The following is a 115,343-nucleotide window of genomic DNA, read 5'->3' on the forward strand; positions in this document are numbered from 1 at the left end:
ACTCACCCGCCAGCCCCGCCTGGCGGGGGCATGAGGCCCTCTCGCCCCTTCATTATCTTCACTTCGTCAGGCGCCGGCAGCGCCCCTGCGCTCTGTCATCCCGCCCAAACGAAAAMCCCGCCAAAAAAATCGGCGGGTTTGTCAGTGGTCTGAAGGCAGCGAATTCGCTGCCTTTTTTCATTGATGCGGTGCGTTTCCGGCTTCAGTCGCCGTAGCCGTGCTTCGCCAGCCAGTCCTTCATGAACTTGATCTCGACTTCCTGAGTCGCAATCACATCCTCGGCGAGCTTGCGCACTTCCGGATCCTTGCCGTGCTCGAGCACGATGCGCGCCATCGCCACCGCGCCCTGGTGATGCGGGATCATGCTGCGCATGAAGTCGACGTCGGCGTCGCCCGTCATCTCGACGTCCATCGCATCATGCATTTGGCGGTTGGCCTCGTTGTAGGCTTTGGCTGCGGGGCTTTCTTCCGCTGCACCATGGGCAGCATGGCCGCCGTGCGCCGAATGGTCATGGCTCTGCGCGTGTGCTGAATTCATCCCCACGCAGGCGGCGATCGATGCCGAGATCAGCAGTGTTTTCAGTTTCGTCATTTGCCGCTCTTCCGAGCAATGCCCCCGCTGTGGTTATTCGGTCGAAACGGTGAAGCCTGCTTCATCCAGCGCCGGCAGGAATGCCGAGCGCGGAAGCTCTGTCGACACCTCGACCTTCTTGGTGGCGAGATCCGCCTTCACCTGCGCCGTCGGGTCGACCCGCTGGATCGCCTTGCTGACGCCGCGCACGCAACCTTCACAGGTCATGTTCTCGATATTGAACTGCATGATGAACTCCAGGTTCCATAATTTGGGCGGAGCATGGACCTTCCAACCTTGGGAAGGTCAACCCACTTTCTGCCCCTTGACCTTCCAATGGTTGGAACCCCCATCTAAGGGTGGACGTTAGCCAACGAGCGAGACGACACCATGAACGCGCCGCTGCAATCTACCACTTCACAAGGCAAGGCTCTTTCGCTGCCGATCGAAGGCATGACGTGCGCGTCCTGCGTCGGTCGCGTCGAAAAGGCGCTGAAGGCCGTGCCGGGCGTGACTGCCGCCAACGTCAATCTGGCGACCGAACGCGCCGACATCACCTATTCTGCCCCCTTCGACTATGAAGCACTCGTCGCGGCGGTCGAAAACGCCGGCTACGACGTGCCGAAGTCCGACCGCTCAATCGAGCTGGCGGTTGAAGGCATGACCTGCGCGTCTTGTGTTGGCCGTGTCGAGAAGGCGCTGGCGAAGGTTCCCGGTGTCGAGGCAGCGACAGTGAACCTGGCCACCGAGCGCGCGGTCGTCACCGGTAATGCCGACCTGAAAGAGCTGATCGCGGCGGTCGAAAATGCAGGCTACGACGCCCGCCCCATCGATCGCAGCGGCGAGGACGAGGAGCGGCAGGCAGAACGCAAGGAAGCCGAGGCTTCCCTGCTGCGGCGCGACCTCGCCATCGCTCTTGCGCTCACCATCCCCGTCTTCGTCCTGGAGATGGGCTCGCACACCTTCGATTTCGTGCACGACCTCGTCATGCGCACGATCGGCATGCAGGCGAGCTGGTATCTGCAGTTCGTACTCACCACGATCGTGCTCGTCTTCCCCGGCCGCCGCTTCTACACCAAGGGCCTGCCGGCACTGGCGCGGCTCGCGCCCGACATGAACTCGCTGGTAGCCGTCGGCACCCTCGCCGCCTACGGTTTCTCGCTGGTGGCGACCTTCGCCCCTGCCCTGCTGCCCGCCGGCACCGTCAACGTCTACTACGAGGCGGCAGCCGTCATCGTGACGCTGGTGCTGCTCGGCCGCTTCCTTGAGGCGCGCGCGAAGGGGCGCACCTCGCAGGCGATCCGCCGGCTGGTTCGGCTTCGCCCGCGTACCGCGCGCGTGCTGCGGGACGGGAAGCTCATCGAGATCCACGCGGCGAATGTTGCCCCCGGCGACATCATCGACCTACACCCTGGCGAACAGGTGCCAGTCGATGGCGAAGTTGTCGAAGGCAGCAGCTTCATCGACGAGTCGATGATTTCCGGCGAGCCGGTACCGGTCGAAAAGCAGCCCGGCAGCCGCGTGACCGGCGGCACGATCAACCAGACCGGCGCGCTGACCTTCCGCGCCACCGCCGTCGGCGGCGACACTGTGCTCGCCCAGATCATCCGGCTGGTCGAGGAAGCGCAGGGTTCCAAGCTGCCGATCCAGGCGCTGGTCGACCAGGTGACGATGTGGTTCGTCCCCGCCGTCATGGCGGCAGCAACGCTCACCTTCATCACCTGGCTGTTGTTTGGCCCGCAGCCGGCGCTCACCTTCGCGCTCGTCAATGCCGTAGCCGTGCTTATCATCGCCTGTCCGTGCGCGATGGGGCTTGCCACGCCCACTTCGATCATGGTCGGCACCGGCCGCGCAGCCGAGATGGGCGTGCTTTTCCGCAAGGGCGAGGCGCTGCAGCAGCTGAAGGACGTCAGGATCATCGCCTTCGACAAGACCGGCACGCTGACTGAAGGCAAGCCGCGCCTGACCGACCTTGAACTCGCCGGTGGCTTGGACCGTGGCAAGGTTCTTGCCATGGTCGCGGCTGTCGAGAAGCGCTCCGAGCACCCGATCGCCCGCGCCATCGTCGAGGCGGCAGAAGCCGAGCAATTGGCGATCCCGGAGATTGCGCGGTTCGAGAGCGTCACCGGCTACGGCGTCCATGCCGAGATCGACGGCACCGCCATCAACGTCGGCGCCGACCGCTACATGGCAAAGCTTGGCGTAGACATCACCGCCTTCGCCTCGACCGCCCAACGGCTCGGCCAAGAGGGCAAGAGCCCGCTCTACGCCGCGATCGGCGGCAAGGCTGCGGCGATCATCGCCGTTGCCGACGAGGTCAAGGAGCAGACGCCTGCCGCCATCGCGGCGCTGCACCGCGCCGGCCTCAAGGTCGCGATGATCAGCGGCGACAACCGCCGCACCGCCGAGGCCATCGCCCGCCGCCTCGGCATCGACGAGGTCGTCGCCGAAGTGCTGCCCGCGGGCAAGGTCGACACCATCCGCCGCCTGCGCAGCGAACATGGCGCACTCGCGTTCGTCGGCGACGGTATCAACGATGCGCCCGCGCTTGCCGAAGCCGATGTCGGCATCGCCGTCGGCACCGGCACGGATGTAGCCATGGAGGCAGCTGACGTCGTCCTGATGTCCGGCCAGCTGACGGGCGTTGCCCGCGCGGTGGCGATCTCGCAGGCGACAATCGGCAACATCCGTCAGAACCTGTTCTGGGCGTTTGCCTACAACGTCGCACTCATCCCCGTCGCTGCAGGCATCCTCTACCCGGCAGCCGGCATCCTGCTTTCGCCGGCGCTCGCGGCGGGCGCGATGGCGCTCTCCAGCGTGTTCGTCGTCGGCAATGCGCTGCGGCTTCGAACCTTCAATCCGGAGGTATGAAATGAACATCGGCCAGGCAGCAAAGGCATCGGGCGTCAGCGCCAAGATGATCCGCTACTACGAGCAGACCGGCCTGATCCCTCCCGCGGAAAGGACCGCGTCAGGCTACCGCGACTATTCGCAGAACGACGTCCACGTGCTGCGCTTCATTCGCCGCGCTCGCGACCTCGGCTTCTCGGTTGCGGAAATTCAGGGACTGCTGGGGCTCTGGCGCGACCGCAATCGCAAGAGCGCCGACGTCAAGCGCATCGCGCTCGACCACATTTCGGAACTGCGAAAGCGGATCGCGGAGATGGCGCAGATGGCGGCGACGCTCGAACATCTGGCGTCCTGCTGCTCGGGCGACCACCGCCCCGACTGCCCGATCCTCGCGGATCTTGAAAGCCCGGAGGGGCTGTCGGCCTCGGCGCCGCGGATCTCCCACGGCGCCGTGCACGGATAGTTTTAGCGCTTGAGGGACGCGGCCTCGCGGGCGAGCGCCGCGATCTCATCCCACTTGCCGCCCTTGACCAGCGCATCCGGCGCGATCCACGAGCCGCCGACGCAGACGACATTCGGCAGCGACAGGTACTCGGCCGCGTTCTTCGCGCTGATGCCGCCGGTCGGACAAAAGCGGATGCCGGCGAGCGGCGACGACAGCGCCTTGAGGAAACCGGCACCACCGGCCTGTTCCGCGGGGAAGAATTTCAGCAGCGAGTAGCCAGCCTGGCGAGCAGCTATGATCTCGCTCGGCGTGATCGCGCCCGGCAGCAGCGGCACCTCGCTTGCTGCCGCCGCCTCGATGAGCTGCGGTGTCAGGCCCGGGCTGACGATGAACTTCGCCCCCGCCTCGGCGGCCTGCGCAAAATGGTCCGCATCAAGAATGGTGCCGGCACCGACAATCGCTTCCGGCACCTCTGTAGCGGCGCGGCGGATCGCTTCGATGGCAGCCGGCGTGCGCAGGGTGATTTCGATGGCCGGCAAGCCGCCCTTGGCCAGCGCGCGCGCCAGCGGCACGGCATCCTCGGCACGGTCAATTTTCAGGACCGGAATGACCGGCTGGCCTTCCATCACCTTGAGAAGCGGTTCGGTCTTCTGTGCACCCTTCATCGGTCCTGCTCCAGATCAAGTTTCAATCGATTAGGTACAGCGCGTGTACCAGAGCCGGGCCCATGCTGTCCATGAGCCCGGCGTTCACGTTAGGATCTGCGGCCGAACAGCGCCGCGAAAAAACGGATGGTGCTGTCGAACAGGTCGGCCGGCCCGCGCGTCCGCGCCGTCCGGGTTTCCGCGCCAGCATTGAGTCCGAGATCAAAGCTCACCTTCTGGTAGATGGCATAGGCCGCTGCGAGCTTGGTGTCGTAGCGGTTGCGACGATAGGCGGGTCCGTTGTAGCCGCGGGCGAAGGCGGCCCAGTCGTGCGCCCTGAGCGCCTCGGCCAGCCCCGCCTTCTCGATATAGCGCGCCATCAGGCGAAGCTGTCCGGCAAGGCCTTCACGCGCTTCCTCGACCAGAGCGTCGACGGAAGGATAGCCGAGCCAGGCCCAGTGCGCGCCCATCACTTGCCCGACGCCCCACGAAGTCGATTCATACGCGGCCTTGCGGTCGATTTCAGCTGCCTGCCGCAGCATCTGCCAGCGTGCGGCTTGTGAGGCAGGATTGCGGATGACGCCGGCCTGCGGTGCGGCGAGCCCTTGCTTCCGCGCCCCCTCGCGCCCGTCGCCCGCTAGCCTGCGGTCGAAATAGTGTCCCTCGAAGCGGATCAGCGGCTCGGGCCTGCCTTCGACCAGCGCCTGAATACGCCCGCCGGATTCCACCTCCACGACAGCCGCAAGTGCCGCCGGTTCGACCTTGAGCGTGCGCGCCACTTCCGCAATCGTCAGCCTCTTTGTTTCGTTCAGCATCGCCAGGAACCTCCCTAAGTGGAGGCCTCAGTTTCGATAACGTCCCGGAGAGGTGGATAAGTGCGTCACCGAAACAGCTTGAAACCCCGCATGTGGCGGATTAATCGCGGCCCATGGAAAACAATGGTCCTTTTCGCGTAGCCGCCCTTTACCGCTTCACCTCGCTACCGCAGTTCACGGAGCTGCGTGCCCCGCTTGCCGAGTTCTGCGAAGCGCGCGGCATCAAGGGAACGCTGCTGCTGGCCCACGAAGGCATCAACGGCACCGTCGCCGGCACCTACGAGGCGATTGCCGAGCTGATCGACTATCTCAGCGCCATCAAGGAGCTCGAAGGCCTCGAGCTGAAGTACTCCCACGCGACCGAGATGCCGTTCCACCGCATGAAGGTGCGCCTGAAGCGCGAGATCGTCACCATGGGCGTCGACACGATCGACCCACTGCGCGATGCCGGCACCTATGTCGAGCCGCGCGAGTGGAACAAGCTGATCTCTGATCCAGACACCATCGTCATCGACACGCGCAACACCTACGAGACGGCAATCGGCATCTTCAAAGGCGCAATCGATCCCGAGACGCAGACCTTCACCGAGTTCCCGCGCTGGGCGCAGAACCGGCACAACGAGCTCAAGGGCCGCAAGGTCGCCATGTACTGCACCGGCGGCATTCGCTGCGAGAAGGCGACCGCCTACATGCGCTCGATCGGCATCGAGGAGGTCTACCACCTCAAAGGCGGCATCCTGAAGTATCTCGAGGAAGTCCCGCCGGAAGAGAGCCTGTGGGAAGGCGAGTGCTTCGTCTTCGACGAGCGCGTCTCGGTGAAGCACGGCCTTGAGGAAGGCGATGCGGAGCTGTGCCGCGCCTGCCGCCATCCGCTCCTGCCGGAAGACCTCAAGTCGCCGTACTATGAGGAAGGTGTCTCCTGCCATCGTTGCTACGATACGCGCACGGAGGAAGACCGGGCGCGCTACCGTGAGCGTCACCGGCAGGTGCTGCTGGCGCAAAAGCGCGGCAAGGGTCCCCATATCGGCAGCTGACGCAACTTCGGCGAGCTTTCCCCCCGTCATTGCAATGCCACATCGGCCTGCCTACTTTCGGACAGGTCGCCCCCTGGTGCGGCCTGACGCAAAGCCGAACAAGGAGGCAAGCATGCTCGACCCGAAGAAGCTTCTGGACGAACTTCTCGGCACCGCCGTACCGGGAACCGGTGCGACCGTGCGCGACAATGCAGGCAAGGCCGTGCAGATGGCAAAGGACAATCCGCTTGCAACGGGCGCGCTGGCCGCGGTGCTTCTCGGCACGAGGACCGGCCGCCAGATGTCGGGTTCGGCACTGAAGCTGGGCGGCCTCGCCGCCATAGCGGGCCTCGCCTACAAAGCCTACCAGAACTATTCGAACGGGAAGCAGCCGGGCGAACAGCCGGCAGCCACCGAACCTGAGCTCCTGCCACCGCCCGAAGGCACCCCCTTCAGCCCGGAACAGGCGCCGCAGGGCGAGAACGAGTTTGCGCTGGTGATCGTCCGCGCCATGATCGCGGCCGCCAGAGCCGATGGCCATATCGACGCCGAGGAACGCGCGAAGATCGCCGACCGCCTTCACCTTTCCGGCATTGGCGACGAGGCCGAGGCATTCCTGATGTCCGAGCTTGAGAAGCCGCTCGACCTCGACGCGATCGTTGCCGCAGCCAAGACCGACGCGCAGAAGGTCGAGCTCTACACCGCGTCGCGAATTGCGATTGACCCGGATACACGTGCCGAGCGCGGTTATCTAGACCTGCTCGCGGGCAGGCTGTCGCTACCGGACGCACTTGTCGAGCATATCGAGGAGACGGTGTCGGCGGTGAAAACCGAAGCCGCCGCTCCTGCCAACTCCCCCTGGTAAGAAGTGCGAATTTTTCTGGAAGCGTTAACCTTTCGTTAACCGATCAGGTCCACCCTGATTCTCAGACGATTTCGCTCTCCTCCTCCCAGGCGTAGTCGAACTAGGGCGGTCAGCAGACCGCCCTCTCTTTGTGGCAAAGCCGCTTGTCTTCCCCATCGTCATCTGCAAAGCACAGTCAGTTGCACTGGGAGAAGCATACATGTCTGAAAGCAAAGTCGCCCTCGTCACCGGAGCTGGCTCCGGCATCGGCAAAGCCGTCGCAACGACGCTGGTTGCCGCTGGATGGAACACGGTTTTCACTGGCCGCCGCCTCGACCGCCTGGAGGAAGCGGCGAAGGCAGCTGAATCAGCAGGCACGGCAAAGGCCGTCGCGATTGCCTGCGACGTCACCAAGGCCGATCAGGTCGATGAGCTGTTCGCCAAGATCGAGCAGCAGTTCGGCCGTCTCGACCTCCTCTTCAACAACGCCGGCATGGGCGCCAAGGGCGCTATGATCGACGAAATTCCGGTAGAGGTCTGGAAAGAGGTCGTCGACGTCAATCTCACCGGCTCGTTCCTGTGCGCGCGCGGCGCCTTCCGCATGATGCGCAACCAGAAGCCGCAGGGCGGGCGCATCATCAACAATGGCTCGATCTCGGCCCATGCGCCGCGTCCGGGCACGATTCCCTACACCGCGACCAAGCACGCCATTACTGGCCTGACGAAGACGCTCGCCCTCGACGGCCGCCCGTTCGACATCGCCTGCGGTCAGATCGACATCGGCAACGCCCTCACCGAACTCGCCGCACCAATGGCCTCCGGCGTGCCGCAGGCTGACGGGTCGATGCGCGCCGAGGCGGTGATGGATGTCCAGCACGTCGCGAACGCAGTTCTGCACATGGCGAGCCTGCCGCTCGACGCCAACGTGCTGTTCATGACGGTCATGGCAACGAAGATGCCCTTCGTCGGCCGCGGCTGACGCGCCGCAAGATCGCCTTCTCCCCGGCAACCGGGGAGAAGGCTTTCAGTTTCCTTCCTACTTCTGCAGGAATGCGCCGATCCGTTCGATGGCGCGCAGGATGTTCTCTTCTGAGTTCGCGTAAGAGACGCGGATGTAGCCCTCGCCGAGCACCCCGAAGTCCGGGCCGCCGATCAGCGCAACGCCCGCCTCGTCCAGCAGCGCATTGGCCAGCTGCTTCGCCTTCCAGCCGGTGCCCTTGATGTTCGGGAACGCGTAGAACGCGCCCTTCGGCGTAATGCAGGACACGCCGGGCAGGCTGTTCAGTCCCTCAACCACGATCTTGCGGCGGTTGTCGAACGCCCGCATCATCTTCTCGACATCGTCCTGTGGACCGTCGATCGCGGCAATGCCGGCAAACTGCGCTGGCGCGTTCACGCACGACCAGCAGTTGACCGCAAGCTTGCGGATCTTGTCGTAGAGCTGGTCGGGCCAGATCGACCAGCCCATGCGCCAGCCGGTCATCGCCCACGTCTTCGACCATCCGTTGAGGACGATGAGCCGATCGCGCACCTCCGGGAATTGCAGCAGCGAGACGTGTTTTTCGCCGTCATAGGTCATGACGTCATAGATCTCGTCGGACATGATCGCGACATGCGGATGTGCCTCGAGGCCCTTCACAAGCTTCTCGATTTCCTCACGTGGGGTCACACCGCCCGTCGGGTTGGCGGGCGAGTTTAGGATCAAAAGCCGCGTCTGCGGCGTGATCAGCGACAGCGTCTCCTCCGCCGAGAAGGCAAACCCGTTCTCTTCGCGGATCGGCACCGGCACCGGCTTTGCGCCCGTGAATTCGATCATTGAGCGGTAGATCGGGAAGCCCGGATCTGGATAAAGGATTTCCGTACCCGGCTGGCCGAACATAAGGATCGCCGCGAACATGGTCGGCTTGCCGCCCGGCAGGATCATCACATTCTCCGGCGAAACCTCGACGCCGGTCGTGCTCAGCGTCCGCCGCACCACCGCCTCGCGGGTGGCGAGGAGGCCCGTCGCCGGCGTGTAGCCGTGATGGCCGTCCTTCAGCGCCTTGATCGCCGCCTCGACGATATGTTCGGGCGTGCGGAAATCGGGCTGGCCGATGCCGAGGTTGATGATGTCCTTGCCGGACTGTGCAAGGGCCGTCGCCCGTGCAAGCACTGCAAACGCGTTTTCCTCCCCGATCCGGTCAAAGGCGTCTATGGTTTGGAGCATACGGCCATCCTCCCTGGTTCTAGGCTCATCCTCGGGCTTTGTGATGTTAGGCCACCCTTTGTCAATCTCGGAACACCGGACGCATGACTATGAGCCTCGAACATTGGACGCCCCGTGAACGTCCCTCTGCGGAACCGATGGAAGGCCGCTATGTCCGCCTGGAGAAGCTGGACGCGGCGCGTCACGGCGACCACCTGTTCGAGGCATCTTCCGCCGGGGATGCCGATGCGCGCTTTCGCTGGCTGTTCGAGACTCCGCCAGCCTCGCGCGCAGAATTCCAGCCGTGGCTCGACAAGGCCGCGGCTTCCGCGGATCCCTTCTTCTTCGCGGTGATCGACAAGGCGTCGGGCAAGGTCGCCGGCCGCCAGGCCTTCATGCGCATCGATACGGCCCACGGCGTCATCGAGATTGGCTCGATCCTCTGGAACCCGCCGCTGGCACGGCAGCCTGGCGCCACCGAGGCACTCTACCTTTTTGCCCGACACGCCTTCGAGGATCTCGGCTATCGCCGCTTCGAGTGGAAGTGCAACAACGACAACGAACCGTCCAAGCGCGCAGCACTCCGCTTCGGCTTCACCTACGAAGGCACCTTCCGCCAGCACATGGTCGCAAAGGGCAAGAACCGCGACACGGCCTGGTTCTCTATGATCGACAGCGAGTGGCCAACGCTCCGCGCTGCGTTCGAGGAGTGGCTTGACCCGTCGAACTTCGATAGTGAGGGTCGGCAGAGGAAGCGGCTGGAGGAGATTCGCGCCGCTATTGGCTGACGCCGCCTGCGCTCCCGGCGAGGCAGCGCGGCACAAGGCGCGATGCCTCGGGAGGGAGAGATCAGAATGGCAGGAAGGCTCAAGGGCAAGATCGCAGTCGTCACCGCTGCGGGACAAGGGATCGGGCGCGCAATCGCGGAAGCCTTCGTCAAGGAAGGCGCGACCGTCTACGCCACCGACATTGACCGCGCCAAGCTTGAGGGCCTTGCCCGTGCAAAGAAGGCGAAGCTCGACGTGACCTCGACCCGGGCAGTTGACGCCTACGCCGCGAAGGTCGGCCAGATCGACATCCTCTGCAATGTCGCCGGCTGGGTGCATCACGGCTCGGTGCTGGAATGTACCGAGGACGACTGGGACCGTTCCTTCGACGTGAACGTCAAGAGCATGCACCGTATGATCAGGGCATTCCTGCCCGGCATGCTGGAGCGAGCCAAGGCGAACGGCACATCCGGCTCGATCATCAACCTTTCTTCCGGCGCCTCTTCGATCAAAGGTATCGCCAACCGCTACGCCTACGGCGCATCGAAGGCCGCGGTCATCGGCCTGACCAAGTCGGTCGCCATCGATTTCGTCCGGCAGGGCATCCGCTGCAACGCGATCTGCCCCGGCACCGTCCGCTCGCCCTCGTGGGAGGAGCGCGTTGAGGATCTCGGCAAGAGTGTCGGCGGCAAGGACAAAGCGATGGAAATGTTTATCGCCCGCCAGCCAATGGGCCGCGTCGGTGAGGCATGGGAAATCGCCGCCCTTGCGGTATATCTCGCCAGTGACGAATCCGCCTTTACCACAGGCACTGCAATTCCCGTTGACGGAGGTTTGAGCGCCTGATGGACGCCAGCACCAAGAAGAACGCAATCGCCGCCGCCCTCGTCATGGGCGCATTCTGCTTGCTCGCATTTTTCCTGCCGAACATCGTCCTGTGGCTCGGCGGCTACTCGCCATGGCTCGGCGGCGCGGCAGCTTTCCTGTTCGTGGTAGCGTTCTTCGGTGTGTTCTGGCTGCGGGGGCGCAGCCGCCGCGGGAAATAAAATCTGAATTGGGGGAGTGAACAGATGCGTGTCCTGGTAACGGGCGCGGCCGGTATGATCGGCCGCAAGCTGACCGCGCGACTACTAAGCGAGCGGAAGATCGGGGACAGGCCGATAACCGAACTCGACCTGCAGGATGTCGTGCCGTTCGACGCCCCTGACGGCAATGGCATCAAGATCGCAACGCATGTGAGTGACCTGGCGGCTCCCGGCAGCGCAAGGGCGCTTGCCGCGCGCAGGCCAGACGTGGTGTTTCATCTCGCCGGTATCGTCTCCGGCCAGGCGGAGGCAGAGTTCGAGCTCGGCTACCACGTCAATCTAGACGGCACACGCGCCCTTTACGAAGCGATCCGCGAGGCGGGCAACGCACCGCGGGTTGTCTACACCTCATCGATCGCCGTCTATGGCGGCCCCTTCCCCGACATCATCCCGGACGAGTTCCACACTTCGCCGCTGTCGTCCTACGGCGCGCAGAAGGTGATGGGCGAGGCCCTGCTGCAGGACTACACTCGACGCGGTTTCCTCGACGGCATCGGCCTGCGCCTTCCCGGCATCACCGTCCGTCCCGGCAAGCCGAACAAGGCCGCCTCCGGTTTCTTCTCGAGCATCATCCGCGAGCCGCTTGCCGGCCTCCCGGCAGTCCTGCCCGTCCCGCGCTCGGTCGTCTGCACCCACGCAAGCCCCCGCGCGGCGGTCGGCTTCCTGATGCACGCGGCATCCCTCGACAGCGCAGCTGTCGGGCCGCACCGCAATTTGCCGCTGCCCGGCGCAGCGGTCACCGTCGGTGATCAGATCGAGGCGCTGGCGCGTGTCGCAGGCAGCGACGCAGTCCGTCTCATCCGGGAGGAGCATGACGAGGCGATCTGGGCGATGGTGAAGAACTGGCCGACGCGCTTCGAGGCACGGCGCTCGCGGGAGCTTGGCTTCAAGGCCGAAGACAGCTTCGACGAGATCATCCGCGCCTATATCGAGGACGACCTCAACGGGTAGAAACGAAAAGCGCGCGGAAGCCGGAGCTCCGCGCGTCTGTCGTTGAAGTGGGACCCGGCCGGACTATGCCTCGGCCTTCGCCTGAGCCTGAGGAGCCGTCTTCGGCGCCTCGAACCTCGGCCGCAGCCGGTCGATCGTGCTGAAGACCACGTCGCGCAGGTCATCGCGCTGCAGCGAGAAGGCGATATTGGCCTCAAGAAACCCTTCCGGCGAGCCGCAGTCGTAGGTCTCGCCGCGGAAGTGATAGCCGAACAGCGTCTGCTCCTTGCCGAGCTTCAGCATCGCGTCGGTCAGCTGGATCTCGCCGCCTGCGCCGCGCTCCTGATTCTCGAGGATGCGGAAGATCTCCGGCTGCAGGATGTAGCGGCCGTTGATGTAGAGGTTCGACGGTGCAGTGCCGGGCTTGGGCTTCTCGACCATCGCCGTGATTTCGAAGCCGGTGTGGATCGACGCGCCCTTGGCCACGATGCCGTACTTATGCGTTTCGTCCGGCGAACATTCCTGCACGCCGATGACGTTGTTGCCGGTCTTCTGGAACAGTTCGACCATGCCCTTCATGCAGCTCTCTTCCGAGCGCATGATCATGTCGGGCAGGAGTAGAGCGAACGGCTCGTCGCCAACGAGGTCACGCGCACACCATACGGCATGGCCGAGACCCAGCGGCTCCTGCTGGCGCGTAAAGCTGGTCTGGCCCGGAGCCGGCTGCATCGACCGCATGCGCTCCAGCTGATCCAGCTTTCCGCGCTGCTCCAGCGTATCGTACAGCTCGAACTGGACGTCGAAGTGGTCCTCGATCACCGCCTTGTTGCGGCCCGTGACGAAGATGAAATGCTCAATGCCGGCTTCCCGGGCTTCGTCCACGACATACTGGATGACCGGACGATCGACGACGGTCAGCATTTCCTTCGGCGTCGCCTTGGTGGCAGGAAGGAAACGCGTACCGAGTCCAGCAACGGGGAATACGGCCTTACGGACTTTTCTCATCGACTTTGATTACCCAATAGTTGCGCCGCATCAGCGGTCCTAAGTGACATTTTCACGCCTGGATTGAAAATTATTGAATAGATGGGAACGGGGGGACCCCTCCAAAATAGGTAACGCGTCGGAGGAGCCTTCGGTTGCATTCGCTAGGTAAGCGTTAGGGTAAACACTTTCCTAACCTCGATGGCAGATGAATGGGCCAGCCAAGCGAAAAGGAGGCACGGATGATCTCTCGCATGATGGCAAGCCGCTTCGTCAACACCGGCCGCGCGCTGTGTCTCGCGCTGTCGCTGAGCTTGCCTGCAACTGCTGCAATTGCTGACGCACAGTTCCAGCGTTGGGTAGGCCAGTTCCGCGCCACGGCACTGAATAGCGGCGTTTCCCGCAACGTGTTTGATCGCGCATTTGCTGGCATCACCGCCCCCGACCCCGAAGTTTTGCGACTCGCGACGAGTCAGCCGGAATTCACCGCGCCCGTCTGGCAATATTTTGACAATCAGGTCAACGAGCAGTCGGTTACGACCGGACGCCACATGGCGAAGCAGCACCGCCGCACGCTCGACGCGATCGAAAAGCGCTTCGGCGTCGACCGCCACATCCTGCTCGGCATCTGGTCGATCGAGTCGCGCTATGGCGAGGCGCTGGGCAATCCGCGCGTGATGCGCAACATCGTCTCGTCGCTGGCCACCCTCGCCTACGCCGACAAGCGCCGGCAGAAATACGCCACGCAGCAGCTGATCGCCGCCCTGAAGATCGCCCAGAACGGTGACGTGTCGATCAACCAGCTCACCGGCTCGTGGGCAGGCGCTATGGGACACACCCAATTCATCCCGACCAGCTACCAGGCTTGGGCCGTCGATTTCGACGGCAACGGCCGGCGCGACATCTGGAACTCGATCCCGGACGCGCTTGCCTCGGCAGCGAACCTTCTGAAGGACAATGGCTGGCGATCGGGCCAGACCTGGGGCTACGAGGTTGTGCTCCCGGCCGGCCGAAAGTTCCCGTCCGGGCGCATGACGCTTGCGCAGTGGCAGGCGATTGGTGTCGTGCGCGCCAACGGCAAGCCCTTCCCGCGCCCGAACGATCAGGCCGAGCTGAAGGTCCTCGACGGCCGGGATGGCCCCGCCTTCCTGGTCCTGCACAACTTCAACGTTCTCAAGCGCTATAACAGCTCCGACCGCTATGCACTGGCCGTTGCGCTGCTCGCCGACCAGATCGCCGGCTATCCGGCACCGACCCGTGACTGGAACCGGCCGTTCACGCGCCTGACCTTCGCCGAGACGCAGGAGTTGCAGAAGCGGCTCTCCGCGCACGGCTATTACAATGGCGAGATCGACGGGCGCATCGGTTCAGGCTCGCGCGACGCAATCAAGGCGATCCAGGGACGGCTGGGCATGCCGCAGGACGGCCACCCGAGCAAGGAACTGTTGACGCGGCTCAGAGGTCAGTAGAACCTGACCGCAGATGATCGGAGTGACGGGGCCTCTGTGCCCCGTCAATCGTCAGGAAGGTTGGCATGAAACTGCCCGTCGCAACGCTGCTGCTTTCGGTGCGCCTCCTCTGCATTCTGCTGGCGCTGTGCGCTATTCCCGTGGGCGAGGTCTCGTTTGTCGGTGCTGCACATGCGCAGGAACAGCGCCAGGGCGTCGGCCTGCTGCGCTTCCTGTTCCAGCGGCGTGAGCCGCCGCACCAGGAACGCGTCGCCCCGCCGACGCGCCAGCGCCGCGCGGCCGAACCGGCGAAGCGGCGCTCGACGCCCGCCGCGCCTCCCCCGGAACCCGTCATCGAGAAGGCCGAGAACGCGAAGCGCGTGCTCGTCGTTGGAGACTTCGTCGCATCGGGTCTCGCCTCCGGATTGGAGGCCGCCTTCGCACAGAACAAGGACGTCGCCGTGGTCGACAAGACCAATGGCTCCTCAGGCCTCGTTCGCAGCGACCACTATGACTGGCCCGGCAACATCGCTTCGGTGATCGATGCGACTACCCCCGCTGCCGTGGTCGTTATGATCGGCGCCAATGACCGCCAGCAGATGGTGGTCGGCGGAACCCGCGTCGAACCGCGCACGGATGATTGGACGGCCGAATATGAGCGGCGCGTCACGGCACTCGCGAAGGCCGTGCGCGACAAGGGCCTGCCGCTCTTGTGGGTCGGCAACCTGCCCTACAAGTCCCCGTCGATGACTTCGGATATGGTCGTCTTCAACGACATCTACCGTCGCATCGTCACCGACGCGGGCGGCGAGTACATCGACGTCTGGGATGGCTTTGTCGACGAGGCCGGCAATTTTGCCGCCGCGGGCCCCGACATCAACGGTCAGCCGGCGCAGCTGCGCTCGAGCGACGGCATCAACGTTACCCGACAGGGCCGCCGCAAGATCGCCTATTATCTGGAAAAGCCACTGGGCCGCCTGTTCGGCCTTGGCGGCGCGCAGCCCGAACCCGGTGTACTGCAGCCGGAAGGCGTGCTGCCGCCGGCCGCCGAGGACGGTACGCCGGCAGTGATCGACCGCACGCCACCAATGCCGATCGAGGATCTGGCGACGGAAGGTTCGGAGCTGTTGGGAGCGAGTTTCAAGCCGGGCATCGATGAAGCGAAGAGCGATGCCGACCGGCTGAGGCTGGAAGGAATTGGGCCCGCCCCCCGGAAGGGACGGGCCGATGATTTCTCGCTGCCGGAGGCGGCCGCAACCTCGAAGGAAACGACCTCCGCGCTGCCGCAGGCGCGCTAGCGCGGCAGGACGGTCGCGCCCATCAGGTCCTTGTCGATCGCGTGCGCTGCCTGGCGGCCTTCACGGATCGCCCACACCACCAGGGACTGGCCGCGGCGCACGTCGCCGGCAACGTACAGCTTGTCGATGTTGGTGCGGTAGTCGAGATCGTTCGCCGCGACGTTGGTCGAACGACGCGCATCCACCGTCAGGTTCAGCTTGCCGTCAAGTTCCTGCACCACGCCGCTCTTGATCGGACCGGCGAAACCGATGGAGATAAAGGCCAGGTCCGCCTTGATGACGAACTCGGTGCCCTCGATCGGCTTGCGCTTCTCGTCGACCTGGCAGCACTTCACGCCGGTGAGGTTGCCCTCGTCGTCGCCGACGAACTCGAGCGTCGCGACCTGGAACTCGCGCTTTGCACCTTCGGCCTGCGAGGAAGAGGTGCGCATCTTCGTCGCCCAGTACGGCCAGACGGTCAGCTTGTCTTCCTTCTCCGGCGGCTGCGGACGGATGTCGAGCTGCGTCACGCGAACCGCGCCCTGGCGGAACGCGGTGCCGACGCAGTCGGACGCGGTGTCGCCACCGCCGACAACCACGACGTGCTTGCCACCGGCCAGGATCGGCGCGGACGGCCACGCGACCGACTGGATGTCCTCGTTGCCGACACGGCGGTTCTGCTGGACGAGATAGGGCATCGCGTCATGGACGCCCTTGAACTCGACGCCCGGAATGCCGGCCGGACGCGGTGTTTCGGAGCCGCCGCAGTAGAGCACGGCATCGTACTCGGCGAGCAGCTCCTCGACCTTCTTGTCGACGCCGACATTGACGCCGCAGAAGAACGTGACGCCTTCGCCTTCCATCTGGCGGACGCGGGCGTCGATGTACTTCTTCTCCATCTTGAAGTCGGGAATGCCGTAGCGGAGCAGACCGCCCGGGCGCGACTCGCGCTCGTAGACGTGTACGTCATGGCCAGCGCGGCCGAGCTGCTGGGCAGCGGCCATGCCGGACGGACCGGAGCCAATGATAGCGACCTTCTTGCCGGTCTTCTCGGCAGCCGGCTGCGGCGCAAGATAGCCGGTCTCGTAAGCCTTGTCGGCGATTGCCTGCTCGACCGTCTTGATCGCGACCGGAATATCCTCGAGGTTCAGCGTGCACGCTTCCTCGCACGGGGCGGGGCAAACGCGGCCGGTGAACTCCGGGAAGTTGTTGGTCGAGTGCAGGTTGCGGATCGCCGCATCCCAGTTGCCGTTGTAGATCAGATCGTTCCAGTCGGGGATCTGGTTGTGGACAGGGCAGCCGGTCGGCCCGTGACAGAACGGAATGCCGCAATCCATGCAGCGCGCCGCCTGCTTCTCCACTTCCTGGTCCGACATGGGGAGCGTGAACTCCCGGTAGTGCCGAATGCGATCGGACGCCGGCTGGTACTTCTGCACCTGCCGGTCAATTTCGAGAAAACCCGTAACCTTGCCCATCTTGATACCTTGGACCTTGCGTTCGACCCTGCGCTTTCGTGGCGGCAGTCGGTCGTGCGTAGTTGTCAACCAGTGGCGGGACCAGTTCTCGGCCCCGCCGCGAAGGGTCGCTCGTTCGCAACCCCGACAATCAGCGCGGACGCGCCCCAGGTTTCAGAGACGGCGGTACGCCCATCGTGAAGATCTGCCCGATCATGCTGCGGCCGCTCCCGAACGAAGACGCTCCATTTCCAGCAGGGCGCGGCGGTACTCGACCGGCATCACCTTGCGGAACATCGGACGGTACTTCGCCCAATCGTCGAGAATTGCCTTGGCGCGGGTCGAACCGGTGTAGTGGAAGTGGTTCGAGATCAGCTGGACAAGGCGCTCCTCGTCGTGGCGGGTCATGTCATCCGACACGTCGACGCGGCCCATGTGGGCGATGTCACCGCCGTGGTGGTGCAGCTTCTCGAGCATGTCGTCCTCTTCGGGAACCGGCTCGAGTTCGACCATCGCCATGTTGCAGCGCTGGGCGAAGTCACCTTCCTCGTCGAGCACATAGGCCACGCCACCGGACATGCCAGCCGCGAAGTTGCGACCGGTCTTGCCGATGACGACGACGATGCCGCCCGTCATGTACTCGCAGCCGTGGTCACCCACGCCTTCGACGACAGCGATCGCACCCGAGTTACGGACGGCAAAACGCTCGCCGGCAACGCCGCGGAAGTAGCACTCGCCCTCTGTCGCACCGTAGAGCACGGTGTTGCCGACGATGATGGACTCTTCCGGCACGATCCGGGTGTTCTCCGGCGGACGGACAACGATCCGGCCGCCCGAAAGACCCTTGCCGACATAGTCGTTGCCGTCGCCGATCAGCTCGAACGAGATGCCGCGTGCAAGGAACGCACCGAACGACTGGCCGGCGGTGCCTGTGAGACGCACCGAAATGGTGTCGTCACGCAGGCCCTTGTGGCCGAAGCGCTTGGCAACCTCGCCCGAGAGCATCGCACCGGTCGAACGGTCGACGTTGCGGATCGGCAGGTCGATCTCGACCTTCTGGCGCGCCGTGAGCGCCGGCTGAGCCAGCTCGATCAGCTTGCGGTCGAGCACGTCCTCGATCGGGTGCTCCTGGCGCTTGGTCCAGTAAGTCTCTTCCTTCGGCGCCTGCGGCTTGAAGAACAGGCGGCTGAAGTCGAGGCCCTGGGCCTTCCAGTGATCGATGACGGCCTGCTTCTCGAGAATCTGAGACTCGCCAATGATCTCGTTCAGCGAACGGTAGCCCATCTGCGCGAGCAGCTCGCGTACTTCCTCTGCAACGAAGAAGAAGTAGTTGATGACGTGCTCGGGCGTGCCCTTGAAGCGCTTGCGCAGGACCGGGTCCTGGGTCGCAACGCCGACCGGGCAGGTGTTCAGATGGCACTTGCGCATCATCAGGCAGCCGGCTGCGATCAGCGGAGCCGTCGAGAAGCCGAACTCGTCGGCACCCAGCAGCGCACCCACGATCACGTCGCGACCGGTACGAAGACCACCGTCGACCTGCAGCGCGACGCGCGAGCGCAGGCCGTTCAGGACCAGCGTCTGGTGCGTCTCGGCAAGGCCGATTTCCCACGGGCTGCCGGCATGCTTGAGCGAGGTAAGCGGCGAAGCCCCGGTACCGCCGTCATAGCCGGAGATCGTGATGTGATCGGCGCGCGCCTTGGCGACGCCAGCCGCAACCGTGCCGACACCCACCTCCGACACCAGCTTGACCGACACGTCGGCCTGCGGGTTGACGTTCTTCAGGTCGAAGATCAGCTGCGCCAGGTCTTCGATCGAGTAGATGTCGTGGTGCGGCGGCGGCGAAATCAGGCCGACGCCCGGAGTCGAATGACGGGTCTTGGCGATGGTCGCGTCGACCTTGTGACCCGGGAGCTGACCGCCTTCGCCGGGCTTCGCACCTTGCGCGACCTTGATCTGCATCATGTCCGAGTTGACGAGGTACTCGGTCGTCACGCCGAAGCGGCCCGATGCAACCTGCTTGATTGCCGAACGCTCCGGATTCGGAGAACCGTCCGGCAGCGGCAGATAGCGATCCGGCTCCTCGCCGCCCTCGCCCGTGTTCGACTTGCCGCCGAGGCGGTTCATCGCAATTGCGAGGGTCGTGTGTGCCTCGCGGCTGATCGAGCCGAACGACATCGCACCGGTCGAGAAGCGCTTGACGATCTCCGAGGCCGGCTCGACTTCCTCGAGCGGCACCGGCTTGCGTCCCTCTTCCTCGGCAAGCTTGATGTGGAACAGGCCACGGATCTGCTTGGCGCGGGCGTTCTCGCCGTTGATCTGGGTCGAGAACTCCTTGAACGTCGACCACGAGTTCTTGCGAACAGCATGCTGAAGGCTTGCCACCGCATCCGGCGTCCACATGTGGGCTTCGCCACGCATGCGGTACTGGTATTCGCCGCCAACCTCGAGTGCGTGCGACAGCACCGGATCGTTGCCGAACGCGTCGCGATGACGGCGCACAGTCTCAGCCGCGAGGTGCTCGAGGCCAACGCCTTCAATCGTGGTGGCAGTGCCGGTGAAGAACTTGTCGACGAACTCCTTGGATAGGCCAACCGCATCGAAGATCTGCGCACCGCAATAGGACTGGTAGGTCGAGATGCCCATCTTGGACATGACCTTCAGGATGCCCTTGCCGATCGCCTTGATGTAGCGGGTGACGACTTCCTCAGCCTCGACTTCCGGCGGGAACTGGCCCTTCGCGTGCATGTCGAGCAGCGTGTCGAATGCAAGGTACGGGTTGATCGCCTCGGCGCCGAAGCCGGCCAGGCAGCAGAAGTGGTGCACTTCACGCGGCTCGCCCGACTCGACCACCAGGCCGACCGACGTGCGCAGACCCTTGCGGATCAGGTGATGGTGCACCGCAGCCGTCGCCAGCAGCGTCGGAATGTCGATGCGGTCCGGTCCGATCTGACGGTCGGACAGGATGATGATGTTGTAGCCACCGGCCACCGCGGCTTCCGCGCGCTCGCACAGACGCTCGATCGCCGCCGGCATGCCTTCGGCACCTTCGGTTGCCGAGTAGGTGATGTCGATCGTCTTGGTGTCGAAGCGGTCTTCGGTGTGGCCGATCGAACGGATCTTCTCGAGGTCGGCGTTCGTCAGGATCGGCTGGCGAACTTCCAGACGCTTGCGGCGCGACGTGCCGACAAGGTCGAAGATGTTCGGGCGCGGTCCGATGAACGAGACCAGGCTCATCACCAGCTCCTCGCGGATCGGGTCGATCGGCGGGTTGGTGACCTGTGCGAAGTTCTGCTTGAAGTAGTCGTAGAGCAGCTTCGGCTTGTCCGACATCGCCGCGATCGGCGTATCGGTGCCCATCGAGCCCACGGCTTCCTGTGCGGTCGTCGCCATCGGCGACATCAGGAACTTCAGGTCTTCCTGCGTGTAGCCGAATGCCTGCTGGCGATCGAGGAGCGAGACGTCCTTGCGCAGCTCGCGCGGTGCTACCGGCTTCAGTTCCTCCAGGATGAGCTGGGTATTCTTCAGCCACTGCGCGTAGGGGTGCTTGCCCGCGATCTCCGACTTGATCTCGTCATCGGAGATGATGCGGCCCTGCTCAAGGTCAATGAGCAGCATGCGGCCGGGCTGCAGGCGCCACTTCTTGACGATCTTCTCTTCCGGAACGGTGAAGGCACCGGCTTCCGACGCCATGATGACGCGGTCATCGTCGGTGACGACATAGCGGGCCGGACGCAGGCCGTTGCGGTCGAGCGTCGCGCCGATCTGCTTGCCGTCCGTGAAGGCAACGGCAGCCGGACCGTCCCACGGCTCCATCAGTGCCGCATGATACTCGTAGAACGCCTTGCGATCGGCAGACATGGTCTTATTGCCGGCCCAGGCCTCCGGGATCAGCATCATCATCGCGTGCGCCAGCGAGTAGCCGCCCTGGTATAGGAACTCCAGCGCGTTGTCGAAGCACGCGGTGTCCGACTGCCCCTCGTAGGAGATCGGCCACAGCTTCGAGATATCGTTGCCGAACAGCTCGGAGTCGACGGAAGCCTGGCGCGCAGCCATCCAGTTGACGTTGCCGCGCAGCGTGTTGATCTCGCCATTATGCGCAACCATGCGGTACGGGTGCGCCAGCTTCCACGACGGGAAGGTGTTGGTCGAGAAGCGCTGGTGGACGAGGATCAGCGCGCTCTCAAAGCGCGGGTCCGACAGGTCCTTGTAGTAGGCGCCGACCTGGTAGGCGAGGAACATGCCCTTGTAGACGATCGTGCGCGAGGACAGCGAGACCGTGTAGGCACCTTCGTCGCGCTCGCCAGCCTCGGCAAACAGACGTGCCGAGATGACCTTGCGCAGGATGAAAAGACGACGCTCGAACTCTTCCTGAGTTGCAACGCTCGCGCCGCGTTCGATGAACACCTGACGGTGCACCGGCTCGCTGGCTGCGATGTCAGGCGCTTTGGAGAGCGACGAGTTGTCGACCGGGACGTCACGGAAGCCGAGCAGCGTCTGGCCTTCCTGAGCGACGACCTCGGCAATGATCTCTTCAACGCGAGCGCGCGCAGCATCGTCGCGCGGCATGAAAATATGGCCGATGGCATAATAGCCAACTTCCGGCAGGGTGACGCCCTGCTTGGCCATTTCCTCGCGGAAGAAGCGATCTGGAATCTGGACGAGTACGCCGGCACCGTCACCCATAAGGGGGTCCGCGCCAACTGCGCCTCGATGAGTCAGGTTCTCGAGCATTGCAAGCCCGTCCCTGACGATCTGGTGCGATTTCGCACCTTTCATATTGGCTATGAATCCGACGCCGCAGGCATCATGTTCTTTTTTGGAGTTGTAGAGGCCGCGCAGCTCAGCTTCCGTTTTGGTAGCCGCCTTCGTCTGCGCGGCTTCCACTCGTGCGGGCGTCACATATGGCATGGTCTGCGTCATGGACCTCTTTACTCCCTATAGATCCCCGTTGTTGGGGTATTCGTCTTTCCGGTTAGCGCAACGCGGCTAGTTCGGCATGGTCGCCGGGTATCTCTCGCGACGAGGCTCGCGAACCCTCACCGGCCATCATACGCGATACCGGCGTGTCGCGGCATGCTAAATAAGACAGCAGTGCTGTCCTAAATTCCCTATGCCATAAGCAGTTTACCCGCACAAGACGGAAACGTAGCAAATCACGGTAGTTTGCGTAACTTTGTTGCACAGGGCGACCACAACCCGCACTTTTCTGTTCGCGCTTGCGGCGTAGAACCGCCTCCGTCACAGTCCCGGCGGATTCGAGAACCTGGAAAACCAGAAATGTTTTTTGCATCAGACAATTGGGCGGGTGCCCACCCCGCGATTTCGGAGAACCTGAGCCGTCATGCAGGCGGTTTTACGAGCGCCTACGGCACCAGTGAACTCGACAAGGCGGTAGAAAAAACCTTCTGCGAGATCTTCGAACGCGAGGTCGCGGTCTTTTTTGTCGCAACCGGCACCGCGGCCAATTCGCTTTCGGCAGCCGCTTTCGCACGCCCCGGCGGCATCATGCTCGCCTACCGCGATGCCCACATGATCACCGACGAAGGCGGCGCACCCGAATTCCTGACCGGCGGCGTGCGTATGGCTGGCGTCGATGGGCCCGACGGAAAGATCGATCCCGACGCGCTTGCAGCCGCAATCCGCCGCTACTCGCCAGGCTCGGTTCACAGCGGCCAGGTGGCCGGCATCTCCGTCACCCAGGCGACCGAAATCGGCACCGTATATTCGCTGGCCGAGCTCGATGCGATCGGCGCGATCGCGCGCGAGAACAAACTCCCGGTCCACATGGACGGCGCCCGATTCGCGAATGCGCTGGTCTCGCTTGGAACCACCCCCGCCGAGATGACCTGGAAGCGCGGCATCGACGTCGTCTCCTTCGGCGGCACCAAGAACGGCTGCTGGTGCGCCGAGGCTGTCGTCTTCATGAATCCGGAGCAGGTTCGCGACTTCCCCTATATCCGCAAGCGCTCCGCGCAGCTCTTCTCCAAGTCGCGCTTCATCGCCGCGCAGTTCGAGGCTTACCTGAAGGACGGCGTCTGGCTCGACAGCGCCCGTCATGCGAATGCGACGGCTAAGCGTCTGGCAGATCGCATCGCCAGCTCGAAAAACGCGCGGCTTGGCTGGAGCGTCGATGCCAACGAGCTGTTCCCCATCATCCGCAACGAGACGGTGAAGAAACTGCAGGAAGCCGGCGCCGCCTTCTATCCCTGGCCGACACCGGCTCACCTCTCGGCCCAGGTTGGACCCGACGAGTCGCTGGCACGCCTCGTCACCAGCTTCGCGACCACCGAGGAAGAGATCGACCGTTTCGCCGACCTGCTCGGCTGACAAACGAAGGCGGCGCCCGATGGGCGCCGCCAGTGCTTTCCCTCAAGTCCTGAGGCAGCGGATTAGGCCGCTTTCGCCTCGATCTGACGGGTAGTCGCCGGTGCGGCAGCAATCGGGATGCGGCGCGGCTTCATCTCCTCGGGGATGTTGCGCTTGAGGTCGATGTGCAGCAGGCCGTTCTTGAGCTCGGCGCCGATCACCTCCACGTGGTCGGCAAGCTGGAAGCGACGCTCAAAGGCGCGCGAAGCGATGCCGCGATGGAGATATTCGGCCTTTTCGTTCTGCTCCTCGGTCTTCTCGCCCTTCACCGTCAGCACGTTGCGGTGGGCCTCGATCGACAGATCATCCTCCGAGAAGCCGGCAACGGCCATGGAGATGCGATAGGCATCTTCGGCAGTGCGCTCGATGTTGTAGGGCGGATAGCTCTGGCCGCTATCGGGCTGACCAAGGGAATCGAGCATCGTGAAGAGGCGATCAAACCCGACGGTCGAGCGGTACAGCGGCGAAAAATCAACGTGACGCATGGTTCTGTTCTCCTGTTGAGCAACAAGTTTCGCGTTTGGCGGGCTGGAATCCATTTGAGGCACTTCCGGTTGGCCAGCGGCCCCGTCATCGGCGACCGCACCCAACATTTGGGAACCGCAAAACGGCCTTTCAAGACCCCGCAAAGGCTTGATGAACGGCGGATGAACCGCTGCTTCGGACAGCGTTCAGGAAGGCCGATGTAACCTTTACCCAGCATCGAACAAGCGGCCTCCTCCCCCTCCCCCCAGGGGCCGCCTACGAGGCGGGCCGGATGCATCGTCCCTTCCATCCGGTTCGCGAGAAGGCCGGAAGTTGCGAAAGCTCTTCCGGCCTCCCCCCGCCTCTCGGGCGGCAAAGAAATCCCTTTGCAATTCGCGGTGCCGCTTCCTATCACGAAGCATGCAATTCTCGCGCGGGACGGAAACGCACGCCATGGACGGAAGCCTGTTCGAGACGCCGGACAATCCTGTGCCCGGCGGGGCGGTCAGCGGCATGCTGACCATGCCGGACGGCAAGCGCATCCGCTATGCTCGCTTTCCCGCGACGGGCCGGCCGTTGCTCGGCACCGTCGTCATCGTTCCCGGTCGCAACGACTTCATCGAGAAATATTTCGAGACGATCCGCGACCTTGGCGCGCGCGGCTTCGGCGCGGCCATCTTCGATCTGCGCGGCCAGGGCGGTTCCGACCGCCTGCTGCACGATCCCAACCGAGGTTTCATCGCCGACTTCCAGGACTATGCCAACGACCTCGGGCCGTTCTTCGACGATGTCGTTCTGCCTGATTGCCGCGGTCCCTACTATCTGCTGGCGCATTCGACCGGCGCGCTGGTGTCGCTGCTCGCCACCCGGCACCTCTACAACCGTGTCGAACGGATGGTGCTGCTGGCGCCGCTGCTCGGCTTTCCCGGCCAGTCCTACACCATGCGCAAAGCCGCGCCGATCTCGAGCTTCCTGCACGCAATCGGCCTTGGTTCAATGTACGTGCACGGCGGCAAGCCCAACGGCGTGCCCCCCTTTGCAGGCAACCCGCTCACCAGCGATCCACAGCGCTACAAACGCAATGCCGAGATTGCCACCACCCACCCGGCGCTATGCATCGGCGGCGTGACGGCGACATGGGTGCGCGCGGCAGGCGAAGCCATCACCCGCGTCAATGATCCGGAATTCCTGGCGCGCATCCGCATCCCGATGCTGCTCGTAGGCGCAGGCGACGACACCGTCGTCAGCACCCCTGCCATCGAGGAATACGCTCGCAAGCTGCGCACCGGTTCGCTGGTGGTGGTCGACGGTGCGCGGCACGAGCTGCTGCAGGAAGCCGACGTCTTCCGCGAGCAGGTGCTCGCCGCCTTCGACGCCTTCATCCCTGGCAGCGAATGATCCTCAGCCGTTGAGGATCTTCATTGCCGCTTCGTGCAGTTCGGGCGTCGCCGCCGCGACGATGTCGCCCGCAGCCTCGGCCGGGCCGCCATCCCAGGTGGTGATGACACCACCCGCCCGCTCGATGATCGGCACCAGCGCCATGATGTCGTAGGTCTGCAGCGACGTCTCGACGACGAGGTCGATCGAGCCCGACGCCAGCATGACATAGGCGTAGCAGTCGGTGCCGTATCGCGCGAGCTTCACCGAACGCTCGAGCTGGTCGTAGACCTCGCTGCGGCGCTCCTTGAACATGCGCGGCGTGGTCGTGCACATCATGGCTTCAGCCAGGGTCTTCGTCGGCCGGGTCTTGAGCTGCCGGTCGCCACCTGGGCCGCTGTACTGGCTCGAGGTTTCGTCAGCCCAGAACAGCTCGCCTGTAAACGGCTGCGACATCATGCCGGCAACCGCGTCGCCATTGTCGGTAAGGCCGACCAGAGTGCCCCACAGCGGAATGCCGGAGATGAACGAGCGCGTGCCGTCGATCGGATCAATCACCCACTGGTAGCGCGCCGTTTCGTTCTCGCGGCCGAACTCCTCGCCGATGATGCCGTGGTCAGGGAACGCCTCGCGGATCAGCGCGCGGATCGCCTGCTCCGCGTCGCGGTCGGCTTCCGTGACCGGATCGAAGCCGCCAGCTAGCTTGTTGGCCGAGACAAGCCCCGCTTGCCGGAAACGCGGCAGTGTCTGCGCGGCAGCGGCCGCGGCGATACGGTGCATGAAGTCGGCTTCGATTCTCATTTGCATCTCCCGGCTAGGCTGTCTGCCTGTTGCACAAAATTCAGTCGAACGGCAACATCAGCTTGACATTTGTGCAACGCACAATAACTTTGGTGACGGACAAGTTTCTTGTCTGAGCCCTTTTTGGGGCGTTTCCTCCCTAGACTTGGACCGCCGAGCGCAAGCGACGCGGTCCTTTTTCTAGCTTCCCCATCAAATGTTTGGCTTATTCGGCGGCGAGCGGCAGGCCCTGCAGCTCATGGTCCGGAACGGACATGATGTCGGCGCAGAACCGCGAGAGGTCGGCAACGAGCGCGTCGAACCCCGCTGAGCGCTCCAGCGTCTTCTCGTTCATGTAGAGGCCGCGGTTGATCTCGATTTGCAGCGCATGCAGCCCCTTGGCCGGGCGGCCGTAGTGCTCGGTGATGAAGCCACCGGCATAAGGCTTGTTGTGCGCGACGCGGTAACCCATGCCCGACAGGATCTCGATCGCAGCACTCGAAAGCCCCGGCGCGCACGCAACACCGAAGCGATCACCAATGATGAAATCGGGCCGGATGCCGCCGTCAGGCACGCGCACGCTCGCCGGCATCGAGTGGCAGTCGATCAGCACGCCGAAGCCGAATCGGGCGTGGGTCGTCGTCAAAAGCTGCTTCAGCTGCGCATGGTAGGGTTTGTAAACGCCCTCGATCCGCGCGATTGCCTCGGAGAGCGGCATTTTCTCCACGTAGATATCCTGCCCCTCGCCCACGAGACGCGGGATCGTGCCGAGGCCTCCTGCGACACGCGCCGAGCGCGTGTTGGCATGGCCGGGCAGCGGCTCGCTGAACATGCGCGGGTCGAGTTCCCACGGCTCGCGATTGGCGTCGAGCCAGGCGCGGGGAAAGTTGGCGACGAGCAGCGGCGCACCGAGCTCGACCACGCTTGCGAACAGCTCGTCGACGAAGCAGTCTTCGGAGCGCCGGATGGCAACTGGATCCAGCTTGCTCATCGCCAGGAACCGCGGCGGATAGTAGCGCCCGCTGTGGGGCGAGTTGAATACGAACGGCACTCGTTGTTCGGCGGGTGCCCGCACCGCGAAGGGAGGAATGAAGCCGAAATCGAGAGAGACGCTCATGTTGCGGTGCAATGTCCTGGCGCGGAATGTCCGCAAACCCTGCCATTTGCTGGGCTTTCTGTCCAGATTGACACGCGTCGCAGGCGGCCGGGGCATTCACTTGATCTTTACAGAAGGGGCCTCATATACGCCTTTAATCTGGTGTTCGGCGGATGCTGGACAGGGGACTGACTGATTCGGACGGGCTACATGGCAAGAATTTTGCTCGCGGAAGACGACAACGACATGCGCCGCTTCCTGGTCAAGGCACTGGAAAGGGCGGGCCACGACGTCAGTGACTTTGACAACGGCGCGAGCGCTTACGAGCGCCTGCGCGAAGAACCTTTTTCATTGCTTCTCACCGACATCGTGATGCCGGAGATGGACGGGATCGAACTCGCCCGCCGCGCCACGGAAATCGACCCCGACCTCAAGGTGATGTTCATCACTGGCTTTGCGGCGGTTGCGCTCAATCCCGATTCGAAGGCCCCGCGCGACGCGAAGGTCCTGTCGAAGCCTTTCCACCTGCGTGAGCTCGTCACCGAGGTGGAAAAGATGCTGCATGCGGCTTGAGCCTGAGGAAACCGTCAAAGAACGTTTTTTCCTCTATTGACGACGGCGTTCACGTGTGGTGTATGCGCCCTCGTCGGATGGGCGTGTAGCTCAGCGGGAGAGCACTACGTTGACATCGTAGGGGTCACAGGTTCAATCCCTGTCACGCCCACCATCCTTCAAGAAAACCAAGTTTCTGATTCTGCGTCGCTTTCGGCGAGCATCGTTGCCGTGCGCCTCCTACCGTGCGTGCGCGTCGGGATGTCATCGCCCCCACCTGTTCAACTCAGTGATAAAACGAAAAAACCGGCTTGCGGGAAACGGCGGAGCGGGCTACACGCCCACTCGCTGGATGTTTCGGCACCCGGGCGTGTAGCTCAGCGGGAGAGCACTACGTTGACATCGTAGGGGTCACAGGTTCAATCCCTGTCACGCCCACCATTCCCTTCCCAGAACGAAAAGCCTAGCAGCACCGCTGCCATCGTTTCCCTCCGCATTTTCTCATCGCAACACCGCGAAAACGGTCGCCTCACTTCCCCTCAGGAACATGCTTGCCCGTGGCGCGTTTCCGGGAAAATCCAATCCTTCCTGGAGGGCATTCCGCTATGGCTACGACAGTTCTCACCGACAAGGACGCGATCCGCGACTGGGCAGCCGCCCGGATGGGATTCCCGGCCATAGTCGACACGTCCGTGGAAACGGGCACGCAGCCGATGCTGCGAATCGTCTTCGACCAGGCGGCCTATCAGGATCAGGACCGGCCCGAGCGGCCGCAGAACGCCGGCGGCATCGAGCTCGTCGAATGGGACGATTGGATGAAGATCTTCGAGGAGAGCGGGCTTGAGATGATCGTGAACGAGGACGTTCCCGGCCGGCGCGACAATTATTACGAGCTGGTGCGGCGCGGCGAGGAATGACGAGCCGCTAAGCCCAAAAACGAAAAGAGCAGCAGAGCCTGAAGAGGCCCGCTGCTCTTTCTTTTGACTGGCCGCGATCAGGAGATCCAGCCGGCTTCCTTCTGGCGCTTGTAGGCGACCATCGAGTTGCGCATCAGCATCGCAACGGTTACCGGCCCGACGCCGCCCGGAACCGGCGTGATCCAGCCGGCAACTTCCTTCACCGCATCCGTGTCGACGTCACCAACGATGCGGACGCTGCCGTCGGCATCGGTGACCTGGTTGATGCCGATGTCGATGACCGCCGCGCCCGGCTTGATCATGTCGGGGCCGATCAGGTGCGGCTTGCCGACCGCAACGACCACCKCATCCGCGCGGCGCGAGTGCATCGCCACTGACCGCGTCATGTGGTGGCAGACGGTCACTGTCGCCCCTTCCGCCGTCAGCATCAGCGCCGCCGGCTTGCCGACAATCTCCGAGTGGCCGATCATCACGACCTCGAGCCCCTTGAGCTCCAGTCCCGTCGAGCGCAGCAGCTCGACCGACGCGGCGGCCGTGCACGGCGCCAGCGCTATGTCGCTGTAGACGATGTTGCCGATCGACGCCGGGTTCATGCCCTCGACGTCCTTGAGCGGGTGAATGGCCGACTGCAGCGAACGCACGTTGATGTGCGCCGGAACGGGACGCTGCAGGATGATGCCGAGCACATCGGCGCTGTCATTGAGCGACTGGATGCGCTTCTTGCACTCTTCCTGCGTGATCTCGGACGGCCACACCTGCTCGTCGAACGGAATGGCGACCTTTGCTGCCGCCCGTGCCTGGTTGCGCACATAGACGGCGACCTCCGGCGTCGGGCCGATGCAGACCGACACCAGCTTGCCCACCGGCGGGTTTGCGGCGGCGACCTGCTCTGCCACTTCGGCAAGGATACGCGTCTGCACGGCCTTGCCCTCGATCAGTCGATGGTCGCGGAATTTTGGCTCCGTCGTGCTCTTGTCGGACAAGCGATCTTCCTTCCGTTTTTCCATCTCGGGCAGCATCCGGAAGCGTGCCCTTCGGTTATGCGGACCATATAGCGGGCTCCAGGGGCTGTATACAATCACGATCGCGACGTGCTGCAACTGGCATGCGCCAAAACTTCGTCTATAGATTGCAGCCGTCGCAACGCGACTACTTGGGGGAGTTATGCAATATCAGGAAACGACGTCCGTCTCGTGGTTCGGACGCATCAAGAATTCGGCCGTCGGGGCGCTCGTCGGTTTCTTCGCCATCATCGCCATGATCTGCCTGCTGTTCTGGAACGAAGGCCGCGCCGTGACCACTGCGCGGTCGCTCGAGGAAGGCGCAGGCATCGTCATCTCGGTCGACGCGAACAGCATCGATCCGGCGAACGAAGGCAAGCTTGTCCACGTCACCGGTCGGGTCGTCACCAATGACAAGCCGTCTGATCCCGACTTCGGTATCACGGTCACCACGCTGCAGTTGCTGCGCAGCGTCGAAATGTACCAATGGATCGAAGAGACCAGCAGCGAGTCGACAACCTCGCTTGGCGGCAGCGAGGAGATCACCACAACTTATTCCTACAGCACCGGCTGGTCGGAGCAGGAGCATGACTCCTCCAACTTCAGGTATCCGCAGGGCCGCGACAACCCGCCGATGGAAATCCGCCGCGGCTATTTCCCGGTCGAGAACGCCTCGATCGGTGAATTCCGGCTGAGCAGCAGCGTCATTGCCATGATCGACAACCAGGAGCCGCTCAAGCTCCCGGAAAGCAATGAGGAAGCGATCCAAGACGTCTTCGGCACGGCCAAGCGCGTCCATATAGTCAATGGCAATATCTATCTTGGCAACGACCCGCAGAACCCGCAGGTCGGCGACTACCGCGTGTCCTACCGAGTCGTGCCGATTGGCCCAGCCAGCGTGATCGGCCGGCAGACCGGCAATGGCTTCACCGAATACCAAACGGTTGCAGGCGACAGGCTGCTTCTGGTCAACGACGGCGTGCTCACCGCCGAGCAGATGTTCAAGGACGCCGAACGCGACAATGCGATCCTCACCTGGGTGCTGCGCGCGGCCGGCGTCTTCTTCCTCGTCGTCGGCTTCTCGATGGTGCTGGGGCTGCTCGGCGTCATCGCCGACGTGATCCCGTTCCTTGGCTCGATCGTCCGTCTCGGCACCGGCCTCGTTGCCTGGTGCCTCGGCACGCTCGTCGGCACCCTGACCATCGCCGTCGCCTGGTTCTGGTACCGCCCACTGGTGTCGCTGGCGGTCATCATCGTTGGCGTGGCGATCTCCTGGTACTTCGGCCAGCGCGCGAAGAAGAAGGCAGGCGTGACAACCGCAGCCGCCTGACCCTCACGAGGCCCAGACACAAAAAAGGCGGGGCACCCGGTCGGGCGCCCCGCCTTTTTGTGGGTTACGAAGCTCGGCTTAGAGCTTGCCGTCCATCGACTGGCGATACAGCGCGAGCGCGGCTTCCTTTGTCAGCTTGACCGGGTTGCCGCCGGAGGTCGGGTCAACGATCGCCATTTCGGCGAGCAGGTCGAGACGCGCGTCATCCGGCGCGAAGTCCTTGATGAACTCGCCCAGCGTGTGCGGGACGTTGAGGTCCTTGCGCAGCTTGAGGATCGCGGCGGCAAAGCCGTCGAAGCCGCCCTCGATGCCGAGATAGGCGGCAAGGCGGTTGATGCGGTCCTCGACGGCCGGGCGGTTGAACGCCAGCACGTAAGGCATGAACACGGCGTTGGTCATGCCGTGGTGGGTGTCATACAGCGCGCCAATCGGGTGCGACAGGGCGTGAATCGCGCCGAGGCCCTTCTGGAACGCGGTCGCGCCCATCGCGGCGGCCGACATCATGTGTGCGCGTGCTTCAAGGTCGTTGCCGTTGGCAGCGGCCTTCGCGAGGTTCTCGAACACAAGGCGGATGCCCTCGACGGCAACGCCGTCAGCCATCGGGTGATAGCCCGGCGCGCAGTAGGCCTCGAGGCAGTGGGCCAGCGCGTCCATGCCGGTGCCGATGGTGATGAACGGCGGCATGCCAGCGGTCAGCTCCGCATCGGCGATAACGATCGCGGGCATCATCTTCGGATGGAAGATGACCTTCTTGGTGTGGCTTGCCTCGTGGGTCAGCACGCCAGCGCGGCCGACTTCTGAACCGGTGCCTGCCGTGGTCGGGACGGCGACGATCGGCGCGATCTTCGATGCATCGGCGCGGGTCCACCAGTCGCCGATGTCCTCGAAGTCCCAGACCGGACGGCTCTGGTGTGCCTGGAAGGCGATCAGCTTGCCGAGGTCGAGGGCAGAGCCGCCGCCGAAGGCGATGACGCCGTCATGCTTGCCGCTCTTGAAGACCTCGATGCCGGCATAGAGGTTAGACTCGACCGGGTTCGGCTTGACGTCAGAGAACACGCCATGCGGAACGCCCGCCTCGGTCAGTAGCTTCAGCGTCGAAGCAACGACCGGCAGTTTCGCCAGGCCCGGGTCGGTCACGAACAGCGGGTTGGAAATGCCGACTTCCTTCAGCACCTCCGGCAGTTCCTTAATGCGACCGGCGCCGAAGCGAACGGTGGTCGGGTAGTTCCATTTGGAAACGAGATTGGTCATTTTTTCAGTATTCCGAAGTTTCAGATCGCTTCGCGCAGGTGGTAGCTCTTCGGGCGCGTCAGGTTGTGGTAGCCCACGACGCCCATCGCACCGCCCTTGCCGGTATCCTTGACGCCGGTCCAGACGAGACCCGGATCGACATAGTCGCAGCGGTTCATGAAGACCGTGCCGGTCTCGATGCGGTCGCCGATCGCAGCCGCATGCTCGGTGTCGGTGGTCCAGACGGAAGCGGTGAGGCCATACGGGCTGTCATTCATCAGCGCGATGGCTTCCTCGTCATTGCGCACCTTCATGATGCCGACGATTGGGCCGAACGACTCTTCGCGCATGACGCTCATCTGGTGGTCGACGTTGGTCAGCACTTCCGGAGCGATGTACGGGGAGCCCGCAACGTCGTTTTCCACCTTCATGTTGATGTGCGCGACCGCGCCCTTGCGCAGGGCTTCGGCCTTCTGCTCGCGGATCAGGTCCGCAAAGCGGGCCTGCGCCATGGGGCCCATCGTGGTCGCCTGGTCGAGCGGGCTGCCGACGACGTAGTTCTTCGTCTCGGCAATGAAGCCCTCGACGAACTCGTCATAGACCTTTTCGTGCACGTAGACGCGCTCGATGCCGCAGCAGCACTGGCCGCTGTTGTAGAACGCACCGTCGACGAGGTTGGCAATGGCGTGGTCGAGCTTCGCATCCGGCAGGACGTATGCTGGGTCCTTGCCGCCAAGCTCGAGGCCGAGCGAGGTGAAGGTGCCCGCAGCAGCCTTCTCGATGGCGCGGCCGCCGCCGACGGAGCCGGTGAAGTTGCAGTGGTCAACCTTGCCCGAACCAAGCAGCTTCTCGGTCTGGGCGTGGCTCATGACGAGGTTGGTGAACAGGCCTTTCGGCAGGCCCGCCTTGTCGAATGCCTGCTGGAGACGCTCCCCGACCAGCAGCGTCTGCGCCGCATGCTTGAGGATGACGGCATTGCCCGCCATCAGGGCCGGAACGATCGAATTGATCGCCGTCAGATACGGATAGTTCCACGGCGCGATCGTGAAGACGATGCCGAGCGGCGCGCGCTTCAGGTAGCGGCGGAAACCCGGGCGGTCCTCAGGGATGTACGGTGCGAGAGCCTTCTCGGCGATCTCGACCATATAGCGGGTGCGCTCTTCGACGCCGCCCTTCTCGCCGCCGTAGCGAACCGGACGGCCCATCTGCCAAGCCAGCTCCGGAACGATCTCGTCGTTCATCGACAGCAGCGCCTCGAGGAAGGCGAGCAGGTACTTGCCGCGCTCGGCGATCGAGACGTTGGCCCAATCGGCCTGTGCGGCGCGAGCGCGCGAGATCGCCGCCTCGATTGCCGCATCCTCGGCCACCGGGCGCTCGATGTAGATCGAGCCGTCGACGGGAGATATGAGTTTGACCGTTTCGGCCATGATTACCTCGTCAGTATAGTCGGATTTAGTAGCGCTCGAAGCCGCGGTGCAGCTCCCAGTCGGTGATGCGGCGGTCGTATTCCATCTGCTCCCAGCGGGCAGTGTGGACATAGTGCTCGATCACGTCATCGCCAAAGGCCTCGCGGAGCATCTTCGAATTCTCGAGCGTCTCGATAGCATGGCGGAGCGTACGTGGCACCTCCGGAAGTTCGCTTGCCTGGTATGCGTCACCGACAAAGGGCTCCTGGAGCGTCAGATTTTCGTCGATGCCGGCAAGGCCCGCTGCGATCAGCGCGGCGAAGGCGAGATACGGGTTCAGGTCGGCGCCACCGATGCGGCACTCCATGCGGATGCCCTTGGTGCCCATGCCGCACAGGCGGAAGCCCGCCGTGCGGTTGTCCTCGCTCCACATCACCTTGGTCGGCGCGAACGTGCCTGCCTGGAAGCGCTTGTAGGAGTTGATGTAGGGGGCCAGGAACCAGGTGAAGTCCTTGGCATATTTCAGCTGGCCGGCAGCCCACTGCTGGCCGAGCTCGCTCAGCGTCCACTTCGCGTTCTTGTCGAAGAACAGCGGTGTCTTGCCGTCGGCGCTCCACAGCGAGTTGTGGATATGGGTCGAATTGCCGGCGAGGTCATAGTTGTACTTCGCCATGAAGGTGATCGCCTTGCCTTCGGCATGGGCGATTTCCTTGGCGCCGTTCTTCAGAACGACGTGACGGTCGGCCATCTCGAGAGCTTCGGCATAGCGCACGTTGATCTCTTCCTGGCCCGGACCCCACTCGCCCTTCGAGTTCTCGACCGGAATGCCCGCCGCGTCCATCTCGTTGCGCAGGCGGCGCATGAAGTACTCTTCCTTCGAGGTCAGGCCGATCAGGTAGTCCTCGATGTAGGGCGAGTGCGTCTTGAGGTTGCGGAAGCCCTTTTCGCGCGCGGTCTCATAGGACTCGTCGAGCAGGTAGAACTCGAGCTCCGACGCGAAGTAGGCCATGTAGCCGCGTTCCTTCAGGCGCTCGACCTGGCGGCGCAGCATGGCGCGCGGCGAATGCGGCAGATCCTTGTGGTGATGGTGATCCTGGATGTCGCACAGGATCAGCGCGGTCTTTTCGAGCCAGGGAAGCACGCGGATCGTGTTCATGTCGGGCTTCAGCACGAAGTCGCCGTAGCCCTGTGCCCAGCTCGCGGCCTTGTAGCCCGGCACCGGCTCCATATCGATGTCGTCGGCGAGCAGGTAGCTGCAGGCGTGGGTTTCTTCGTAGGCAGATTCGACAAAGAATTTCGCCAGGAAGCGCTTGCCGATCAGACGCCCCTGCATGTCGACGGCTGCGCCGAGCACGGTATCGATCTGCCCGTCCGCCACGAGCTGCTTCAACTGGTCGAAGGAAATATTGCCTGCCATCATCTACTCCGCTGTGTTCCCCAATTCGGCCTGAGCCTCATCCAGCCCTTTTCGACCGCCAGCTGGATCTGCACCACTCTTTCCAATCTGTAATGAATGGTACGGGATCAACCGGATTGCGCTGTTGTGGATGATTTCATACACTTCCAGCACCTTTGTCAAACCTGTTGTCGGATGGCTCTGTGATGAACATCGGCATCGCCGAACTGATTGCCGAGCGTATGGATAGCTTGCCTGCGGGCGAGCGTCGAGCCGCGCAGGTTTTGATCGCCAATTATCCGATGACCGGCCTGAAAACCGTCGCGGAGTTTTCCGCCCAGGCCGGCGTTTCCTCGCCGACCATCCTGCGCCTCGTCTCGCGCCTCGGCTTCCAGAACTATGCCGAATTCCAAGCGCGCCTGCAGGACGAACTCGCTGCGCAGCTGCAGTCGCCGCTATCGCGGGCAACGCAGGGCGCTCCTGACGATGACGCCCCACCTTTTCTCGCCGCCGTCATCCAGAACCTGCACGAGACCTACCGCCATTTCTCCGAAAAGCAGATGGCGGCCATCGTACGCACACTGACCAACACCCGCGGCAAGGTGTTCCTCATCGGCGGCCGCTTCACTGATCCGCTGGCCGCCTACATGGCCTCGCACCTCGCCATCATCCGCCCTGGCGTGCTGCACCTAACCGGCCAGGAGAGCAACTGGCGCGACCGGCTGCTTGACATGGGCAAGAACGACGTCGTCGTCATCTTTGACATCCGCCGCTACCAGGAGAGTCTGCTTCGACTTGCCGAAGCCGCCAACAAGCGCGGCACGCAGGTCGTGCTCTTCACCGATCAGTGGCTGTCGCCCGTTACGCGCTTCGCGCGCCATGTCGTCGCCGGCCGCACCGCGGTGCCATCGGCCTGGGATTCCAGCGCATCCCTCTTCGTCGTTGCGGAAATGCTGATCGCCGAGATCACCCGGCGGCTGGAAAACGAGAGCGCCCAACGCATCCGGGAAATGGAAAACCTGCGCGGCGGCTAGGCTGCCTCTCGGTCAACTTACCGATATTTAATGAACTTCCTGATGCATTAGGCCCCGAGTGTTGGCATAACATTGCCATGAGGGACGCGCCGTGCCCGCAAGAGTGCGGTGGAGCGCCCGTTTTTGCATGTCGGGTGGTTGCCAGGCACCTCAGGAACCACGCCAAGCCCGGAGTATCGCATGTCGTTTTGGAAGCAACTGGCATCAGCGTTGGTCGTCCTCGCAGTTGCCGCTGGGTTGTGGGTGAAATTCTATCCGGGCTCGAACGAAGTTCTGGCGCGTTGGGGACTGGACTGGGCCGTCGCGGCGGTTCCCGGCGGCGCTCCCGCCGCTGCGCCGGCAGCAGCTCCTGGAGCGGGCGGCGGTGGCTTCGGCCAGCCCGCGCTGGTGATCGCGTCGCAGATCGAGACCGGCACCATTAACGACCGCCTCGTTGCCATCGGTTCCGGCCGCGCGCTCAACTCCGTTTCCGTCACGCCCTTCTCGTCGGGCCGCCTGACCGAGTTCTTGGTCGAGTCCGGCTCGCAGGTGCAGGCAGGCGACGTGATCGCCCGCCTCGACAGCGAAGTGGAAGAGATCGCGGTCGAACGCGCCCGAATTGCCCTCCAGGACGCCGAGGCGCGCCTTGAGCGCGTCCGCAACCTCCGCGCTTCGAACACGGCCACCGCCGTGCAGGTCACGGATGCCGAGCGCGACGTCAGCAACGCGAAGCTCGAGCTGCAGAACGCCGAAGTGACCCTGAAGCGCCGCGCCATTACGGCGCCGATCTCCGGCACGGTTGGCATCCTGCCGGTCTCTGCTGGCAACTACGTGACGACGCAGACCGTCATCGCCACCATCGAGGACCGCTCGCACCTCGTCGTCGACTTCTGGGTGCCGGAGCGCTTCGCCGGCATGATCTCGGTCGGCCAGACGGTTACCGCCACCTCGCTTGCCCGTGCCGGCGAGACCTATGAAGGCACCATCACCGCCCTCGACAACCGCATCGACCCGGCAAGCCGTACCTTGCACGTGCAGGCCCGCCTGCCCAACGACAACGACCGCCTCGCGGCCGGCATGTCGTTCGAGGTGACGATGCGCTTCCCGGGCGAGAGCTATCCTTCGGTCGATCCGCTGGCGATCCAGTGGAGCACCGATGGCGCCTACATCTGGGTGCTCGACGACGAGCGCAAGGCGCGCCGCGTGAACGTCAGGGTCGTCCAGCGCAACACCGACAGCGTCCTCATCTCCGGCGACATCGGCGATGCCGAGCGCGTCGTCACGCAGGGCATCCACGCGGTTCGCGAGGGCGCGGTCGTCCGGGTCGTGGGAGATCCGCAGGAAAGCCGGCCGCAGGCGTCGCTTTCCGTCAGCCATTCGTAAGCGGGAGGCACGCGCATGAAACGTATCGCTTCCGCTGAAAGCGGGATGACGGCGCTCTTCGTGCGCCGCCCCGTCCTTGCCTTCGTTCTCAACACGCTGATCGCCGTTGCCGGCCTTGCCGCGCTCTACGCCGTCGAGGTCCGCGAGCTGCCGGACGTCGACCGCCCGGTCATCACCGTCACCACCACCTATACGGGCGCATCCGCCGAGACAATCGACCGCGAGATCACCTCGGAGATCGAAGGCGCGGTTGCCCGCGTCTCCGGCGTGAAGTCGATCTCCTCGACCTCATCCTTCGGCCGCAGCCGCGTCACTGTCGAGTTCAAGGACGGCGTTGATCTCAACGTCGCCGCCTCGGACATGCGCGACGCCGTCAGCCAGGTGCAGAACAACCTTCCCGACGACGCCGAGATCCCGCGCGTCGTGACGGCCGACGCGGATTCGGAAGCCGTCGTCCGTCTCGCTGTCACCTCGAGCACGATGAGCGTGCACGATATGACCGTTCTGGTCGAGGACCAGCTGGTCGACGCCTTTTCGGCAATCGACGGCGTTGCCGACGTGCAGGTCTATGGAGGCCGCGACAAGATCTTCCGTGTCGACATCGACCAATCGCGCCTTGCCAGCCTCGGCCTGACTGTCGCGGACATCCGCAATGCCCTTTCGTCGATGTCGTTCGACACGCCGGCGGGCTCGCTGACCAGCAGCACGCAGGACCTTATTGTCCGCGCCACCGCGCCGGTGCAGACGCCCGAGGACTTCGAGAACATCTTCATCAAGGGCAACATCCGCTTGCGCGATGTCGCCACCGTCACGCTTGGCGGCGACGTCGGCGAGTCGCAGCTGCGCGCCAACGGCCAGACCGGCATTGGCATGGGCATTCTGCGCCAGGCGCAGTCCAACACGCTGCAGATATCGGAAGACGTTCACAAGACCATCGAACGCATTCGCCCCACCCTGCCCGAAGGCGTCGACATCTTCGCCACGGGTGACGAGGCCGTGTTCATCAATGGCGCCATCCACGAGGTCGAGATCGCGCTCGGCATCTCGGTCACGGTGGTGCTGCTGATCATCTTCCTGTTCCTGCTCGATATCCGCGCGACACTCATCCCTGCTTTCGCGCTGCCGATCGCGCTGATCGGTTCGGTCGCCTTCGTCTGGATCGCCGGCTTTTCGATGAACATCCTGACGCTGCTGGCCTTCGTGCTGGCGACGGGCCTCGTCGTCGACGACGCGATTGTCGTGCTCGAAAACATCGTGCGCCGCCGCAACGAGGGCCTTGGCCCGCGCGCCGCCGCGGTGCTCGGCACCCAGGAAGTGTTCTTCGCCGTGGTGGCAACGACCGCGACGCTGGTCGCGGTTTTCGTGCCCCTCTCCTTCCTGCCCGGCCAGACCGGTGGCCTGTTCCGCGAGTTCGGCTTCGTGCTGGCGGTCTCGGTGATCTTGTCGGCGGTGGTGGCGCTGTCGCTCTGCCCGATGCTTGCCTCGCGCATGCTGAGCAGCGGCAATATCGAGCATCATCATGGCGGGATCCTTGGCACCATCGGCGGCGTGCTCAGCACGATCTACCGCAATACGCTGCGTGCCGCGCTCAACGCGCCCCTCGTCGTGGTGCTGATCGCGGCGCTGTTTGCCGGCTTTGCCACCGCCATCTTCCCGACCATCCGCAACGAACTGACCCCGGCTGAAGACCGCTCGGCGGCCTTCCTGCGCGTGACCGCACCGCAGGGCGTCTCGCTCGACTACTTTGCGCAGCAGATGCGCAACATCGAGACGCTGATCCAGCCGCTACGCGATTCCGGCGAGATCGCCTCGACCTTTGCCATCGCGGGCTCGGGCGGCAACCAGAACTCCGGCTTCATGGTGATGACGCTGTCGCCGTGGGAGAAGCGCTCCCGCACGCAGCAGCAGATCCTCGCTGATGTCGTTTCGCGCGTCGAAAACCTGCCCGGCGTGCGCGCCTTCGCGTTCCAGCCGAACAGCCTTGGCATCCGCGGCGCCGGCAGCGGCCTGCAGTTCGCCATCGTCGGCAACAACTATGCGGAGCTGAACGAGGCCGCGCAGAAGGTCGTGGCCGACCTGTCGGACGACCGCCGCTTCCGCCAGCCGCGCCTGTCACAAGAGCCGACGCAGCCGCAGCTTTCCGTCCAGATCAACCGCGACCGCGCCTCGGACCTCGGCATCGAGATCAACGGCCTCGATGCGGCGATCCAGGCAATGCTGGACGGCCGCAAGATCGGCTCGGTCTTCATCGACGACCGCTCCTATGACGTGAAGCTGCTGTCGACCACGAACCCGATCAACGACCCGACTGACCTCGAGAACATCTATCTGCGCACGCAGGATGGCCGCTTCGTGCCGATGTCGACCATCGCGACGGTCCGGGAAGAGGCGGTTGCACCGGCGCTCGCCCGCGAGCAGCAGATGCGCTCCGTCGGCATCACCACGGCGCTCGCGCCGGACGTTGCACTCGGCACGGCCTACGCCGCCGCGCAGGAGATCGCCGCGAAGCACTTGCCCGCCGGCAGCCGCATCGTGCCGCTCGCCGAAGCAGCGACGCTCGGCGAGACCCAGGGCAACATGATGACTGTGTTCGGCTTCGCCATCGTCATCATCCTGCTGGTGCTTGCCGCTCAGTTCGAGAGCTTCGTCTCGGCCGCTATCATCATGGCGACCGTGCCGCTTGGCCTTGCCTGCGCCGTGTTCGCGCTGCTTCTCACCGGCACCAGCCTCAACGTCTACAGCCAGATCGGCCTCGTGCTGCTCGTTGGCATCATGGCGAAGAATGGCATCCTGATCGTCGAATTCGCCAACCAGCTGCGCGACCGCGGCCTCAATGTCCGCGACGCGATCGAGCAGGCATCCAACATCCGCCTGCGCCCGGTCGTGATGACGATGCTCTGCACCATCGTCGGCGGCCTCCCGCTGATCCTCGCCAGTGGCGCGGGCGCGGAAGCGCGCATTTCGCTCGGCTGGGTCATCGTCGGCGGCCTTGGCCTGTCGACCATCTCGACGCTGTATCTGACGCCGGTCGTCTACCTCCTCCTCGGCCGCTTCGTCACGCCGAAGGTCGAGGAAGAAAAGCGCCTGGTGCGGGAGCTCGAGCAAGCCGAAAAGGCCGAACTCGGCGCAGCGCCGCAGCCGGCGGAGTAGGTTCTGCATCGCGGGGCTGCGGCCCTGCACCCGGCGGCGGGTGTTTGCCTTGGCTCCCCACTCCCTGCCTTCACTCTATGAGCCCCCTCCGGCGCTTCGCGCCACCTCCCCCTTAAATGGGGGAGGATCAGGGTGATGGTGGCAGATCACATACGAGGATGACACTTAGCCCGATCATCGGCTCAGATGTGGCGCTACGCTTTTGAAAGCCTCAACCTGAGGATCCTCCCCTGCGAAGCGGGGGAGGTGCCGCCGAAGGCGGCGGAGGGGGCTGCCGGGGCTAAGCGGGACAAGATGAGACGCAGGTTGGCAGGACGCCCCCCGCTCAAAAGCTCTCTGAGTCTCCCGCTCCCCCTCAAATCCCCCGCTGCGTGTACTTCCTCAACTCCTGCCGCGCGATCTGGCGGCGGTGCACCGCGTCAGGGCCGTCGACCAGCCGCAGCGTGCGCAAGTGCGTCCACAGCCTTGCCAGTGGCGTGTCCTGAGAAATGCCCTGCGCACCGAACATCTGCACCGCCTCGTCGGCGACCTTCAGTGCCACTCGGGGTGCCACGACCTTGATCTTGCTGATCCAGGGTGCTGCCGCCTTGCGGTCGCCCTGGTCCATCATCCACGCCGCCTTGAGGCAGAGCAGCCGCGCCATCTCGATCTCCATCCGGCACTCGGCGATGACGTCGTAATTACCGCCGAGCTCGGCGAGCGGCTTGCCGAAGGCTTCGCGCCCCAGCGCCCGCTTACACATCAGTTCCAGCGCCATCTCGGCCTGGCCGATAGCGCGCATGCAGTGGTGGATGCGACCGGGACCCAGCCGCCCCTGCGCAACCTCGAAGCCCCGGCCCTCGCCGAGGATCAGGTTCTCGGCCGGCACGCGGACGTTCTCGAAGCGGATGTGCATGTGGCCGTGCGGCGCGTCATCGTCGCCATAGACCATCATCGCGCGCAGCTTGGTGATGCCGGGCGTGTCGGCGGGCACCAGGATCATCGAATGCTGCTCGTGCTTCGACCGGTCGGGGTTCGGCGTATGCACCATGACAATGTAGATGGCGCAGCGCGGGTCCCCTGCCCCGGATGACCACCACTTCTCACCGTTGAGGACGTAAGAGTCGCCGTCGCGCTCGCAGCGCATCGAAATGTTGGTGGCGTCCGACGAGGCAACGTCCGGCTCGGTCATCAGGTAAGCCGAGCGGATCTTGCCCTCGAGCAGCGGCTCCAGCCAGCGCTTCTTGTGCTCATCGCTACAGTAGCGCTCAAGCACTTCCATGTTGCCGGTGTCCGGCGCGGAACAGTTGAAGACCTCGGCGCCGAGATGCGCCTTGCCCATTTCCTCGGCGAGATAGGCGTATTCGACCGTCGTCAAACCAAGACCGCGCTCGGAGTCGGTCAGCCAGAAGTTCCAGAGGCCACGCTCGCGCGCCTTGGCCTTCAGCCCTTCCAGAATCTCCGTCTGCCGCGGCGTGTAGCTCCAGCGGTCGCCGTTTCGGCCCACCTCTGCGAGAAACTCGGCGTCAAGCGGCATGATTTCCTCGCGCACCATGCGCGCGACCTGTTCGTGGATCGGCTTCAGCCGTTCCGTCATGCCAAGGTTCATCTCAGCGCTTGCCGGCATTCATGTCCTCCTCCTCGGGTCCCTTGAGAGACATCCGCCGTCCATACTAGGCAAAGTTTCGCCAAACGCGACCGTATAACAGGAGGCCAGCACCGGATGACTTTGCGCGCACAACCCGGTAATTGTGCCATGCGCGACCGCCCATCGGCTGCTTCGAGATTTCAGGGAATTAGCTTCGCATGAACACTAGCAATCGCGAGCCCGTCACGCTTGAGGACGCGAAGAACGCGGTCGGACAGGAAATCGGCGTCTCGCCCTGGCGTGTCGTCTCGCAGGAAATGATCAACCAGTTCGCCGACGCGACCGACGACCATCAGTTCATCCACGTCGATCCGGAACGCGCCGCAAGCGAGACGCCGTTCGGCGGTACCATCGCGCACGGCTTCCTGACGCTCTCCCTGCTCTCGACGCTCGCCTACGAGACGATCCCGCCGATCGAGGGCGCCGGCATCGGCGTCAACTACGGCTTTGAATCGATCCGCTTCATGTCGCCGGTGAAATCCGGGGCGCGCATCCGCGCCCGCTTCAAGCTGGCCGAACTGATCGCCCGCCCATCGGGCTGGATGCATCTCAATTATGACGTTACCGTCGAGGTCGAGGGCTCGAAGAAGCCGGCGCTCACCGCGCGCTGGCTGACGCTCGCGGCCATGGACAAAAAGGAAGCGACTGCTTGAACGATCCTAACGCGCTCGATCCCAAGACACTAGCGCCTTATCTCGAGGCGCATGTGGACGAGTTTCGGGCGCTTCGGTCGATCCGCAAGTTCGACACCGGCCAGTCCAATCCCACCTATCTGATCGAGGCCGAGAGCGGCCGCTACGTCCTGCGGGCCAAGCCCGCGGGCGAGCTTTTGAAATCCGCGCACCAGGTCGACCGGGAATACCGGCTGATGAAGGCGCTGGAAGGAAGCCGTGTGCCGGTGCCGCGGATGTTCCACCTGTCCGACGAAGGCTCGCCTATCGGGCGCATGTTCTACGTCATGGAGTTCGTCGAGGGCCGCATCTTCTGGGACCCTGCCCTCCCCGAGCTCGGCAATGGCGAGCGCGCCGCCATCTACGACGCGATGAACGAGGTGCTGGCGGCGCTGCACGACCTCGACTTCGAGGCGGTCGGACTCGGCGACTTCGGCAAGCCCGGCAGCTACTTTGCCCGCCAGCTCACGCGCTGGACCGGCCAGTACCGCGCGACCGAAACCCATGTCATCGACGACATGGACAAGCTGATCGCCTGGCTTGAGGAACAGCAGATCGAGGACGACGGCCGCGTCTCGCTGGTCCATGGCGACTACCGCCTCGACAACATGATCTTCGTGCAGAACGAGCCGCGCGTCGCCGCCGTGCTCGACTGGGAGCTGTCGACACTTGGCCATCCGTTCGCCGACATCGCTTATCAGTGCATGCAATGGCGGTTGCCGAACGAGTCGTCGTTCCGCGGCCTTGGTGGCATCGACCGCAAGGCGCTCGGCATCCCGAGCGAGGAGGAATATGTCGAGCGCTACTGCGCCCGTCGCGGCCTTGCCGGCATCGACAACTGGACCTTCTGCCTCGCCTTCTCCTTCTTCCGCCTCGCCGCTATCTGCCAGGGCGTCTACAAGCGCGCGCTCGATGGCAACGCGTCGAATCCGGAAAAGGCAAAGCGATATGGCGAGGCCGTCCCGCTCCTGGCACGGCTCGCGGTCGAGGCGATTAGCGAGGCCTGATCAGGCGAGGGATTCGATCAGTCGCCGCAGCTCGCCGAGGTGGTCGATCTGCCGGTAGCGCGGGTGATGCTCCGGCGCCTCGATGTGCTCCAGCACCCAGGTCAGCTCGTGCGGGACGTAGACGCCCCAGCTACCTGCCTCGATGGCCGGCGCGACGTCGGACTTCAGCGAATTGCCGACCATCATCGCCCGCTCCGGCCCGTCACCGTAACGGTCGAATACGCGGTTGTAGGTCGCGGGCGTCTTGTCGCTGACGATCTCGACGCCGTCGAAATAGTCGCCAAGGCCAGACTGCGCGAGCTTGCGCTCCTGGTCGAACAGGTCGCCCTTGGTGATCAGCACGAGCCGGAAATTACCTGCCAGCGCCTCCAGCGTCTCCTGCACATGCGGCAGCGTCTCGACCGGATAGCGCAGCATCTCGCGCCCAGCGGCGAGGATTTCAGCGATAATGGCTGCGGGCACCTTGCCCTCGGTGACCTCGACGGCCGTCTCGATCATCGAAAGCGTAAACCCCTTGATGCCGAAGCCGTAGTGGCCAAGGTTGCGCTTCTCGGCGGCAAGCAGGCGGTCATGCAGGTGCGTGGGTTCGGCGAAGTCGGCAAGCAGCTCCGCAAACCGTTCCTGCGTCAGCTTGAAGAACTGCTCGTTCTGCCAGAGCGTGTCGTCGGCGTCGAAGCCGATGGTCGTGAGGCCAGTCTTCATAGTGTGCTTCCGGCCGCAAGAAAAAAGCGGCAGTGTCTTCATCGGGCGAAGACACTACCGCTTTGACTGCAAGCTGAAAACCGTCCTCAGATCAGCGGATCGCGCGAGGCTTCCTCGAGGAAGGTGAAGACGTAGTCGGAGAAGGAGCGCCAGCATTCGACGCGGAACTCGCGCTCGCCGGTGCGCAAAAGGACGATCTCGCTCTTGCCGAGGATGGTACGGCAGCAGGTGCCGACCGGGAACTCCGGCAGGTAGAGATCCTGCGGGCAGCCGGCGGAAATCGTCGCCTCCGCGCCCTCACCCGAGACGATGATCCCGACATTGCGGTGAGAGACATCAACCGCCGAGTGGAACGCCTCGACACCCTTCAGCGCGCCGGCAAGGTCGACCCCGTCTGCGTCGATCACCAGCCACTCATCCGGGCCGATGCAGAGCACGGAGCGTGTTCCGGAGGTGGCGGAGGTACGAACCTTCGTCGGCAGTTCGGTCCCGAGCGCGGCGGAGACGGCCGCAACGTTTTCGGCCGGTACGCGCAACACCAGGCGCGAGGCGGGTGCTGCGGGGGTGACGCTGACCCAGGGACGCTTCACGGAGCGGCCGTCGAGTGCTGTTCTGCGCAGTGCGATCTGGTCAGCCATTGAGGCGCTCCCCCTTCTCGTCGAAGAAGATTGTTCCGGTCACTTCCACCTCGATCGTCTTGTCCGGCATCGGCACGTAGAGCATCTGGCCGATACGGTCCCTGCCGCCCTCGACGAGCGCCAGCGCGATCGAATGGCCGCAATTTGCCGACCAGTAGGCCGACGTCACATGGCCGACCATCTTCATCGGCACCGGCTGGTTGGGGTCGGCGACGATCTGCGCGCCTTCTTCCAGCACGATGCTCGGGTTCTTCGTCTTGAGGCCGACGAGCTGCTTGCGGCCCGGCCTGACGAGGTCAGGCCGCTTCATGCCGCGAATGCCGACGAAGTCCTTCTTCGCCTTGCCCACGGCCCAGCTGAGGGCGGCGTCGTCAGGCGTGACGGTACCATCGGTGTCCTGGCCGACGATGATGTAGCCCTTCTCGGCGCGCAGCACGTGCATGGTCTCGGTGCCGTAGGCGCAGGCGCCGTGCTTCTGGCCCTCGGCCCAGACGGCTTCCCACACCGCGCGGCCGTAATCGGCCGGCACGTTGATCTCGAAGCCGCGCTCGCCGGTGAACGACATGCGGAACAGGCGGGTCGGCACGCCGCAGATCTTGCCCTCGCGGACAGACATGTGCGGCATTGCCTCGTCCGAGATGTCGATGCCCTCGACGAGTGGCGCGATGATTTCGCGCGACTTCGGCCCCTGCACGGCGATGACTGCCCACTGCTCCGAGATCGATGTCAGGTACACCTTGAGATGCGGGAACTCGGTCTGGAGGTAGTCTTCCATGTGGTGCAGCACGCGGGCCGCGCCGCCGGTCGTCGTAGTGACGTGGAAGCGGTCTTGCGACAGACGGCCGACGACGCCGTCGTCATAGATGAAGCCGTCCTCGCGCAGCATGATGCCATAGCGGCAGCGGCCGGGTTCGAGCTTCTGCCACGGATTAGTGTAGAGCAGCTCCATGAACGCGGCGGCATCCGGGCCCACGACCTCGATCTTGCCGAGGGTCGAGGCATCAAAAATGCCGGCGGTCTTGCGGACGGTCTGGCACTCGCGGTTGACCGCGGCGTGCATGTCCTCGCCCGCCTTCGGGAAGTACCAGGCGCGCTTCCACTGGCCGACGTCTTCGAACACGGCGCCATGCTCTTCCGCCCACGAATGCATCGCGGTGCGGCGGGTCGGGTCGAACAGCTTGCCGCGCGCGTGGCCGGCGATCGCGCCGAAGGTGACCGGCGTGTAGGGCTGACGGAACGTCGTCAGGCCGACCTGCGGCAGCGGCTTGCCGAGCAGCTCGGCGGCAATCGCAAGGCCGTGCATGTTCGACGTCTTGCCCTGATCGGTCGCCATGCCGTTGGTGGTGAAGCGCTTGACGTGCTCGATCGAGTGCATGCCTTCACGCACCGCCTGCGCAATGTCCTTAGCCGTCACGTCGTTCTGGAAGTCGACGAACGCCTTCTTGTCCTCGACGCCCTGTGGAACGCCCAGCATGCCGCCGGTCCAGCTCTCCGATGCACTCGCCTGCGGCGTGGCTGCAGCCGCCCCCCCTTCGACGCCGGCAGCGCGCGCGGCCGAAAGACCCGCGCTGCTCGCTTCGGCGAGTACGGCAGCAAGATCATCCGTGCCGTTGCAGGCGCCGACGCTGGCGCAGGCCTGCACGTAGGTGCCCGGCAGGAAGCGCTGGGTCGCCTCGTCATAGGCGAGCTTGCCGCGCGACTGCGAGAACATGTGCACCGAAGGCGTCCAGCCGGCGGAGGTAAGCAGCGCGTCGACGCCAATCGTCTGCGTCGGGCCGCCAGCCTTCGGCTTGACGATCATGCCGGTGATGCGCAGGCGACCGGTGGAGCCGGCAACGACATGGCCGGTCTTGATCGTGATGCCGAGCGAACGCGCCTCGTCGATGATCGCGCTTTGCGGATTGTCGCGCACGTCGATGATCGCCGCGACGTTAACGCCAGCCTTCTTGAGGTCGACGGCCGCGTAGTAGGCCGAGTCGTTCGACGTGTAGATGCCGACGTTGCGGCCAACGGCGACGCCGTAGTGATTGAGGTAGGTGCGGCCGGCCGAAGCCAGCATGATGCCCGGGCGGTCATTATCCGGGAAGACCATGTGCCGCTCGATCGAGCCGGTCGCCAGCACGACCTGCTTGGCGCGAACCTGCCACAGGCGCTCGCGCGGCAGCTCGGGAAGCGGGCCCGGCAGGTGCTCGGTAACGCGCTCGACCAGCGCAACCATGTTCTGGGCGTGGTAGCCGAACGCGGTGGTGCGGGTCAGCACGCGGACATTGTCCATGGCAGCGAGGCGGTTGGCGACATCCTGCGCCCAAGCCCAGCCATCCTTGCCGTCGATCTTCGTGCCGGTCTCTGCTTTCAGCGTGCCGCCGACGGTTGCCTGCTCGTCGACGATGATGACGCGTGCGCCGGTTTCGGCCGCCGAAAGTGCCGCGGCCAGGCCAGCAGCACCGCCGCCGATGACCAGCACATCGCAATGCTCATAGCGCGCGGCGTAGTGGTCCGGGTCGGCCTTGTCCGGCGCAACGCCGAGACCGGCCGCCGAACGGATGAACGGCTCGTAGAGATGCTTCCACGCAGCCTTCGGCCACATGAAGGTCTTGTAGTAGAAGCCGGCCGAGAAGAACGGCGAGCCGAGATTGTTGACCGCGCCGATGTCGAAGCTCAGCGACGGCCAGCGGTTCTGCGAAACCGCCTGCAAGCCGTCATAGAGCTCCTGCACGGTTGCACGAATGTTCGGCGTCTTGCGCGCGGCATCACGCTCGATTCCGACGAGCGCATTCGGCTCCTCGACGCCGGCGGACAGGAAGCCGCGCGGACGGTGATACTTGAATGAGCGGCCGACGAGGTGAACGCCGTTGGCCAGCAGCGCCGAGGCGAGCGTGTCGCCTTGCAGCCCGGCATAGGACTTTCCATCGAAGGTGAAGCGCGCAACGGCGGCCGAACCGAGCCTTCCCTTCCCCGCAATACGAAATGGCGCGGTCATGCACTTTCTCCCAATGCCGGCTTCGGCTCGCCAGCCTTGTATGTCGTCAGAAACTTGTCGCTGACCGTGTCACGGGCGGCGTTGAAGAAGCGGCCGCAGCCGTGGACGTGACGCCAGCGCTCGAAGACGATGCCCTTCGGGTTCTGGCGCAGGAAGAAGTAGGCCTCGAACTCTTCGTCGCTTATCTCGGTGATATTCGACGGACGAACGAGATGCGCCTCGCCGGCGTGTCGAAACTCGACCTCCGGCAGGTCCTTCTCGCAATAGGGACAGCGAATGAGAAGCATGGTTCTTCCTGTCTTGTCTCTCGACCGGACCTCAGCGATCCGGAAAACTGATGCGCGACGCGCGAATTAGTGGGCCACGGCTGCCGCTGCGGCTTCGTCGATGAGACGACCGGTGCGGAAGCGGTCCAGCGAGAAGCCGGCGTTGATCGGGTGCGGCTCGTCGCGAGCGATGGTGTGGGCGAAGACGTTGCCCGAGCCGGGCGTCGCCTTGAAGCCGCCCGTGCCCCAGCCGCAGTTAACGTAGAGGCCCGGAACCGGCGTCTTCGAGAGGATCGGCGAGCGGTCCGGCGTGACGTCGACGATGCCGCCCCACGAACGCAGCATCTTCATGCGCGTGAACATCGGGAACATTTCGCAGATCGCGTCGAGCGTGTGCTCGAGGATGTGCAGGCCGCCCGTCTGCGAGTACGAGGTGTACTGATCGGTGCCGGCGCCGATGACGAGCTCGCCCTTGTCCGACTGCGAGATGTAGGCGTGCACCGTGTTCGACATGACGACGCACGGGAACACCGGCTTGACGGGCTCCGAGACGAGCGCCTGCAACGGGTAGCTCTCGAGCGGCACGCGTACCCCCGCCATCTGCATGATGACCGAGGTGTGGCCGGCAGCGACGACGCCGATCTTCTTTGCCTTGATGAACCCGCGGGTCGTCTCGACACCCTCGACATGACCTGCCGGCGCGCGGCGGATGCCGGTCACCTCGCAGTTTTGGATGATGTCGACACCACGGGCCGAAGCCGCGCGGGCATAGCCCCAGGCGACCGCGTCGTGACGGGCCGTGCCGCCGCGGCGCTGCAGGGCAGCACCGAGGACCGGATAGCGCGCGTTCTTGTCGATGTTGAGCGGCGGGCAGAACTCCTTGGCCTGCTCCGGGGTCAGCCACTCATTGTCGACGCCGTTGAGACGGTTGGCGTGGATGTGGCGCTTGAAGACCTGAACGTCATGGATGTTGTGCGCGAGCATCATCACCCCGCGCGGGGAGTACATGACGTTATAGTTCAGCTCCTGGGAGAGGTTCTCCCACAGCTTCACGGCGTGGTCGTAGATCCCGGCCGATTCGTCGTAGAGGTAGTTGGAGCGGATGATGGTCGTGTTGCGGCCGGTGTTGCCGCCGCCGAGCCAGCCCTTCTCAACCACCGCGACGTTGGTGATTCCATGCTCGGAAGCGAGGTAATAGGCCGTGGCAAGACCGTGGCCGCCGGCGCCGATGATGACGACGTCATATTCGGCCTTCGGTTCGGGCGACCGCCACTGCTGTTCCCACCCCTTGTGGCCGCGAAACGCCTCCCTGGCGATGGCGAAGGCGGAGTATTTGCGCATGTAAGGTTGGTCCCGGTTCGATGATGGAAGCTGGCCTTTTCGGCAATCGGCGTATCACTAACCAAACGGCACGTCGCTTCCTGTATCGTTTGCGACCAACAGTGCCGTTTTGCGCCAACGCCGACTGACGCTGCGGTAATGATGTGGAAATCGAACTGCAACAAGATATTGAGAGGACCCATCGCGAACCTCTCGACAATGACTACGGGGTCTGCTATGAGCCGCGCCAATTCGTGGTGCGATTGCTGCGGGGCCGTTAAGGTATTGCGCCGCCGTACCTAGAAAACTTATTGCGTCACAACCAAACGGAAGACAGGAACGCACGTGCAGGTACTCGTCCGCGACAACAATGTTGACCAGGCGCTTCGCGCACTCAAGAAGAAGATGCAGCGTGAAGGCATTTTCCGCGAAATGAAGATGCGCGGTCATTACGAGAAGCCTTCGGTCAAGCGCGCACGTGAGAAGGCAGAGGCTGTTCGCCGCGCCCGCAAGCTGGCTCGCAAGCGCGCACAGCGCGAGGGCCTGATCGGCGGCCGCGCGGGTGCTGCTCGCTAAAAAGCGCCTAGTTTTCGTCCTTTTCCGACGATAGTGAATGAAGGTGGAGGTGATGCGAATCGCCGCCACCTTTTTATTATTCTGCAACAACCCGGCTGGAACCTGTCCCGGCGCAAGACGTTGCTGGATGCGGCGAAGAAGGGGATTCACCACATGACGATCGAGGCCGTGGCTGACCGGCGTTTCCTGAAGAGTTCGACTGCCGGGGTCTTTGCCCTGCTTGCGGCGCTGGCCCTGAGTGGCTGCGAGACGACCACGTCGACACTCAGCAGCGTAGCTGTCGACACCGCACAGAGCTCAACCGAGAACATCTCCTCGCTAAGCGAAGTGATCCGCCGGACTCCGAATGATCCGGAAGCTTACAACATCCGTGGCTCGGCCTACGGCAAGGGTGGCCGCTACAAGGAAGCCCTGCAGGACTTTGACACGGCGATCCGCCTCAACCCCAACTTCTACCAGGCCTATGCGAACCGCGCGCTGATCCACCGCTACATGAACAATCAGCAGGCGGCGCTGCAGGACTACAATCGCGCTATTCAGATCAATTCGAACTACGACGCCGCCTATATCGGCCGCGGCAACCTCTATCGCCTGGCCGGCCGCGACAGCGAGGCGTTCCAGGACTTCGAGCGGGCGATCCAGCTCGACACCACCGACCCGCGCGCCTACCACAACCGCGGGCTGCTCTATCAGGCACGCGGCCAGCACGACTTCGCGCTGCAGGATTTCGCCGCCGCTATCTCTCTGTCGCCGCAGGCGACCGAGCCCTATACCGCGCGTGGCTTGTCCTACCTCGCCCTCAATGACGACGAGAACGCAGCAGCGGACTTCAACCGCGTCATCACGATCGACCGGTCGAATGCGGAAGCCTGGGCGTATCAGGGTGTGGTGCTGGAGCGACAGGGAGATAAGACCCGCGCGATGCGCTCCTATGGTGAGGCGCTGCGCCTCAATCCGAACCTGAAGGTTGCGAAGGACGGCCTGGCCCGTACCCGGACCTCCTAGCCGTCCTTCTCAAGTTCAGCAGCAGAAAGCTACTCTGCCTCACGCGCCGCCGCGGCATTGCGGCGGCGAAGTATTTCGTACGTGACGGCGCCAAGCACCGTGATGGTGATCAGGATGAGCGCCAGCGCGTTCACGGCCGGCGTCAGGCCGGTGCGGACCTTGGTCGCGATGAACACCGTCAGCGGCGTGTCGAAGCCGCGCACGAACAGCGTCGTGTTGTAGTTCTCGACCGACTGCAACACCGCCAGGAAGGCGGCCGCGATCAGCGACGGCTTCAGGTACGGCAGCAGGATGCGGCGGAAGACCATGAACTTCGACGCGCCGAGGCCAAGGGCTGCCTCCTCCTGCGTGCGATCGAAACGCTGCAGGCGCGCCGCCACCATCAGCATCACGTAGCAGATGATGAAGCTCGACTGCGCGACGACGATCAGGAACGTGCCGCCGCCGACATTGAGCTGGCGCCACAGTACCAGCGTCGAGATGCCGATGACGACGCCGGGCGTCAGCAGCGGCGACACCATCAGCGCGTAAAGCAGGCCCCTCGCCCGCGCATGCAGGCTCGTCAGCATCAACGCGGCGGCCGTGCCGATCGGCAGCGAGACGATGACGACGAAGAAGGCAACTACGACCGAAGTCCACACGGCCTGCCACATCGCCGCGTCCGCCCACAGCTCCGAGAACCATTGCAGGGTGGTGCCCTGCCACGGCGTCACGGTTGGGAAACGGCTGGTGTTGAACGTCGCGGCCGACATCACCACCAGCGGCATGAACAGGTAGACGAAGAACGCCACCATGTAGAAGCGGAACACCCAGCGGGCGATACGATCAGCGGCACTCATTTCGCCACATCCGTCAGGCTGACACGTGCGATCTTGAGCGTGGCGAGCACCACGACAAGGCACAGCACGAGGAGGACCAGCGCATAGGCCGCACCGCGGTTCCAGTCACCGCCCTCGAAGAACCAGTTGTAGATGACCTCGGTGAACCAGCGGCTGCCGGGAGCGCCAAGGAGCGCTGGTGCCACGTAGGATCCTGCCGCAAGCATGAAGGTGAACACGCAGCCGGTCGCGATGCCCGCCTTGGCATGCGGCATCACCACCCGCCAGTGGATGCGCCACGTCGAGGCGCCAAGGTCGCGGGCCGCTTCGATCTGCGACTTATCGAGGCTCTCGATCGAGTTGTAGATCGGGAACAGCATGAACAGGATGTAGGCGTAGACCATGCCGGCGAGCACGCCGATATTGCCGTACCAACGCACCGGCGCCTCGATGATGCCCATGTTCAGCAGCACGGCGTTGAGCGGACCGCGGAAGGCGAGGATGATGTACCAGGCGAGCGTGCGCAGCACCTCGTTGATCCAGAACGGGATCGTCAGCGCGAGGATCGCGATGGCCGTCTGGCCGGGGGTGGCGCGCTGTGCCAGCCAGAAGGCGAGCGGATAGCAGACCACGAAGGTGATGAACGCAACGAAGGCGCTGGCCCAGATCGTCTTGAAGAAGATCGAGCGGTGCACCGCCTCGTTGGCGAGGTAGAGCACGTTGTCGAGCGAGTAGACGTCGTTCGGCCCGCCGATCTGCGCTGGCGGCAGGTTCGGCCGCAGCGCGTAGTCGATCATCATCACGTTCGGGGCAAGCACCATGCCCGCCAGCCACAGGAAGACCAGCGCGATGAAGATCGTGGCGAGGCCACCGCCGAAGCGTTGGTAGAGACTAGCCATCGGGCAGCACCACCGCATGCTGGGTCGCGAAACCGAACGAGGCCTGGCTGCCGGTCGCCGGAGCATTGGCGAGGTCGGTGGACGGGATCGAAGCGATCAGCTGCGAACCATCCTGCAGGCGGCCATAGGCGAGGCCAAACGCGCCCTCAAAATCGATGCGGTCGACCGTCGAGGTGAGCACGTTTTCCCCTGCCCCGCCGGACACCAGCGCTTCCGGGCGCACGTAGAGCTTGACCTTGTCGCCAGTCTTGATGCCGCCATTGGCGCGGCCGCGCAACGAGCCGAGCGGAGTTTCTACCGCGGCAATGCCATCGGCGATGGTGGTCACCTTGCCAGCGATCGCGTTGTTCTCGCCGACGAAGGTCGCAACGAACGGTGTCGCCGGATTGTCGTAGAGCTCGCGCGGCGTGCCAACCTGCTGCAGGACGCCCGCGCTCATGACCGCGATGCGGTCCGACATCGCCAGCGCTTCCGACTGGTCATGCGTGATGTAGATGAAGGTGACGCCCGTGCGCTTCTGCAGCGCGCGCAGCTCGGCGCGCATGTGCTGGCGCAGCTTGAGGTCGAGCGCGGACAGCGGCTCGTCGAGCAGCAGAACCTGCGGCTCCACGGCGAGCGCACGCGCGATCGCGACGCGCTGGCGCTGGCCGCCGGACAGCTCGCCCGGCATGCGGTCGCCATAGCCCTCGAGGGCGATCAGTTTGAGAAGTTCATCGGCCTTCTTGCGGCGTTCGGCCTTGGAGGCCCCACGCGCTTCAAGTCCGAATGCGATGTTTTCCCAGACCGGCATCAGCGGGAACAGCGCCAGCGACTGGAAGATCATCGCGGTGGGGCGCTGGTTGGGGCCAAGCCCCTGCATATTCTTGCCACCGATCAGGATGCGGCCTTCAGTCGGCTGCAGGAAGCCGGCGATCATCCGCAGGATCGTGGTCTTGCCGCAGCCGGATGGGCCGAGAATGGAAAAGAATTCGCCGCCATTGACGGTGAAGTTGACGTCGCCCACGGCGCGCGTGGCGCCAAAGCTCATGCCGACCGCTTGCAGCTCGACGGAGTGACTCATCAGGTACCTCTTGTGGGGGGAGAAGGGGCTCTTGCGAGCCCCTTCAGTTCTTCATCAGGCCGAGAGGAAGCGGTCCTGATATTCATTACGCTTCGCGACGTACCAGTTCTCCTGGATCGGCCACCACCACAGCTTGTCGAGCGCGTCGCCCGGGTAAGCAGCGGCGAAGAACGCCTTGGCGTCGTCCGACAGAAGGTCTGCAGCGCCGACAGCGGTCGAGTTGATCGAGGTGGCGTTGGTGTACATCGCTCCGGCTTCCGGCGTGAGGAACCAGTTGATGAAGGCGTAGGCCTGCTCGACATTGGTCGCACCGACCGGGATAGACACGCCTTCCATCCACGCCAGGGCGCCTTCCTTCGGCGCGATGAAGCCGACCGGCAGGCCTTCCTTGGCGAGCGCAGCAGCGGTCGAGTCCCAGGTCTGGCCGATCGCGGCGCCGTTGACGCGGAACGCGCCCTGCGCCTCGTTCTCGTTGGTCCAGAACTGCATGATGTTGCCCTTGCGAGCGATCGCCTCAGCAAGGATCACGTCGAAGATCTCGATCTGAGCTTCCGGGCTGGTGAAGGCGTCGAGCAGCGGACGCGGCAGCTTGCCTTCGGCTTCGAGCCACAGGCCGAGGCCGACGAGGCTCGAATGGCCGCGAACGGTTGCCTTGCCAGCCATCTCCGGCTTCCAGATGTCGCCGTAGGACGCGGTGCCGTATTCCAGCGGAGCCTGGTCCTTGTCGAAGGCGATTGCCTCGGTGCCCCAGTCAACCGGAACCTGATAGCGCTTACCGTCGATGACGGCGCCGAACTTGGCCGAGTTCTCCCAAGCGCTCGGAAGGCACTTGGACACCTCGACCTTGGACTCGTCGAGCGGCTGGATCAGGCCGTACTCGACGTAGTTCGGAACGCGATCAACGGTCGGCCAGATCAGGTCGAAGCCACCGCCATTGTTGGCGCGTAGCTGGTTCAGCAGCTCGTCATTGGTGCCGTAAGGCGTGTAGTTCGCCTTGATGCCCGTCGCCTTCTCGAAGGCGCCGAGGATTTCGTCGTTCAGGTAGCCGGCCCACGCGAAAATGTTGACCGACCCCGAGGAGCCCTGCGCGTAGCTGCGCGAAATGAACGGAGCGGCCAGCGAAAGGCCGGCCGTCGCCGCAGCACCACGCAGAAGCGTGCGTCTCTGGATTGTCGTCATGAAAGTGCTCTCCCTGGTTGCGAATGACCCGCGTTTATTTTCGCTATGATACATTTCGATGACAAATGCGCAATCGGATGATTAGTCGGTCCGCCACTTTAAGGTGAACATTCCGCAAGGAGAAAACGTCGCGGCAACAAAAAGTTAGCAGATGCTGATTTGCTGGGCAGGCGGCCAGAAGTTGCCGGAAAAAGAAACGCCCGGTTGCTGACCGGGCGAGCAAATTTCACAGTCTTCAAACCGCCAGGACCATCGTAATGGGTCGACGACCTGACGATATGCCCCCTCACCTTCCTGGCATCAGGGGCAGCATTGCCATTCCAGCCAATGCCGGGCGGCGTGTCATCGATTCGGACACGGTGAAATCCCAACCTGCAGCGCCGCGAAAAAATATCGCTGTGCACACCGCAAAACGACGACGCGAGGCCCCGTCAGGTCAGCCTCGCGCGGCAGCATACCGTCCTCCGCTGCAGGAACCGGAATCTTGCGATCGGTTCACGCAGCGGCTGGCGCTTAGCGCAGCAGGAAGGTGCCGGCGGCGATCAGGATGATGAAGAGGAAAGTGGCCGAGAAAAAGCCGGCGGTCGTGAAGAACCCGAAGGCCATGGCAATGAGGAGCGCCACGGTCGCCATCGAGCCGTACTTCACGATCGTGTTGAACAGCGCGTAGCTCTTCTCGTGCTCCCGATAGTCCATCTCGGCGCCGAGTTCGACAGGACCCGTCGGAGTGTGGTCAGCCATTTCAGTATCCCCTCCGTAAAACAGATGCATCGCTGATAGCGAAAACAGTGCATCGGGGCAATGGGAGTAATGTCGCGCCCTGATCGACGAGCTGCTTGTGAATTCAGGCGAGCCAGCGCTTGCGGCGCTTGTAATGTTTCACGTCGCGGAACGATTTCCGTCCCTCGCCGCCGACGCCGAGGTAAAATTCCTTCACGTCCTCGTTTTCCCGCAGCGATTGCGCGTCGCCATCGAGAACCACGCGGCCCGATTCGAGGATGTAACCGTACTTGGCGTAACGCAGCGCGATATTGGTGTTCTGCTCGGCAAGGAGGAAGGACACACCCTGCTCCTCATTGAGCTTCTTCACGATCTCGAAGATTTCCTCCACCAGTTGCGGCGCAAGGCCCATCGACGGTTCGTCAAGCAGGATCATCTTCGGCCGGCTCATCAGCGCCCGCCCTATCGCAACCATCTGCTGCTCGCCGCCGGACGTGTAGCCGGCCTGACTGGTGCGGCGAACCTTCAGGCGAGGAAAATACTGGTAGACGAGCTCGAGGTCATCGCGGATCGCCACCTTCCCATCGCGGCGTGTGAAGGCGCCGGTGAGCAAATTATCTTCGACCGAAAGGTGGCCGAAGCAGTGCCGGCCCTCCATTACCTGGATGCAGCCGCGCCGCACCAGTTCATTCGGCGACAGAGCCTGCACCTCCTCGCCCTTAAACACGATCGTGCCCTTGGTGACCTCGCCGCGCTCGGCATGCAGCAGGTTCGAGATGGCCTTGAGCGTCGTCGTCTTGCCAGCGCCGTTGGCACCGAGGAGTGCGGTGATGCCGCCGCGCGGCACCGACAGCGACACGCCCTTGAGCACCAGGATGACGTGGTCGTAGATCACCTCGATGTTGTTGACCGAGAGGATCGCATCGCCGGGCTGGCTGACGGGTTCGGTGCTGGCTGTCGTCATCATCGTCCCTCGGGAGAGTGACGGCCCGGCGTGACGCCGGGCCGGCTTTTTCCGGTTACTTGCACTCGTCGTTCATCGACCACGGCTGGTTTGCGGCCGCGTAGTCAGCGGCGGCTTTCTCGACCAGCGGGTCGATAACCGAGCGGTCGGCAGTGAGCAGATCGGAGACCTTCACGAACTTGCTGCCGTCCCACTCGACCATCCAGGCACTGGCGTGGCCCGTATGGTTGGAGCAACTCATCGCGAACGGAGCCATCATGTTCTCCGCGCCGAGTTCCGCGAGACGTGCGGCGTCGATATTGACGTTCTCCAGACCGACACGCAGCTGTTCACGGTTGATGTTCGGCGTGCCGGCCTTGTCCTGCGCGGCCTTTACCGCCTCGGCAAGGATCACCGACATCAGGATGCCGCGCTGATAGGCGGTGGAATCAAACTCCCCTGCTTCGGCGTTGATCTGCGACTTGCCGGCGTCGACCACGTACTTTTTAACGTCCTGCATCAGCTTGGACTCGGAGTCCGCGAAGTTCCAGGACAGCGCGCGATAGCCCTTGCCCTGCTCGCCGACGAGCTTGAGGTCCGGCTCATGCGCGCCCCACCAGACGCTGACGAACTGGTTCATTGGATAGCGCGTCTTCACCGCCTCGGAGATCGCGCTGCCGTTCATTGCGCCCCAGCCCCACATGACGACGAAGTCCGGCTTCTCGCGGCGGATCTGAAGCCACTGCGCCGACTGGTTCTGCATCTCGGTGAGGCCGACCGGGATCGGCAGCAAGGTGAAGCCATGCTTCGAAGCAAGCGACTCGAGCAGCGGGATCGGCTCCTTGCCGTACGGATGGTCGAGGTGCAGGAAGGCAATCTTCTTACCGTTGAGGTTGTCTAGGTTGCCGTCGGAAATGCCCTGCAGGATCATCGACGCACCGTCCCAGTAGGAGGTCGGCGGGTTGAAGGCCCACTTGAAGGTCTTGCCGTCCTGCATCGCCGAGAAGCCGTAGCCCGGCGCGTACATCGGGATCTCGTCAACGCCGGCGCGCGGCAGCACCTGCAGGGTGATGCCGGTCGACCACGGCTGCGTCACCAGCGCGCCGTCGGCTTTGGTCTTCTCGTAGCACTCCACGCCCTTTTCGGTGTTGTAGCCGGTCTCGCACTCGTCAAACGCGATCTTGACGCCGTTGATGCCGCCGTCGCGCTCGTTGAGCATGGTCATGTAGTCGAGCTGGCCGTTCATGTGGGGTGTGCCGGTCGCCGCGAACGGACCGGTACGGTAGGACATGTTCGGAAGCTTGAGGGCCTCCTGCGCCGCAACTGGTGCCGCAAGGCCCAGCGCAAATACGGTTGCAAGAAGCGTTGCCTTGATCTGTGCTGTCATGCCTGTTCCTCCACTTTGACCCGTTTTCTGCGGGTCCTCCTCCCTTGGTTGCCGGCCTCGCAGGTCAGTGCGGGAACGGCCAGATAATTAGTTTCTCCCGGATGATGGCCCACAGCCGCGCCAGACCGTGCGGCTCGAGGATCAGAAAACCGATGATGAGCAGACCAATGATCATGACATTGAGATGCTCGACCATCGAAGGGCTGATGGGCAGCCCGAGCGCGCTCGGCACGGCGCCGATGATGACAGGCAGCGCCACGATCAGGATCGCGCCGAGGTAGTTGCCGAGGATCGAACCGAGACCGCCGATAATGGCGATGAACAGCACGCGGAACGACAGCTGGATGTCGAACAGTTCCGCTTCGGCTGCCCCGCGCCAGAAGAACACGAACAGCGCGCCCGCAATGCCGACGATGTAGGACGAGACGAAGAAGGCCAGCAGCTTCGCCTTCATCAGGTTGATGCCGACGAGCTCGGCGGCGATGTCCATGTCGCGCACCGACTTCCAGATGCGGCCGATGCGCCCGCGGGTGATGTTGATGGCGCAGAAGGTGACGACGGCCACCACGCACAGCACGAAATAGTACTGCGTCATCGCCGAAGCCCTGGCGCCGGCGACGGTTACGCCGAACATCTGGATGTTCGGCGCCTGGATCGCGCCCGATGCCGAGTAGTTGTAGAGCCACGCCCACTTCTGGAACAGCCAGACGAGGAAGAACTGCGCCGCAAGCGTCGCGATGGCGAGATAGAAGCCCTTGATACGCAAGGACGGAAGACCGAACGCCATGCCGATGGCCGCCGAGAAAAAGCCTGACAGCGCCAGTACGATAACGATATTGAGCTCAGGGAAGATCGTCGCCAGCTTGAAGCATGCATAGGCGCCGACGCCCATGAAGGCACCGGTACCGAGCGACAACTGTCCGGCAAATCCTGTCAGGATGTTGAGGCCGAGAGCTGCCAGCGAATAGATCAGCACCGGAATGAGCAGCGCACGGAAGGTGAACTCGTTCGCCATCAGCGGCAGGATCACGAAGGCGAAGAGAAGGATGACGCCCAGCAGCCACGCGTCCTGCTTCACCGGAAACAGCGCGTAGTCTGCCTTGTAGCTGGTCTTGTACTGTCCTGCGACGCGATAGAGCATTCAGTCTTCCCTCAAACCCGCTCGATGATGCGTTCGCCGAAAAGGCCCTGCGGGCGGAACAGCAGCACGACCAGCGCCAGCATGTAGGCAAACCAGGACTCGGTGTTGCCGCCGAGCAGCGGCTGGCCCCAGTAGATCTCGAACAGCTTTTCGAGGATGCCGATCATCAGCCCGCCGATGATGGCGCCGCTGACGGATTCAAGCCCCCCCAGCATAAGCACCGGCAGCGCCTTGAGCGCGATGACCTCGAGCGCGAACGACACGCCGGCACGCGCGCCCCAGACGATGCCGGTCGCCAGCGCAATCATGCCGGCGATGAACCAGACCAGCACCCAGATCGTCGAGAGCGAGATGCCGACAGACAGCGCCGCCTGATGGTCGTCGCCGAGCGCGCGTATCGCGCGGCCCATCTTCGACTTGTTGAGGAAGAGCAGCAGGCAGACCACCAGCACCACCGCGCCTACAACTGCCGTGATGTCGCGCTGCTCGATCATCACCAGTCCGCCGAACGGCTCGAAGGTGTAGCTGTCGGTCGGGATGCCGAGTTCCTGGGTGATCATGCGCTTGTTCTCGCCGCCGAAGATCGTCTCGCCGAGGCCGATCAGGAACAGCGTGATGCCGATGGTTGCCATGAACAGGATGATGTCCGGCTGGTTGACCAGCGGGCGCAGCACGACCCGCTCGATGGCGATCGCAAGCAGCAGCATCACGCCGAGCGTCATCGGCAGCGCCAGCCACGCCGGTATGCCCTTCTGGTGCAGGCCGACGAGCGTTAGCGCCGCGAACACGACCATGATGCCCTGCGCAAAATTGAAGATGCGCGACGACTTGAAGATCAGCACGAAGCCGAGCGCGATCAGCGCGTAGAGCACGCCGGAGACGATGCCCTCCCACAGCACCTGGATCAGGAAGTCCGGGGCATCGGCCATGTCCAGGAATGGCTGGATGAGGATCGAGTGAATGAAGTCCATCAGTGCGCCACTCCCAGATAAGCGTCGATGACCGCCTGGTCGTTCTTGACCACGTCGGGCTCGCCGTCAGCGATCTTCTTGCCGTAGTCGAGGACGACGACGCGGTCGGACAGGTCCATCACCACGCCCATGTCGTGCTCGATCAGGGCGATGGTGGTGCCGCGCTGCTGGTTCACGTCGATGATGAACCGGCTCATGTCCTCTTTTTCTTCCAGATTCATGCCCGCCATGGGCTCGTCGAGGAGGAGAAGCGACGGCTCCATGGCGAGCGCCCGCCCAAGCTCGACCCGCTTCTGCAGCCCGTAGGGCAGCTTGCCCACCGGCGTGCGTCGGATGTGTTCGATCTCGAGGAAGTCGATGATCTCCTCGACCTTCTCGCGATGCTCGATCTCTTCCTTGAGCGCCGGGCCATGCCACAGCATCTGCCAGAAGATGTTGCGCTTCATCAGCACCGAGCGGCCCGCCATGATGTTCTCGAGCGTCGTCATGCCCTGGAACAGCGCGACGTTCTGGAAGGTACGGGCGATACCCTGCCGCACCGCATGGTGCGGCTTCATCGCCCGGCGTTCCTCGCCGCGGAAGGTGATGGTGCCCACCTGCGGCGTGTAGAAGCCGTTGATGACATTGAGCATCGACGTCTTGCCCGCGCCGTTCGGCCCGATGATGGCGCGGATCTCGCCCTTGCGGATGTCGAAGGAGATGTCGGTGATCGCCTTCACGCCGCCAAACGAAAGCGAGACGTTGTCGACCTTGAGGAGAACGTCACCCTTGGCGATGCCGTCGTCGGCACCCGCGAACTGAGCCGGCGAAGGACGCGGATTCATTCTGCTGCCTCCCGCACCGGCGACGCATGCGCGCTGCCATAAATGTTTGCTTCTGCGATTTTCACCGTCGCGCTGATGCGTCCCTTGCGGCCGTCTTCGAAGGTGACCTCCGTCGACACAAACTTCTCGCTCGAGCCGTCATAGAGAGCCTCGATCAGCTCACCATAGCGCTCGGCGATGAACGACCGGCGCACCTTCTGCGTGCGCGTGAGCTCGCCATCGTCGGCGTCGAGCTCCTTGTGCAGGATCAGGAAGCGCCGGATCTGCGCGCCCGCCATGGCCGGCTCCTGCGACAGGCGCCGGTTGGTCTCGTCAACGTTGCGGGCGATCATCTCGTAGACGCGCGGATGGCCGGCGAGCTCCTGATAGGAAGCGTAGGCGATGTTGTTTCGCTCTGCCCAGTTGCCCACTGCCGTGAGGTCGATGTTGATGAACACCGCCGCGAAGTCTCGCCCGTCACCGAAGGCCACCGCCTCCTTGATGTTGGGGAAGAATTTCAGCGTGTTCTCGATGTATTTCGGCGCGAACAGCGAGCCATCACACAGCTTGCCGACATCCTTGGCGCGGTCGATGATCTTGAGCTGCCCGTCGGTGTCGAAGAAGCCGGCATCGCCCGTCTTCACGTAGCCATCCGGTGTCATCGCCTCAGCGGTCTTCTCCGGTTCCTTGTAGTAGCCGACGAACATGCCGGGAGAACGGAACTGAACCTCGCCGCCCTCGCTGATGCGGATATCGACATTCGGTGCCGGCAGCCCGACCGTATCGGAGCGCACCTCGCCATCCTTCTGGCAGGTCACGTACAGGAACGCCTCGGTCTGGCCGTAGAGCTGCTTCAGGTTGATGCCGAGCGAGCGGAAGAACGAGAACAGATCGGCGCCGATCGCCTCGCCGGCGGTATAGGCAACTCGGATCTTTGACAGGCCAAGCACGTTCTTGAGCGGCCCGTAGAGCAGGATTTCACCCAGCGCATAGGCAAGCCGGCCAGCGAGCGGCACCGGGCGCTTTTCAAGAATCGCCTCACCATACTTGCGGGCGACCTCGGTGAAGGTGCGGAAAATCCACTTCTTGAACCGGCCAGCATCCTCCATTCGGATCGTAACGCTGGTCAGCAGTCCCTCGAAGACGCGCGGTGGCGCGAAATAGAAGGTCGGCCCGATCTCGCGCAGGTCCTGCGGTACGGTCTGCTGGCTTTCAGGGCAGTTCATGCAGAAGCCCGCAACATAGCCCTGCGCGTAGTTGAGGTAATGATCGCCAACCCAGGCCAGCGGCAAGTAGGCCAATACGCTGTCCCGCTCGGTGAGGTTGTCGAACTTCACCGTGTCAAACGCCGCCTGCACCGCCGATGCCGCCCGGATCATCACGCCCTTTGAGCGTCCCGTCGTGCCGGAGGTATAAAGCATGACTGAGACGTCATCGCCGCTCGCCGAACGGACGCCGTCCTCCCAGTTTTTGGCCGCAGACGGATCGCGCTCGATCAGCGCCCGGCCCTTTGCCTGCACCTCCTCGAAGTCGTGCAGCGCTTCGGAGCGATAGTCGCGCAGGCCTCGTTTCTCGTCATAGATGATGTCGGTCAGCGCCGGGATCTGGTCGGCGAAGGAGAGCAGCTTGTCGACCTGCTCCTGGTCCTGCGCCACGGCAAATCGCACGCCGGCATGGTCGAGCACGTAGGCCATTTCCTCGGCCACCGCGTCCGCATAGACCGGCACCGGAATGCCGCCGAGCGACTGCACCGCCGTGAACGTCCAGTAGAGCCGGGGGCGGTTGGCGCCCACCACCGCCACCTTGTCGCCGCGCTCGAAGCCGAGTTCGAGCAGGCCGAGCGCAAAGGCGCGGATTTCATCGAGTTGCTGTCGCCAGGTCCAAGTCTGCCAGATGCCATAGTCCTTGTGACGCATGGCCGGGCGACTGCCAAATTGCTCCGCATTGCGAAGCAGGTATTTGGGAAATGTATCGAGTGCGGTCGCAGTGTGCGCCAACCCGTTCCTCCTCCAGATGGACGCGCTCATTTTGCGTCCGGCTCCGAGTTGGCCCCTCCCGCCTCACCGGAACCTTGATTGTTGTGCGGAGAATTCCACGAAACAACTTGTCTGTGCAACACCCCGCTTGACAGACAGGGCGGCAGATTGTCTGTTCAATGGGCGCACGTGTAGGCGCTCATTTCCTCAACAACGTCCTGCTTTTACTGCCGCTGGCCTTGTTGGCGCACTCAGGCGTCGTAGGTGATCAACGCCTGAATGTTGAGCGGCGTGATGCGGCCGTGCTCCAGCTTCACCAGCCCCTCTTCCTCCAGCTCCTGCAGGCTGCGGTTGACCACCTGCCGCGAAACGCCGACGAGCAGCCCCAGTTCGTCCTGGCTGATCTCGATGGCCGGTCCCGCATTCGGGTAAAGCACCTTGTTGAAGAACCAGGAGAGGTTGCGCGCCACCCGCGCCTTCGGGCCAAGGATACGGTCGTATTCGATGGTGGCGATGAACTGGCCCATCCGCTCGTTGAGCTGGCGCACAAGGAAGCGGTTGAAGCCGGTCGAATTCTCGTAGAGCCACATGAAGGTCGACCGCTGCATCATGGCGAGCCGCGTGTCGCGAATGGCGACGAGGTCGTATTTGCGGGGCTCGTCCTTGAGCACGGAGCCCTCTCCGAACCAACCGCCATCGGCGGCGCCGGCAAAGGTCATCGCCTTGCCGTTGCGGGCGATCGAACTGATCTTGACCAGCCCGCTCAGGACGCCGGTCCAGTGGTCCAGCCGGTCGCCTTTGTGGCAGATGTAGGACCCCTTCGAATATTTCCGCTCGATCAGGCCCCGGCTGGCGCGCTCGATTTCGTCTTCCGTGAGCTCCGCAGCCCAGATGCAGGATCTCGCAATTTCCTCGCGCGCAGTCATGTGTCCTCGGGACGCAACGCCTAAGGTTGCATCAGTGCTAAGTTAGGACGCGAGGCGCCCCGATGACAAGAAGTCAGGCCGCGTAGCGCGCCGTCGGCAGGATGGTCAGCGGCTTCGGCTCACCGATCCGGGTTTCGCCGAACATCAGCCTCTGTTCCATCGACGTCGAGCGGAAGAACGGGAACCGCGCGAAAGAGCGCGTCCGGATCGCATTGACGTCCGCCTGGTAGAGCACGACCTGGTAATTGAGACCCGGATAGTCGCGCAGCTCGCCAATCTGCTCGGAGTGATAGATCCTCCGATAGAAGCCGCCGTGGTCGGGCCGGATGGTCGACAGGCAGTATGGCGTCGCGAAATGCATGCAGGCCATACCCGCGAGCCGCAGCGTTATGTACGGTATCTGCGGAAAGGTCTTCGTCCAGTCCGGATCGGCCGCGAAACGGCTCGGGTCGATGAAGGTCTCCCCCGCCTCCAGGCGCGGCATCAGGATGTCCGGGTAGACGATCGTCGACGGCGAGCGCGAATGTTCCGCCGTCACGAGGTGCAGCCGCAGCGTACTCACCAGCACTCCGTCGATATAGACCCCGAAACGATGGCAGTTTTCCTGCTCATCGAGCGCGTCATGAATCTGGCCTTCGCTGATATCGCCCACCATGTCGGTGCGCCGGTACGCCTTGTAGCGCAGCCGGTAGATATCCTCGAGGTCCTCCCCGCTCTCACACCGCCGATACTCGGTGCGCTCAAGCGCTGAAAAGATGTTCGCTACAAAAGCCGATTGTGCTTCGGACGCTGAACCGTGCTGCTCGTTAGCTGCTCCCCGCAGCGTCGTCACGTTGCTGGACATGACATCCCCCGCATCTAAATCCCACCGGCCGTCAGGTTATTGGAGAGGCCGTATGAGTAAAGGCGAAAATGCCGGAGATGCTGTTAACCTGTTGTTAAGGTTAACAAATCGTTAACCGACAGGCGCAGGCGCCTCCCGGTGTTAACTTTTGGAACTGGGGAGGGATCAGCCGCCGCAGCTGGCGTTGGCGGAGCGGATCTGCTGCGCGAAAGGCCACGTCGTGTTGTACATCGTGGCTATGCCCGAGGCGGTCAGCGCCGAGCCGAACAGGAAGCCCTGGACGAGATCGGGCTTCGCTTCCAGCGCGAGCAGCTTAAGCTGCTCGAAGGTCTCGATGCCCTCGATGGCGACTTCGAGCCCGAGCGGGCGCGACAGGTTGACGATGCCGCGCAGCAGTTCGAGCGAGCGCGTGTTGCGGGTCACGTCCTGCACGAAGGAGCGGTCGATCTTGACCTTGTCGAGCGGCAGCGTGTGCAGGTAGCTGAGGCTCGAATAGCCGGTGCCGAAGTCGTCGAGTGCAACGCGCACCCCGAGCCGCTTGAGCTCCTCGATGAACTTGCGGGTCTGCGCCTTATCGTCGAGCAGCGCCGTCTCGGTGACCTCGATCTCGAGCCGGCTCGGCTCCAGGCCGGACATGGCCAGCGCCCGCCTGACGGTCGTGATGATGGCGTCAGAGCGGAAATCCTTGGCCGAGAGATTGACCGACACGCCGATCGGCTCGGGCCAGTTCATGCACTCCTGCGTCGCGCTTTCGAGCATGAACGCGCTGATTTCGGAGATGATGCCCATCTCTTCCGCGAGCGGGATGAATACGGCCGGCGAGATCGGTCCTATTTCCGGATGATCCCAGCGGCACAGCGCCTCGCAGTTGGCGATCCGCATCGTCTGCATCGACACGATCGGCTGGTAGACGACGCGCAACCSCCGCGCATCTACCGCCTCGCGCAGGTCCGCCTTGAGCAGCTGCTTGTTGCGGAACGCCTGGTCCATGACGCTTTCGAACAGCTGCCAGCCGTTCTTGCCGGTTTCCTTGACCTTGTAGAGCGCAAGGTCGGCCTTGACCGTCATCGTATCGACGTCGGCACCCTGGGCGACTGTGAGAAACGCGCCGGCACTCGCCTGAATGCGCAGCATGTGCCCGGCGACGTCGACTTCGCCCTTGAGCTTGCTGAAGATCTCATCGAGCGTGGCGCGGAAGTCCTCGGCGCCCTTCACATGGTCGAAGAAGATCATGAACTCGTCACCGCCGAACCGGCTGACGATCACGTCATCATTCGCGAACGGGAGCAGCTTCTCGCCGACCACATAGATCAGGCCGTCGCCGACGGGATGGCCGAGGGTGTCGTTGACGCTCTTGAAGTCGTCGAGATCGAAAACAACAAGGGCGACCCGGCGGTTCGGATCGCCCGTGCTGAGGCGCTCTGCAACGAGCTCGTTGAAGTAGGCGCGGTTCGGCAGACCGGTCAGGCTGTCGTAGCGCGCCATGTGACGGATGCGTTCTTCCGCCTCGATGCGTGCGGTAACCTCCTCGAAGGTCAATACGCGGAGTTCGTCGCGGCTTTCACGCGCCGAGAACTCGAAGTAGCGGCCGTCATTGAGGTTGATCAGGACCTTCCTGTCCTTGCCCTCGGTCAGCGCGCGCGTGAGCTGCGACTCGGCATAGCTGGCATCCTCGCGGCTGAGCATGCCGCCGGCAACGCCGCGCATCAAAAGGCCCCGCAGCGAGCGACCAAGCAGCTGGTCGGGCTCGTCGGTGCGCATCAGCGCCGCAGCTTCCGCGTTGGCCACCACCACCTTGCCGTCGGAGCCAAGCATGATCAGGCCGGAGGTCATGGTGTTCAGCGCCTTGTCGAAGCGCTGGGCGAGACGGTTTGCCGTCTTTTCCGCATGCAGCGCGGCAAAAAGCACCTCGCGCACGTTGTCCGCGAAGGTGCGAATCGCGAAGAAGAACGGGATCACCAGGCAGCCGAGGATAATATGGTAGATGTCGCCGTGCAGCAGGAACGCGGCCGAAATCGGCCAGGTCATCGTCATGATGAAGACCATGACCATCCGCGGCGAGCCGTAATTGCGGCCGACGATCGACGTCACCGAAGCCAGCGTGACGCAGACTGACGCCTTCTCGCCGAACGAGTCAGGCGCCCAGTAGATCGTCAGGAAGCAGAACAGGCCCAGCAGGAAGCCGTGCATGCCCCCGTAGATGATATAGGTTCGTTCCCAATCCTTGGCTTCCTCGCGAGTGGTGGGAACCGGTTTGCGCGAATATTGGCGAACGCTGCGCAGGCGTAGTACCGCGAGGATCGCAAGGGCTAGCGCCAGTCCGAGATAGATACGGTCGCCGGAGTCGATGTAGACGAGGCCTACGAGCAGGAGCTGGGCAGCAAAGCCAATGGCAAGGGTGACACTGTCGCGAAACAGCGTCTGAACGAACGGTATGTATATGTCGAGCGGAAGCTCGTCGTTCTTCTTGCTTGGCATACCGGGCAAACCAAATGAACCGGAAGGATGCCATCGCCGCCTTAAAAAAGGCTTAGGGCACAACGACGTGCATCACTCGGCCGCGGCGAGCAGCCTGTCGTGGGCAGAGGCGGTAAAGCGCGCGATCATCCGTTCGCGCTCCGCCTGCGCCTTGCGGGCATTTGCCTCCTTCACATGACCGTAGCCCCTGATTGTCAAAGGAATACTGGCGAGCGCGGTCGCGGCCTCCAGGTTGGCAGCTGTCAACCGCTTCCTGATGAGAGCGAGATCAGACTCGAAGTCGCTGAGTAGCTTGCGCTCCATGCGCCGCTCATGGGTGTAGCCGAAGATGTCAAATGCCGTGCCGCGCAGGCCGCGTAGCGCGGCGAGGATGACAAAGCCCTTCATCATCCACGGGCCGAAGCTGGTCTTGCGGGCCTTGCCGTCCGGCCCCTTGCGGCCAAGGATCGGCGGTGCGAGGTGAAATTCGAGGCTGGACCAGTCCTCGAACTGGTCGGACAGCTGGCGGCGGAAGTTGCCGTCACTGTAGAGCCGGCCGACCTCATACTCGTCCTTGATCGCCATCAGCTTGAACAGGCTCTTCGCCGCCGCCTCGGTTACCGCAGTTGAGCCCGGCGATGCGCGCTCCTCAGCCTCCCGGATCGTGGCAATCTGCTGGCGGTAGCGATCGGCATAGGCCGCATTCTGATAGGCGGCCAGGAACCTCGCGCGGCGCTCGATCAGGTCGTCCAGGCTTGGCGGCAGGTCAGCCGATGCCTTCTGATTGCCGATCAGCTTACGCACGAACTCCGGATCATGTGCCGCACGACGGCCCCAGCGGAAGGCGTCGATGTTCATGCGCACCGCCTGGCCGTTGAGCTCGATCGCCTTTTCGATCGCGTCGGCGCTGAGCGGCAAGCCACCAAGCTGGTAGGCAAAGCCCAGCATGAACATGTTGGCAGCGAGCGAGTTGCCGAACAGCGCGGTCGCCGCGTTGCTCGCGTCGAAGAAATGCGCCCTGTCGGGGCCGGCCGCCGCGCGGATCGCCTTCTTCAGTCGCTCGCTCGGCAGCGAGAAGTCGGCGTTGCGGGTGAAATCGCCCGGCATAACCTCGGCGGTGTTGGCGACGAACAGCGTCTCGCCCTCGCGCACCGCCGACAGGATCTTTTTGTTGCCCGAGACGACGAGATCGCAGCCGAGGATCAGGTCCGCCTTGCCTGCCGAGACGCGGATCGCGTGGATCTGCTCGGGGGTGCGCGCGATGCGGATGTGGCTGAACACCGCCCCGCCCTTCTGCGCAAGGCCAGCCATGTCGATGATGCCACAGCCCTTGCCTTCAAGGTGCGCCGCCATGCCAAGCACTGCGCCGATCGTGACAACCCCAGTGCCGCCAATGCCATCGACAATGCCCGCCCAGCCGCGCTGATCGAGCCCGAATGCCGCCGGCTTTGGCACGCCCTCAAGCGGATCGAGATTGCCGGCGGTGCCGGTGGCACGGCGCAACTTTGCGCCATGGACAGTGACAAATGACGGGCAGAAGCCGTTGACGCAGGAGAAATCCTTGTTGCACGACGACTGGTCGATGCGCCGCTTGCGGCCAAACTCGGTCTCAAGCGGCTGCACGGAAACGCAGTTGGATGCGACGCTGCAGTCGCCGCAGCCTTCACACACCAGCTCGTTGATGAACACGCGCTTGTTGGGATCGGGGAAGGTGCCGATCTTGCGGCGACGGCGCTTTTCCGCCGCGCAGGTCTGGTCATAGAGCAGGACCGAGACGCCCTTCACCTCGCGCAGTTCGCGCTGCACGGCATCGAGCTCGTCGCGGTGATGGATGGTCGTTCCCGAGGGGAAAGAGATGACGCCCGAATATTTGTCCGGCTCGTCGGTGACGACCGCGATGCGCTCGACACCCTCGGCGCGGATCTGCGCCGCGATCATCTCAAGCGTCAGGTTCCCCTCGTGCGGCTGGCCGCCGGTCATGGCGACCGCGTCGTTGTAGAGCACCTTGTAGGTGATGTTCGCCCCGCTTGCGATCGCGAAGCGCAGGGCAAGCGAGCCCGAGTGGTTGTAGGTGCCGTCGCCGAGGTTCTGGAAGATGTGCTCGCGCTTTGTGAACGGCGCCTGACCAACCCACTGCGCGCCCTCCCCGCCCATGGCGGTGAAGCCGTGGGTCGAGCGGTCCATCCACAGCGCCATGAAGTGGCAGCCGATGCCAGCGGCCGCGATCGAGCCTTCCGGCACCTTGGTCGAAGAATTGTGCGGGCAGCCCGAGCAGAAATGGGGGATGCGCGCCGCGACGTCCTTCGTCTCGGCGAGCATCGCCTGGAACTGCCGGAGCCGCGTGACACGTGCGGCGACCTCTTCCGAATAGCCGAGAACCTTGAGCACGCGCTCGCCAAGCGCGATCGCAATGTCGTTCGGATCCAGCGCCCCAGAAGGCTGGAACAGCGTCTCCCCGCGCTCATCCTTCTTACCCACGATCACCGGCTGGTGGGGTTTGCCGTAAAGGCTCTCGCGCAGCTGCGCCTCGATCAACGAGCGCTTTTCCTCGACGACGACGACCATCTCGAGGCCCTGCACGAACTCAGCAACGTGTTCGTAATCTAGCGGCCACGGGCACGCGACCTTGAAGAGGCGCAAGCCAATGCGGTTCGCCGTCTCCTCGTCGATGCCGACGTCGTCGAGCGCCTGGCGTACGTCGAGATAGCTCTTGCCGACCGTGATGATGCCAAGCTTCGGGGTGCTGCCGCCCGAATAGATGATCTTGTTGAGGCCGTTAGCCTGGATGAACTTGCTGACCGCCGCGCGCTTGTATTCGTGCAAGCGCTTTTCCTGCCCGAGCTGGTCGAGCTCATTGCGGATGTTCAGCCCGCCCGGCGGCAGGTCGATTTCGGGATAAACGACGTTCAGCCGGTCGAGCGACACGTCCACCGAGGCGGTGGACTCGATGTTGTCCTTGACGCACTTGATCGCCGCCCAGGTGCCGGAAAAACGCGACAGCGCATAACCGTAAAGGCCGTAGTCGATCAGTTCCTGCACGCCCGCCGGGTGGAAGATCGGCATCATCACGTCGACGAACGCGTATTCCGTCGCGTGAGCGTTGGTTGAGGACTCTGCCGTGTGATCGTCGCCCATCAGGACGAGCACGCCGCCATGCTTCGACGAACCGGCAAGATTGCCGTGGCGAAACACGTCGCCGGAGCGGTCAACGCCCGGTCCCTTGCCGTACCAGAGCGCGAAGACGCCGTCATACTTGCCGTCGCCGAGCAGCTCCGCCTGCTGCGTGCCCCAGCACGCGGTGGCGGCGAGTTCCTCGTTGAGGCCCGGCTGGAAGACGATCTCGGCTGATTCGAGCTGCTTCTTGGCCTTCCACAACTGCTGGTCGAGTCCGCCGAGCGGAGAGCCGCGATAACCTGAAACAAAACCAGCGGTGGAAAGCCCCGCGCGCTGGTCCAGCGCGCGCTGCATCATCAGCATGCGTACAATTGCCTGCGCGCCTGAGACGAAGATGCGTTGCTTCGACAGATCGTATTTGTCGTTAAGCGACACATCATGCAGCGACATTCGTACTCTCCCGGCAGGTATCCGTCCGTGAAGGCGGCGTTCCTGTACACAGTCTTCCCGACAGGTGCGATTCCGTCAAACTAAATTGCGGTTGTGCTTTTCAAAACCGCATTGGGAATGATATTCGCGATGCGTCGGTTCTTCTCGAAAATCGACAGCAACAGGGGGAAGTTCTTGGCGCTCTTCTGGAGCGCCAGAGGAGGAGCGCCGCTTTGCGGCTTTACCGGAAAAGTGGTTCGAAGGATGAACCCATGAATTTCTTTGTCGCCGTCATTCGCGCGATCGGCGCGATGAACAAGTTAATTGGAAATGTATTTTCCTGGCTAGCGCTGGCCATGGTCCTCATCTGCTTCACGGTGGTGATCCAGCGTTATGCTCTTGGCTTCACTGTCCTGTGGATGCAGGACCTCTACGTCTGGCTGAACGGTGCCATGTTCACCGCGGTTGCCGGTTTCGCGTTGTTGCGCGACGATCATGTCCGCGTCGACATCTTTTACCGGCCGGCATCGATTCGGACGAAGGCGATCATCGACCTCATCGGCGTCATCTTCTTCCTGCTGCCGTTCTGCTGGATCGTCACGAGGTACAGCTGGAACTACATCGGGCGTTCATGGCGGCTCTATGAGGCATCAGGCAACGTCGGCGGCATGCCGGGCCTTTTCATTCTGAAGAGCTTCATTCTGGTTTTTGTGGTGGTGGTCGCGCTGCAGGGCATCGCTTGGGTCCTGCGCTCGATCCTCGTTCTGCGGGGGCAGGAACACCTGTTGCCGAGCCAATACCGCTACCCGGTGCATCAGGAGTAATCGCTAGATGGATACGGTACTTATCGGCGAGCTTCTCGCCGGGCTGATGTTCTTTGGCATCATCGGCTTCCTCATGCTCGGGTTCCCGGTCGCGTTCTCGCTGGCCGGTGTGTCGCTCGGCTTCGGCGCGGTGGGCATGTATTTCGGCGTCTTCGATCCGTCGAACTTCGGATCGCTTGCCAACCGCTACATCGGCACCATGACCAACGAAGTGCTGGTCGCCGTGCCGCTCTTCATCTTCATGGGCGTGCTCCTTGAGCGTTCGCGCATCGCCGAACAACTGCTCATCACCATGGGCAAGCTCTTCGGCAACATGAGCGGCGGTCTCGGCATCTCGGTCATCGTCGTGGGCGCGCTGCTCGCGGCGTCGACCGGCGTCGTTGGCGCCACCGTGGTCACCATGGGCCTGATTTCGCTGCCAGCAATGTTGCGCTCGGGGTACGATCCACGCATCGCCTGCGGCGTTATCTGCGCGTCCGGCACCCTTGGTCAGATCGTGCCACCGTCGACCGTGCTCATCTTCATGGGTGACATTCTGACCGGCATCAACGCGCAGGTTCAGATGGCCAAAGGCAACTTCGCTCCGGTCCCGGTGTCGGTTGGCGACCTCTTCGCCGGCGCGATCATCCCGTCGATGCTGCTGGTGGCCCTCTACCTCGGCTGGATCATCTTCAAGTCGATCGTCGACCCGCAGTCCTGCCCGGCAACACCGGTTCCGCCGGAAGAAAGGAAGGGCCTTCTCAAGGAAGTCGTCGTCGCCCTGGTTCCGCCGCTCGCGCTCATCGTCGCGGTGCTCGGCTCGATCCTTGGTGGCATCGCCACCCCGACGGAAGCGTCTTCGGTGGGCGCGGTCGGCGCGATGATCCTGGCAGCTCTTCGCGGCCGCCTGAATTTCGCGGTGCTCCGCGAGGCGACAATGTCGACAGCCTCGATCACCTCGATGGTGTTCATCATCCTGTTCGGCGCGTCGGTCTTCTCGATCGTCTTCCGCCTGATGGGCGGCGAGAATCTGGTGCACGAGTTCCTGTCGAACCTGCCGGGCGGCATCGGCGGCGCGATCTTCGTCGTGATGTTCCTGATGTTCCTGCTGGGCTTCATCCTCGACACGTTCGAGATCATCTTCATCGTGGTGCCGATCACGGCCCCGGTGCTCTTGAATCTCGGCGTCGACCCGGTCTGGCTGGGCGTGATGATCGGCGTGAACCTGCAGACCTCGTTCATGACCCCGCCGTTCGGCTTCGCCCTGTTCTACCTGCGCGGGGTGGCGCCCAATAACGTGTCGACCGGTATGATCTACAAGGGCATCATCCCGTTCGTCGCGATCCAGGTGGTTGCGGTGTTGCTGATCTACACGTTTCCGGGGCTGGCGACGTGGCTGCCGCGCTGGATTTACAGCTGATCGCGCGATACACTTGACGACGATACCGATGCCGGCGGATGTCTCTCTGCCGGCATCTTTGTTTAGGAGAAACACATTGGATCTCGCCTACAAGGAACGCTCCGACACGTTGCAAGAGGCGCTGAAGCGCGCCGCCGATATGCCGGGACCGAGCGTCACCCTGCGCGAGATACTTGCCGAAGTCGGTGACCACGGCCCGCTGATCCTCTGCGCCGTACTATGCGTGCCGTTCATGATCCCGGTTTCGATCCCCGGCGTCAGCACGGTGTTCGGGCTCGCCGTGCTGCTGCTTGGGGTTGGCATCACGCTCAACCGCATGCCGTGGCTGCCGCGCCAGATCATGGATCGCAAGATCAACGCGGAAAAGCTCGGGGGCGTGCTGCGGCGCGGCATCGACATCGTCGCACGTGTGGAAGCGGTGATCCGCCCGCGCCTCGGCTTTCTCACCAGCGGCGCGATGGCCAGCCGCATCAACGGCCTCGCGATCATTGCCGGCGCCGTGCTGCTGATGCTGCCGCTCGGGCTCGTGCCCTTCTCCAACACGCTGCCGGCGCTCGCCATCATCCTGTTTTGCATCGGCATGTCACAACGCGACGGCGTGCTGGTGATCGGCGGCTACGCGATGCTGGTCGCAACCGTGATCTACTTCTCGGTTCTCGCCTATGCTGCGATTGCCGCGGGACGCGGCCTCGCCGCCCTGCTGGGCTCGGGCTGAAGGATCAAAATCCTCAATGAAAAAAGGCCCGGATCGCCCCGGGCCTTTTTTTTGCGATCGGTTACCGATCAGAGCTGCAGGTACTTCTCGCGAGCTTGGATGAACAGCGAGTCGGTGCCGTCCGTCTTCTGACGGACGATCTTGAACGCGTTCATGAAGCTCTCTGCGGTCTTCTTGGTTAGCGGATCGCTTGAGGCGAGCAGCTCGTCCATGATTTCCTTTGCAGCCTTTGCGCCAGCTTCCAGAATTTCATCCGGGAACTGGCGGACCTGAACGCCGTGGTCGTTGACCAGCGTCTGCAGCGCGCGCGGGTCGTTAGCGGCAAAATCGGCGGCGACAGCGTCGTACTCGGCCTGGCAAACGTCCTTGATGATCGCCTGCAGGTCAGCCGGAAGCGCCTGATACTTGGCCTTGTCGACGACGAGTTCGGTTGCGAGGCCCGGCTCAATGAAGCTCGGGAAGTAGTAGTTCTTCGCGATCTGGTAGAAACCGAGCGCAAGGTCGTTGTACGGGCCAACGAACTCAGCCGCGTCGAGCGTGCCCGACTGCAGCGCCTGGAAGATTTCGCCAGCAGCAAGGTTGGTCACCGATGCGCCAAGCTTCTGCCATACCTGTCCACCGAGACCCGGGGTACGGAAGCGAAGGCCCTGAATGTCCTTGACCCCGGTGATCTCATTGCGGAACCAGCCACCAGCCTGCGTGCCCGTATCGCCCGACAGAAAGCCCTGAACGCCGAACTGATCGTAGATCTCATCCCAGATTTCCTGGCCGCCGAGATAACGAACCCAGCCGGTGAGCTCGCGCGAGGTCATGCCGTATGGAACGCCGGTGAAGAACGACAGGCCGGTCGACTTGTTCTGCCAGTAGTAGGCAGCGCCGTGGCTCATTTCAGCATTGCCATCGATGACGGCGTCGAGAGCCTGAAGACCCGGAACCAGTTCGCCAGCCGAATAGACCTGAACCGTCAGACGACCGCCCGAAGCGGCGGTGATACGATCTGCGAGACGCTGCGCGCCAACGCCCATGCCCGGAAAATTCTTTGGCCACGTGGTAACCATGCGCCAGGTCTGATTGCCCTGAGCAATTGCCGGTGCAGCCAGGGTAGAAGCGGCTGCGACCGCGCCGGCACCGGCTACGCCGGCCTTCTTGAAGAACGATCGACGATCCATGAATGTCCTCCCAAGTGATCTCGATAGAAATGCGAAATGGACTTCGAGGGGGCAGGATTCGCCGATGCAGTTCTTCCTCCCCCAGCAACCCGCGCGTATCAATACACGCGTTATGGCGTGTGTCTAGCTGTCCAACTCCGGTTATTCCACCATCTAGTCTTCCCTTAACCTGTGAAGTTCTAGCTGATGCGGTAAGGCCACAACCGCTTGGAAAGGCTCACAAACACGATTAGATATGTCCAACCGCGAGGAGCTTTCAGGATCCAATCATGCGCCAGCCACTTGTCGCCGTATCGACCGACACACGCCAGTTCGAAAACTACACCTGGCATGCGGCGCCGCAGCAATATCTCGAGGCCGCGGTGGCCGTTGCTGGCGTCCTTCCGGTGCTGGTTCCCTCCTTCGGCGATCGCATCGATCTCGACTCCGTCCTCGACAATGTCGACGGCGTGCTGATCACTGGCTCGCGCTCCAACGTGAATCCGGAGCTCTATGGCGGCGAGGCGACTGAGGAGAACGGGCCTTACGATCCGGCGCGTGACTCGACCTCGATCCCGCTGATTCGCCGCGCTATCGAGCGCGGGGTGCCGCTGCTTGCCATCTGCCGCGGCATCCAGGAGATGAACGTGGCGCTTGGCGGCACGCTGGCGACCGAGATCCAGGAGCGCGAGGGCGTGTGGGATCACCGCGCCCCCGTCAGCGACAATCGGGATGAGCGCTTCGCGATCCGCCAGCCGGTTCAGATCAAGGAAGGTTCGTGCCTCGCAAATGTCTTCGGCGCCGGCGAGATCATGATCAACTCCGTCCACCGCCAGGCGGTCGAAAAGCTGGGTGAGCGGCTGCAGGTTGAGGCGGTTGCCCCTGACGGCACCGTTGAAGCTATTTCCGTGATCGGCAGCCGGGCGTTCGCCGTCGGTGTTCAGTGGCATCCGGAATATTGGGCCAAGAGCGACGATGCGTCGGCGCGCATCTTCCGCGCATTCGGCGATGCCGTACGCGAGCATGCCGCGTCGCGCGCCCTGCGCACCGCGGCCGAATAAGTCAGCTACATTGCAAACAGGGCGAGCAGCGGTTCACGCGGCGCGAACGATTCGAGCGCCGCGCCGTCGCCTGCGGCAAACTCTGCCGCCACGTCGCCGCTGGAGCTGACGAAGGCGACCGAGCCGTCATCGCGGTCGATCCACCACTTCACCTTGGCCAGCGCGGGCAGCTGCTGCGAGCAGTCAGGCGTCACGGTAAGGTCCTTCTTCGGCCCTTCGCCAACAGCCGTGATGACGCAATCGCTTTTCACGCCGCCGGCAACGAGGAAGAACTTCTCGCCGCCGACGAGACCGTTCTTGATCGACGAGACGGTGACCGGATCAATCCCGGCATCCTGGGCGAAGAAATCTTGCTGGTACGCAAGCGCGGCAATTGCGGCCACGATGCCCGCATAGACCATCTTCATCGGTAGTCCCTCGATTGACCTGACGAGCGGCAAATCATGCCGCCCGTATGGTTAATCAATTGCTAATATTATTGAGGGCTACAGGTCAACCTTTCGGGTTGAGATGTTCCGTCTCGGGCGTGGGCGAAATCGCGCGGCCTTCCGTGAACCACGACAGCAGGTTGTCGACCACGAGGTCGGCCATCGCCTGGCGGGTGTGGATCGTTCCCGAGCCGACATGCGGCAGCAGCGAGGTGTTTTCCAGCTTCAGCAGGGCCTCCGGCACGTGGGGCTCATTGGCGAAGACGTCGAGGCCGGCCGCCATGATGACGCCGTTCGCCAGCGCCTGCGCCAGTGCGTCCTCGTCGACCGAGGTGCCGCGGCCGATATTGATGAAGATGCCATCCGAACCAAGCGCCGCCAGTACTTCCGCGTTGATCGCCTTGTCGGTCGACGCGCCGCCGGGCGCGATGCAGATCAGCGTGTCGACGGCGCCGGCCAGCTCGACCAGCGTCGGATAGTAGGTGTAGCTCACGCCCTCGACCGGGCGGCGGTTGTGGTAGCTGATCGGCAGGCCGAAGGCCTCTAGGCGGCGGGCGATGGCCTTGCCGATGCGGCCGAGGCCGAAGATGCCGACCTTGCGGTCGCGCAGCGTGCCGCGCGTCAGCGGATAGTCGCCAACGGATGTCCACTTGCCCTCGCGCAGCCAGGCCTCGGCCTTCGGGAGTTCGCGAACCGTGTTGAGGAGAAGGCCGATCGCGGTGTCGGCGACTTCCTCGGTCAGCACGTCCGGCGTGTTGGTGACGACGACGCCCTTCTTGCCTGCATAGCCAGAGTCGACGTGGTTGTAGCCGACACCGAAGCTCGAGATGATTTCGAGGTTCGGGAACGCGTCGATGTACGTCGCGTCGATCGGTGCGTTGGCGACGGTCGAAACCGCCAGCGCACGCACCTGCGCGCGTTCTTCCTCGCTCAGCAGGGACGCATCCGGGGTCTCGGTGACGAACACCTTGAACGCGCCGTGGATGCGATCGACCGCATGCTGATGCAGCTTAACGGGGATGAGGACCGTGATGTCGTGTGTATCGGCCAAAGCGCCGGCTCCTTGCAGTTGTCTTGAATTTGATGGTGAACCTACGCAGGCTGGCGCTCGCACGCAACCGGCCGGCGCGAGAGTTGAAACTTAGCGTTCGACTGGCTTGCCGGTAGACTGGCGGACGTGCAACTCGGGCCGGATCAGCTCTTGCCCGCCATGCACCTCAATCCCGTTGAGCCGGTCAAGCAGCGTTCGCGCCGCGCGGCGGCCGACCTCGCGCTGCCCGTTCCACACGGTCGTCAGCGCCGGCGTTGCAATCGCCGCTTCCTCGAGATCGTCGTACCCGGTGACGGAAATATCGACGCCCGGAACGAGTCCGGCGCGATAGATACCGTTCATCAGACCGATCGCAACGAGATCGTTCCAGCACACGGCAGCGGTAGGCTTGTCCTTATGCGCCAGAAACTGCTGCGAGGCTTCAAAGCCGGCCTGCTTGGTGCGCGGGCCCGGAATACGCCAGTCAGGACGCACCTCCAGCCCTGCATTCTGCATGGCGTTGAGATAGCCCTGATAACGGTCGCGGCCGGTCGAGGTCTGGTCGGTGCCGCCGATCATGACAATGCGGCGATGGCCGAGCGAGATCAGGTGGTTGGTGGCGAGCGCCGTGCCAAAAGTGTCGTCGCCGCGGAACACGGGCACGTCCGCCCCTGGCACAGAGCGCGCGATCAGCACGGCCGGCAGGCCGTTCTCTTCCACCATGCGGATGTCTTCGGCCGGCGTTCCGATCGCCGGCGACATGATCACGCCATCGGCGCCAAGCTGCAGTAGGGTGTCGAGGAAGGTGCGCTGCTTATCGAGCTTGTCATAGTGGTTCGACAGAAGGAAGGTCTGGCGGCTCCGGTCGAGCTCGGTCTCGATCGAGCGCAGGATCTCCGCAAAGAATGGGTTCATGATGTCGTGCACGACGACACCGACGATGCCCGAGCGAGAAGTACGCAACGATGCTGCCCGGCGGTTGTAGATGTAGCCGATTTCGCGGGCATATTCCTTGATGCGATCGCGGGTGGAGTCGGCGACCAGCGGACTGTCGCGCAGTGCCAGCGAAACGGTCGCCGTGGAGACGCCGAGCGCCTCAGCGATCGTCGACAGCTTGATCTTCTGAGCCAGGGAACCCCTCCGAGAGACAGTCTTCATGCTTAAACTGTTTAAATGTGGTTATGCCATCCCCAGCCGGGAGTTCAAAGCTTTTTTGCCAGATCGCTTGCGTCGCAGCCGGGAGTTGTTCTGCTGCGTTTTCTGAGCGTGTGCTCGCGGTGGATGATGTAGAGGCCTGAGGATACGATGATCGCAGCGCCCGCCAGCGTCCAGAGATCCGGAAGATCGGCAAAGACGATCCAGCCGAGCAGGATCATCCAGAGCATCTGCGAGTACGGATAAGGTGCGAGTGCCGAGGTTGAGGCCATCTTGTAGGCCTTGATCAGCAGATAGTGCCCGTAGCCACCGAGTGGCCCGAGGATCAGGAGCAGCAGCCACTGAAGGCCGTCGCTCGGCAGCGAGCCGTAAAGCGGCACCACCGGAAACATCAGCACGGTCGGCGCCAGCGCCGAATAGAAGATCAGGCTTTCCGTTGTCTCGGTCGCGCCCATCTTGCGCGTCATCAGCACGTAGAAGCTGTAGCTCAGCATCGAGCAGATCGACAGCACATGGCCGACGCCGAAGGTGCCAAAGCCCGGCCGAGTGATGACCAGCACGCCGAGGAAGCCGACGAGCACGGCCACCCAGCGCCGCCAGCCGACCGTTTCTCCGAGCAGCGGCCCGGCCAGCGCCGTGATGATCATCGGCGCGAAGAAGTAGATCGAGATGGTTTCGGCAAGCTGCAGCGTGCGCAGCGCGAGGAAATTGAAGATTGTCGAGCCGACCAAGAAGACGCCGCGCAGCACCTGCGCCGGAATGTTGTGCGTCCGGTAGAGGATCGGGTTCCTCCACCCCCTGAACAGGATCAGCGTCAGCACGAGGTGCACGGAAAAGCGCATCCATGCCACGAACGGAGCGGCCATGCCGTGCGTCACCAGATATTTCGCGCTCGTATCAAGGAACGAAAACAGGAAGCACGCCGCGAACACGACGAGGATCGCAGCGGCGGGTGTCGCAGCCTCGGTATCGGTATTGTTTGGGGTCAAGTCGAGGACCGAAAATCAGATGTCATGTGAAATGACAATTCTGCCAAGGTCCGGCCGGACGCAAGGGAAATCTTCAGGCGTCTTCCGTCTCTTCGGGCTCCGGCTCATCGTCCCGTTCTTCCGCCGCCTGCACCGCCCGGTCGAGCTGCTTCGTCGACGACAGGTTATCCTCGATCCGGCTGAGCAGCTTCATCAGCGTTTTCTGCTCTTTCTTGTCGAGGCCCTTCAGCGCGCGCTTCTCGTTCTTGCGCACCGCCTTCTCGATCTCGCGGATCGCGTTGCGGCCTTCCTCGGTGAGGAAGATGTGCGCTTGCCGGGCGTCCGTCGCCGAGGCGCGCTTCTCGACGAAACCTTGCGACTGGAGCCGGTTGATAGCCTTGGTGATGGTCGGTGGCCGCACGCCCAGCCGCGCCGCGAGCTGCCCAGGGGTCAGGCCGTCCTCGCGATCCAGCGCGATCATGATCTGGTCCTGCCCAGCATAGAACCCGTGCGCCAGCAAGCGGGCGGCAAGCGCGGTGCGCGACAGCCTGGCCGTTGCCTGCAGCTTGGCCATCACTGCCGATCTGTTCGCTTTCGACATCCTGTCCTCCTGCGATACGGGATTGCCCACGCCGTGCCCCGGGGATAGCGTGCCGGCTTACTCCCCCATCGCAGAGCCCAATAACAGAAACATGACAGCCAACGAAGTTTTTCGAGGCGACGCTGCGATAGCCGTCCTGCCTCTCGGTGCCACCGAGCAGCACGGCCCGCACCTGCCCTTCGAGACCGACACCATCATCGCCGAAGGCGTGGCCAGGCGCGTCGAGGCAATGCTCCCCGAAAGCCTCGAGGTCGAATTCCTGCCGGTCGAACCGGTCGGCTATTCGCCCGAGCACATGGATGTCGACGGAACGAAGACCCTCACCTTCGACGAAGCGATCAACCGCTGGATCGGGATCGGCGAACAGGTCAAGGCGCGCGGCATCCGCCGCCTCGTCTTCCTCAACGCGCATGGCGGCAACTCGCCGCTGATGACGATCGTCACCACCGAACTTCGGGTGCGCCACTCGATGCTGGCAGTTGCCTCAAGCTGGACCCGTTTCGGCTATCCCTCGAAATGGGTGTCACCGGAAGAGAAGGCACGCGGCATCCACGGCGGCTTCATCGAGACAAGCGTGATGCTGGCGCTGCGCCCGGACCTCGTGGACATGGCGAAGGCACGCGACTTTGAATCGGCACAGTCCCGCTTCGAACAGGAATTCAAGCACCTGCGCGCGTATGGCCCGCATGCCTTTGGCTGGAAGATGAGCGACCTGTCGCCAGAGGGCGTTGTCGGCAATGCGGCAGCCGCAAATGCGGAGGCCGGCAACGACATGCTGGATCACGCTGGGCGCGGTTTCGTCGAACTGCTGGTGGATGTCGCGAAGTTTGACCTCAACAGCTTGCGCTAGAGACGTGCAATCGCGGTTCCGCCGTCCTATATGCTCTTCACCAATCAAATTCAGCCCAGAGGCTAGGACATGACGCAGGCGCAAATTCCGGTGACGGTGCTCACCGGCTATCTCGGCTCCGGCAAGACCACCCTTTTGAACCGCATCCTCACTGAGGACCACGGCAAGCGCTACGCCGTCATCGTCAACGAATTTGGCGAGATCGGCATCGACAACGACCTGATCGTGGAATCCGACGAGGAAATCTACGAGATGAACAATGGCTGCATCTGCTGCACGGTGCGCGGTGACCTGATCCGCACCGTCGAGGGCCTGATGCGCCGCCCCGGCCGCTTCGACGCCATCCTTGTCGAGACCACCGGCCTTGCCGACCCCGCCCCGGTCGCGCAGACCTTCTTCATGGACGATGACGTCCGCGCCAAGACCAAGCTCGACGCAGTCGTGGCACTGGTCGACGCAAAGCACCTGCCGCTTCGCCTCAAGGATTCGAAGGAAGCGGAAGACCAGATCGCGTTCGCCGACGTCGTCATTCTCAACAAGACCGACCTCGTCAGCGAGGACGAGCTGCGTGACGTTGAAGCTGCCGTCCGTGCGATCAACCCGACCGCTCGGATCCACAAGACGCAGCGCTCGGCCGTTGATCTGAAGGAAGTTCTCGATCGCGGCGCGTTCGACCTGTCGCGCGTGCTGGAGAGCGATCCGCACTTCCTCGACGCGGACGAGCATGACCACGATCACGTCTGCGGCCCGGATTGTGACCACGATCACGTCTGCGGCCCGGATTGTGACCACGATCACCATCACCATGATCACCACCACCATCATGGCGTCTCCCCGATCCATAATGTTGGCGTGACCTCGATCTCGTTGCGCGCCAGCGAGATGGACCCGAAGAAGTTCTTCCCGTGGCTCGAGAAGACCACGCAGATGGACGGCCCGAACATCCTTCGTCTCAAGGGCATCATCGCCATCAAGGACGATCCGGACCGCTATGTCGTCCAGGGCGTGCACATGATCCTCGAAGGCGACCACCAGCGTCCGTGGAAGGATGACGAGAAGCGCGAAAGCCGTCTCGTCTTCATCGGCCGCGAGCTCGATGCCGAGCGCCTCAAGCGCACCTTCGAGGCCTGCCAGGCCGCTTGATTGCCAAGTAAAAAATGCCCGCCGGGCGCCTCGTGCGTCCGGCGTCTTTACGTGACGCGCTTGCCCACGTATTCCGGGGCTCACGATGACTGCGCTTCGCGCGCCGCAATCCGAGGAATTCTGACCCGTGCCAACTGTCGCTCCCATTGATCTCGACGGACACTGCATCACCGCGTGCTGGCTGGACGGCGTGCCGTTCTTCGCGCTGGCGGACGGCACTGTGCACCGACTGGACCATGGCCAGCAGACGACCGAGGCGCATGACGGCCTGCTCTGTGCAGTCCCGGCCCTCGATGGCAAGGCGCTGGTCACTGGCGGCGAGGACGGCCGCGTATGCTCGATCGCCGCGGACGGCACCGTCACCGAGGTCGCCAATATCGGCCGCAAGTGGGTGAACACGGTTGCGGCTGGGCCGCGCGGCGCGATCGCCTTCGGCGCTGGCCGCGTTGCCCATGTCCGCCTGCCTGATGGCACGGTCAATGATTTCCAGCACCAGCGCTCCGTCGAGGGCATTGCCTTCGCGCCCAAGGGCCTGCGCATCGCCGTCGCCCGCTACAATGGCGCGACGCTGCACTTCCCCGCAGCCGCCGGCAAGCCGGTGGAGCTTGAATGGGCCGGCGCGCACACCATGGTCACCTTCTCGCCCGACGGCAATTTCCTCGTCACCGCGATGCAGGAAAACGCCCTGCACGGCTGGAAGCTGTCCGACGGCAAGCACATGCGAATGGCCGGCTACCCGGCCAAGGTGAAGAGCCTGTCTTGGAGCAACAAGGGCCGCTGGCTCGCAAGCTCCGGCGCTCCGGCTGCCATCGTGTGGCCATTCCTGACCAAAGACGGCCCGATCGGCAAGGCACCGCTTGAGCTCGGCACGCGCGGCGACACCCTGGTCACCTCGGTCGCCTTCCACACCACCGACGAGATCCTCGCCATCGGCTATGCCGACGGCATGATCATGGCGGCGCGCGTGGCGGACCAGAAGGAAATCCTTTTGCGCCGGCCGGGCAAGGGCGCAATCACCTCGATGACCTGGGACGGTGAAGGCCGCCGCCTCGCCTTCGGCAGCGAAGCTGGAGACTGCGGCGTCATCGACGTCGCGGGCTGAGCTATTCGGCGAAACAGCTGATCTTGCCGCTGAGCGAGGCGGTCTTCGCCTCGCCGTCGGTCACGTCCGTCATGTCGTAGACCTCGATCCGGAACGAGCCCGTGTCTTCGCCTGACGTCGCGCTCAAGATCGTCGCCTCGACATAGCCGTGCGGAGCATCGCCCTCCCGCTCGCGATAGAGCTTCAGCTTCAATCCGTCACCATCGAGCCAATACTGGGCGACGTGCTCGCGAGCGAACTCGACCTTGCGCAGGTCTTCCGCGATCTCAGGATCGTTCACCTCGAGTGAACCGTCGAGGCTGAACAGCGCGCTGCCCATGCCCCGCGACACGCCGCCGCTGATGCTGATGCGCGCGTTTCCGTAATCCGCCTCGCACGAGATGCCTCCGGACGCCATGGCTGGCCCACTCGCCAGCACGGCCATCACCATTGCCACCCCTAGCCGCATTCCCGAACCTCCTGCGAATCGCGTCAACCTTGTTTGTGCTGGGTGGTTGCGGCTCCTTTGCGGCAAGGCTAGGAACTTGCAGGCGTTTGGAGGAAATTGCGTGGACGACATGACTGGGACCATCGGCGGCATCAGCCGCGCCCGCATCACCGCCTTCAGGGAGCGCGAGGCGGAGATTTATGCAGCGGCGCGCCCGCAGTCGAAGGCACTGATCGGCCAGGGAGCGGCAGGTTATCTCGGTGGCGTGCCGATGCACTGGATGCAAGACTGGCCGATGCCGTTCCCCTTCATCGTCAAGAAGGCCGAAGGCGCGAAGATCAAGGACATCGACGGCAACAAGCTCGCCGACTTCTGCCTCGGCGATACCGGCTCTATGTTCGGCCATTCGCCAGAGCCGGTGGTTGAGGCAATTAAGCGCCAGAGCAAGCGCGGCCTCACCTACATGCTGCCGAGCGATGACGCGCTGATGGTTGGTGAGTTGCTGGTTGAACGCTTCGGCCTGCCCTACTGGCAGATCGCGACCACCGCCACCGACGCCAACCGCTTTGCGCTGCGCGTTGCGCGCGCCGTCACCAACCGCCCGAAGATCCTCGTCTTCAACGGCTGCTATCATGGCTCGGTCGACGAGACCTTCGTGCAGCTGCGCCATGGCTGGCAGGTCAACAAGGCAGGGCTGGCAGGCGAGTTCCGCGACCTCACCCGCGGCGCGGTCGTGGTCGAGTTTAACGACATCGAGGCGGTCGAGCGCGCGCTTGCCGAAAGGGACATCGCCTGCGTCATTACCGAGCCGGTGATGACCAATTCCTGTATGGTGCTGCCCGAGCCCGGCTTCCACGAGCAGCTGCGCGAGGTCACCCGCAAATACGGCACGCTGCTCCTCATCGACGAGACCCACACCATCTCGACGGGGCCCGGCGGCTACACGCGCGGCTACGGGCTGGAGCCTGACCTCTTCGTCCTCGGCAAGCCCATCGCCGGCGGCGTCCCCGCCAGCGTCTGGGGCATGACGGAAGAAGTCGCCGCACGCTGGCAGGCCTATCTCGAGACCAAGGAGCCCGGCTATTCCGGCATGGGCACGACGCTCTCGGCCAACCCGCTCCAGTTCGCCGCCATGCGCGCGATGCTGGAAGATGTGATGACCGAGGAAGCCTACGAGCACATGGAAGAGCTCGCCGACCGCCTGCAGCAGGGCCTTGCCGAAGCCATCGACGACAACGAGCTCGGCTGGCACGTCGTCCGCGTCGGCGCCCGCGTCGAGTTCATCTGCGCGCCGGGCCCGCTCGCCAACGGCACCGAGGCCGCCGCTGCCCACGCGCCGGAACTGGAGGCGGCCATCCACCTCGGTCTCGTCAACCGCGGCTGCCTGATCGCGCCGTTCCACAACATGATGCTGGTCTCGCCGGCGACAAAGGAAAAGCATGTAGACCGCCTCATTGAGGCGTTCGACGATATCGTCTCGGAGCTGGCAGAGTGACCCTTTCCCCATCCGGTTCGAGCGTCGAGGAAGCGCTGTCCTTCCTCGATGCCCATCCTGAAATCGAAGCCTTTGACATCGTCCTGACGGATGCCAATGGCATCGGCCGTGGGAAGATCATCCGCCGCCACGAGCTGCAGGGCGTTTATGAGAACGGCCGCCACCTGCCGATCTCGATCCTTGGCCTCGATATCGTCGGCGAGGATGTTCACGAGACGGGCCTGATCTGGGACGCCGGCGATGGCGATCTGCGGGCCTGGCCGATCCCCGGCTCTCTGGTGCCGTTGCACGGCACTAACCCGCCGCGCGGGCAGGTGCTCCTGTCGATGTACGACCTCGACGGCAATCCGATGACCAGCGACCCCCGCCATGCGCTGAAGCGCGAGGTCGACGCGTTTGCCGCGCGCGGCCTCTATCCAGCCGGCGCGTTCGAGCTCGAGTTCTTCCTGCTTTCCAATGAGCGCGACAGCGAGGGCCGCGTCCAGCCTGCCCGTGCGGTGCTCGACGGCCGGGCCAGCAACAAGACCGAGGTCTATTCGGTCGATCACCTGCACGGCATGGAGCCGCTGTTCTCGGACATCTACAAGGCCGCAGCCGCGCAAGGCATTCCCGCCGAGACAGTCATCTCGGAATACGCTCCCGGCCAGTACGAGCTGACGCTCAACTACCGCAAGGACATCCTGCGCGCAGCCGACGACCTTTTGATGCTCAAGCGCCTCGTGCGCATGCAGGCGCGCCGCCACGGCGTCACCGCCTGCTTCATGGCAAAGCCCATCGAGCGCTATGCTGGCTCGGGAATGCACCTGCACGTCTCGATGCAGGATGGCGAGGGCCGAAACGTCTTCACCGAGGAGCGCGACGGCGAGTGGTCCCCGACGCTGCTGCATGCGCTCGGCGGACTCACCGCCACCATGGCGGAGTCGATGCTGGTCTTTGCGCCGCACGCGAACTCCTGGCGCCGTTTTGTCTCCCAGTCATATGCGCCAGTCGCACCGACCTGGGGCGTCAACAACCGTTCGGTCGCCTTGCGCGTGCCGGCAGGCTCGAAGTCTGCCCGCCGCATCGAGCACCGCCCGTCCGGCGTCGATGCGAACCCGTATCTCGTTGCGGCCACGGTTCTTGCAGGCATAGCGAAGGGCCTCGACGAAAAGCTCGACCCCGGCGCTGAGACGACCGGCAACGGCTACGAACGCGAGCGCGCCAATGGTGCGGAGATGCCGGCCGACTGGCTGTCGGCAATCAAGGCGGCGGAGGCCTCCAGCTTTCTTAAAGAAGCGCTGGGCGAGGACATGCACCGCACCTTCACGGCCATCAAGCGCGCAGAGTACTTGCGCGTTGCCCGCACGGTGAGCGAGCTCGACTACCACCTCTACCTGCACGAGGTCTGAGTTTCGCACTTTACGAAAATCGTGATTGGACGGAAGTTCGTCCGGAACATATGTAGAACATATGTCTGGTCTGTCCCTCCGTGAAAAGCTCAGCATCCTCGCCGACGCTGCGAAGTACGATGCGTCCTGCGCGTCTTCCGGTGCCGCCGGCCGCAACTCGCTCAAGTCCAAAGGCATCGGCTCGACCGAAGGGAGCGGCATCTGCCACTCCTACGCCCCCGACGGGCGCTGCATCTCGCTCCTAAAAATCCTGCTGACGAATTTCTGCATCTACGACTGCGCCTACTGTATCAACCGTTCGTCATCCAACGTGCGCCGCGCCCGCTTCTCCGTCGATGAGGTGGTGAGGCTCACGCTCGACTTTTACAAGCGTAACTACATCGAGGGCCTGTTCCTCTCCTCCGGTGTGATCCGCTCGCCTGACGAGACGATGGCCGAGATGGTGGAGATCGCCCGGCGTCTGCGCATCGAGCACTCTTTCCAGGGCTACATCCACCTCAAGACGATCCCTGAGGCGAGCGACGAGCTGATCGAGCAAGCCGGACTCTACGCCGACCGCCTGTCGATCAATGTCGAGCTGCCGACCGACGAGGGTGTGAAGCGCTTGGCGCCGCAGAAGAAGCCGGAGACGATCCGCGTTTCGATGGCGAACCTGCGCCTCAAGATCGAGGAGAAGTCTGAGCCAACCCTGCAGACAAAGCGCAAGCAGCGCTTCGCGCCGGGCGGGCAGTCGACACAGATGATCGTCGGCGCCGACGCCACCACCGACGCGGAAATCCTGACGACCTCGTCGCGACTTTATTCCGGCTACAAGCTCCGCCGCGTCTACTATTCGGCGTTCAGCCCGATCCCGGATTCATCCTCCGCGCTTCCCCTGATCCGTCCGCCGCTGATGCGCGAGCATCGGCTCTACCAGGCCGACTGGCTGATGCGCTTCTACGGCTTCGAAAAGGACGAGATCGTGGCCGCGCAGCCGAACGGGATGCTCGACCTCGAGATCGACCCCAAGCTTGCCTGGGCGCTCGCCAACCGCCACGTCTTCCCGGTCGACGTCAACCGCGCCCCCCGCGAAATGCTGCTGCGAATTCCCGGCATCGGCTCGAAGGTGGTCAAGCGCATCCTCGACATCAGGCGCTACCGAAGGCTCAGACTGGAAGACGTCGGCCGCCTGTGCGTGTCGATCGCCAAGGTACGACCATTCATCATCGCGGACGGCTGGAGCCCCGGCGGGTCGACCGACGCGCTGAACCTGCGCCAGCGGCTTGCGCCCCAACCCAAGCAGCTGTCGCTATTCTGATGGTCAGCTATTCGGTTACGCTCGCAGGGGAGACGGACTTTGCTGGCTGGCGCGACGCCGCCCGCCGGCTGGTGCTGAACGACGTACCGCCGCAGGACGTCGTCTGGCAGACGCAAGCCTCGGCCGACCTGTTCGGCGCTGGCGGCATTTCCCTGCCGGAAGTGCCGGACGGCAAAATCCTCAACGTGCCTCGCGAGTTCGTCGACGCCGCCGAGGGCGTGATTTGCCACCGCGATCCCGCGCGGCTTGCCCTTCTCTACCGGCTGCTCTGGCGCTTGCGCGACGAGCCGCMCCTTCTCAAGATTGCCTCCGACCCGGACGTCGCCGTGCTGCGCGAGATGGCAAAGTCGGTGCGCCGCGACATCCACAAGATGCGCGCCTTCGTCCGTTTCGTGCGCATCGGCGAAGGCGAGGACGAGCGCTACGTCGCCTGGTTCGAGCCGGAGCACTACATCGTTGAGCGCAACGCGCCGTTCTTCATCCGCCGCTTTACCGGCATGCGCTGGACGATCTTCACGCCGCACGCCTCCGCCGACTGGGATGGCGAAAAACTGTCGATCGGACCTGGCGCAACCCGCAACGACGTTCCGCGCGAGGACACCTCTAACGAGCTCTGGCGCACCTATTTCTCCAGCATCTTCAACCCGGCCCGTCTCAAGGTGAAGGCGATGCAGGCCGAGATGCCGAAGAAGTACTGGCGGAACCTTCCGGAGGCTTCGCTTATTCCGGATCTGATAAGGGGCGCGGACGCCGCGGCCCGCAGGATGCTGGAGACGATGCCGACCATGCCGGCTCCCCACCACGCAAAGATTCAGGAACGGGTCTGGAAGAAGGCCTCGGAGGAACAGGTTCCCGAGGTCGCCAGCAACCTTGGAGAGCTGCGCGCGCAGGCTGACGGCTGCCGCCGCTGCCCGCTCTGGCGCGACGCCACCCAGACCGTTTTCGGGGAAGGGCCCGAGAACGCAAAGATCGTCTTCGTCGGCGAGCAGCCGGGCGACCAGGAGGATCTGGCGGGACGCCCCTTCGTCGGTCCGGCCGGCCGGGTGTTCGACGAAGTGATCGAACAGGCCGGCATCGACCGCGAGAAGCTTTACGTCACCAATGCGGTGAAACACTTCAAGTTCGTCCCGCGCGGCAAGCGCCGCCTGCACCAGAAGCCGAACGCGGGTGAAGTCAATGCCTGCCGCTGGTGGATCGACAACGAGTTGAAGATGATCAAGCCGGAGCTTGTGGTGGCGATGGGCGCCACCGCCGCCCAGTCGTTGCTCGGTAAGGCGGTTCCCATCACCCGCATGCGCGGCCAAACCGTTACGCGCGAGGATGGACTGAAGGTGTTTCTTACCATCCACCCGTCCTTCATCCTGCGCATCCGCGAGAAAGAAGAGGCGCGCGCCGAGCGCGGCCGCTTCCTCAAGGACATGCAGGCGGTGGCGAAGCTCGCCTCTTAGAGGATCAGGATCGCCCGCAGGTCGTTGACATTGGTCCCGGTGGGACCCGGCACGAAGAGGTCACTCACCGCCGAAAACGCCGTCCACGCATCGTTGCGCATCAGCGCCGCCTTAGGGTCCTCGCCCGCCGCCCGCATGCGGCCCGCCGAGGTGAAGTCGGCGAAAGCGCCGGCATTGTTCTCGGAACCGTCGATGCCGTCGGTATCGGCAGCAAAGGCATGAACCCCTTCGACACCCTCGACTCCCAACGCGAACGCAAGCAGGAACTCGCTGTTGCGTCCGCCCTTGCCGCCCTTTTCGCGGATCGTCACGGTTGTTTCGCCGCCCGACAGCAGCAGCACCGGCTTTTCAAATGGCCGCCCCCGCATTGCGATCTCGCGCGCCATCGCCGCGTGAACGCCCGCCACCTCGCGCGCCTCGCCTTCCATCGAGTCAGACAGGATCACCGCTTTGATCCCGCGCTTTTCAGCCTCTGCAGCCGCCGCTTCGAGCGAGCGTGCGGCAGAGGCAATGACGTGAACCTCGTTGCCCGCAAACCGCGGATCGTCGGGCATGGGCGCGTTCGCAGCATCCGTCTCAAGATGCCGCATCGCAGCCTCCGGCAGCTTCAGCCGGTAGGCATTGACAATCGCCAGCGCATCCTGCCGGGTCGCACAATCAGGGACCGTCGGGCCCGACGCCACGAAGGCAGGGTTGTCGCCGGGAATGTCCGAGACGAGGAGCGAAACGACCTTTGCCGGATGCGCCGCCAGCGCCAGCCGCCCGCCCTTGATGGTCGAAAGATGCTTGCGCACCGTGTTCATCGCCGAGATCGGCGCGCCGGAGGCAAGCAGCGCCTCGTTGACCGCGATCTCGTCGGCAAGGGTCATACCTTCTGGCGGCGAAGGCAGCAGCGCCGAGCCGCCGCCCGAAATCAGCGCGACGACCAGGTCATCGCTCGTCAGCCCCTCGAGCTTCTCGAACAGCCGCTTCGAGGCAACGAGACCAGCCTCGTCCGGCACCGGATGCGCCGCCTCGATCACTTCGATCCGCTCGCACGCGCAGCCATAGCCGTAGCGGGTGACGACAAGGCCGTCGATCGGCCCGTCCCAGGCCTTTTCGAAGGCAGCAGCCATCTGCGCCGAGCCCTTGCCGGCCCCAATGACGATGGTGCGGCCCTTCGGCTTTGCGGGCAGGAACTGGCGGATCGCCTTTTCCGGGTCGGCGGCAGCAACCGCCGCGTTGAACAGCGCGGTGAAGAATTCGCGTGGATCAGTAATCACTTTCAGGCCGTCAGTTCGCGCTTCAGGGGGCGACCGGCAACGTAAGTTTCCCTCACGGGACGATCATCGCCCAGCGTTTGCAGCACGAACAGTTCCTCGGCAAGCGATTTTACGGTTTCCATGCGCAGCGCCATCGCCGGCGTCGCCGTCGCGTCCAGCACGACGAGGTCGGCATCGGTGCCCACATCCAGCGTGCCAATGCGCTCATCCAACGACAGCGCCTTGGCGTTGCCGAGCGTCATCTGCCAGAAGGCCGCGAACGGGTTCATCTTCTCGCCCTGCAGCGCCACGACCTTGTAGGCCTCGTCCATCGTCCGCAGCATCGAATAGGAGGTGCCGCCGCCGACATCGGTCGCTGCCGCGATTCGCACCGGCTTTGAGCGCTTCGAATAGCCCTGCCAGTCGAACAGGCCGGAGCCAAGGAAGAGGTTGGAGGTCGGGCAGAACACGGCGACCGAGCCGCTTTCCGACAGCGCATCCGCCTCGCGGTCCGACAGGTGGATGCAGTGGCCGAACAGCGCCTTCGGGCCGAGCAGACCGTAACGGGCATAGACGTCGGTGTAGTCTGTGGAGGCGGGATAGAGCTCTTGCGTGAAGGCGATCTCCGCCTTGTTCTCCGAAAGATGCGTCTGCATGTGGAGGTCCGGATGCTCGCGCATCAGCGCGCCAGCCAGCTCCATTTGTTCCGGCGTCGAGGTGATGGCAAATCGGGGCGTGACCGCATAGTGCAGCCGGCCCTTTCCGTGCCACTCGGCGATCAGCGCCTTGGTGTCGTCATAGCCAGACTGCGCGGTGTCGCGCAGGCCGTCCGGCGCGTTGCGGTCCATCATCACCTTGCCCGCAATCACCAGCATGTCGCGCGACAGCGCCTCGGCAAAGAAGGCATCGACGCTCTGCCGGTGCACCGAGCAATAGGCGGCGACCGTCGTCGTACCGTTGCGGATGATCTCGTCGCAGAACAGCCGCGCGATGCGGCGGCCGTGCTGCGCGTCGATGAACTTCGTTTCTTCCGGGAAGGTGTAGGTGTTGAGCCAGTCGAGCAGCTCGGCGCCGTAGGAGGCGATCACCTGCATCTGCGGCACATGCACATGCGCATCGATAAAGCCGGGCAGGATCAGGTGCGGACGATGGTCCTCGACCGGGACTTCACCGGCCTTTTCCGCGACCAGCGCATAGGGGCCGACCGCGGCGATCTTGCCGCCGCAGACAAGGATGCCCCCGTCTTCCTCATAGACGTACGAGGCGCGATCATCGACGGTTTCAGGGCGGGAACGAAACGAAAGCGTGCGGCCGCGAAGCAGACGTTCGGTCATCGGTGGTGTCCTTCTTGCGAGGCGAAGCGTTGGCGTTGCCCCTCACCTGCCTGCCGGCATGCTATCCCCGTAAGCGGGGAGAGGAACGACTGCCGCGACCGTTCCGCCTTCCATTCTCCCCGTTCACGAGGAGAAGGTGCCCGGAGGGCGGATGAGGGGCAGCGCCCAACGTCTAAATCCTTCACTTCATCGCCTCTTCGAACCAGGCGACGATCAGCGCGCGTTCTTCCTTGGTGATGCCGGAGACATTGGCAGGCGGCATGGCGTGGCTGCGCCCCGCCTGCAGGTAGATCTCGCGGGCATGCTCGGCGACAGCGACGTCGGTGTCGAGCCGCACGCCTTTCGGCGTGAAGTGGATGCCGTCCCAGGCAGGCTCGGCCGCGTGGCACATCGAGCAGCGGCCCATGACGGTGTCGCGCACGGCGGCAAAATGGGTCGACTGCATGAAGCGCTCAGCTGACGGCGACGGCTTCTCTTCGCCGGTGAGCGCGGACGGCACGGTCGACAGCCACATGATAATGATGAACAGCACCGCCGCCGCGCCCCAGGTCCAGTGCGGATTGCCCTTCCGCGCATGCACCGTGTTGAAGTAGTGCCGGATCAGCACGCCGATCAGGAATACCAGCGATGCGATTACCCAGTTGAACTCGGTGGCGTAGGCCAGCGGGTAGTGGTTCGACAGCATCAGGAAGATGACCGGCAGCGTCAGGTAGTTGTTGTGCAGCGACCGGGTCTTGGCGATCTTGCCGTACTTCGGGTCGGGCTTTCGGCCGGCGATCAGGTCGGCCACCACGATCTTCTGGTTCGGAATGATGATCAGGAACACATTCGCCGACATGATCGTCGCGGTGAACGCGCCGAGATGCAGGAAAGCCGCGCGGCCGGTGAAGAGGTGCGTGTAGCCCCAGGCGATCAGAACCAGGATCGGGAACAGTACCAGCATCAGCAGCGTGTCGTTGTTCGCGAGCTTCGAGCAGCAGAGCTGGTCGTAGATCAGCCAGCCGAGCACCAGCGAACCCATCGAGATCAGGATCGCCACTGGCTGCGACACGTCGAGGACGTTCGGATCGATCAGGTAAAGGTCCGCGCCCGCGTAGTAGACGATGGCGAGCAGGAAGAAGCCCGACATCCACGTGAAGTAGGACTCCCACTTGAACCAGGTCAGGTGCTCAGGCATTCGCGCCGGCGCGACCAGATATTTCTGGATGTGGTAGAAGCCGCCGCCGTGGACCTGCCACTCCTCGCCATGCGCGCCTTCCGGCATGCCCTCCCGCTTCACGAGGCCGAGGTCGAGTGCGATGAAGTAGAAGGACGAGCCGATCCAGGCGATCGCGGTGATGACGTGCAGCCAGCGCACGCCAAACGATAGCCATTCCCAGAAAATCGCGTAGTCGTTCATCTTTGTCCCCGATAGCTGGTGCGCCCAGCATTCTTGTCACTGCGCAGCTTACGGGAAGTGGTTCAATCCGAAAGAGGGAAGAGCCACGATGACTTTCAAAAAAATCGCGAAAATGGTAGCTCAAGACCGACAGGGGAGCGAGCAACATGGCCTATCTGGACAACATCGCCGTCTTCGTGCGGGTGGTCGAGCTTGGCAATCTCTCGGCTGCCGGGCGGGACCTGCGCATTTCCCCCGCTGTTGCTTCCAACCGCATCAAGGAGCTGGAAAAGTACCTCGGTGTGCGCCTGTTCAACCGCACAACGCGTCAGCTTTCACCGACCGAGCACGGCCGTGTCTTTTACGAAGGCGCGCGCAAAGTACTGGATGCCGKGGCCGAAGCCGATGCGGCGGTGACCGCTCTTTCAGGCCAGCCGCGCGGCACGATCCGCGTCACCGCTCCGCTTGGCATCGGCCGCCGGCTGATCGCGTCCGGCATTCCGGAATTCCACGACCGTTATCCCGACATCGAGGTGCGACTGCGCCTTTCCGACCGTCATGTCGACATCATGAAGGAAGGCATCGACGTCGCCTTCCGTCTTGGACACCTGGAGGATTCCAGCCTCAGGATGCGCGGGATCATGGACTGCGAGCGCGTGCTGGCCGCGGCTCCGTCCTATCTGGAGCGCCGGGGCGAGCCGAAGACGCCGCAGGACCTCGTCAATGACAGGCACGACTGCCTTCTACTGCGCTTTCCGGGCGCGCAGGAGTTCGTGTGGACACTCAAGACGCCGGAAGGCCCGCGAAGGGTCGAGGTCCGCGGGCCGTTTGATTCAGATGATGGTGACGTGATTACCGGCTGGGCGCTCGCGGGTCGCGGGATCATCAACAAGCCGCGCTTCGACATCGAGCCATTCCTGCGGGATGGCAGGCTGAAAATCGTCCTGCCGGACAATCCGCCGCCGCCGGTGCAGCTTGCCGCAGTTTTCCCGCATAAGAAGTTTCAGGATCCCAAGGTCCGCCTGCTGCTCGACTTCATGGCGGAGCGTTGCCAGCGAATGATCCGCGAGATCCTGTCCGGCAAGGCCTAGCCGATGCCAAGGAACGACAGGATGGCAACGACGATGACCACCAGGCCGACGATATAGATGATGCTGTTCATGGTACTTCCCTCAGTTTGTTTCGTGAAAGAAACACCCTGAGGGGTAAAACGGTTCCGCCGGGCTTCTTCAGCCTCTTGAGGGAAGGTAGCGCAGGAGCTCGGCCGTCACCAGCGCGGCAATGACGGCGGGCCGCTTGTCCTTCACCTCGGTGCCGCCGATCGGGCAGATCAGCCTGCTGAACCTCTCTTCGGTTCCGCCCGCCTCGCGAAGATACCAGCTGCGGAAGGTCGCCTTCTTCGTCTTCGAACCGATCATGCCGACATAAGCAGCATCGCCGCGCGCCAGCGCCTCGGCGACGATCAGAAAATCCAGCGAATGGTCGTGGGTGAGCACCACGAAGGCCGAGTCCGGCCGCGCGTCGCGCACGACCTCTTCCGGCACCGCGGTTCCGATGGTCCTGATGCCTTCGGGGACACCCTCAAGTTCCTCCGGCCGCGTCTCCACCAGCGTCGTCGTCAGCGGCAGGAGGGACAGGGCATTGGCAAGCGCATGCCCGACATGCCCGCCGCCGAACAGAAAGACATTCGGCTGGGTCTCCTCCTCGACCGCGATGCGGGCGGGAATCGTCTGCCTGAGTTCGTCATCAACCAGCGCAAGGTCGATCGTCACCCGCCCGCCGCAGCACTGGCCGATCTCCGGGCCGAGCGGAACGTCGAGCTTCGCCGTACCGATCCTCTGAGCGATCATCTCACGGGCGCGGGCGACCGCCATGAATTCGAGCTGGCCGCCGCCGATGGTGCCAAAGATGCCGGTCGGCGAGACCAGCATCCAGGTAGCCACCTCGCGCGGCGTCGAGCCTTTCGCCTCGCTGATCTCGACCAGCGCGAGGCCGGGCGACGCGGCAAGGAAGTCGTGAAGCTGTCGCGCCTGCGGGGTCATGCCCTGCGCCACCGTTCTATCGTCCGGACTCGGCCTTCAGCCGCTCGATCGCCATCAGCACGCGCTCCGGCGTCGCCGGCGCATCGAGCCGCGGGCAGATCTTGTGATCCGCGACGCTCGCCACCGCGTCCGACAGCGCGTGCAGTACCGAAATGCCGAGCGGCAGCGGCGGCTCGCCGACCGCCTTCGAGCGGTGGATCGTCGGCTCGTAAGCCTGCGACCAGTCGGTCAGCGCCACATTGAAAATCTTTGGGCGGTCGGAGGCGAGCGGGATCTTGTAAGTCGAAGGCGCGTGCGTGCGCAGCCGGCCCTTCTCGTCCCAGACCAGTTCTTCCGTGGTCAGCCAGCCGGCGCCCTGGATGAAGCCCCCCTCGACCTGTCCCTGGTCGATCGCCGGGTTCAGCGAGCGGCCGACGTCGTGCAGGATATCGGTGCGTTCCAGAACGTACTCGCCGGTCAGCGTGTCGACCGACACTTCCGAGCATGCCGCGCCATAGGCGAAGTAGTAGAAGGCGTGGCCCTTGCCGGCTGAGCGGTCCCAGTGGATCTTCGGCGTCTTGTAGAAGCCCGCCGCCGACAGCTGCACACGCGCGACATAGGCCTGGCGCACGATCTCGTTGAACGGGATCTCTTGGTTGCCGACCCGAACGCGGTTTGGCAGGAACACGACCTGTTCCTTCGGCACGCCGTACTTTTCCGCCGCAAAATCGATCAGCCGCTTCTTGATCTGCCGCGCTGCGTCCTGCGCCGCCATGCCGTTGAGGTCGGCGCCCGATGAGGCCGCCGTCGGCGAGGTGTTCGGCACCTTGCCAGTCGTGGTGGCGGTGATGCGCACCCGGTCGAGGTCGATCTGCAGTTCCTCGGCCACCACTTGCGCCACCTTGAGATGCAGCCCTTGCCCCATCTCGGTGCCGCCGTGGTTCATGTGCACCGAACCGTCGGCATAGATATGCACCAGCGCACCGGCCTGGTTGGACTCGGTCTTGGTGAACGAGATGCCGAACTTGACCGGCGTCAGCGCAATGCCGCGCTTGATGACGCGGCTGTTGGCATTGAACGCGGCGATCTCGCGGCGGCGGCCAGCATAGTCGGCGCGTTCCTCCAGCTCGGCGACGATCTGCTGGATGATGCAGTCCTCAACCTTCTGGTGATAGGGCGTGAGGTTGCGCCCGCCGTCGCTGCCCATTGGGTCGTAGAAGTTGAGCTTGCGGATCTCGAGCGGATCCTTGCCGACCGCAAACGCCACTTCCTCGATCACGCGCTCGGCACCCACCATGCCCTGCGGGCCGCCGAAGCCGCGAAAGGCTGTGTTGGAGACGGTGTTGGTCTTCAAGAGCGCCGACTTCGCATGCACATGCGGGAAGAAATAGGCGTTGTCGCAGTGAAACAGGGCGCGGTCGCCCACCGGGCCCGACAGGTCGGCCGAGAAGCCGGCCCTGAGCGCAAAGATGTAGTCGACGCCGAGGATGCGGCCTTCCTCGTCGAAGCCGACCTCATAGTCGATGGCGAAGTCGTGCCGCTTGCCGGTCGCGGCCATGTCCTCATCGCGGTCGAGGCGAACTTTCACCGGCCGGCCGAGCTTCTTGGCCGCGATTGCCGCCAGCACCGCCCACTGGTTCGCCTGCGTTTCCTTGCCGCCGAAGCCGCCGCCCATGCGCCGTACCTCGACAGTGACGGCATGCGAGGCAATGCCCAGCGCATGCGCCACCATGTGCTGTGTTTCGCTTGGCCCCTGTGTCGAGCAGTAGACCGTCACCTCGTCATCCTCGCCGGGGACGGCCATCGACACCTGCCCCTCGAGGTAGAAATGATCCTGCCCGCCAAGCAGCATCCGACCCTTCACCCGCCGCGGCGCCTGCGCAATCGCCTCTGTCGCCTCGCCGCGCTTCAGCGTCAGCGGCGGAAACACCTGCGGGTGGCTGTCGAAGTCGAGGTCCCTGATGTCGAAGACGCCCGGCAGCTCCTCGTACTCGACCTTGGCGAGCCGCGCGGCGCGGCGTGCCTGCGCGCGCGTTTCGGCGATCACGCAGAAGATCGGCTGGCCGTGGAACTCGACCTTGCCGTCGGCAAGGATCGGATCGTCGTTCATGCCGGACGGCGAGATGTCGTTAGTGCCCGGAATGTCCTTCGCGGTCAGCACAGCGACCACGCCCGGCGCGCTCCGCACCGCCGAAAGGTCCATCGACTTGATGATGCCATGCGCGACGCCGGCAAGCCCCAGCCCCGCATGTAGCGTGCCCGCCGGCTCCGGCATGTCGTCGATGTAGATGGCGGTGCCGGAAACATGCTTGTGCGCGGAATCGTGCCGCTCGGGCGCATGGACGCCGCCCTTGATGCGGGTCGCCTTGAGGTCCTGGACTGGATGATTGCCCATCTCACGCCTCCTCGCAGCGCTTGACCCTGAACGGCTTCGCCGCACTGGTGGTTTCGAGATAGAACCGCAACAGCAGGTTTTTCGCTGCCAGCAGGCGGTACTCCGCCGTCGCGCGCATGTCGGTGAGCGGCGTGTAGTCGGTCGCATATGCCGCCTGCGCCGCCACGATCGTTTCCTCGGTCCACGGCTGGCCAATCAGCGCCTGCTCCACCGCCCTTGCCCGCTTCGGCGTCGCGGCCATGCCGCCATAGGCAATCCGTGCGGCGGCCACCCTGCCCTCGCGCACCTGCACATTGAAGGCGCCCAGCGCTGCCGTGATGTCCTCGTCGCGGCGCTTGGAGATCTTGTGGACGGCAAAATGCGCGTCTGGCGCCGGAAGCGGCACATGGACCGACTCCACGAACTCGCCGGGAGCCCGGTCCTGCTTGCCATAGGCGATGAAGAAATCTTCGAGCGGGATGCAGCGGCGGACATTCCCGTGCCGCAGCGTGACCGATGCGCCTAGTGCGATCAGCGGCGGCGGCGTATCGCCGATCGGGGAACCATTGGCGATATTGCCGCCGATCGTGCCCATGTTGCGCACCTGCTCGCCACCGATGCGGTCGACCAGCGCGCCCAGCGCCGGGACGCGAGCCGCCAGGAAATCTCGCGCCTGCGTATAGCTGACACCGGCGCCGATGCGGATGCCGTCCTGGTGTTCGGTGATGGTCTGTAGCTCCTCCAGCCCGCCGATGAAGATGACCGGCGAGATGTCGCGCATTTGCTTGGTCACCGACAGGCCAACGTCGGTTGATCCCGCGACGACAGTCGCCGCCGGCTCGGCGGCGTAGATCTCGGCGAAATCGTCGACCGAAGCCGGAACGATCAGCCGGTTCTTGCCCGACCCAATCTCGACGCGCGCGCCATCCTTGAGCGCGGCAAGCCGGGCGGCAATGTCCGTTCGCTCCTTCGCCAGCAGATCGCGACCAGCCTCGCCATAGGACGAGATCGCGCGGGCCGCGCGCATGATCGACTCGTATCCAGTGCAGCGGCAGAGATTGCCCTGCAGCGCCTTCTCGATCCGCGCGTCAGACGGGCTCGGCTCTCGCATCCACAGCACATAGAGCGACATGACGAAGCCCGGCGTGCAGAAGCCGCACTGCGAGCCATGAAAATCGACCAGCGCCTGCTGCACCGGATGCAGCCCGCCATTCTCGCCGCGAAGGTGCTCGACCGTCACGACGTGGCAGCCATCGAGCGAGCCGAGGAAGCGGATGCAGGCGTTGACGGATTCATAGACGAGCTCACCGCCCGTCAGCCGGCCGACCAGCACCGTGCAGGCGCCGCAATCGCCCTCAGCGCAGCCTTCCTTGCTGCCACGCAGCGACCGGCGCAGGCGCAGGAAGTCGAGCAGCAGTTCGTCCGGCTTGACGTCCGGGAGCGTGACCGTCTCGCCGTTGAGGATGAAGCGGATTTCGCGGCGAACCGGCTGGGCCATCTCAGCTCCCCCTATAGGTCGAGTAGCCGAACGGCGAGATCAGCAGCGGGACATGATAGTGGGCCCGCTCGGCCATACCGAAGCGGATCGGTATCTCGTCGAGGAACAGCGGGTCAGGCAGCTTCGCGCCGCTCGCGCGCAGATAGTCGCCGGCGTGGAAGACGAGTTCGTAGACACCGGTCTGGAAGGCGTCACCCTCGAGCACAGGCGCATCGCAGCGGCCGTCATGGTTGGTGACAACGTCCTTCACCTTCTGCCGCGTCTCGCCCTCGATCCGGTAAAGCGTGATCTTCAGACCCGCCGCGGGCTTGCCCGAAGCGGTATCGAGAACGTGGGTTGTAAGCCTCCCGGCCCCTGCCTGCGCCATAATTTTCTCCTGCCCCGCATCTTCCGGCGTTGGGATTGCCTTCGATCTTCGCAACCTATTGCATCGGATGCAAATGGCAGCGGCGAAAGCGCCAAAAAGACTTTCAAATTTTCCGATGGGAATGCGCCTGCATTTGTTCAATTATCCTGCGGACAAACGAGGACTGAAGGTAATGCGATATCCCAGAGACATGCGCGGCTACGGCCAGAACCCGCCGGACCCGAAGTGGCCGGGCGGCGCCCATGTCGCGGTGCAGTTCGTGGTCAACTACGAGGAAGGCGGCGAGAACAATATCCTGCACGGCGACGCCGCGTCCGAGGCGTTCCTGTCGGAAGTGGTCGGCGCGGCGCCCTGGCCCGGCAAGCGCCATTGGAACATGGAGTCGATCTACGAATACGGTGCCCGCGCCGGCTTCTGGCGGCTGCATCGCATGTTCACGGAAGCCGAGGTTCCGGTCACGGTCTACGGCGTTGCCACAGCCCTTGCCCGCTCGCCCGACCAAGTCGCGGCGATGAAGGAAGCGGGCTGGGAAATCGCCAGCCACGGCCTGCGCTGGATCGACTATCGCGATCACGACGAGGAATCCGAGCGCAATGACCTTCTCGAGGCCATCCGCCTCCACACGGAGGTGGTCGGCGAGCGCCCGCGCGGCATGTATCTCGGCCGCACCTCTGTCTGGACCGTGCGCCTGTCGGCGGCCGAAGGCGGTTTCGACTGGATCTCCGATACCTATGACGACGACCTGCCCTACTGGCTCGACCACGACGGTCACGGCAATCCGATCCCGCCGCAGCTGGTGATCCCCTACACGCTCGATGCCAACGACATGCGCTTTGCCACCTCGCAGGGCTTCAACTCCGGCGACCAGTTCTTCGCGTACCTCAAGGACACGTTCGACACGCTCTATGCCGAGGGCAAGGCGGGCCGGCCGGCGATGATGAGCATCGGCCTGCACTGCCGCCTGATCGGCCGCCCCGGCCGCGCCGCGTCGCTCAAGCGCTTCATCGACTACGTGAAGAGCCACGACAAGGTGTGGCTGCCGACGCGCGGGCAGATCGCCGCCCATTGGCGCGAGCATCATCCCTACAAGCCGCACCCGCTGCGCCCGAGCCGCATGTCGCGCGAAGAGTTCGTGGCAAAGTTCGGCGGCATCTTCGAGCACTCGGCCTGGATCGCCGAGCGCGCCTTCGACCTCGAGCTTGGCCCCGCGCACGATTCCGCCGGCGGCCTGCACAACGCGCTCGCGCGCATCTTCCGTTCGGCAAGCGAGGAGGAACGGCTCGGCGTCCTGCGCGCACATCCCGACCTTGCCGGCAAGCTGGCGCAGGCAAAGCGCCTGACGCCAGAATCAGCCAATGAGCAGGCCTCCGCCGGCCTCGACGCGCTGACCGATGAGGAGCGCGAGGCCTTCACGCGGCTGAACACGGCCTATGTCGAAAAATTCGGCTTCCCGTTCATCATCGCCGTCAAGGACAACACCAAGGCAAGCATCCTTGCCGCCTTCCAGACGCGCATCAACAACGACCGCGACACCGAGTTCGCTACCGCCTGCAAGCAGGTGGAGCGCATTGCTGAGCTGCGGCTGAGAGACATCCTGCCAGCCTGAGGGACGAGACAGATGAGTGACAGAAGCTACTACGCCCCTCACGGCGGCCTGCCGCCCCAGACGGAGCTGCACACCGGCCGCGCGATCTTCACCGAAGCTTATGCGGTGATCCCAAAGGGCGTGATGAGCGACATCGTCACCAGCTACCTACCCTTCTGGGACAAGACCCGGCTCTGGATCATCTCGCGCCCTCTCTCCGGCTTCGCGGAGACCTTCTCGCAATACATCATGGAAGTGGCTCCCGGCGGCGGCAGCGACCAGCCTGAACCCGACGCGGATGCCGAGGGCGTCCTGTTTGTGGTCGAGGGCGAGATCACCGTTACGCTCGACGGCGAAAAGCACGCGCTCATCCCCGGCGGCTATGCCTATCTGCCGCCTGCAAGCGGCTGGGCGCTCCGCAACGAACGCTCTGAGACCGCGCGCTTCCACTGGATCCGCAAGGCCTACGACTTCGTCGAGGGGCTGGACGTCCCGGACCCGCTGTTTCTGAACGAGAAGGATATTGCGCCTTCCATCATGCCCGACACCAACGGTGCCTGGGCAACGACACGCTTCGTCGATCCAGCAGATCTTCGCCACGACATGCATGTGACCATCGTCACCTTCGAGCCAGGCGGCGTCATCCCGTTCGAGGAAACGCATGTGATGGAGCACGGCCTCTACGTGCTGGAGGGCAAGGCGGTCTACAAGCTCAACCGCGACTGGGTCGAGGTCGAGGCTGGCGACTTCATGTGGCTGCGCGCCTTCTGCCCGCAGGCCTGCTACGCGGGCGGTCCGGGAAAATTCCGCTACCTCCTCTACAAGGACGTCAACCGCCACGCCAAGCTGGCGTTCAGGTAGGATGGTTGGTGGGGATATCGCCATCTCAACGTGCAGGACGTCCGCATGAGCAACCGCATCATCACCGCCCGGCCGCTGACGCGCGAGGCGTTTGCCGAATTTGGCGACGTCATCGACACCGACTGCGACACGCACTACCCGATCAATGGCGGCAAATGCGAGCGCTATCACGATCTGTGCAAGGTCGAAGCGCTGGGCGAAAATGCGCGGGTGCTGGTGTCGATCTTCAAGGGCACGCCGTACGACCTGCCGCTGAAGCTCACCATGGTCGAACGCCATCCGCTTGGCAGCCAGGCATTCGTGCCACTGTCGCCGGCACCTTTCCTGGTGATCGTCTGTCATGATGAGAACGGCCGGCCCGGCCGGCCGCATGCGTTCATCACCTCGCCCGGCCAGGGCGTGAACTACCCGGCCAACCGCTGGCACGGCGTGCTGACGCCGATCGGTGCGCCACAGGACTTCGTCGTCGTCGACCGCGGCGGCGATGGCAGCAACGTCGAGGAATATTTCTTCGAGGAGCCCTGGGAAATCAGGCTGCCGGAATAGCTTCTTCCACTTTTCGGCTACCGAAAGCGACACCGGACAAGCGCGTCATTGTCGCATTTCGTTGCAACCTGACGTTACGTCATTCGTTTCAGCTGCAGTTGAATTTCTTCTCCGCGTCGCGGCGGCAGCCCTGAACCCGACGCTACGTCAGCACGATTCTCCCTTGCAGGGTGGTGACTTAGGAGTGGGGCAATCCGCTATCGGCAGCCATAGTTATACATCTATACATTATATGTATAAATCATCCTTAAGTTGAATCTTACGCGATACACCAAAGCTATTTCCGGACATTAGGCGACTAAAAAATACGCCATTACGTGTCGCACAACGCCTTGTGGCCCGGACTATTTTGGCTCCAATATGTCGGCAACGAGGCGCGGTTCACGCAGCCCAAGTCAATGGGTCCGACAGATCAATCGGGTGAGGAGCATTACTACATGTCCAGCGAACTTGATTTCTTGAGCCGTCACGTTGCCATGGGTCGTTTGAGCCGCCGGGATTTCCTCGGCCGTGCTGCTGCGCTGGGCGTCTCGGCTACCGTAGCGAACTCGCTCCTCGCAAACGCCGTCAGGGCGCAGGGGCCACAGAAGGGCGGCGACCTGCGCATGGGGCTAACGGGCGGCGAATCCACAAACAGCCTCGATCCCGCCAAGTGGCTGACTCAGGTGCCGCAGAACTTCGGCTCCACCTGGGGCGAACTGCTGGTCCTCCAGTCCCCTGAAGATGGCTCGCCGCAGCCGGTCCTCGCCGAGAGTTGGGAAGCGTCCGATGACGCCAAGGAATGGCGCTTCAAGATCCGCAAGGGCGTGACCTTCCACAATGGCAAGGAGCTGACGCCGGAAGACGTTGCCCAGACCATCCGCCGCCATTCGGACGAAAAGACCGAGTCCGCCGCGCTCGGCGTCCTGCGCGGCCTCGGCGACATTGCTGTCGACGGCGACAATGTCGTCTTCAAGCTGGAACATGGCAATGCGGATTTGCCGCTGCTCCTGACCGACTACCACCTCGTGATCCAGCCGAACGGCGGCTACGACAAACCGGACGAAGGCATCGGCACCGGCCCCTACAAGGTCGAGGTCAACGAGCCGGGCGTGCGCCACGTCAGCACAAAATATGACGGCTACTGGCGCGACGATGTCGGCCACGTCGCCTCGGTCGAGGTGATCGTGATGAACGACGCCACCGCCCGCATGGCGGCGCTGCAGTCGGGCCAGGTGCACATCATTAACCGCGTCGAGCCACGCACCGTGGCGCTGCTGTCGCGGGCGCCGGGCGTGCACATCGAGAGCACCCCGTCGAAGGGCCACTACGTGTTCATCATGCATTGCAACACGGCGCCGTTCGACAACCACGACCTGCGCATGGCCCTGAAGCTCGCGATCGACCGCGAGCAGATGGTCAACCAGATCCTGATGGGCCATGCCACGATCGGAAACGACTTCCCGATCAACGAGTCCTACGCCCTGTTCCCAACCGATATTGAGCAGCGCGTCTACGATCCGGAGAAGGCCAAGTTCCACTACCAGAAGTCCGGCCACAGCGGCCCGATCCTGCTGCGCACCTCGGACGTCGCCTTCCCCGGCGCGGTCGACGCGGCGCAGCTGTTCCAGCAGCAGGCCGCCAAAGCCGGCATCGAACTGCAGGTCCAGCGCGAGCCTGGCGACGGTTACTGGACCGAGGTTTGGAACAAGCAGCCCTTCAGCGCCTCCTACTGGGGCGGACGACCGACGCAGGATTCGATGTACTCCACCGCCTACATCTCCGGCGCGGACTGGAACGACACCCGCTTCTTCGACGAGGGCTTCGACAAGATCATCCTTGAGGCCCGCGCCGAGCTCGACCAGAAGCGGCGCGCCGAGCTCTATCGCGAGGCGGCGCTCAAGGTGCGCGATGACGGCGGCCTCATCCTGCCGATGTTCAACGACTTCATCGACGCCCGTCGCGAGGAGGTCCAGGGCTGGGTCCGCGACCCGAACCACGAAACCTCGAACCTGAGGGCGGCGACCCGCGTCTGGCTGCAGCAGGGCTGACGGGCCAATGCAGATCCTGAAACTCATAGCCCAGCGCATCGCGCTGGGCATCCTGTTGCTTTTCGCCGTCTCCGTCCTGATCTTCGCGGGAACCGAAATCCTGCCCGGTGACGTCGCGGCCTCGATCCTCGGCCAGTCGGCCACGCCGCAGGCGCTCGAAAACCTGCGCCGTGAACTCGGGCTCAACGAACCAGCCATCGTCCGCTATTTCACCTGGCTCGGCGGGCTGCTCACCGGCGACCTCGGCACCGCCCTTTCCAACCGCATGGACATCGCGACCTCGATCTGGCCGCGGCTGAAAAACACGCTGTTCCTAGCCTTCTGGGCGGCGGTCGTCTCGGTGCCGCTCGCGCTCATCCTCGGCATGCTCGCCGTGCGCTACCGCAACGGCTGGATCGACAAGACGATCTCGGGCTTCGCCCTCGCCTCGACCTCGCTGCCCGAATTCTTCATCGGCTACGTGCTGATTTTCTTCTTCGCCGTGAAACTCAACTGGTTCCCGAGCTTCTCGACTGTGCATGAGGCGATGTCGTTCGGTGACCGCATGAAGGCGATCGCCCTGCCCGCCACCGCGCTCACCCTCGTCGTGCTGGCGCACATGATGCGCATGACGCGCGCTGCGATCCTGAACGTGATGCAGTCGGCCTACATCGAGACGGCGGAGCTCAAGGGCCTGTCACAGTTCGACATCATCCGCCGCCACGCCTTCCCGAACGCCATCGCCCCGATCGTCAACGTGGTGATGCTGAACCTCGCCTTCCTCGTTGTCGGCGTCGTCGTCATCGAGGTGATCTTTGTCTATCCCGGCATGGGCCAGTATCTCGTCGACCACGTCACCAAGCGCGACGTTCCGGTGGTGCAAGCCGTCGGCCTGATCTTCGCGGCCGTCTACATCACCCTCAACATGATCGCGGACATTGCGGCCATCGTCTCCAACCCGCGCCTGCGGCACCCACGGTAGGAGCGGCGGATGTTCGACATCAAGACCATCACCGTCAGCGCCTGGATCGGCCTCTTCTTCACCGCCCTGTTCCTGTTCTGCGCGATCTTCGCGCCGTGGATCGCACCTTACGGCAAGGCGGAGATCGTCGGCGGCGTGTGGGAGCCGATGTCCGAGCAGTTCTGGCTCGGCACCGACAACCTCGGCCGCGACCTGCTCTCGCGCATGATCTACGGCGCGCGGATTACGGTGTTCATCGCGGCGGCCGCGACGGCGCTGTCCTTCTCGCTCGGCGCGATCCTTGGCTTCACGGCAGCCGTGGTCGGTGGCTGGTTCGACACGCTGATGTCGCGCTTCATTGACCTTTTGATGTCGATCCCGACGCTGATCTTCGGCCTCGTCGTGCTGTCGGTCCTGCCCTCGACGATCATCACCCTGATCCTCGTCATGGGCCTCCTGGATTCGACACGCGTCTATCGCCTGTCGCGCGCGGTCGCCGCCGACATTAACGTCATGGACTTCGTCGAGGCGGCCAAGCTGCGAGGCGAAGGCAATGCCTGGATCATCTTCCGCGAGATCCTGCCCAACGCGCTGTCACCGCTCGTTTCGGAACTCGGCCTTCGCTTCATCTACGCCGTACTGTTCCTCTCGGCGCTGTCGTTCCTCGGCCTTGGCGTGCAGCCGCCGGAGGCGGACTGGGGCGGCATGGTGAAGGAGAACAAGGAAGGTATCGTCTTCGGCATTCCGGCGGCGCTGATCCCGGCCGGGGCCATCGCTGCACTCGCCATCTCGGTCAATCTCGTCGCCGACTGGGTGCTGAACCGAACCTCGAGCCTGAAGGGAGGGCGCGGCTGATGGCAAATCCCGCTCCGAAGCACGACGGCCGCCTTCTCGAGATCCGCAACCTCAGAATCGAGGCGACGAGCTATCCGCCCGGCGAGCCGCCGAAGAACATCACCATCGTCCATGACGTGTCGCTGACGCTCGAACGCGGCAAGGTGCTCGGCCTCATCGGCGAGTCCGGCGCCGGCAAGTCCACCATCGGCCTTTCCTCGATGGCCTATGGCCGCGGTGGCGTGCGCATTACCGGCGGCGAGGTTCTGCTCAACGGCCGCGATATCCTCAAGGCGGGGAAACGCGGCATCCGCAGGATACGCGGCCGCGAGGTCTGCTATGTCGCCCAGTCGGCGGCAGCCGCCTTCAACCCGGCCCACAAACTGATGGATCAGGTGGTGGAGGCGGCACTCCAGCACGGAACCGCCAGCCGCGCCGAGGCGGAAAAGCGGGCGAAGGCCCTGTTTCGCAAGCTCAGCCTTCCCGATCCCGACAATATCGGCAACCGCTACCCGCACCAGGTCTCGGGAGGCCAGCTCCAGCGCGTGATGACGGCCATGGCGCTTTGCTCGGAACCCGACCTCATCGTCTTCGACGAGCCGACCACCGCGCTCGACGTCACCACCCAGATCGACGTGCTCGCGGCAATCAAGGACGCGATCCGCGACACCGGCGTTGCCGCGCTATACATCACCCACGACCTCGCCGTCGTCGCCCAGATCGCGGACGAGATCATTGTCCTGCGCAACGGCAAACTGGTCGAATGGGGCGACACGCAGCAGATCATCAAGGAGCCCCGACAGGAATACACCAATCAGCTCGTCTCGGTGCACAGGATAGACCACCAGGAAAAGCCGGCGACCAGCAGCCCGATCCTGTCAGTGAAGAACGTGACTGCCGCCTATGGACACGGCGCGATCAGGGTGCTGAAGGACGTCTCAGTCGACATCCATCCGGGCCAGACGCTGGCCGTCGTCGGCGAATCCGGCTCCGGCAAGTCGACGCTCGCCCGCGCCATCACCGGCCTTTTGCCGCCCATGGAGGGAACCATCACCTTCGCCGGCCGCACACTGGCGAACCGGCTTGCCGATCGCCAGCGCGAAGACCTGCGCGAGCTGCAGATGATCTACCAGATGGCGGACGTCGCCATGAACCCGCGCCAGACAGTGGCGGAGATCATCGGCCGGCCGCTCGAGTTCTATTTCGGCATGCGCGGACGCCAGCGCGATGCGCGTGTCGCCGAACTTCTCGACAAGATCGAGATGGGCAAGGGCTTTGCCGACCGCTATCCGGCCGAGCTCTCAGGCGGGCAGAAGCAGCGCGTCTGCATAGCCCGCGCGCTCGCGGCGAAGCCGAAGCTGATCATCTGCGACGAGGTCACCTCGGCGCTCGACCCGCTGGTCGCCCACGGCATCCTCAGGCTGCTGCTGGATCTGCAGGCGGAAGAGGACGTCGCCTACCTCTTCATCACCCATGACCTCGCAACGGTGAAGGCAATCGCCGACTCCATCGCCGTCATGTATCGCGGCGAGGTCGTGCGCTACGGGCCGAAGTCGCAGGTGCTGACGCCGCCCTTCGACGACTACACGGACCTGCTGTTGTCGTCCGTGCCAGAGATGGAGGTGGGCTGGCTCGAGCGGGCGATTTCCGGCCGGCGCATGGCAAGCGCCGGCAACTGAGGATCAGGCTTGGAGCCTGCGGATCAGATAGCGTACGGTGCGCTCGCCGCCATAGACGTCGGCGAGGCCGGCTTCCTCGAAGCCCATCGCGGCGTGAAAGGCGTCCGACTCTGGGTTGGGCGGATTGAAGTTGACTTCGCAGCCGACGACGGAGTGGCCCGCCGCCTGAGCCCTGGCGAACACCTGCTCGTAAAGCTTTCGCGCCAGCCCGCGCCCACGCGCATGCTTCGCCACCACGATCCGGTCGACATAGACGAAGCGCGGATAGCGGTCCCTGAACCACAGGAAGTTCGGGCTGTCGTAGTCGGCATCCTGATCGAAGGTGAGCAGGAAGGCGTCGGCCTCCCCCACCCGCGCTGTCCAGAACGCCTCGGAGACGAGATGCGCGAGCCGCTCCGGCTCGAGCCATGAGAGCTCACGCGCGTGCTCGTTGTTGAGTTCGAGGATGGCAGGCAGTGCGTCCGAAGTGACGGGCAGCACCGGAGAAAGGGCAGTATCAGACATGCGCGGATCACTAGCCGATCGTCCGCCGCCGTCAACGCTCCGTCACCGCTGGCACACGCTTTTTTGCAGGCTGACGCGGGCCCTCACCGCCCCTTCCAAACCGGATCGCGCTTTTCGGCGAAGGCCTTAAAGCCCTCGAGATTGTCTTCCGACGCGTAGAGTTCGTCTACCGTGCGGAACTTGCGCTTGGTGATCCAGTTCATCGCGTCCTGGAACTCCATCGCCTCGGCGCGGCGGACGACCTCCTTGATCGCGGCGAAGACCAGCGGAGGGCCGGCCGCGAGSAGCCGCGCGACATCCCAGACGCGTTCCTCCAGCTGGCTTGCCGGATGCACCTCGTTGACGAGGCCCCAGCGATGCGCCTCCATCGCGTCCATCCAGCGGCCGGTGAGCAGAAGGTCCATCGCGACGTGATAGGGAATGCGCTTCGGCAGCTTGACGGTCGCCGCATCCGCCAGCGTTCCCGCCCTGATCTCCGGCAATGCGAAGGACGACGTGTCCGAGGCGTAGATAAGGTCGCATGACAGCGCCAGCTCGAAGCCGCCGCCCACCGCCATGCCGTGCACGCAGGCGATTACGGGCTTATTGAGGTCGCGCAGTTCCTGCAGCCCGCCAAATCCGCCGACGCCATAGTCTCCATCGACCGCATCCCCGGCAGCCGCAGCCTTCAGATCCCAGCCGGCCGAGAAGAACTTGTCGCCGGCGGTCTTCACAATCGCGACGCGAAGCTCCGGATCGTCGCGAAAGGCCTCGAAGGTCTTGCCCATGAGCCGGCTCGTCGCGAGGTCGATCGCATTCGCCTTCGGCCGGTCGAGCGTGACTTCGAGGATCGCCCCTTCCCGGCGGGTCTTGATCACGTCGTTCATGCTCCCTCCTTCCGTGTCACCAGCAGCGCGTCCGCGATCCAGGCGCCCTTGCCCTGCTCGCAGACGATCAGCGGATTGATGTCGAGTTCTTCAAGCGTTGCCGAATGCTGGAGCGTAAACCGGGCAACGCCAAGGATGGCAGCGACCGCCGCCTCGCGATCGGCGACCGGGCGGCCGCGATAGCCTTCCAGCAGCGCGTGCATGCGCAGGCTGCGCAGCGCCGCATTGATCTCGTGGCACGAGGTCGGCAGCAGGATCGTGGCCGAGTCCTTGAGCAGCTCGACCAGCACGCCGCCGATGCCGACCGTCATCACCGGCCCGAACAGCGGATCGCGCGTGACGCCGACGATGAGTTCGGCCACCGCACCCTCGATCATCCGCTCGACATAGAGCCCGGTGCCGAGCGGCAAGAGGTCCGCAGCCGCCGCGCGAACAGAAGCATGATCGCGCAGGTTAAGCCTGACCGCGCCAGCCTCGGACTTGTGCGCGATGCCCAGCGCTTTGACCGCGACCGGATAACCCAGCAGCGTTGCAACCTCCTCGGCTTCCGCGATGCTCCCGGCGTGCCTGCCTTCTGGCACCGGCAGGCCGGCATCGCGCAGCAGCTTCTTGGCGTCCGCCTCGTCCGGATCGCTGCCATTCAGGTCATTTGAAGCCCCGGTGAAGATCTCCGCCGGCTGAAAATCGCACTCCCGCGCCCAGGCCTCGCCGATGAAGGCGGCGGCCTCGGCCGCATCGAGCGCTTCGTCGATCCCCATCAGCGGCGCGATCCCGCACGCGATCAGCTTTTCGCAGTATTCCTCGGGCAGGTTTTCCGGCATCGAGGCGACGATGGCGCCTCTTGCCTCGTTGCTTTTCAGCGCGGTCTGGAACGCGTTCACCGTCGGCCACCAGTCAGCGTCCGAACAGCGGTCGGCACGGGGAAAATCGAGCACCAGCAGGTTGAGGTCGAAGCGGCCCGACACCATGGCGGTGAAGGTCGCGGCCATCGCTGGTTCGTTGTTCCAGATGAAGGTGTGGTAGTCGAGCGGGTTGGCAATCGCGACCAGCGGCCCGAGGGTTGCGCGCACGCGCTCGGCGTGCGCCGGGTCGAGCTTCGAAAACTTGACGCGCCGCCCCTCGGCGGCATCCGCCACGATCGAGGCCTCACCGCCCGAGCAGCTCATCGATGACAGACGCCGCCCTTTCAGCGGGCCGATCACGTGGAGCAGTTTCAGCGTCTCAAGGAAGGACGGGATCGAGCTAACACGTGCGATGCCGAGCCGACGCAGGAACGCATCGGATGCCGCATCTGAGCCCGCCAGCGAGGCCGTGTGCGATATGGTGGCGGTTCGCGCGGCCTCCGAGCGGCCAACCTTCATCGCCACGACCGGCTTGCCGAGTTCGCGGGCGCGGCGACCCAGTTCGACAAAGCCCGCGATGTCGTCGAACGCCTCGATGTGCAGGCCCAGCGCGCTGACCCGCTCGTCCTCGATCAGCCCGAGCACCATTTGGGAGAGGCCCGTCTGCGCCTGGTTGCCAGCTGTCAACACATAGGCGATCGGCAGCCCGCGTTTCTGCATCGTCATATTGATGGCGATGTTGGACGACTGGGTGAGGATCGCGACGCCGCGTCCGCCCTCGGCGAGACGCTGGCCGCCATGCTGATCAGGCCAGAGCAGCGCCCCATCGGCATAGTTGATCAGGCCGTAGCAGTTCGGGCCGATGATCGGCATGTTACCGGCCGCTTCCACCAGCTCGCGCTGCAGCCGCGCGCCGTCGGCATCGTCGCCATCAGCTTCAAGGAAGCCGGCGGCAAAGCACACCGCACCGCCCGCGCCGCGTGCTGCGAGTTCGCGGACGATGTCGATGGTCAGGTACCGGTTGACGCCGATGAAGGCGGCATCGGGCGGCCTGGGAAGATCGGCAACGCTGCCAAAGGCTCTGACGCCCGCTACCTCGTCGCGCAACGGATGCACCGGCCAGACCTCACCGGCAAAGCCCATCTTGAGGCACTGCCTGACGACATTCGGCGCAAATCCACCCCCGCCGATAACGGCAATGGTCTTGGGACGCAGAAGCCGATCAAGCCGGTTCAACTATGCCCCCCCACCGCTACCCTCCAATTGCCCGTAGCAAGGCCCGCGAGATGATGTGGCGCTGGATCTCGCTGGTGCCTTCCCAGATCCGCTCGACCCGCGCGTCGCGCCAGATCCGTTCGAGCGGCAGTTCGTCCATCAGGCCCATGCCGCCGTGGATCTGGATCGCCTCGTCGGCGACGAAGGCGAGCATTTCGGTGGCCTTGAGCTTGGCCATCGCCATGTCCTGGTCGGTGACGGTTCCGGCGTCGTATTTCCAGCCGGCCTCCAGCACCATCAGCTTAGCCGCCTTGAGTTCCGTCGCCATGTCGGCGAGCTTGAATGACACGCCCTGAAACTTGCCGATCTGCTGGCCGAACTGCTCGCGGGTCGCGGCATAGTCGATGGCATGCGCCAGCGCACGTTCGGCCCGGCCGAGGCACGTCGCGGCCACTTGCAGTCGGGTCGCGCCCAGCCACTGACTGGCAACCTCGAAGCCCTTATGCACCTCGCCGAGCACCTGTTCCTTCGGGATGCGGCAGTCGTCGAACTCCAGCACCGAGTTGGTGTAACCGCGGTGCGAGACATTTCTGTAGCCGTCGCGCACCGTGAAGCCGGGCGTGCCCTTGTCGACGAAGAAGGCCGTGATCTTCTTGCGCTTGCCTCGCGGAGTCTCCTCCTCGCCGGTCGCCATGAAGACGATGGCAAAACCGGCAATGTCGGCGTGGCTGATGAAATGTTTGGTGCCGTTGAGGATCCAGTCGTCGCCGTCCTGCCGCGCAGTCGCCTTCATGCCACGCAGGTCAGAGCCGGCGCCCGGCTCGGTCATGGCAAGGCAATCCCAGGTCTCGCCGCGGATGCAGGGGTAGAGATATTTTTCGCGCTGCTCGGGCGTGCCGGCGAGCAGGATGTTCGAGGGCCGCGCGACACAGGTCCAGTGCAGCGCGTAATTGGCACGGCCAAGCTCCTTCTCGTAGAGCAGCCAGGTTAGCGTATCGAGACCGGCGCCGCCGACCTCCGCCGGCATGTTGGCGGCGTAGAGGCCAGCTTCGATTGCCTTCGCCTTGATCTCCTCGATCAACTCGCGGCGCAGCACGCCGGTGCGTTCGACCTCCGCTTCGTGCGGATAGAGTTCGTTCTCGACGAAGGCCCGCGTCGTCTCGACGATGAGTTTCTGTTCTTCCGTCAGGCCGAAATCCATGACTCAGGCCGCCTTCCGTCGTTTTGGCTTGGCCGCGCGTGCCTTTTCCGCCGCCTGCGACAGCTTCGGCTTAGCCGCTAGCTTGGACAGCTGCTTCACGTAGCCGTTGTGCAGCTCGCCCGCGCCCCAGCCCCTGCCCCGGTTCTGCCTGCCCAGCGCCTCCATAATCGCAACGAGATTATCGTCACGGATCCGCTCCAGCTCGCGGATCGACCAGCGACCGGACTGCTCGTCGGATTGGGTGGCGATCAGCTCGACCAGCTCGTCGTTGAACTCCGGCACGTCCATCAGCTTCGTCCACGGCCATTTAAGGCATGGCCCGAACTGGGCCATGAAATGGCGCATGCCCGCCTCGCCGCCGGCGATGCGATAGACCTGGAACAGGCCCATCTGCGCCCAGCGGAGGCCGAACGAGTAGCGCATGATGTCGTCGAGTTCCTCGACGGTGCAGATGCCGTCCTTGATCAGCCACAGCGCCTCGCGCCACAGCGCCTCAAGCAGGCGGTCGCCGACGAAGGCGTCGATCTCCTTGCGGATCACCACCGGCTTCATGCCGATCGAGGCATAAAGTTTCTTCGCCTTCTCTATCGCTTCGGGCGATGTCTTTTCGCCGCCGACGATCTCGACCAGCGGCAGCAGGTAAACCGGGTTGAAGGGATGGCCGACGACCAGCCGCTCGGGATGTTTCTCCAAGGCCGGCTGCATGTCGGTCGGCTTGATGCCGGAGGTGGATGAGCCGATGATCGCGGCRGGSTTCGCATGCCGGTCGACTTCCGCCAGCACCTTGTGCTTGAGGTCCAGCCGTTCCGGCACGCTCTCCTGAATGAGGTCGGCATCGGCCAACGCCTCGGCGATCGTCGCGGCGTAGGTGATCCGGCCTTCCTTTGGCAGGCCGCCCGTCGCCATCCTCTTGTAAGCGCGGCGGGCATTCGCCATCACCTCGCCGACCTTGCGCTCGGCTTCCGGGTCCGGGTCGAACAAAGCGACGTCGATACCGTTCAGCACCAGCCGCGCCAGCCATCCGGCTCCGATCACACCACCGCCAATGCAGGCTGCCTTCCTGATCATCGGCGCCTCACGCTGCTACGGGTGCGCGCTTGACGAGGCCGAGCTTCGCCCGCACCTCTTCCGGGCCGATCACCCGCGCGCCCATGTTTTCGACGATCGTCACCGCCCGGTCGACCAACTGCGCATTGGTCGCGAGCACGCCCTTGTCGAGCCAGAGATTGTCCTCGAGGCCGACGCGGACATTGCCGCCGGCAAGCACTGTCGCGGCGACATAGGCCATCTGGTTGCGACCGAGCGCGAAGGCCGAGAACGTCCACTCCTTCGGCACGTTGTTGACCATCGCCATGAAGGTGTTGAGGTCGTCCGGCGCTCCCCACGGCACGCCCATGCACAGCTGCACCAGCACGTCGGGCTGCAATACGCCCTCCTCCACCAGTTGCTTTGCAAACCAGAGATGGCCGGTGTCGAATGCCTCGACCTCAGGCTTCACCCCCAGCTCCGTCATCATCCGGCCCATCGCCCGCAGCATGCCGGGCGTGTTGGTCATCACATAGTCGGCCTCAGCGAAGTTCATGGTGCCGCAATCGAGCGTGCAGATTTCCGGCAGGCACTGGCGCACATGCTCGACGCGCTCGCTGGCGCCGGCCATGTCGGTGCCCTTTTCGCGCAGCGGCAGCGGGCTCTCGACATCGCCGAACACCATATCGCCCCCCATGCCGGCGGTGAGGTTGAGGACGACATCGACCTCGGCATCGCGGATGCGCTCGGTCACTTCGCGGTAGAGATGGACGTCACGGCGGGGCGCGCCAGTCTCCGGGTCGCGGACGTGGCAGTGGACGACGGCGGCGCCTGCCTTCGCGGCTTCGATCGCGGCCTCGGCGATCTGTTTCGGCGAGCGCGGCACATGGGGGCTGCGATCCTGCGTGCTTCCCGAACCAGTCACCGCGCAGGTGATGAACACCTCGCGATTCATCGCCAATGGCATGGCATCCTCCCTCTTCACCTTGGGGAAGGATGATGCCTTACTTGCGAAGCGGCGCTTTCCACTTTACGAATTCCGTTTGATGCATAGCGAATGCCGCTCGATATTCGTTCCCGACCAGTCGCCGCTGCGGCTGACCTTCCTCGTCTTTCCCGGAACGTCGATCATGTGCGTCGCCTCGGCGGTCGATCCGCTGCGCGCGGCAAACCGAGTTACCGGCGAAAAGAAGTTCGACTGGACAATCGTCTCGCCGGACGGCGAAAACCCGCTGACCACGGCGGTGCAGGTGGCGGGGAAATTTGATCCGGCAGCAGAGACGGACGTC

99 protein-coding genes and 2 tRNA genes (1 of these 101 running past the window's edge) are annotated in these 115,343 nt (G+C 63.9%); 45 read left to right on the top strand and 56 right to left on the bottom strand.

Features of this window, described 5'->3' with window-relative positions; translation table 11 throughout:
- Nucleotides 1-202: 202 nt before the first annotated feature.
- Nucleotides 203-592, bottom strand: coding sequence for a DUF305 domain-containing protein (locus tag L610_RS12965; protein WP_034329525.1), 390 nt, complete (start codon nucleotides 590-592; stop codon nucleotides 203-205).
- 33 nt (nucleotides 593-625) lie between these two features.
- Nucleotides 626-820 carry a heavy-metal-associated domain-containing protein gene (locus L610_RS12970; protein WP_024847394.1) on the bottom strand — a complete coding sequence of 65 codons (195 nt, stop codon included), beginning with the start codon at nucleotides 818-820 and terminating at the stop codon, nucleotides 626-628.
- A 141-nt stretch (nucleotides 821-961) separates the two neighbouring features.
- Here L610_RS12970 and L610_RS12975 point away from each other — a divergent pair, with 141 nt between their 5' ends.
- Complete coding sequence (locus tag L610_RS12975; protein WP_024847395.1) at nucleotides 962-3,442, top strand: heavy metal translocating P-type ATPase; 2,481 nt, start codon at nucleotides 962-964, stop codon at nucleotides 3,440-3,442.
- 1 nt (nucleotide 3,443) lies between these two features.
- Nucleotides 3,444-3,884, top strand: coding sequence for a Cu(I)-responsive transcriptional regulator (cueR, locus tag L610_RS12980; protein WP_144705556.1), 441 nt, complete (start codon nucleotides 3,444-3,446; stop codon nucleotides 3,882-3,884).
- Nucleotides 3,885-3,886: 2 nt separating this feature from the next.
- Here cueR and L610_RS12985 read toward each other — a convergent pair whose 3' ends face one another.
- A complete protein-coding gene (locus L610_RS12985) occupies nucleotides 3,887-4,531 on the bottom strand; it encodes a 2-dehydro-3-deoxy-phosphogluconate aldolase (protein ID WP_144705558.1) in 645 nt (214 codons plus the stop codon).
- Between the two features lie 89 nt (nucleotides 4,532-4,620).
- Complete coding sequence (locus L610_RS12990) at nucleotides 4,621-5,325, bottom strand: N-acetylmuramidase family protein (RefSeq protein WP_144705560.1); 705 nt, start codon at nucleotides 5,323-5,325, stop codon at nucleotides 4,621-4,623.
- Nucleotides 5,326-5,438: 113 nt separating this feature from the next.
- Here L610_RS12990 and L610_RS12995 point away from each other — a divergent pair, with 113 nt between their 5' ends.
- The 3 genes from L610_RS12995 to L610_RS13005 all read left to right on the top strand — a co-directional run bounded on the left by L610_RS12995 (nucleotide 5,439) and on the right by L610_RS13005 (nucleotide 8,161).
- The gene (locus tag L610_RS12995; protein WP_024847399.1) at nucleotides 5,439-6,359 is read left to right on the top strand and encodes a rhodanese-related sulfurtransferase; all 921 of its coding nucleotides are present in this window, start codon (nucleotides 5,439-5,441) and stop codon (nucleotides 6,357-6,359) included.
- A gap of 112 nt (nucleotides 6,360-6,471) precedes the next feature.
- Nucleotides 6,472-7,203, top strand: a complete 732-nt coding sequence (locus L610_RS13000; RefSeq protein WP_024847400.1) for a tellurite resistance TerB family protein — start codon at nucleotides 6,472-6,474, stop codon at nucleotides 7,201-7,203.
- A gap of 199 nt (nucleotides 7,204-7,402) precedes the next feature.
- Nucleotides 7,403-8,161, top strand: coding sequence for an SDR family oxidoreductase (locus tag L610_RS13005; RefSeq protein WP_144705562.1), 759 nt, complete (start codon nucleotides 7,403-7,405; stop codon nucleotides 8,159-8,161).
- A 57-nt stretch (nucleotides 8,162-8,218) separates the two neighbouring features.
- Here the strand turns inward: L610_RS13005 and L610_RS13010 are convergent, their stop codons facing one another.
- Nucleotides 8,219-9,388, bottom strand: a complete 1,170-nt coding sequence (locus L610_RS13010; RefSeq protein ID WP_024847402.1) for a pyridoxal phosphate-dependent aminotransferase — start codon at nucleotides 9,386-9,388, stop codon at nucleotides 8,219-8,221.
- 83 nt (nucleotides 9,389-9,471) lie between these two features.
- Between L610_RS13010 and L610_RS13015 the strand changes: the two genes are divergently transcribed.
- The 4 genes from L610_RS13015 to denD all read left to right on the top strand — a co-directional run bounded on the left by L610_RS13015 (nucleotide 9,472) and on the right by denD (nucleotide 12,170).
- Complete coding sequence (locus L610_RS13015; protein ID WP_144705564.1) at nucleotides 9,472-10,155, top strand: GNAT family N-acetyltransferase; 684 nt, start codon at nucleotides 9,472-9,474, stop codon at nucleotides 10,153-10,155.
- Nucleotides 10,156-10,221: 66 nt separating this feature from the next.
- Nucleotides 10,222-10,980: an SDR family oxidoreductase gene (locus L610_RS13020; RefSeq protein ID WP_024847404.1), complete on the top strand. Its 759-nt coding sequence runs from the start codon at nucleotides 10,222-10,224 to the stop codon at nucleotides 10,978-10,980.
- Nucleotides 10,980-11,180 (top strand): hypothetical protein, encoded by a 201-nt coding sequence (locus L610_RS13025; protein WP_034329530.1) that lies wholly within the window; start codon nucleotides 10,980-10,982, stop codon nucleotides 11,178-11,180. Before L610_RS13020 ends, L610_RS13025 begins: the two co-directional genes overlap by 1 nt.
- 24 nt (nucleotides 11,181-11,204) lie before the next feature.
- A complete protein-coding gene (denD, locus tag L610_RS13030; protein WP_024847521.1) occupies nucleotides 11,205-12,170 on the top strand; it encodes a D-erythronate dehydrogenase in 966 nt (321 codons plus the stop codon).
- A gap of 63 nt (nucleotides 12,171-12,233) precedes the next feature.
- Here the strand turns inward: denD and galU are convergent, their stop codons facing one another.
- Entirely contained in the window at nucleotides 12,234-13,154 is a 921-nt protein-coding gene (gene galU / locus L610_RS13035; protein ID WP_024847405.1) for a UTP--glucose-1-phosphate uridylyltransferase GalU, read from the bottom strand.
- 221 nt (nucleotides 13,155-13,375) lie between these two features.
- Here galU and L610_RS13040 point away from each other — a divergent pair, with 221 nt between their 5' ends.
- Nucleotides 13,376-14,602 carry a lytic murein transglycosylase gene (locus L610_RS13040; RefSeq protein ID WP_186441473.1) on the top strand — a complete coding sequence of 409 codons (1,227 nt, stop codon included), beginning with the start codon at nucleotides 13,376-13,378 and terminating at the stop codon, nucleotides 14,600-14,602.
- A gap of 65 nt (nucleotides 14,603-14,667) precedes the next feature.
- Nucleotides 14,668-15,879, top strand: a complete 1,212-nt coding sequence (locus L610_RS13045; protein ID WP_144705568.1) for a DUF459 domain-containing protein — start codon at nucleotides 14,668-14,670, stop codon at nucleotides 15,877-15,879.
- Here the strand turns inward: L610_RS13045 and L610_RS13050 are convergent.
- Together L610_RS13050 and gltB are read right to left on the bottom strand one after the other, a co-directional pair.
- Nucleotides 15,876-17,333: a glutamate synthase subunit beta gene (locus L610_RS13050; RefSeq protein WP_144705570.1), complete on the bottom strand. Its 1,458-nt coding sequence runs from the start codon at nucleotides 17,331-17,333 to the stop codon at nucleotides 15,876-15,878. The two genes, L610_RS13045 and L610_RS13050, sit on opposite strands and share 4 nt — an antisense overlap.
- A 192-nt stretch (nucleotides 17,334-17,525) precedes the next feature.
- Complete coding sequence (gene gltB, locus L610_RS13055; protein WP_144705572.1) at nucleotides 17,526-22,232, bottom strand: glutamate synthase large subunit; 4,707 nt, start codon at nucleotides 22,230-22,232, stop codon at nucleotides 17,526-17,528.
- A gap of 357 nt (nucleotides 22,233-22,589) precedes the next feature.
- On the opposite strand from gltB, the gene L610_RS13060 reads away from it, so the two are divergent.
- A complete protein-coding gene (locus L610_RS13060; protein ID WP_024847410.1) occupies nucleotides 22,590-23,639 on the top strand; it encodes a low specificity L-threonine aldolase in 1,050 nt (349 codons plus the stop codon).
- A 62-nt stretch (nucleotides 23,640-23,701) separates the two neighbouring features.
- Here L610_RS13060 and L610_RS13065 read toward each other — a convergent pair whose 3' ends face one another.
- Nucleotides 23,702-24,163 carry an Hsp20 family protein gene (locus tag L610_RS13065; RefSeq protein WP_024847411.1) on the bottom strand — a complete coding sequence of 154 codons (462 nt, stop codon included), beginning with the start codon at nucleotides 24,161-24,163 and terminating at the stop codon, nucleotides 23,702-23,704.
- Between the two features lie 433 nt (nucleotides 24,164-24,596).
- Here L610_RS13065 and L610_RS13070 point away from each other — a divergent pair, with 433 nt between their 5' ends.
- A complete protein-coding gene (locus L610_RS13070) occupies nucleotides 24,597-25,541 on the top strand; it encodes an alpha/beta fold hydrolase (RefSeq protein ID WP_034329533.1) in 945 nt (314 codons plus the stop codon).
- 3 nt (nucleotides 25,542-25,544) lie between these two features.
- On the opposite strand, the gene hisN is transcribed toward L610_RS13070, so the two are convergent.
- Nucleotides 25,545-26,321: a histidinol-phosphatase gene (gene hisN / locus L610_RS13075; protein ID WP_024847522.1), complete on the bottom strand. Its 777-nt coding sequence runs from the start codon at nucleotides 26,319-26,321 to the stop codon at nucleotides 25,545-25,547.
- A gap of 205 nt (nucleotides 26,322-26,526) precedes the next feature.
- Complete coding sequence (locus tag L610_RS13080; protein WP_024847412.1) at nucleotides 26,527-27,417, bottom strand: N-formylglutamate amidohydrolase; 891 nt, start codon at nucleotides 27,415-27,417, stop codon at nucleotides 26,527-26,529.
- Between the two features lie 189 nt (nucleotides 27,418-27,606).
- Here L610_RS13080 and cpdR point away from each other — a divergent pair, with 189 nt between their 5' ends.
- The 4 genes from cpdR (at nucleotide 27,607) to L610_RS13100 (ending at nucleotide 28,865) form a co-directional block, all read left to right on the top strand.
- A complete protein-coding gene (gene cpdR, locus L610_RS13085) occupies nucleotides 27,607-27,969 on the top strand; it encodes a cell cycle two-component system response regulator CpdR (protein WP_024847413.1) in 363 nt (120 codons plus the stop codon).
- Between the two features lie 79 nt (nucleotides 27,970-28,048).
- A tRNA-Val gene (locus tag L610_RS13090) sits at nucleotides 28,049-28,123 on the top strand.
- A gap of 191 nt (nucleotides 28,124-28,314) precedes the next feature.
- Nucleotides 28,315-28,389 (top strand) — tRNA-Val (locus L610_RS13095).
- A gap of 164 nt (nucleotides 28,390-28,553) precedes the next feature.
- The gene (locus tag L610_RS13100; RefSeq protein ID WP_024847414.1) at nucleotides 28,554-28,865 is read left to right on the top strand and encodes a hypothetical protein; all 312 of its coding nucleotides are present in this window, start codon (nucleotides 28,554-28,556) and stop codon (nucleotides 28,863-28,865) included.
- 77 nt (nucleotides 28,866-28,942) lie between these two features.
- Here the strand turns inward: L610_RS13100 and L610_RS13105 are convergent, their stop codons facing one another.
- The gene (locus tag L610_RS13105; RefSeq protein WP_246659013.1) at nucleotides 28,943-29,848 is read right to left on the bottom strand and encodes a bifunctional 5,10-methylenetetrahydrofolate dehydrogenase/5,10-methenyltetrahydrofolate cyclohydrolase; all 906 of its coding nucleotides are present in this window, start codon (nucleotides 29,846-29,848) and stop codon (nucleotides 28,943-28,945) included.
- 181 nt (nucleotides 29,849-30,029) lie between these two features.
- On the opposite strand from L610_RS13105, the gene L610_RS13110 reads away from it, so the two are divergent.
- A complete protein-coding gene (locus tag L610_RS13110) occupies nucleotides 30,030-31,196 on the top strand; it encodes a TMEM43 family protein (RefSeq protein WP_024847416.1) in 1,167 nt (388 codons plus the stop codon).
- Nucleotides 31,197-31,274: 78 nt separating this feature from the next.
- Here the strand turns inward: L610_RS13110 and L610_RS13115 are convergent, their stop codons facing one another.
- From L610_RS13115 to L610_RS13125, 3 genes are read right to left on the bottom strand one after another with little or no spacing between them, the layout of a single operon-like run.
- Nucleotides 31,275-32,447, bottom strand: a complete 1,173-nt coding sequence (locus L610_RS13115; protein WP_144705576.1) for an iron-containing alcohol dehydrogenase — start codon at nucleotides 32,445-32,447, stop codon at nucleotides 31,275-31,277.
- Between the two features lie 20 nt (nucleotides 32,448-32,467).
- Nucleotides 32,468-33,853: an aldehyde dehydrogenase family protein gene (locus L610_RS13120; protein ID WP_024847418.1), complete on the bottom strand. Its 1,386-nt coding sequence runs from the start codon at nucleotides 33,851-33,853 to the stop codon at nucleotides 32,468-32,470.
- Between the two features lie 25 nt (nucleotides 33,854-33,878).
- Nucleotides 33,879-35,249, bottom strand: a complete 1,371-nt coding sequence (locus L610_RS13125; protein ID WP_144705578.1) for a glutamine synthetase family protein — start codon at nucleotides 35,247-35,249, stop codon at nucleotides 33,879-33,881.
- A 167-nt stretch (nucleotides 35,250-35,416) separates the two neighbouring features.
- Between L610_RS13125 and L610_RS13130 the strand changes: the two genes are divergently transcribed.
- From L610_RS13130 to L610_RS13140, 3 genes are all read left to right on the top strand, one after another.
- Nucleotides 35,417-36,262, top strand: coding sequence for an SIS domain-containing protein (locus tag L610_RS13130; RefSeq protein ID WP_024847420.1), 846 nt, complete (start codon nucleotides 35,417-35,419; stop codon nucleotides 36,260-36,262).
- Nucleotides 36,263-36,442: 180 nt separating this feature from the next.
- Nucleotides 36,443-37,624, top strand: coding sequence for an efflux RND transporter periplasmic adaptor subunit (locus tag L610_RS13135; RefSeq protein ID WP_144705580.1), 1,182 nt, complete (start codon nucleotides 36,443-36,445; stop codon nucleotides 37,622-37,624).
- Nucleotides 37,625-37,639: 15 nt separating this feature from the next.
- Nucleotides 37,640-40,774, top strand: coding sequence for an efflux RND transporter permease subunit (locus L610_RS13140; RefSeq protein WP_144705582.1), 3,135 nt, complete (start codon nucleotides 37,640-37,642; stop codon nucleotides 40,772-40,774).
- 355 nt (nucleotides 40,775-41,129) lie between these two features.
- On the opposite strand, the gene L610_RS13145 is transcribed toward L610_RS13140, so the two are convergent.
- Complete coding sequence (locus L610_RS13145; RefSeq protein ID WP_034329539.1) at nucleotides 41,130-42,380, bottom strand: acyl-CoA dehydrogenase family protein; 1,251 nt, start codon at nucleotides 42,378-42,380, stop codon at nucleotides 41,130-41,132.
- A gap of 179 nt (nucleotides 42,381-42,559) precedes the next feature.
- On the opposite strand from L610_RS13145, the gene L610_RS13150 reads away from it, so the two are divergent.
- A complete protein-coding gene (locus L610_RS13150; RefSeq protein WP_024847424.1) occupies nucleotides 42,560-43,054 on the top strand; it encodes a MaoC family dehydratase in 495 nt (164 codons plus the stop codon).
- Nucleotides 43,051-44,079 (top strand): phosphotransferase family protein, encoded by a 1,029-nt coding sequence (locus tag L610_RS13155; protein WP_024847425.1) that lies wholly within the window; start codon nucleotides 43,051-43,053, stop codon nucleotides 44,077-44,079. Before L610_RS13150 ends, L610_RS13155 begins: the two co-directional genes overlap by 4 nt.
- Here the strand turns inward: L610_RS13155 and L610_RS13160 are convergent, their stop codons facing one another.
- From L610_RS13160 to L610_RS13180, 5 genes are all read right to left on the bottom strand, one after another.
- A complete protein-coding gene (locus tag L610_RS13160) occupies nucleotides 44,080-44,781 on the bottom strand; it encodes an HAD family hydrolase (protein ID WP_024847426.1) in 702 nt (233 codons plus the stop codon). It lies immediately after the preceding gene.
- An 86-nt stretch (nucleotides 44,782-44,867) separates the two neighbouring features.
- Nucleotides 44,868-45,419 (bottom strand): sarcosine oxidase subunit gamma, encoded by a 552-nt coding sequence (locus L610_RS13165; RefSeq protein WP_024847427.1) that lies wholly within the window; start codon nucleotides 45,417-45,419, stop codon nucleotides 44,868-44,870.
- Nucleotides 45,412-48,399 carry a sarcosine oxidase subunit alpha gene (locus tag L610_RS13170; protein ID WP_144705584.1) on the bottom strand — a complete coding sequence of 996 codons (2,988 nt, stop codon included), beginning with the start codon at nucleotides 48,397-48,399 and terminating at the stop codon, nucleotides 45,412-45,414. The genes L610_RS13165 and L610_RS13170 overlap by 8 nt, the downstream gene beginning before the upstream one ends.
- The gene (locus L610_RS13175) at nucleotides 48,396-48,686 is read right to left on the bottom strand and encodes a sarcosine oxidase subunit delta (protein WP_024847429.1); all 291 of its coding nucleotides are present in this window, start codon (nucleotides 48,684-48,686) and stop codon (nucleotides 48,396-48,398) included. The genes L610_RS13170 and L610_RS13175 overlap by 4 nt, the downstream gene beginning before the upstream one ends.
- 66 nt (nucleotides 48,687-48,752) lie before the next feature.
- Nucleotides 48,753-50,006 carry a sarcosine oxidase subunit beta gene (locus tag L610_RS13180; RefSeq protein ID WP_024847430.1) on the bottom strand — a complete coding sequence of 418 codons (1,254 nt, stop codon included), beginning with the start codon at nucleotides 50,004-50,006 and terminating at the stop codon, nucleotides 48,753-48,755.
- A gap of 324 nt (nucleotides 50,007-50,330) precedes the next feature.
- Here L610_RS13180 and rpsU point away from each other — a divergent pair, with 324 nt between their 5' ends.
- Together rpsU and L610_RS13190 are read left to right on the top strand one after the other, a co-directional pair.
- Nucleotides 50,331-50,561 (top strand): 30S ribosomal protein S21, encoded by a 231-nt coding sequence (gene rpsU / locus L610_RS13185; protein ID WP_024847431.1) that lies wholly within the window; start codon nucleotides 50,331-50,333, stop codon nucleotides 50,559-50,561.
- 153 nt (nucleotides 50,562-50,714) lie between these two features.
- The gene (locus L610_RS13190; protein ID WP_144705586.1) at nucleotides 50,715-51,566 is read left to right on the top strand and encodes a tetratricopeptide repeat protein; all 852 of its coding nucleotides are present in this window, start codon (nucleotides 50,715-50,717) and stop codon (nucleotides 51,564-51,566) included.
- Between the two features lie 29 nt (nucleotides 51,567-51,595).
- Here L610_RS13190 and L610_RS13195 read toward each other — a convergent pair whose 3' ends face one another.
- From L610_RS13195 to L610_RS13265, 15 genes are all read right to left on the bottom strand, one after another.
- A complete protein-coding gene (locus L610_RS13195; RefSeq protein ID WP_024847433.1) occupies nucleotides 51,596-52,405 on the bottom strand; it encodes an ABC transporter permease in 810 nt (269 codons plus the stop codon).
- Nucleotides 52,402-53,283 (bottom strand): ABC transporter permease, encoded by an 882-nt coding sequence (locus L610_RS13200; RefSeq protein ID WP_144705588.1) that lies wholly within the window; start codon nucleotides 53,281-53,283, stop codon nucleotides 52,402-52,404. Before L610_RS13200 ends, L610_RS13195 begins: the two co-directional genes overlap by 4 nt.
- The gene (locus L610_RS13205; RefSeq protein WP_144705590.1) at nucleotides 53,276-54,343 is read right to left on the bottom strand and encodes an ABC transporter ATP-binding protein; all 1,068 of its coding nucleotides are present in this window, start codon (nucleotides 54,341-54,343) and stop codon (nucleotides 53,276-53,278) included. Before L610_RS13205 ends, L610_RS13200 begins: the two co-directional genes overlap by 8 nt.
- Before the next feature lie 54 nt (nucleotides 54,344-54,397).
- On the bottom strand, nucleotides 54,398-55,522 hold the full coding sequence (locus L610_RS13210; protein ID WP_144705592.1) for an extracellular solute-binding protein: 1,125 nt from the start codon (nucleotides 55,520-55,522) through the stop codon (nucleotides 54,398-54,400).
- A gap of 513 nt (nucleotides 55,523-56,035) precedes the next feature.
- Complete coding sequence (locus L610_RS13215) at nucleotides 56,036-56,263, bottom strand: aa3-type cytochrome c oxidase subunit IV (protein ID WP_024847437.1); 228 nt, start codon at nucleotides 56,261-56,263, stop codon at nucleotides 56,036-56,038.
- Between the two features lie 103 nt (nucleotides 56,264-56,366).
- Entirely contained in the window at nucleotides 56,367-57,209 is an 843-nt protein-coding gene (locus tag L610_RS13220) for an ABC transporter ATP-binding protein (RefSeq protein ID WP_144705594.1), read from the bottom strand.
- Nucleotides 57,210-57,261: 52 nt separating this feature from the next.
- Complete coding sequence (locus tag L610_RS13225) at nucleotides 57,262-58,572, bottom strand: ABC transporter substrate-binding protein (RefSeq protein ID WP_024847439.1); 1,311 nt, start codon at nucleotides 58,570-58,572, stop codon at nucleotides 57,262-57,264.
- A 64-nt stretch (nucleotides 58,573-58,636) separates the two neighbouring features.
- The gene (locus L610_RS13230) at nucleotides 58,637-59,713 is read right to left on the bottom strand and encodes a branched-chain amino acid ABC transporter permease (RefSeq protein WP_144705596.1); all 1,077 of its coding nucleotides are present in this window, start codon (nucleotides 59,711-59,713) and stop codon (nucleotides 58,637-58,639) included.
- Nucleotides 59,714-59,724: 11 nt separating this feature from the next.
- Nucleotides 59,725-60,684: a branched-chain amino acid ABC transporter permease gene (locus tag L610_RS13235; RefSeq protein WP_144705598.1), complete on the bottom strand. Its 960-nt coding sequence runs from the start codon at nucleotides 60,682-60,684 to the stop codon at nucleotides 59,725-59,727.
- Complete coding sequence (locus L610_RS13240) at nucleotides 60,684-61,508, bottom strand: ABC transporter ATP-binding protein (RefSeq protein WP_144705600.1); 825 nt, start codon at nucleotides 61,506-61,508, stop codon at nucleotides 60,684-60,686. The genes L610_RS13235 and L610_RS13240 overlap by 1 nt, the downstream gene beginning before the upstream one ends.
- The gene (locus tag L610_RS13245) at nucleotides 61,505-63,514 is read right to left on the bottom strand and encodes an AMP-binding protein (RefSeq protein WP_186441475.1); all 2,010 of its coding nucleotides are present in this window, start codon (nucleotides 63,512-63,514) and stop codon (nucleotides 61,505-61,507) included. Before L610_RS13245 ends, L610_RS13240 begins: the two co-directional genes overlap by 4 nt.
- 200 nt (nucleotides 63,515-63,714) lie before the next feature.
- Nucleotides 63,715-64,389 (bottom strand): Crp/Fnr family transcriptional regulator, encoded by a 675-nt coding sequence (locus tag L610_RS13250; RefSeq protein WP_144705605.1) that lies wholly within the window; start codon nucleotides 64,387-64,389, stop codon nucleotides 63,715-63,717.
- A 73-nt stretch (nucleotides 64,390-64,462) separates the two neighbouring features.
- The gene (locus tag L610_RS13255) at nucleotides 64,463-65,233 is read right to left on the bottom strand and encodes a hypothetical protein (RefSeq protein ID WP_144705607.1); all 771 of its coding nucleotides are present in this window, start codon (nucleotides 65,231-65,233) and stop codon (nucleotides 64,463-64,465) included.
- 165 nt (nucleotides 65,234-65,398) lie between these two features.
- Entirely contained in the window at nucleotides 65,399-67,711 is a 2,313-nt protein-coding gene (locus L610_RS13260; protein WP_144705609.1) for a bifunctional diguanylate cyclase/phosphodiesterase, read from the bottom strand.
- Nucleotides 67,712-67,783: 72 nt separating this feature from the next.
- On the bottom strand, nucleotides 67,784-71,254 hold the full coding sequence (locus L610_RS13265) for an indolepyruvate ferredoxin oxidoreductase family protein (RefSeq protein WP_024847447.1): 3,471 nt from the start codon (nucleotides 71,252-71,254) through the stop codon (nucleotides 67,784-67,786).
- Between the two features lie 251 nt (nucleotides 71,255-71,505).
- Here L610_RS13265 and L610_RS13270 point away from each other — a divergent pair, with 251 nt between their 5' ends.
- The 3 genes from L610_RS13270 to L610_RS13280 are packed head-to-tail and all read left to right on the top strand — an operon-like array spanning nucleotide 71,506 to nucleotide 74,171.
- The gene (locus tag L610_RS13270; RefSeq protein WP_024847448.1) at nucleotides 71,506-72,057 is read left to right on the top strand and encodes a TRAP transporter small permease subunit; all 552 of its coding nucleotides are present in this window, start codon (nucleotides 71,506-71,508) and stop codon (nucleotides 72,055-72,057) included.
- A gap of 7 nt (nucleotides 72,058-72,064) precedes the next feature.
- Complete coding sequence (locus L610_RS13275; RefSeq protein ID WP_024847449.1) at nucleotides 72,065-73,456, top strand: TRAP transporter large permease subunit; 1,392 nt, start codon at nucleotides 72,065-72,067, stop codon at nucleotides 73,454-73,456.
- 28 nt (nucleotides 73,457-73,484) lie between these two features.
- Nucleotides 73,485-74,171 carry an exopolysaccharide biosynthesis protein gene (locus L610_RS13280; RefSeq protein WP_144705713.1) on the top strand — a complete coding sequence of 229 codons (687 nt, stop codon included), beginning with the start codon at nucleotides 73,485-73,487 and terminating at the stop codon, nucleotides 74,169-74,171.
- 68 nt (nucleotides 74,172-74,239) lie between these two features.
- Here the strand turns inward: L610_RS13280 and L610_RS13285 are convergent, their stop codons facing one another.
- Entirely contained in the window at nucleotides 74,240-75,340 is a 1,101-nt protein-coding gene (locus tag L610_RS13285; protein ID WP_144705611.1) for a TRAP transporter substrate-binding protein, read from the bottom strand.
- Nucleotides 75,341-75,609: 269 nt separating this feature from the next.
- On the opposite strand from L610_RS13285, the gene L610_RS13290 reads away from it, so the two are divergent.
- Nucleotides 75,610-76,380 carry a gamma-glutamyl-gamma-aminobutyrate hydrolase family protein gene (locus L610_RS13290; protein WP_144705613.1) on the top strand — a complete coding sequence of 257 codons (771 nt, stop codon included), beginning with the start codon at nucleotides 75,610-75,612 and terminating at the stop codon, nucleotides 76,378-76,380.
- A 5-nt stretch (nucleotides 76,381-76,385) separates the two neighbouring features.
- On the opposite strand, the gene L610_RS13295 is transcribed toward L610_RS13290, so the two are convergent.
- The 5 genes from L610_RS13295 to L610_RS13315 all read right to left on the bottom strand — a co-directional run bounded on the left by L610_RS13295 (nucleotide 76,386) and on the right by L610_RS13315 (nucleotide 80,562).
- On the bottom strand, nucleotides 76,386-76,787 hold the full coding sequence (locus tag L610_RS13295; RefSeq protein WP_024847453.1) for a hypothetical protein: 402 nt from the start codon (nucleotides 76,785-76,787) through the stop codon (nucleotides 76,386-76,388).
- 85 nt (nucleotides 76,788-76,872) lie between these two features.
- Nucleotides 76,873-77,859 (bottom strand): 2-hydroxyacid dehydrogenase, encoded by a 987-nt coding sequence (locus tag L610_RS13300; RefSeq protein WP_144705615.1) that lies wholly within the window; start codon nucleotides 77,857-77,859, stop codon nucleotides 76,873-76,875.
- Between the two features lie 90 nt (nucleotides 77,860-77,949).
- Nucleotides 77,950-78,969 carry a LacI family DNA-binding transcriptional regulator gene (locus L610_RS13305; RefSeq protein ID WP_024847455.1) on the bottom strand — a complete coding sequence of 340 codons (1,020 nt, stop codon included), beginning with the start codon at nucleotides 78,967-78,969 and terminating at the stop codon, nucleotides 77,950-77,952.
- Nucleotides 78,970-79,040: 71 nt separating this feature from the next.
- Nucleotides 79,041-79,982 (bottom strand): DMT family transporter, encoded by a 942-nt coding sequence (locus L610_RS13310; RefSeq protein ID WP_246659015.1) that lies wholly within the window; start codon nucleotides 79,980-79,982, stop codon nucleotides 79,041-79,043.
- 73 nt (nucleotides 79,983-80,055) lie between these two features.
- Nucleotides 80,056-80,562, bottom strand: a complete 507-nt coding sequence (locus L610_RS13315; RefSeq protein ID WP_024847457.1) for a MarR family winged helix-turn-helix transcriptional regulator — start codon at nucleotides 80,560-80,562, stop codon at nucleotides 80,056-80,058.
- Nucleotides 80,563-80,653: 91 nt separating this feature from the next.
- Between L610_RS13315 and L610_RS13320 the strand changes: the two genes are divergently transcribed.
- The 3 genes from L610_RS13320 to L610_RS13330 all read left to right on the top strand — a co-directional run bounded on the left by L610_RS13320 (nucleotide 80,654) and on the right by L610_RS13330 (nucleotide 83,657).
- The gene (locus L610_RS13320; RefSeq protein WP_024847458.1) at nucleotides 80,654-81,412 is read left to right on the top strand and encodes a creatininase family protein; all 759 of its coding nucleotides are present in this window, start codon (nucleotides 80,654-80,656) and stop codon (nucleotides 81,410-81,412) included.
- A 69-nt stretch (nucleotides 81,413-81,481) separates the two neighbouring features.
- A complete protein-coding gene (locus tag L610_RS13325) occupies nucleotides 81,482-82,555 on the top strand; it encodes a GTP-binding protein (protein ID WP_144705617.1) in 1,074 nt (357 codons plus the stop codon).
- Between the two features lie 127 nt (nucleotides 82,556-82,682).
- Nucleotides 82,683-83,657: a WD40 repeat domain-containing protein gene (locus L610_RS13330; protein ID WP_024847460.1), complete on the top strand. Its 975-nt coding sequence runs from the start codon at nucleotides 82,683-82,685 to the stop codon at nucleotides 83,655-83,657.
- A 1-nt stretch (nucleotide 83,658) separates the two neighbouring features.
- Here the strand turns inward: L610_RS13330 and L610_RS13335 are convergent, their stop codons facing one another.
- Complete coding sequence (locus L610_RS13335; RefSeq protein WP_144705619.1) at nucleotides 83,659-84,105, bottom strand: hypothetical protein; 447 nt, start codon at nucleotides 84,103-84,105, stop codon at nucleotides 83,659-83,661.
- A gap of 109 nt (nucleotides 84,106-84,214) precedes the next feature.
- Between L610_RS13335 and L610_RS13340 the strand changes: the two genes are divergently transcribed.
- From L610_RS13340 to L610_RS13355, 4 genes are all read left to right on the top strand, one after another.
- Nucleotides 84,215-85,579, top strand: coding sequence for an aspartate aminotransferase family protein (locus tag L610_RS13340; protein ID WP_144705717.1), 1,365 nt, complete (start codon nucleotides 84,215-84,217; stop codon nucleotides 85,577-85,579).
- Nucleotides 85,576-86,967 (top strand): glutamine synthetase family protein, encoded by a 1,392-nt coding sequence (locus L610_RS13345; protein ID WP_144705621.1) that lies wholly within the window; start codon nucleotides 85,576-85,578, stop codon nucleotides 86,965-86,967. The genes L610_RS13340 and L610_RS13345 overlap by 4 nt, the downstream gene beginning before the upstream one ends.
- 61 nt (nucleotides 86,968-87,028) lie before the next feature.
- Nucleotides 87,029-88,264, top strand: a complete 1,236-nt coding sequence (locus L610_RS13350; protein ID WP_144705623.1) for a putative DNA modification/repair radical SAM protein — start codon at nucleotides 87,029-87,031, stop codon at nucleotides 88,262-88,264.
- The gene (locus tag L610_RS13355; RefSeq protein ID WP_144705625.1) at nucleotides 88,264-89,712 is read left to right on the top strand and encodes a UdgX family uracil-DNA binding protein; all 1,449 of its coding nucleotides are present in this window, start codon (nucleotides 88,264-88,266) and stop codon (nucleotides 89,710-89,712) included. The genes L610_RS13350 and L610_RS13355 overlap by 1 nt, the downstream gene beginning before the upstream one ends.
- Here L610_RS13355 and L610_RS13360 read toward each other — a convergent pair.
- From L610_RS13360 to L610_RS13370, 3 genes are all read right to left on the bottom strand, one after another.
- On the bottom strand, nucleotides 89,709-90,980 hold the full coding sequence (locus tag L610_RS13360) for a glycerate kinase (protein ID WP_144705627.1): 1,272 nt from the start codon (nucleotides 90,978-90,980) through the stop codon (nucleotides 89,709-89,711). The two genes, L610_RS13355 and L610_RS13360, sit on opposite strands and share 4 nt — an antisense overlap.
- Nucleotides 90,977-92,287, bottom strand: coding sequence for a guanine deaminase (guaD, locus tag L610_RS13365; RefSeq protein WP_144705629.1), 1,311 nt, complete (start codon nucleotides 92,285-92,287; stop codon nucleotides 90,977-90,979). Before guaD ends, L610_RS13360 begins: the two co-directional genes overlap by 4 nt.
- A gap of 181 nt (nucleotides 92,288-92,468) precedes the next feature.
- A complete protein-coding gene (locus L610_RS13370) occupies nucleotides 92,469-93,686 on the bottom strand; it encodes a urate hydroxylase PuuD (protein ID WP_144705631.1) in 1,218 nt (405 codons plus the stop codon).
- 146 nt (nucleotides 93,687-93,832) lie between these two features.
- Here L610_RS13370 and L610_RS13375 point away from each other — a divergent pair, with 146 nt between their 5' ends.
- A complete protein-coding gene (locus L610_RS13375) occupies nucleotides 93,833-94,756 on the top strand; it encodes a LysR family transcriptional regulator (RefSeq protein ID WP_144705633.1) in 924 nt (307 codons plus the stop codon).
- Between the two features lie 138 nt (nucleotides 94,757-94,894).
- On the opposite strand, the gene xdhC is transcribed toward L610_RS13375, so the two are convergent.
- From xdhC to uraH, 4 genes are read right to left on the bottom strand one after another with little or no spacing between them, the layout of a single operon-like run.
- Nucleotides 94,895-95,707 carry a xanthine dehydrogenase accessory protein XdhC gene (gene xdhC / locus L610_RS13380; RefSeq protein WP_144705635.1) on the bottom strand — a complete coding sequence of 271 codons (813 nt, stop codon included), beginning with the start codon at nucleotides 95,705-95,707 and terminating at the stop codon, nucleotides 94,895-94,897.
- A gap of 16 nt (nucleotides 95,708-95,723) precedes the next feature.
- Entirely contained in the window at nucleotides 95,724-98,081 is a 2,358-nt protein-coding gene (gene xdhB, locus L610_RS13385; protein ID WP_144705637.1) for a xanthine dehydrogenase molybdopterin binding subunit, read from the bottom strand.
- Between the two features lies 1 nt (nucleotide 98,082).
- Nucleotides 98,083-99,558 carry a xanthine dehydrogenase small subunit gene (xdhA, locus tag L610_RS13390; protein ID WP_144705639.1) on the bottom strand — a complete coding sequence of 492 codons (1,476 nt, stop codon included), beginning with the start codon at nucleotides 99,556-99,558 and terminating at the stop codon, nucleotides 98,083-98,085.
- Nucleotide 99,559: 1 nt separating this feature from the next.
- Complete coding sequence (gene uraH / locus L610_RS13395; protein WP_024847473.1) at nucleotides 99,560-99,925, bottom strand: hydroxyisourate hydrolase; 366 nt, start codon at nucleotides 99,923-99,925, stop codon at nucleotides 99,560-99,562.
- 172 nt (nucleotides 99,926-100,097) lie between these two features.
- On the opposite strand from uraH, the gene puuE reads away from it, so the two are divergent.
- The 7 genes from puuE (at nucleotide 100,098) to L610_RS13430 (ending at nucleotide 108,400) form a co-directional block, all read left to right on the top strand.
- Nucleotides 100,098-101,531 carry an allantoinase PuuE gene (puuE, locus tag L610_RS13400; protein WP_024847474.1) on the top strand — a complete coding sequence of 478 codons (1,434 nt, stop codon included), beginning with the start codon at nucleotides 100,098-100,100 and terminating at the stop codon, nucleotides 101,529-101,531.
- A 12-nt stretch (nucleotides 101,532-101,543) separates the two neighbouring features.
- Nucleotides 101,544-102,371 carry a bifunctional allantoicase/(S)-ureidoglycine aminohydrolase gene (locus L610_RS13405; protein ID WP_024847475.1) on the top strand — a complete coding sequence of 276 codons (828 nt, stop codon included), beginning with the start codon at nucleotides 101,544-101,546 and terminating at the stop codon, nucleotides 102,369-102,371.
- 45 nt (nucleotides 102,372-102,416) lie between these two features.
- On the top strand, nucleotides 102,417-102,917 hold the full coding sequence (locus tag L610_RS13410; protein WP_144705641.1) for an ureidoglycolate lyase: 501 nt from the start codon (nucleotides 102,417-102,419) through the stop codon (nucleotides 102,915-102,917).
- 437 nt (nucleotides 102,918-103,354) lie between these two features.
- Nucleotides 103,355-104,947 (top strand): ABC transporter substrate-binding protein, encoded by a 1,593-nt coding sequence (locus tag L610_RS13415; protein WP_024847477.1) that lies wholly within the window; start codon nucleotides 103,355-103,357, stop codon nucleotides 104,945-104,947.
- Between the two features lie 7 nt (nucleotides 104,948-104,954).
- Nucleotides 104,955-105,908, top strand: coding sequence for an ABC transporter permease (locus L610_RS13420; RefSeq protein ID WP_144705643.1), 954 nt, complete (start codon nucleotides 104,955-104,957; stop codon nucleotides 105,906-105,908).
- A 9-nt stretch (nucleotides 105,909-105,917) separates the two neighbouring features.
- Entirely contained in the window at nucleotides 105,918-106,742 is an 825-nt protein-coding gene (locus L610_RS13425) for an ABC transporter permease (RefSeq protein WP_144705645.1), read from the top strand.
- Nucleotides 106,742-108,400 (top strand): ABC transporter ATP-binding protein, encoded by a 1,659-nt coding sequence (locus L610_RS13430; RefSeq protein WP_144705647.1) that lies wholly within the window; start codon nucleotides 106,742-106,744, stop codon nucleotides 108,398-108,400. Before L610_RS13425 ends, L610_RS13430 begins: the two co-directional genes overlap by 1 nt.
- A 3-nt stretch (nucleotides 108,401-108,403) precedes the next feature.
- Here the strand turns inward: L610_RS13430 and L610_RS13435 are convergent, their stop codons facing one another.
- From L610_RS13435 to L610_RS13460, 6 genes are all read right to left on the bottom strand, one after another.
- Complete coding sequence (locus L610_RS13435; RefSeq protein ID WP_144705649.1) at nucleotides 108,404-108,904, bottom strand: GNAT family N-acetyltransferase; 501 nt, start codon at nucleotides 108,902-108,904, stop codon at nucleotides 108,404-108,406.
- An 83-nt stretch (nucleotides 108,905-108,987) separates the two neighbouring features.
- Complete coding sequence (locus L610_RS13440; RefSeq protein WP_144705651.1) at nucleotides 108,988-109,770, bottom strand: carnitinyl-CoA dehydratase; 783 nt, start codon at nucleotides 109,768-109,770, stop codon at nucleotides 108,988-108,990.
- On the bottom strand, nucleotides 109,767-111,848 hold the full coding sequence (locus L610_RS13445) for an acetate--CoA ligase family protein (RefSeq protein WP_144705653.1): 2,082 nt from the start codon (nucleotides 111,846-111,848) through the stop codon (nucleotides 109,767-109,769). The genes L610_RS13440 and L610_RS13445 overlap by 4 nt, the downstream gene beginning before the upstream one ends.
- Nucleotides 111,849-111,864: 16 nt before the next feature.
- On the bottom strand, nucleotides 111,865-113,028 hold the full coding sequence (locus L610_RS13450; protein ID WP_144705655.1) for an acyl-CoA dehydrogenase family protein: 1,164 nt from the start codon (nucleotides 113,026-113,028) through the stop codon (nucleotides 111,865-111,867).
- A 3-nt stretch (nucleotides 113,029-113,031) separates the two neighbouring features.
- Nucleotides 113,032-114,096: a carnitine 3-dehydrogenase gene (locus tag L610_RS13455; protein WP_144705657.1), complete on the bottom strand. Its 1,065-nt coding sequence runs from the start codon at nucleotides 114,094-114,096 to the stop codon at nucleotides 113,032-113,034.
- 7 nt (nucleotides 114,097-114,103) lie between these two features.
- Nucleotides 114,104-115,021, bottom strand: coding sequence for a 3-keto-5-aminohexanoate cleavage protein (locus L610_RS13460; protein WP_024847486.1), 918 nt, complete (start codon nucleotides 115,019-115,021; stop codon nucleotides 114,104-114,106).
- A gap of 76 nt (nucleotides 115,022-115,097) precedes the next feature.
- On the opposite strand from L610_RS13460, the gene L610_RS13465 reads away from it, so the two are divergent.
- Nucleotides 115,098-115,343, top strand: partial view of a GlxA family transcriptional regulator gene (locus L610_RS13465; protein ID WP_144705659.1) — the start only. Its footprint extends 726 nt past the window's final position; 246 of the gene's 972 nt are visible here — the first part of the coding sequence; it begins with the start codon at nucleotides 115,098-115,100; the stop codon falls past the right edge of the window.

Source organism: Aminobacter sp. J44, from assembly GCF_007829415.1.
In the GTDB taxonomy this organism is placed as follows: Bacteria; Pseudomonadota; Alphaproteobacteria; order Rhizobiales; family Rhizobiaceae; genus Aerobium.

Coding starts and splice junctions, on each gene's coding strand:
- L610_RS12965 (WP_034329525.1), bottom strand. CDS start 592: ATGACGAAACTGAAAACACTGCTGATCTCGGCATCGATCGCCGCCTGC.
- L610_RS12970 (WP_024847394.1), bottom strand. CDS start 820: ATGCAGTTCAATATCGAGAACATGACCTGTGAAGGTTGCGTGCGCGGC.
- L610_RS12975 (WP_024847395.1), top strand. CDS start 962: ATGAACGCGCCGCTGCAATCTACCACTTCACAAGGCAAGGCTCTTTCG.
- cueR (WP_144705556.1), top strand. CDS start 3,444: ATGAACATCGGCCAGGCAGCAAAGGCATCGGGCGTCAGCGCCAAGATG.
- L610_RS12985 (WP_144705558.1), bottom strand. CDS start 4,531: ATGAAGGGTGCACAGAAGACCGAACCGCTTCTCAAGGTGATGGAAGGC.
- L610_RS12990 (WP_144705560.1), bottom strand. CDS start 5,325: ATGCTGAACGAAACAAAGAGGCTGACGATTGCGGAAGTGGCGCGCACG.
- L610_RS12995 (WP_024847399.1), top strand. CDS start 5,439: ATGGAAAACAATGGTCCTTTTCGCGTAGCCGCCCTTTACCGCTTCACC.
- L610_RS13000 (WP_024847400.1), top strand. CDS start 6,472: ATGCTCGACCCGAAGAAGCTTCTGGACGAACTTCTCGGCACCGCCGTA.
- L610_RS13005 (WP_144705562.1), top strand. CDS start 7,403: ATGTCTGAAAGCAAAGTCGCCCTCGTCACCGGAGCTGGCTCCGGCATC.
- L610_RS13010 (WP_024847402.1), bottom strand. CDS start 9,388: ATGCTCCAAACCATAGACGCCTTTGACCGGATCGGGGAGGAAAACGCG.
- L610_RS13015 (WP_144705564.1), top strand. CDS start 9,472: ATGACTATGAGCCTCGAACATTGGACGCCCCGTGAACGTCCCTCTGCG.
- L610_RS13020 (WP_024847404.1), top strand. CDS start 10,222: ATGGCAGGAAGGCTCAAGGGCAAGATCGCAGTCGTCACCGCTGCGGGA.
- L610_RS13025 (WP_034329530.1), top strand. CDS start 10,980: ATGGACGCCAGCACCAAGAAGAACGCAATCGCCGCCGCCCTCGTCATG.
- denD (WP_024847521.1), top strand. CDS start 11,205: ATGCGTGTCCTGGTAACGGGCGCGGCCGGTATGATCGGCCGCAAGCTG.
- galU (WP_024847405.1), bottom strand. CDS start 13,154: ATGAGAAAAGTCCGTAAGGCCGTATTCCCCGTTGCTGGACTCGGTACG.
- L610_RS13040 (WP_186441473.1), top strand. CDS start 13,376: ATGATCTCTCGCATGATGGCAAGCCGCTTCGTCAACACCGGCCGCGCG.
- L610_RS13045 (WP_144705568.1), top strand. CDS start 14,668: ATGAAACTGCCCGTCGCAACGCTGCTGCTTTCGGTGCGCCTCCTCTGC.
- L610_RS13050 (WP_144705570.1), bottom strand. CDS start 17,333: ATGGGCAAGGTTACGGGTTTTCTCGAAATTGACCGGCAGGTGCAGAAG.
- gltB (WP_144705572.1), bottom strand. CDS start 22,232: ATGACGCAGACCATGCCATATGTGACGCCCGCACGAGTGGAAGCCGCG.
- L610_RS13060 (WP_024847410.1), top strand. CDS start 22,590: ATGTTTTTTGCATCAGACAATTGGGCGGGTGCCCACCCCGCGATTTCG.
- L610_RS13065 (WP_024847411.1), bottom strand. CDS start 24,163: ATGCGTCACGTTGATTTTTCGCCGCTGTACCGCTCGACCGTCGGGTTT.
- L610_RS13070 (WP_034329533.1), top strand. CDS start 24,597: ATGGACGGAAGCCTGTTCGAGACGCCGGACAATCCTGTGCCCGGCGGG.
- hisN (WP_024847522.1), bottom strand. CDS start 26,321: ATGAGAATCGAAGCCGACTTCATGCACCGTATCGCCGCGGCCGCTGCC.
- L610_RS13080 (WP_024847412.1), bottom strand. CDS start 27,417: ATGAGCGTCTCTCTCGATTTCGGCTTCATTCCTCCCTTCGCGGTGCGG.
- cpdR (WP_024847413.1), top strand. CDS start 27,607: ATGGCAAGAATTTTGCTCGCGGAAGACGACAACGACATGCGCCGCTTC.
- L610_RS13100 (WP_024847414.1), top strand. CDS start 28,554: ATGGCTACGACAGTTCTCACCGACAAGGACGCGATCCGCGACTGGGCA.
- L610_RS13110 (WP_024847416.1), top strand. CDS start 30,030: ATGCAATATCAGGAAACGACGTCCGTCTCGTGGTTCGGACGCATCAAG.
- L610_RS13115 (WP_144705576.1), bottom strand. CDS start 32,447: ATGACCAATCTCGTTTCCAAATGGAACTACCCGACCACCGTTCGCTTC.
- L610_RS13120 (WP_024847418.1), bottom strand. CDS start 33,853: ATGGCCGAAACGGTCAAACTCATATCTCCCGTCGACGGCTCGATCTAC.
- L610_RS13125 (WP_144705578.1), bottom strand. CDS start 35,249: ATGGCAGGCAATATTTCCTTCGACCAGTTGAAGCAGCTCGTGGCGGAC.
- L610_RS13135 (WP_144705580.1), top strand. CDS start 36,443: ATGTCGTTTTGGAAGCAACTGGCATCAGCGTTGGTCGTCCTCGCAGTT.
- L610_RS13140 (WP_144705582.1), top strand. CDS start 37,640: ATGAAACGTATCGCTTCCGCTGAAAGCGGGATGACGGCGCTCTTCGTG.
- L610_RS13145 (WP_034329539.1), bottom strand. CDS start 42,380: ATGCCGGCAAGCGCTGAGATGAACCTTGGCATGACGGAACGGCTGAAG.
- L610_RS13150 (WP_024847424.1), top strand. CDS start 42,560: ATGAACACTAGCAATCGCGAGCCCGTCACGCTTGAGGACGCGAAGAAC.
- L610_RS13160 (WP_024847426.1), bottom strand. CDS start 44,781: ATGAAGACTGGCCTCACGACCATCGGCTTCGACGCCGACGACACGCTC.
- L610_RS13165 (WP_024847427.1), bottom strand. CDS start 45,419: ATGGCTGACCAGATCGCACTGCGCAGAACAGCACTCGACGGCCGCTCC.
- L610_RS13170 (WP_144705584.1), bottom strand. CDS start 48,399: ATGACCGCGCCATTTCGTATTGCGGGGAAGGGAAGGCTCGGTTCGGCC.
- L610_RS13175 (WP_024847429.1), bottom strand. CDS start 48,686: ATGCTTCTCATTCGCTGTCCCTATTGCGAGAAGGACCTGCCGGAGGTC.
- L610_RS13180 (WP_024847430.1), bottom strand. CDS start 50,006: ATGCGCAAATACTCCGCCTTCGCCATCGCCAGGGAGGCGTTTCGCGGC.
- L610_RS13190 (WP_144705586.1), top strand. CDS start 50,715: ATGACGATCGAGGCCGTGGCTGACCGGCGTTTCCTGAAGAGTTCGACT.
- L610_RS13195 (WP_024847433.1), bottom strand. CDS start 52,405: ATGAGTGCCGCTGATCGTATCGCCCGCTGGGTGTTCCGCTTCTACATG.
- L610_RS13200 (WP_144705588.1), bottom strand. CDS start 53,283: ATGGCTAGTCTCTACCAACGCTTCGGCGGTGGCCTCGCCACGATCTTC.
- L610_RS13205 (WP_144705590.1), bottom strand. CDS start 54,343: ATGAGTCACTCCGTCGAGCTGCAAGCGGTCGGCATGAGCTTTGGCGCC.
- L610_RS13210 (WP_144705592.1), bottom strand. CDS start 55,522: ATGACGACAATCCAGAGACGCACGCTTCTGCGTGGTGCTGCGGCGACG.
- L610_RS13215 (WP_024847437.1), bottom strand. CDS start 56,263: ATGGCTGACCACACTCCGACGGGTCCTGTCGAACTCGGCGCCGAGATG.
- L610_RS13220 (WP_144705594.1), bottom strand. CDS start 57,209: ATGATGACGACAGCCAGCACCGAACCCGTCAGCCAGCCCGGCGATGCG.
- L610_RS13225 (WP_024847439.1), bottom strand. CDS start 58,572: ATGACAGCACAGATCAAGGCAACGCTTCTTGCAACCGTATTTGCGCTG.
- L610_RS13230 (WP_144705596.1), bottom strand. CDS start 59,713: ATGCTCTATCGCGTCGCAGGACAGTACAAGACCAGCTACAAGGCAGAC.
- L610_RS13235 (WP_144705598.1), bottom strand. CDS start 60,684: ATGGACTTCATTCACTCGATCCTCATCCAGCCATTCCTGGACATGGCC.
- L610_RS13240 (WP_144705600.1), bottom strand. CDS start 61,508: ATGAATCCGCGTCCTTCGCCGGCTCAGTTCGCGGGTGCCGACGACGGC.
- L610_RS13245 (WP_186441475.1), bottom strand. CDS start 63,514: ATGAGCGCGTCCATCTGGAGGAGGAACGGGTTGGCGCACACTGCGACC.
- L610_RS13250 (WP_144705605.1), bottom strand. CDS start 64,389: ATGACTGCGCGCGAGGAAATTGCGAGATCCTGCATCTGGGCTGCGGAG.
- L610_RS13255 (WP_144705607.1), bottom strand. CDS start 65,233: ATGTCCAGCAACGTGACGACGCTGCGGGGAGCAGCTAACGAGCAGCAC.
- L610_RS13265 (WP_024847447.1), bottom strand. CDS start 71,254: ATGTCGCTGCATGATGTGTCGCTTAACGACAAATACGATCTGTCGAAG.
- L610_RS13270 (WP_024847448.1), top strand. CDS start 71,506: ATGAATTTCTTTGTCGCCGTCATTCGCGCGATCGGCGCGATGAACAAG.
- L610_RS13275 (WP_024847449.1), top strand. CDS start 72,065: ATGGATACGGTACTTATCGGCGAGCTTCTCGCCGGGCTGATGTTCTTT.
- L610_RS13280 (WP_144705713.1), top strand. CDS start 73,485: ATGCCGGCGGATGTCTCTCTGCCGGCATCTTTGTTTAGGAGAAACACA.
- L610_RS13285 (WP_144705611.1), bottom strand. CDS start 75,340: ATGGATCGTCGATCGTTCTTCAAGAAGGCCGGCGTAGCCGGTGCCGGC.
- L610_RS13290 (WP_144705613.1), top strand. CDS start 75,610: ATGCGCCAGCCACTTGTCGCCGTATCGACCGACACACGCCAGTTCGAA.
- L610_RS13295 (WP_024847453.1), bottom strand. CDS start 76,787: ATGAAGATGGTCTATGCGGGCATCGTGGCCGCAATTGCCGCGCTTGCG.
- L610_RS13315 (WP_024847457.1), bottom strand. CDS start 80,562: ATGTCGAAAGCGAACAGATCGGCAGTGATGGCCAAGCTGCAGGCAACG.
- L610_RS13320 (WP_024847458.1), top strand. CDS start 80,654: ATGACAGCCAACGAAGTTTTTCGAGGCGACGCTGCGATAGCCGTCCTG.
- L610_RS13325 (WP_144705617.1), top strand. CDS start 81,482: ATGACGCAGGCGCAAATTCCGGTGACGGTGCTCACCGGCTATCTCGGC.
- L610_RS13335 (WP_144705619.1), bottom strand. CDS start 84,105: ATGCGGCTAGGGGTGGCAATGGTGATGGCCGTGCTGGCGAGTGGGCCA.
- L610_RS13340 (WP_144705717.1), top strand. CDS start 84,215: ATGACTGGGACCATCGGCGGCATCAGCCGCGCCCGCATCACCGCCTTC.
- L610_RS13350 (WP_144705623.1), top strand. CDS start 87,029: ATGTCTGGTCTGTCCCTCCGTGAAAAGCTCAGCATCCTCGCCGACGCT.
- guaD (WP_144705629.1), bottom strand. CDS start 92,287: ATGACCGAACGTCTGCTTCGCGGCCGCACGCTTTCGTTTCGTTCCCGC.
- L610_RS13370 (WP_144705631.1), bottom strand. CDS start 93,686: ATGAACGACTACGCGATTTTCTGGGAATGGCTATCGTTTGGCGTGCGC.
- xdhC (WP_144705635.1), bottom strand. CDS start 95,707: ATGACCCCGCAGGCGCGACAGCTTCACGACTTCCTTGCCGCGTCGCCC.
- xdhB (WP_144705637.1), bottom strand. CDS start 98,081: ATGGGCAATCATCCAGTCCAGGACCTCAAGGCGACCCGCATCAAGGGC.
- xdhA (WP_144705639.1), bottom strand. CDS start 99,558: ATGGCCCAGCCGGTTCGCCGCGAAATCCGCTTCATCCTCAACGGCGAG.
- uraH (WP_024847473.1), bottom strand. CDS start 99,925: ATGGCGCAGGCAGGGGCCGGGAGGCTTACAACCCACGTTCTCGATACC.
- puuE (WP_024847474.1), top strand. CDS start 100,098: ATGCGATATCCCAGAGACATGCGCGGCTACGGCCAGAACCCGCCGGAC.
- L610_RS13405 (WP_024847475.1), top strand. CDS start 101,544: ATGAGTGACAGAAGCTACTACGCCCCTCACGGCGGCCTGCCGCCCCAG.
- L610_RS13410 (WP_144705641.1), top strand. CDS start 102,417: ATGAGCAACCGCATCATCACCGCCCGGCCGCTGACGCGCGAGGCGTTT.
- L610_RS13415 (WP_024847477.1), top strand. CDS start 103,355: ATGTCCAGCGAACTTGATTTCTTGAGCCGTCACGTTGCCATGGGTCGT.
- L610_RS13420 (WP_144705643.1), top strand. CDS start 104,955: ATGCAGATCCTGAAACTCATAGCCCAGCGCATCGCGCTGGGCATCCTG.
- L610_RS13425 (WP_144705645.1), top strand. CDS start 105,918: ATGTTCGACATCAAGACCATCACCGTCAGCGCCTGGATCGGCCTCTTC.
- L610_RS13430 (WP_144705647.1), top strand. CDS start 106,742: ATGGCAAATCCCGCTCCGAAGCACGACGGCCGCCTTCTCGAGATCCGC.
- L610_RS13435 (WP_144705649.1), bottom strand. CDS start 108,904: ATGTCTGATACTGCCCTTTCTCCGGTGCTGCCCGTCACTTCGGACGCA.
- L610_RS13450 (WP_144705655.1), bottom strand. CDS start 113,028: ATGGATTTCGGCCTGACGGAAGAACAGAAACTCATCGTCGAGACGACG.
- L610_RS13460 (WP_024847486.1), bottom strand. CDS start 115,021: ATGCCATTGGCGATGAATCGCGAGGTGTTCATCACCTGCGCGGTGACT.